Origin of the sequence: Mesobacillus sp. MER 48 (genome assembly GCF_023714225.1) — a bacterium.
Taxonomy (GTDB): domain Bacteria; phylum Bacillota; class Bacilli; order Bacillales; family Cytobacillaceae; genus Mesobacillus; species Mesobacillus oceanisediminis_A.
Window position 1 is genome coordinate 286,818 of record NZ_JAMAUR010000004.1, and the last position, 100,305, is coordinate 387,122.

Genomic DNA, 100,305 nt, shown 5'->3' on the forward strand with positions numbered 1-100,305 from the left:
GACAGGTACGAAGGCAAACAGGTTAAAGTTGTCAAAATCCAACCGTTTTCCTAAGATCTTCGGTAGAAAATCCACCACTAGGCCGGCTTGTCGCCATCCTCCATCAATTTTAACCATAAAAAACCTCCCCGAATCAAACACGCACCCGGGGAGGCCATTTATCTACATATTTTTAAAGCTTAAACGAGCTCTTAAGCGATACAATCCGGTTGAAGACTTTCTTGTCTTCTGTCGTGTGTTTCGGATCGACGTTGAAGTAGCCGTGGCGGAAGAACTGGAATTTGTCCTGCGGCTGGGCGTCCTTCATATTTGGCTCGATAAATCCGTTCAGGATTTCCAGGGATTTTTCATTCACCTGATCTAGGAAGGATTTGTTCTCGGCTTCGTCTGCGCTTTCTTCTTCATCGTCAAGAATCAGCGGCTCATACAGGCGGAATTCTGCAGGAAGAGCATGTGTTGCGTCAACCCAGTGAAGAGTTCCTTTTACTTTGCGGCCAGTAAAGCCAGATCCGCTCTTTGTTTCTACATCATATGTGCAGTGAAGTTCAACCACTTCACCATTTTCATCTTTAACTACGTCATTGCACTTAATGAAGTAAGCGTGCTTCAAACGGACTTCATTGCCAGGGAAGAGACGGAAGTACTTCGCTGGAGGATTTTCCATGAAGTCGTCCTGCTCAACATAAATCTCGCGGGAGAATGGAATTTTGCGTGTGCCCATTTCCGGGTTTTCAGGATTGATTTCTGCATCAAGCCATTCGACTTCGCCTTCAGGATAGTTCGTGATGACAACTTTCAATGGACGAAGCACACCCATCGTCCGCGGGGCCTTCAGCTTAAGGTCTTCACGGACAAAATGCTCAAGCATCTGTGCATCAACGGTTGAATATCCTTTTGAAACGCCAGCTGCTTTTACGAATTCACGGATTGCTTCTGGCGTGAAGCCGCGTCTTCTCAAACCGGAGATTGTTGGCAGGCGTGGGTCGTCCCAGCCATCTACATACTTTTCTTCAACAAGCTGCTTCAGTTTGCGCTTGCTCATGACTGTGTTTGTCAGGTTCAGGCGGCCAAACTCGATTTGCTGCGGAGTTGCTTCCATTTCGGTTTCACGTACAACCCAATCGTATAGAGGACGCTGGTCTTCGAACTCGGTTGTGCACAAGCTGTGGGTAACGCCTTCGATAGCATCCTCAATCGGATGGGCAAACGCGTACATCGGATAGATGCACCACTTATCACCAGTGTTATGGTGTGTCGCATGCGAAATTCGGTAGATGACCGGGTCACGAAGATTGATATTTGGTGAAGACATATCAATCTTTGCCCGCAATACTTTCTCGCCATTTGCAAATTCGCCATTCTTCATGCGTTCGAACAGTTCAAGGTTCTCTTCAACGGAACGATTGCGGTATGGGCTTTCCTTTCCAGGCTCAGACAGGGTGCCGCGATATTCACGGATTTCATCTGCAGATAAATCATCGACATATGCCAATCCTTTTTTGATCAAAAGGACAGCACGGTCGTACATTTCATCGAAGTAGTCAGATGCAAAGAACAAGCCTTCCCATTCATAACCAAGCCATTCGACGTCTTCCTTGATGGCATCCACATACTCCTGATCTTCTTTCAGCGGATTCGTGTCATCAAAACGGAGGTTTGTCTTTCCGCCGAACTCATCTGCGAGCCCGAAGTTGATGACGATCGATTTTGCGTGACCGATATGTAGGTATCCGTTTGGTTCTGGAGGGAATCGGGTCACGACTGTATCACGCTTGCCGCTCTCCAAATCTTCCTTAATGATCGTTTTTATAAAATTCGAGTTTTCTTCCAATTAAATCAGCCTTTCCTTTGTTCAGTCTCTTATGTTTATTTTAATGATTACTATAATATATTTCCACTGAACTATATAGTAATAAGAAAAAAGCTGAAAAACAAGAGGTGTTCGGCTATGTTTATACAAAAAAGGTGCCGGAACAAGGCACCTGCAAATTATTTTGCCAATAGATTCTTGATGACCTCATTGGTGAGATTAGGGACGATTCTGACAGAATAGTCTATTTCCATCCGTTCATAGCGTTTATGGGCATCCAGCCCGTATGGACCGATGTTAACGACTGGGACATTCAGTTCACGAATTTCCTGGTAGTCCACAAAAAATTTCGTTCCCCAGCTTGGGTTATTGCGGGATGCAGCATCCAATGCTTCGTCATCATCACTCAAGGCGACAAAGCTCATATCGGATATATAAGGAAAGAAATTGCGGACAACGATGGATTCGTCATATTCAGGCTGAACAATCTTAACAGCCGCATCCAGGGCTTCAATCAAATTTCGTTCATCCTCGGTCTTACCATTGACTTCAATTCTTGGCGAATAAAGCGAGGAGTAGAAGACGATGATTGCCGGACTCTGATCTGGCATCCACTTCCATGCTTCCTCAACAACTCTTGCAGCGTACATCCTCAGGTCAAGTGTCGCATCCAGTAGCAGGTTTTCCTTGAACTCCACCATATGGGCTGTGTATTCAGAACCATGCATCTTGATCAGTTCATTTTCCATCTCTTCAAATGTCATCACCCGCGGCTGCCATTGTAGTTCCCTGCAAGGCTCGCCGCTCATTTTACAGAAATGCTTGTAGCGTTCCTCGTACAGCTCTAAGCCATTTGCAAAAGCAATGCTGGCCTGTTCCTTCAATTTTTCAAGAACATCCTTTGGTGTCCAGGAATGAATGAAAAAATTGTAATATACATAAGCGGCCAGCGCCGTTTGCACGGTGTAGTTGGGCTTAAGGTCCGTCTGCTTCAATGAGACTGGCGGCATGGTTGTTTCCCCGAAAGCCTCATTGCAGAGTTCAGGATTATAGTCGATTTGCCTGGTCAATTCAGCAGCGATCAGATTTGGATCCAGGCCTTCGAACGCTGACCCAACATGGGTTTCGGCCCCCGTTATAAAAAATGAAGGCAAAAGCTTCCCGACCGTTCCCTTATAAATATAGCGATTCCTGTCACCGGGAAACCTTGGTGAAACGAAATCACTGTTAATCAGGGCAATATACTCAAAGTCATGCTCTTCCTTCCAGGCGTTCAAGTCTTTTACTGCTGAAAGGATGCCGTATGAACTGTCTTCCTCATCACATTCTGCCAAGAAGACAAGATTTCCCTCGAGTTCATCCGGATGCTCTGAATAATACTTCAACAGATAAAGATTGGAGGCAACCCCGCTTTTCATATCCAGCACCCCGCGGCCAAACATCCAATCGCCTGATTCTGCTTGCTCCTTGACATGAGTAGGCAATTTTTCTTTTTTAAGCTCTACAAGAAGTTCATCAGGATTGAACGCAAGGCCGGCAAGCTGTGTGAAATCATCAATCCCGACCGTATCCAGATGTCCCATCAGAATGACGGTCCGATTGCTGCTGCCCTTTGTTCCTTTTACAAAAGCCAGTACATTATACCGTTCAAGCACATCATTCTTCGTTTGCGGTTTGATGACGTGGGTTGGATTCACTATAAAATAAGGAAACGATGAAATCATCGTATAAAGTGCCTGGGCAATTTCGTTCTCTCCATTTGTATTGACAATGCTCCCGATGTTCACAAGCTGTTTTGTATAAAATAAAACCTCATCCTGGCAATCAAGCATCCAAAGCATCCCCTTTCTGAATATTCAGGTTTTCCTTAAACCTAACCTATCTTGGCCAGAAATACAAGAGGTGCCTGCATAACTGGAATTCGCCAGATGAAAAACTCCTCCCCGGTATCGAGGAGGAGTCGGATTTATTTTTTTCATTACTTGTTAGAGCAGTAACTTTTACTTGATGAGAGCTGCCTGGACTGCTTCATAAGCGTTCACATAGCCTGCGCCAGCTTCATGCGGCTGGTAATCAGGCATCGGGTCAGCTGTTTGGACCATCAGTTCAAGTGCCTGATCCGGGCCGAGAGCAGGGTTTGCTTCCTTCATCAAGGCAACGACACCCGATATATGGGGTGCGGCCATGCTTGTGCCGCTTGAAGTTGTATAGAAAGGCAGGTGAGTCGCTTCAATATATGAAACATCGGTTACTGTACCTAATAGATTCATGACAAGTCCAGTGGAAGAACGGGTTGCCACGATATCTACACCTGGAGCCGTGATATCAGGATGCAGGAATTCATCTCCTGCAACACCGCGTGATGAGAAGTCGGCTAGTTGTTTATCCTTTGTTCCAGCCGCCACACTGATGACCCAGGGAGCCGCAGAGTATGGGTTTAGCGTATTATCTTCTGGACCTTCATTTCCAGCGGCAAACACAACGGTCATACCTGCGTCATGCGCTTTTTTGGAAGCGACATTGATCGGATGGTCAGGAGAGTATTCCCCGGTTGAGCCCCAGCTGTTGCTGATGATGTCGATTCCGTACTTTTCTTGATTCTTGATGGCATAATCAAAAGCTTCCAGTGACCAAAGGATGTTGATGGCTTCGCCAACACCAAGACCGACTAGTTTTGCATCGGGAGCAATTCCTTTATACAGGCCGTCGCTAGAGGTCCCGCTTCCCGCAATCGTTCCAGCAACATGGGTGCCATGGCCAGAGGTGGTGTCTGTGTTCAGCTGGTTCTCAAGGTAAAGAGGCTGATTGCCAAAAAGGTCTCCGACAACGAATTTTACATTCTGGACGACCTTTTCACCATACTGCAAATCTGGATGGGTAGCATCAATGCCACTGTCGATTACCGCTACAGTAACTCCTTTTCCGGTAAAACCAAGGTCATTCCAAACAGCTTCTGTGCCGATGAGTGCCCTGCTGTCTCGAAGGAAATATTGCAGATCATCATTCGCATAAATTGAGAGAATATTGGTTGCCGTAAGGAGCAGTTCATTGACAAGCCCAATCTTCCCTTTAACCGCTACAATCGGAAGCTCGCTGAAGGGATTCACTTGGAAACCTAATAATTTCAAAAGCTTGATATCCGAGAGTACTGGCATGTCTTTATAAGTAATGATGAGTTCAACTTCTTCATTGCTCAAAGGATTGGCCAGCAGGCGTTCGACTTTTGGGTCCAGTTCTGCTGTAAGCAAGGATGCCTTTGGGCTGGAGAATGAGGGGGATAAAACCAAACTGAATAACATGAGTGCGAGTGCAATGACACTAAACTTTTTCATAGGTCCTCCTTTGATTTTGAAAATTCGTACATTTAAATTTATCCAGCCCAAGTTAGCAAGAAACCTTAAACAGGTTGGGAAAACTTTTTGATTCTGATAATGTTCACCTTTTCACAATGTGTTCAAAGCTTCTCGACTCTTTTGTGTCTTTAGCTGTTTTGAGAAGGAAACCGGCTAAAGAAAGAGGAAAATGGAGGTGTAAATATAAAGGAGGGAATATCATGCCAAAAGAAATTTTTAAAGCCACAGCGTCACTGCAGGAGGGGGTAAAGGTTGATGTCCAGGCCAGAGGCTTTCACATCACGATCGATGAGCCTGAAAATTTAGGCGGTACCAACCAGGGGATGAATCCGGTTGAAATGCTACTTGGTGCATTGGGGGCATGTCAATCAATCGTAGCGCGTGTATACAGCCACAAGTTCGGGGTGGAACTCGAGGACTTCCGCGTTGAATTGGAAGGTGATCTTGATACTGATGGTTTCATGAATAAATCCGATGTACGCCGCGGTTATTCGGATATTCGCTATACCTACTTTATAAAATCACCATCCCCAGAAGAAAACATCAGCGCGCTTGCAGATTTCATTGCTAAAACCTGCCCTGTAGATGATACGATTGCCAATCCAGTGAATGTATCAAGAACAAATATTGTCATTGAAAAACCGGTGAAACAAGCATTTTAATAATGATCCTGACGGCATTCCCTTGGAGTGCCTTTTTCGCCTCATAATATAACCTTCTATGGAGAAAATTAAGGGGAGACATTATTTAGGAGGCGCTTATGGATTTCACTTTTATTTGGAAAACGACTTTTTTGATCCTTTCAGGCATTTTATTGTTAAGAGTTGCGGGCAGGAAGTCGATCTCGCAAATGACACTGGCACAAACAGTAGTGATGATCTCGCTTGGGACCATCATCGTCCAGCCTATAGTAGAGAAAAGCATGTGGAAGGCAATCGCGGGGGCAGCTATTTTTGTTGCGGCTATTATCATTATTGAATATTTGGAGCTTAAGTTTAATTCTTTTGAAAAATTCATCACCGGAAAATCGAAGATCATTATCCAGAATGGCCAGTTAAATACGAAAATGATGAAAAAAATGCGACTCACGGTCGACCAGCTGGAGATGAGATTGAGGAATAAAGGGATTGCCAAAATGAAAGATGTGAAATTCGCAACGATTGAACCGAACGGCCAACTTGGATATGAACTCACGGATGATGCGAAGCCATTGACAGTTGGTGAGTTCAGGAAAATCCTGAATGATTACCTTCCAGCAATGGTTATGAAGATGGAAGCCAACCAGGAACCTGCAAAGGCGGATATTTTTCAAGAATTGAATGAATCGCATAGCAAGGACAATCCAAAATATCTTCAGTAAAAGCTCTTTCTGATCAGGTTTGGACGAATAGACCATTTAGGGCAACAGGATTACGGATAAACTTTGTGTTAGTACAGGAACAATAAAATTTAGCTTTTGTAAAACAAATTTCCCCCTTCATTATTGTAGTGGAATGTGCTACTATTTAGAAATGCGAAATACATGAAAAATCTTCTCGTGCGGAAGATTTTTTGTTTTTTTAATGGAGAAGCATTTCAATAATTAGCCTGCCTCCGTTCACAGAAATAGGTAAAGGGGAGAAACAATTTGTCACAAACAAAAGAGCCATTATGGACCTCTTCATTCATAAAGCTGATGGTCGGAAACCTGTTTGTATTCATGTCCTTCCAGATGCTCATACCGACATTGCCGCCTTATATAAAATCGATTGGTGCGAATGGAACGGAAATCGGTCTGGTTACCGCCTTATTTTCAATTGGGGCCGTGCTGAGCAGGCCGTTCATTGGATTCATGCTTGAATATAAACACAGAAGGCCGCTCGTTTTGATCGGAGCTGTCATGCTGTTGCTCATTACATTCCTATATCCACTGTCACAGGTGGTGATCATTTTCCTGGCTGTCCGGCTGCTGCATGGATTAGCCTGGGGATGGTCTACGACTGTCAACGGCACGGCAGCGGTAGATGTGATTCCGAACTCCAGGCTTGGAGAAGGGATGGGATATTACGGCCTATCCATCACGATCGGGATGATCATTGCGCCGAGCCTTGGGATATTCTTATTTCAAGTAACGTCATTTGAAAATCTGATTTACATTTCTGGTGCACTTGGTGTCATTGCCCTTGTGCTGCTCGGAACCGTTCATTATCAAACACCTGAACAGGTTCTGAACACGAACAAGGAAGATTTAAAATTCTCTTATCTTGGTTCGCTTGTTGAAAAGTCAGGCTGGTTCCCAGCGATGCTGACATTGCTGATCAACCTCGGATATGGAACGATTGTTACCTTCATCGTTATATTTGGCGAGGAACGCGGGATTGATCAAATCTTCTTATTCTATCTGTGCAATGCGATTCTTGCTTCATTATCACGTCCGGTAGCCGGAAAATGGTTTGACCAAAAAGGACCTGTCGGGCTTGTTATTTTAACGATCAGTATTACGTTTGCTAGCATGTGGGTACTTTCATTTGCTCACTCCAATATGATGATTGCTTTTGCCGGCGTATTGTTTGGGATTGGATTCGGTTCATTGATCCCAACCCTGCAATCATGGACGTTATCGATGACACCGCCAAACCGTCGTGGAGTGGCCAATGGGATGTTCTTTTCATCCATTGACCTTGGGATTGGTTTAAGCGGACTGTTTTTCGGGGTTCTGGCGCAATATGTTGATCTGGGAACCTTGTTCCAGATTTCAAGTGGTTTTGTGGTATTCGCCCTGATTCTGACGATTATCAAAGGCAAACCTAAAAAGGAAGTTTGCCAGCCGAAGGAAGCTGTTTCCTGAGGCGTTAGCCAGCCGTATCATGGCTGGCTTTTTCCATGGTTGCTAATATGCACTCTTTTGATTTAAACTGATAAAGAAATTTACATCGTACGGATTGGTATGTGAGGATCATTATGGATAATCAGGATCAAACATTTGAAGTGATGCGGGCCTGTTTGCTGGCCGGGAAAATCATGCTCCGAAGCGGCGCGGAAACGTATCGCGTCGAGGACACGATGTCGAGGATGGCTTCAGCGCTCGGCATCGACAAGACCCATAGTTATGTGACGCCGACCGGGATCATTTTTTCTGTGGAAGGTGTCGGCCCGGAGAGGACGAAGCTTGTCAGGATTTCAGACAGGACCACGGATTTAAGGAAAGTGGCCATGGTCAACGCTGTTTCACGAAAAATCAGCAGCGGCGAGGTAGGGCTTGCTGAAGCGTGCAGGCTTCTTGAGGAGATTGAGGAGGCGAATCTAGCCTACTCGTTTACGATTCAAATCATCGCAGCTGCCATTGCAAGCGGCTGTTTCACTATCATGTTCCTCGGCAGCTGGCTCGACTTCCTGCCATCTATGGCCGCAGGAGGAATCGGCTTTTTCCTGGTCGTTTATTTTCACAGGATTGTTCCGGTAAAATTCTTTGCTGAATTCCTGTCGTCTTTCTTTATCGGGATGATCGCCTTTTTCTTTGTGAAATTCGGACTCGGCCAGGAGCTGGATAAGATCATCATTGGTTCAGTGATGCCTCTTGTGCCTGGCCTGCTAATTACGAACGCAGTCAGGGACCTGATGGCTGGCCATTTGGTTTCTGGATTGTCAAAAGGAGCAGAAGCGCTGTTGACGGCATTTGCGATCGGCTCAGGCATAGCAGCAATTTTATCTTTCTTGTAGACTGGAGAAAAAGCGATGGTTTATATAGAGCAGCTAATTACGAGTTTTATTGCCTCGGCAGCGTTTGGAATCATTTTTAACGCACCAAGGGAATCCCTGGTCAAGTGCGGAATTTCCGGGATGGTCGGTTGGATTGTTTATTTTGCATTGGATACAAATGGATTCGGCACCATTTTTGCGACATTGATGGCCTCATTTTTAATTGCAGTTGTCAGCCAGATGTTCGCGAAGGCATATCGGATGCCAATTATCATATTTAGCGTCGCCGGGATTATTCCGCTTGTTCCGGGCGGGCTGGCGTATGATGCGATGAGGCATTTTGTGGAGAATGATTATGGCATTGCCCTTTCTTTGGCTGCGAAGGCGTCGATGATATCCGGAGCGATTGCGGTTGGCCTTGTTTTTTCTGAAGTGATTAACCAGGTGATCAGAAGGTCAAACCTGGGGCCGGTAAAATAGTGATTGATGAGACTCGCATCTGATGTGAGTCTTTTTTATTTCGCCTAAAAAGGAATTCAGCCGCTTATGAAGAATTGATAGTTGAAATGATTGGAAAAAGGGTGAGGAAATGGAAATTCTATTGATCAGGCATGGCGAATCGGAAGGAGATATTCTGCAGGTCCATGAAGGGCGGGCAGATCTGTTGCTGACGGACCATGGCCGCAGACAGGCTAAGGAAATGGCTGTTGTTGTAAAGGAAAAATATATGCCGGAAGTAATCTGGTCGAGCACATTGAAACGTGCAAGGGAAACAGCAGAAATCCTAAGCGGGGAAACCGGTATTGCTGTGATTGAGGATGATGGATTAAGAGAATTCAATAATGGAGTTCTGGCCGGTCTGCCATTTGCTGAGGCCAAGCTTCGCTATCCAGAACCAGAGGGCGGAAGAAAGCCGCATGTTCCGATCGAGGAAGGGGAATCTGAGCTTCAATTCCGCTTTCGGGCCCAGACGGTATTTTCAAAGATTCTTGCTGAGAGCGAAGGCAAGAAGCGAATCGCAATTGTCTCGCATGGCGGTATGATCTCCAATCTCCTGAGAGCATTTTTAAACTTGCCTGTATCCAGTGATATCTATTTCCCGACAGGAGACACAGGAATCCATTTGCTGAAGGTGAATGAAAACGGGAAAAAAGCAGTGCTGTTCCTGAATGATTGTGGTCATCTGGCAAAAGTAGATTCACAGGAGCTTGCTGCACAAAATTAAAAATAGATTCAGAAAAGCATGCAGCAGCTTAAAATTAAAAGTAGATTCAAAAGAGCTTGCAGCACAAAGTTGGAAAGTAGATTCAAGGAGCTTGCAGCACAGTAGAAAAATTAAATGGATTAAAGACAGCCCGAACCCGGTTATTGACCGGATTCGGGCTGTTTTTTTACATCTTCACAATCGTTCGGCCGCGGTTTTCGCCTTTTAAGATGCTGGTAAGGACGCCAGGCAATTCTTCTAATGACACTTCATTCTTAATGGTTTCCAGCAGTCCCTCGGGCTTCAAATCTGTTGCCATCCGCTGCCATAGAAGCTTTCTCGTTTCCATTGGGCAGTAAACGGAATCGATGCCAAGGAGATTGATTCCCCTTAGGATGAACGGGAACACCGTTGCTGGGACATCTGTTCCGCCAGTCAGCCCGCTGACTGCAACTGAACCGTTGTATTCAAGCTTGCTGAGGATGGCTGATAATGTCTTGCCTCCAACCGGATCGACGGCAGCTGCCCATAGCTGCTTATCAAGAGGCTTTATCTTTTCCCCGACTAACTCTTCACGGCTGATGATGTCTGTGGCACCAATTTTTCGAAGGTATTCATGTTCTGATTCTTTTCCTGTGCTCGCTACAACATGATAGCCTCGCTTGGCAAGCATCGCCACAGCGACGCTTCCGACACCTCCACTTGCTCCTGTCACAAGCACCTTGCCTTTTTCCGGAGTCAGGCCGTTTTCTTCCAGTCGGTGGACAGACAAGGCTGCCGTAAATCCGGCTGTTCCGAAAACCATTGCTTCTTTTAAAGTAAGACCTTCAGGCAATGGGACAATCCAGTCCCCCGGAATCCTCGCATACTCGCTGTATCCGCCATAGTGGGAAACCCCTATCTCATAGCTGGTCGCAATCACTTCATCTCCTTCATTGAAGCGGCTGTCGTCAGAACGAACAACTGTCCCGGCAAGGTCGATTCCAGGGATGAAAGGATAGGACCTGACTATCTTGCCGTTCGGGATGCTCGCAAGCCCGTCCTTAAAGTTGACACTGGAGTAGGCCACCTTGATCAGCACATCTCCTTCAGGCAGATCCTCCAATTGGATCGTCTTCACTTCAGCAGAAAAATCTTGTTCATTTTTGTTCACCATAAAAGCTTTGAAATTGTCCATAACTCCCAACCTTTCTTGGCTTGATAGTTCTAGTATAAGGAAAACTTTGCCTGGCTACTAATAACTCAACTTAATGGGACAATCCATTTTATCAACTATTAAAAAGAAGCGAATTTCTTTTGATGGGAGTTGCAAGGCCGGAACTTAACTTCGATTTTCGGTAAGACATAAAACAATAATGTGCGGATAAATCAAGGAAACCACCCATTATCGTCACATAAAAGGAAATAATGTGCGGATAAATCAGGGTGTCCATCAATTATCGTCACATAAAAGGAGATAATGTGCGGATAAATCAGGGTGTCCATTAATTATCGTCACATAAAAGGAGATAATGTGCGGATAAATCAATGGAACCATTAATTATCGTCAAATACAGGCTACAAAGTCTTCTGAAAGAGAGGGGGGACTGCCAGATTGTTAACTACCGCACAAATTTATTACGATTTTGTGTCCACTCATGATGGTGTGACGGACTTCACATATCTTTTAATCTTGCTCCCTTAAGATTTAGGTATAAACGGTTCACAGTGATGATTGGGGTTGTAAAAAACATTATTAAATCAATTTTTCACTATTCACAAAGTGTTTACAATTTAAGCCTTTTTTGACTGTTTTTCCATGATAAGATGATTTTTGAAATCGGAAACGATTTACAGGGAGGTAGCAAAGTTGTACAAATTCGAAAAATCCTTTTACTCCAAAACAAGCATGTATTCCTTTGTCGCTGTGATGATATTATTCTTCTCAATGTGGTATTCGACCTCGAAGTTTGTCCATATTGACATGGCGCTTCTAGGATATGCAATTTCGTCAGCAGTATTTGCCATCGGGCTTTCAATCAGGATGAGCTTCTGGATGTGGCGGAAAGCGACGAACAGAGTAGCTAAGCGAAGTGTTGAGAACCTTTTTAATAAAGAAAGAATGAAACGTAATTCAAAAGCACTAGTCAAAACATTAATCGATAACATCATCTTGCAGAAATTCATTTTTCAGCGCGGATTATACCGCGGCATACAGCACTTGATGATTTCATGGGGCTGCATCATTTCATTCGGTATCACTTTCGGGTTGACGTTTGGATGGATGCGCTTCGACTTGATTGATTCGGAAACATACCAGATTATCGTCTTCGATATGCCAACCATTACAATGGCAGCCCACGGACTTTTCGCAGAAATCGTCTATAACGGATTGAATATTGGCGCAATCATGGTCTTGATTGGTGCAGCGATGGCGCTTTATCGAAGAGTCACCAACTACGATGTAAAAGTTACACAACGTTTCGAGTTCGACATTTTACCACTGATCATTCTGCTGTCAGTAACAGTAACGGGATTAATCCTGACAGTGCTTTACACATTCCTTGATGGCTGGATGCACCATTACATGTCGCTGGTCCACCAGGTTACAGTCATCATCATGCTGATGTACTTCCCATTCGGAAAACTGTTCCACGTGCCGATCAGGCCGCTGGCTACAGCAGTACCAATGAGTTATCAAGAGGTGATCAAAGTGGATACGAAATCATGTAAGAGCTGCGGACAGCCATACAGCAATGACGACCAGATCGCGGATGTCCAGGCCATTTTAAAAAGCCAGAATTTCGACCTCCAGTTAGCGGACGGATCATATCTATCAGATTATTGCACAGGCTGCCGCCGCAGGATGAGGGCAATGAAGCAAATGAATCTTGAAGCTCCAAAAGGCAATCCATACGGACCAGTTAACACCAATAACGGAATTCATATATCAGGCTTCAGCAAGAAGCGTTCTGAAGAGTTTTACGGAATCGACCAGGATTTGAAGGAGGAAAAAATCGATGAGCCAGTTTCTCGTTAAAGAAGGCGTCAAAAACCAGATTCGGAAAGGCGAAAAATTAGTCACTACACATTGCTGCTACTGCGGAATGCAGTGCGGGATGCATATCCGTGTTGATGAAAAAACGAATAAGGTCATGGGTGTGGAGCCGCGTTATGACTGGGTGCTGACCAGAGGGAAGATGTGTCCTAAAGGGGTTACTGCTTATCAGACTATTGATCACCCGGATCGCATCAAGCGTCCTTTAATCAAAAAAAATGGCAAATTTGTAGAATCCTCTTGGGAAGAAGCGCTTGATTTAATCGAAAGAAAGTATAAAGAAATCCAGGGAACATACGGCAAGGATGCGCTCGCTGTGTATGGCGGTGTGTCGATGACAAATGAAAAATGCTACCTGGTAGGAAAGTACGCACGTGTCGGACTGGGCACTCGTTATATCGATTATAATGGCCGCTACTGCATGAGTTCGGCTGCCGGGGGATTCAATAAGACACTTGGAATTGACCGTGGATCATCGCTTCCATGGACGGAACTCGAGCATAGCGACTGCTTCTTCATGGCTGGCTCTAACACTGCAGAATGTCACCCTACTAGTATCCAGTGGTTCTGGAAAGCGAAGGACAAAGGCGCAAAGCTCATTGTTGCCGATCCGCGTGAAACTGCAACTGCAAGAGTTGCTGATGTACACCTGGATCTTCTTCCTGGAACAGACTCTGCTTTAGCAAATGGAATCATGCACTTGCTGATCAAACATGATTATGTGGATCACGAATATGTCCAGGAGCGCTGCAATAATTTCGACGAATTGAAAGAAATGACGGCTAAATTCACGCCAGAATATACATCGAAAATTACTGGTGTCTCAGCAGAAAAAATCATCAAAGCTGCACACATCTTTGGAAAGTCACCTCGATCAGTCGTGATGTTCGCACGCGGTGCTGAACAGCAGACAGCAGGTGTGGATAACGTAAGTCTTTACACATCCATGGCATTATTGCGCGGCCAAATCGGAAAATTCGCTTCTGGAGTTGCCACTTTTACAGGACAGGGAAATGGCCAGGGTGGTCGTGAACACGGCCAGAAAGCCGATTTGCTTCCTGGTTACCGCAAGCTTACAGATCCTAAGGCAGTTGAGTACATTTCAGGTGTTTGGGGCATCAAGCCGGAAGAAATGCCGCAGCCAGGTGTATCTGCTTATGAAATGTTCCATCTCATGGAGGCGAAGACGATTCGCGGACTTCATGTCATTTGCTCAAATCCGGTTGTATCATCACCAAATATCAACTATGTGCAAGAACAGCTTGAAAACCTTGATTTCTTAGTCGTAAATGATTTCTTCCTTTCTGAGACTGCAGAGTTGGCAGATGTAGTCCTTCCTGCTACAACATGGGCAGAAGATGAAGGAACGACTACCAATACAGAAGGCCGGATCATCCATATCCGTAAAGTAGTTGAGCCGATCGGGGAATCCAAACCAGACTGGGAAATCATGAGCCTGATTGCTGAACGCCTGGGTAAAGGCAAGCACTTCCAATATAATGAGCCAAGAGAAATTTTCGATGAACTTCGTCTTGCATCAAAAGGCGGCAAAGCGGATTACTATGGTGTCACATACGAAAAGATCGATGAACAGGACGGTGTTTTCTGGCCAACTCCTGCACTTGAGCATCAGGGAACTCCATCGATGTTCAAAGAGAAGTTCGAAACGCCAGATGGCAAAGCGAATCTCGCAGTTTGCGATTACCGAGGACCTGCAGAAGTCCAGTCAAAAGAATATCCACTCTGGCTGACTACAGGCCGTGTCGTATTCCATTATCTTTCAGGGAACCAGACAAGACGCGTTGACTTCCTGAAGGAGCAATGCCCTGAGCCATTCGTTGAGATGCATCCTGAACTGGCAAGCCAGTACCAGATCGAGAACGGCGAAAGAGTGAAGCTTACAACTCCGCGTGGCGATATGATCGCTCCGGTAAAAATAACGAAAGCAATCCGCAAAGATACGATGTTCGTCCCTTATCACTGGGGCAAAAAGCTGGCGGTCAACCAATTGACCAGCCCGGCATTGGACCCAATCTCACGGATGCCTGAATTTAAAGTCTGTGCTGTAAAACTTGAAAAACTGACTAAATAGGAGGAACGGCCATTATGAATAAAATAATGTATCTTGAATTTGAACGCTGTATCGGATGCCGTGCCTGCCAGGCAGCCTGCCGTGAGTGCGGAGACCATGATGCAAAAGAACGGAACTATGTAGAATATGTTGATTTTACCGAATCACGCCAGACCTTCCCGATGCTGTGCATGCAATGTAAAGACCCTGCATGTGCTCGCGTCTGCCCGGCAAATGCGATCCAGATCACGGATGAAGGCGTCGTGCTTTCCGCGATGGAAGAGAAGTGTATCGGCTGCCGCAATTGTACATTCGGCTGCCCATTCGGTATTCCGAAATTCGACTTCGAGAAGAACAAAATGTACAAATGCGATATGTGCTATGACAGAACCCGATACGATATCGCGCCAATGTGTGCGTCTGTTTGTCCAAGTGAAGCGATCCGCTTCATCGACTTCGATGAAATGCAGCAGCTGCGCAGAAAACGCACCCAGATGAATCTTGTAGAAGGCAAAAAGCCTCAAGAGGGCAATAAATGGGATTACGTGCCTGAATTCTTCGGTGTTTATACTGATTCACAATCTTAATTTAATGCAGCCGGCCGGAAAAGAGCGCTAAGTTCATTAGGGCCGGCTCTGTTTTTGAACGGATTTTAGCGATATTGGCGATAATCCAATTTCATTGGCGCTTTTCACAGGATTATTGGCGAGAATTTGATTTTATTGGCGAAAACCACATGGTTATTTGCGAAAATAAAATTTTATTGGCGAACTGGAAATAATCAGCGATTTTTTCCAGTAAAGGGTTTCAAGCAATTTTAGATAAGGTAGGGAATAATAACCCAACCAAAAAAGAGGTGCTTTAAAATGTTAAAAGGAAATGTCCTGGCGGTGACAAGCGGAAAAGGCGGAGTCGGAAAGTCTTCATTATCAGTGAATCTTGCGCTTGCACTGCAAAAGCTTGGCAAGTCAGTGGCGATCATCGACCTTGATATATATGGATTCAGTGTACCGAAAATCCTGAATATAGATACAAAGCCAAAAACGTTCAACGGAAAGATCATCCCGGTTGAATCGAACGGAATTAAAGTGATGTCTATGGGTTTCCTGGTGAAGGACAATGAACCGATCGTTTGGCGCGGACCGATGCTTGGAAAAATGATTCAGCATTTTACCGAGGATGTGCTGTGGGGTGAAATGGATTATTTCATTCTTGATATGCCTCCTGGCACCGGAGATGTCGCGCTTGATATGCACCTGATGATTCCACAGAGCAAGGAAATCGTCGTGACGACGCCTCATAAAGCAGCATCTTTCGTAGCGGAACGCGCAGGATCGATGGCGATCAAGAGCAAGCATGAAGTTATCGGTGTAGTCGAGAATATGTCTTACTTCAAGCCTGAAGACAGCGAACAGAAGTATTACATCTTCGGAAAAGGCGGCGGCGAGGAGCTGGCAGCACAGCTGGGTACGGAACTATTGGGGCAGCTGCCGATCCAGGAAGCGGATGAGAACAGTGAGACTCCTGCGATTGCTGCGGAAAACACAGCGCTATTCAAGGAATACTTGAACCTGGCAGAAAAAATCGATGCTAAGTTTCAGCTCTAGGAACAGGAGGATATGGCCATGAGTGATGATAAAAAGCAGAACCATCATGAAGATGATAAAGATATGATCAAGCTGATCGATAATCTGAATCGGAAGGACGACGTCAATTTAAATAGAAGGGCGTTTCTGAAGGCTTCCTTTGGCGCAACCGTCGCGATCGGGCTGGCAACGACACCATTTGGGATTTTCACTTTCCTGCGCGATGAAAACGGTGAAGTGAAGCGGGTCGAAGTTACCGATATCAATGACCTGGCAATCGGCGAATCCAGGAACTTCAACTACCCGACGAAAAATGAACCGGCAATTCTGGTCAGGACACCGGATGACAAATTCGTCGCTTACAACAATAAATGTACACATCTGCAATGCCCTGTTTTTTACGAGCATAAGGAAAACGTCCTTCTCTGCCCATGCCACAAAGGCTATTTCAATGTAGACAGCGGCCAGCCGATGGCAGGACCTCCGCAGCGAGAGCTTCCGAAAATCCTGCTTGAAATCAAGGATGGAAAGGTGTTTGCAGTGGGGAGGGAAGTAAGGCATGGATAAAAAAAGAGCAGCATTCTTCTCGATTTTCCTGTTCCTTGCGGTCAATGTCGTCGCCCTCTCGAACGCGATTGAGGGATATTATGGCCAGGAAGATGAGCGTGTATACGGCGCGGTGATCGTCGCTTTGATTTCAACGATTTTGGCGACAACTGCTTTCTTTATCTGGAGGAAGGCAGAGTATAAAAAGTAATCTGCCGGCGAAGATAAAAGGAGAGTTTCTTTCAATCTAAAAGGGAGGATTGAGATGAAGAATCCTTTTCATCAAGACAGCCAAAAGGAAAGCATTGAGGATGTTTTGGAAAACACGGTCCAAATGGAAGAAGATTTGATGAGGACCTACCTGATCACGGCCGAGCGCGTCCATGATGATCCTGAACTGAAGGAACGTCTGGAGAATTTCGCCGAAGGTAATGCAAAACGGACGAAGCAGCTGATCGATGAACTGCAAAAGGAAAACTAAGAAGAGCAGCGGGTGATCCGCTGCTCTTTCTGTTTAACCGAACTGGTTAGTCGGCACAATTCGGATATTGTCCCCTTCGAATTTCCTTTCACCAAACAAGGTGATCAAGGTACAGCTCCTAATCCGGAATGGGCCCGCTTCGACTTCGTACTCGGCCAGAATCCCGGCCCCGAGCTCTTCGCCCACTTCGTTCAAAGCCTGAACGTTTTGGCCTTCTAACGTCCGGAGCTTCGCTTTCATCAGGAAAGCTTTCCACTCTTCCCAATTTTTAATTAAGAAGGCCTTTTCTCCATTCTCCAGGTAGCCGAGCTGGCAGCCTCTTTCATCAATGGCATCTTCATTCCCGTAGCTTAACTCCATGACGATATCCCGCAAAAATTGGAATTCATCCAGGTCCAGATGGGGATCGATGTGGAATTCCACTTCATTTCCTGTTCCCTTGATAGTGGCAAGTGTTTTAGTGTTCATAATCACAGTTTGGTTTTTTATATGTTCCGATGCAATATGGTCGCTGGGAGTGCCCATTATTTTTAAAGTCAGCATAAGAATCTCCTTTTCGGTCGTCTTGTACCTTTCATTATAATGATTTTGCCCTATGAGCGGTGTGACAAACTTCATTTAATCCCCAGAAAGATAAATTATAGTACGAAAGATATATAAGTCCCTTATAATCCGACAGGAACTGCCAAATTACTGGATGTTTTATTAAAAAAATTACATATTTTTCAGGTCTTGTTGCACAACTGAAAGCTTACTGAAATATGGAATGAAAAATAGTTTGATAGAATACAATGATAAGGTTTGAGTGCAAGCCGCAAAAGGGAAAAAGAATAGTTATCTAAAACAATTTTTCATGCCTGAAGGAGTCTGAGGGCTCTTTTTATGGATTGATATTATCGAGAGGTCGGAGGAAAGTCATGACATTTGAAGAGCAATTAATCAATAAGTCGTATTTTGAAACCTATATGGATTCAGGTAACAGGACACACCCAGTCCAGGTACTTGGAGAGCTCTATCTTGCCGAGCAGAAGAATGATATGCCTGACTTGGCAAACATCCGTTTTGCGCAGGGGGAGGTCTATTTTCACCATAAAGACTATGAAGCTGCGATTTTTAAATGGGAAAACATCACGAATGAGCTGGAGCCCTGGGCAAAAAAGAACATGGGGGATGCGTTCCTGGAGCTTGGCCTGCTGACATCGGCGGAAGAGCTGTTCCTTTCGATTGAGACAGAAAGCGATGTACTGAAAATCGAGAGCGGCCTGCAGCTATTATCACTTTATATAGAGCAGGGAAAGCTCGATCAAGCAGTTGCTGTCATCAAAAAAGCTGTAGCACTTGATCCGGATTATCCAGGTGTGACCGAAATCGCCCGTTCGTTTTTCGAGGAGCAAAATGACTGGGGAAATGCGGTCGAGCTTGCTGTCAATGAGGGAATCCGGACTGGTTCGGCAAAATGGTTTGATATCTTGACCCAGTATGTTGAACAGGGACGCACCGCCCAGTTCGCCCCTGACTATTTTAACGAGGCATTATCCGTGTTATTCCAGGTGGACAGAAGCCGGTTTGAACAGCTCGCTGTATCCTTATGGCAAAGCTACCGGAACGAAAGCACCTACATGGCATGGTTAAGGGAATTCAATCAATTATTCAGCGGGATGGACGGAAACAGGAGAGATGGCTGGACAGAGCTTTCAGCGGTCTATCAGGAAAGCTATTTCGAATTGATTAATGGAGACATGCTGATCAAGGAAATATCACCGCTGATCCCGGAATTGCTGACCAACTGGCTGAAAATAACAAGCCCGGTGAACAGCCTTGTCGCAGCGTCATCCATCATTGCCTGGAATGAGGTATTTCCAGGATCGATTACGGCTTCGGCGATACATGATGCAGAGACATTAGTCCTGAACTCGAATGAGTACCATGATGGCTATAAGGATAGCATGATGTTGTTCGAGTCGATCATCAAATGGGCAGAAGAGCATGGGATTGAGGTTGGCAACAAGATTAAGTGGATGGTCGAGGAGTTACACGAGTCCAATATCCATAATATGCTGGTCGCCGGCGTGTCAGGCAATGGAAAGTCTTCCTTCGTCAACACGATCGTGGGCGAAAAATTGCTTACTGTTCCGACTGCAGCGGTCATCCGTTTCATGGATCAGGAAAACCCGGCAGCCCATGAAATAACTGATACGGAAATAAGACAGATCACGGATGTTGAGGACTTCAAGGAGGCAGCAGGTGTCAGCCGCAAGAATCATAAGAATGAAACCATCATTGATTTCAAGGCAGACTTCCCATTCCTGCGCGATCATGACCTGGCGTTGATTGATACTCCGGGGGTCAACCGAAATAACTATGATAGGCATCCGCTCTATAATTACTTGAGATTTGCCGATAGTCTGCTGTTCGTTCTTAATGCGAGTGATCCTTTTACGGAAAAAGAAAGGGATATACTCGGGAAAATATCAGAGTTTTTCCCGGATCTGAACATTCACTTCCTGTTGAATAAGATTGATGTGATATACGGACAGCAGGAAGCGACGGAAGTTTTCGACCAGACATGGGCAGAGGTCAGCCAATACTATCCGGATGCAAAAATGTTCGCCTTCTCATCCAATTACGATAATGCCCAGCAGCTGAAGGATTTCTCCAATTTTATTAAAACAACTAGAAACGCAGTCGACCTTGACCAGGAACGCACTGCGAAACTGCAGTTCTTTGTCAGACGAGCGATCACGTATTTGCTCGATAAGCGGGTTGAAATTGAAAATAACCATATGGAGTCCATCAGTTGGAATGAAGAAATGGTCAGCAAGCTGAATGGTGCCATCAATCAGTTAGGCGATATTGAAGAGGAAAAGTCACGCTCTATCCAGAAGTCATTCCGTAAAATCAAGGATGAAACGCGTGCGGAAATCATCGAGAAGGTTCCAGAATTGCTGCGCAGCTGCTCTGACTTGGTGACGGAGGATAGTGATTTTGGTAAAATCCATTCGGAAATGGACCAGGAAATGAACAAGCGAATCGAAGAATATCTGGAAAAAACAGTATTGCCAAAGTTCCATTCCGATTTGAATGACTGGATCCAATTTTCGAAAGATGAGTTTGACCAGAGCCAGAATTATCTGGACGAAATGGCAGAGGGATTTAACTCGATGTACGGAGAAGAACGGATCAGCCTTGACTGTGACTTCAGGGTACTCGATGACTGGCGCCGTGACGGGGATCGAATGACGAATGGGGTACACTATGAGAAGGCTAACATCATGAATCGTTCGACCCCTCAAGCCTTTTTCCTGAAAAGCGCAGGAAAGCTGCTTGGCGTGCTGCCGCAAAACAATACGATGCTTTATAACAGGTATAAATCCTATCTGGAGACAGAGGATTATTATGAAATTGGCGTAACCATCGCCAAGAAATTCCTGCAGCAATTCGAGATCTTCGAGAAATCGATTGAACGCGATGTGAACTTGTTCTTCAAACAGCCTTTCATTGTTCTAGAAGAATCTGTAGAAGAAGCTAAGAACGAAATCGAACACGGTAAAAATGAATTGGAAAAATTGAGAGTCAACCCGGAATTGTACCGCGATCCATTGACGCTTTATGAAGTGAAACTTCGTCAGTCTGAATGGATGACCGCAGCGGGCAGAGGTTGATTTTGAAAAGAAGATTCCCGGATTTGGGGGTCTTCTTTTTTTTGAGACGCTTTTCTAGGAATATAAATTTAATTTTCATAATAGTATTGACAATATGATTACAGGAGTTTAAAGTAAAGTTTATCAATTTGCCAGATTAATTTAATAACGAAATTCTCTTATCAAGAGTGGCAGAGGGACTGGCCCTATGACGCCCGGCAACCGTTCCATCAGGAATTGGTGCTAAATCCTGCAAAACGATATGTTTTGGAAGATAAGAGAGGAATCTGACCTTTTCATCATTTTGCGTTCGAAACCTCTCTTTTCTGGAGAGGTTTTTTTATTTGGGTTAGCTGAGCAGACACATTAAGGGGGAAATGCAGATGAAAAGAGTTGGATTTAAAAAGGTGTTTTTAACGGCGGTGGCTTCAGCATTGCTGCTGACGGGCTGCGGCGGTGGAGAAACGAAGACGGCAAGCGGTCCTATTGAGGGAGTTCCGGAGCGTTTTGCAAAAGGTGAGGAAGTCAAAATCAAAGTCATCCGCAAGATTGGCGGAGATGATCATACTGCGCAGTTTTTAGCCGGAGCGAAGGCAGAAGGGGAGGCGCTTGGCTTCAAGGTGGACGTTTTCACCGCTAACGGAGATACAGCAAAATTCCATGACGCCATCAACCAGGGGCTGCAGCAGGACTATGATGGATTCATCATTTCCCACGGAGATGATGCCGCAACGGTTAATGATGTGAAAAAATTGACGGATAAGGGCAAAAGTGTCGTGACATTCGATTCAAATCCCGATCTGGCGCAGGTTGAAGGAGTCACACTTACTTCCCAGGATGACGAAGCACTGGCAACCCAGGCACTCGACCAGCTTGTGAAGGACCAAAATGGTGAAGCGAATATCGTTTACCTTTGGGTCGATGGCTTCCCGCCGATGGTCAGAAGAAATAAAGTTTACCAGGAAACGCTGAAGGCAAACCCTGGAATCAAAGAGGTTGAGAGATTTGGAGTTGCCGCAGCCGATACAAGTGTACAAACGCAGAATGCAGTTGCAGCGATGTTAAACAAACATCCAAAAGGGGAAATTGACTCAATTTTCGCGACATGGGATGCATTTGCGATTGGCGCAGCTCGTGCCATTAAGGAAGCTGGCCGCGATGAAATCAAGATTTACGGAATTGATGTTTCCAATGCTGACCTTCAGGAAATCCAGGGAGAAGGCAGCCCATGGAAATACACAGCAGCCGTTGATCCGAAGCTGATTGGTGAGGTGAATATGAGATTGCTGGCGAAAAAGCTGGCTGGCGAAGAAACACCTGCAGCTTATGACCTTGAAGCCTCACTGATATCACAGGAAGAGCTTCAGCAGTCAAAAAATTCAGTTAACATGGCCAACCTCGCAGAAATCATCGACGAATGGGGCAAATCGGATGCATTTTTAGAAGATTGGATGAAAAAATTGAAGGATCACTATAAGAAATAACCATTGAAAGGGTTGTCTGATAAGTTTTATAACGACTTTTTTAGCGACTTTTTCGATTATATAGCGAGTTTTCCAATTATATAGCGACTTTTTCGATTATATAGCGAGTTTTCCAATTATATAGCGACTTTATCGATTATATAGCGAGTTTTCCGATTATATAGCGAGTTTTTCAGTTATATAGCGAGATTCTAATTTTTATAGCGAACTAGAAATTCTGTGCGATTTTTTCCAGTTAAGAGAAACAAGACAGACACTCTCAAACAAAAGAGAGTGTCTGCTTTGCAGAATGGAAGGGAGGGGGAACACGGATGATACTTGAAATGAAAAACATCAGTATTGAGTTTCCCGGCGTAAGGGCGCTGAACGGTGTGGATTTCAATACGGAAACTGGCAGGATCCACGCATTGATCGGCGCGAACGGCGCAGGCAAGTCTACATTGATGAAGGTGCTTTCCGGCGCGCATGATCATTACACGGGAGAAATCCAGTTTGATGGCGAGTATGCGGAAATTAGGAAGCCAGCACATGCGCAAAAGCTCGGAATCCAGACAGTCTACCAGGAGGTCGATACAGCCATCATCCCGTCGCTTACAGTGGGCGAGAATATCATGCTCAATCAAACGGTTCAGAATTTGGACAACAGGCACTGGATGAATTGGAAGCAGTTGTTTCAGCAGGCAGAAGACATTCTTAAAGGCATGAACCTTAAGCTGCCTGTTAAAAAGCTTGCCGGGGAACTGACGCTCGCGGAAAAACAGCTTGTTTTGATTGCTCGCGCGATTTCAAGCAATTGCTCATTTCTGATCCTTGACGAACCAACCGCTCCGCTCAGCCATATCGAAACATCGGAACTGTTCCGGATTGTCCGCGATTTGGCTAGAAGGAATGTAGGGATCATTTTCATTTCCCACCGGATGCCGGAAATCTTTGAATTATGCGATGAGCTTACGATCATGAGGAATGGCGAGTTCATTGCAAAGAGGGAAACTGCGGAAGTAGATCCACCGCAGGTGATTGAATATATGCTTGGGCGGCGGATGGAAGATCAGTTTCCGGCAAGATCCAATACATTCGGTAATCAATTGCTTGAAGTGGCAGGCCTATCGGATGGGGATAAAGTAAGAAACACTTCATTCCATGTAAATGCAGGGGAGATTGTCGGGATTGCCGGCCTGGTCGGTGCCGGGAAGACGGAGCTGTGCAAAGCGCTTTTTGGCGCGTCACAAACCGTAAGCGGTACAGTGAGGCTTAATGGAAAAGAACTCAAACTGACGAGCCCGCATGCGGCAGTAAAAAGCGGAATGGCGCTGGTTCCGGAAGAGCGCCGTAAGGAAGGTGTCCTGGTAGCAGAATCGGTCAGCTCCAATCTGACAGCCGTCAGCTTAAAAAAGTTCTCCAAACTATTTGGTTTTATCGACCGGCGTTCTGAAAAGAACACAGCGCAGGAATACATAAAAGCTCTCGGCATCAAGACTCCATCAGAGTCGGCCAAAGTTGAAAACTTATCTGGAGGGAACCAGCAGAAGGTGGCGATTGGCAGATGGCTGCTTGCCGATGCCGATGTGTATATTTTTGACGAGCCGACAAAGGGTGTCGATGTTGGCGCGAAAAGAGATATTTTTGAGCTGATTGCGAAACTGGCAGCTGAGGGGAAGGGAATCATCTATGCTTCCTCAGAACTGTCAGAGATCGTCGGCATCACGGATCGGGTTTACGTGCTCTATGATGGTGAACCGGTCAAGGAACTCGAAACCGCCGAAACAACGGAAGAAGAACTATTATTTTATTCAACAGGAGGCAGATAGGATGGAAGCCAAACTCCCATTGCAGCAGGAAACGCCGCCGAAAAAGGCATTTGAGCTGTTCCAGTTCCTTTACAAATACGGGACGATCTTGACGATCTTTGTGCTGATCGCTGTCTTCGCGGCTGCGAACCCAAGTTTTATCTACGGCGATAATGTCATCAATATCTTAAGATCGATCTCCATCGTTACGATCATCGCGATCGGCATCACCATTTCCCTTACGGTGGATGGCTTTGATTTATCGGTCGGTTCTGTGGCCTCGTTATCAAATGCGGTTGTCATCTCGATGTTCGTCTGGTTTTCGCAGAACACCCTGATTGCCGTTTTATCCGCGATCGCGGCAGCCTTGATTGTGGGTGCACTTAATTCGCTGATGATCGTCAAGCTGAAGATTCCGGACATGCTGATGACACTTGCGATGATGTTCATTATCCAGGGAACGGCGCTGACGTATACAAAGGGCGCGACGGTCTCGGAAAACATGATCCTGCCAGATGGCAGTTTTTCAACAGGGGCAATCAGTCCATTTTTTGCAAAAATAGGGCAGGTTCCGTGGATTATTCTAATCATGGCTGTTGCCGTGATCATCGTCCATATTTTTCTGACCTATACAAAGCATGGCCGCTATATGTATGTCATCGGAGGGAACAAGGAAGCGGCGAGACTTTCAGGCATTCCGGTCAACCGCTATAAAACAGCTGCCTATCTGCTTTCGGCCCTATTCGCGGCAATTGGCGGAATCGTTCTGGCATCCCGTGTCATGACCGCAGAAATCAATGCGGGTTCGCCGTATTTAATGGATGCCGTGGCCGCTGCCTTTATCGGCTTTTCCGTCCTCGGGGCCGGCAAGCCAAACGCATTCGGAACCTTCATCGGGGCAGTGCTGATCGGCATTTTGCAAAATGGCCTTGTGATGATGTCCGTGCCATATTATGCGATGGATATCGTGAAGGGAACCGTGCTGGCCTTTGCCCTGGGAATCACGTATTATAAGCAGAAGCATTGATCGGCAAGTGAAAAAGCCGGATTTGGCAGCTACCCAAATCCGGCTTTTCCTTTTGTCAAACACTCATTCTTCAAAAAACGGCAAGTTCGCATAGTAATACATCCAGCCCATCATGATTCCGCCGCCGATCAGGTTGCCAATCGTCACCGGGATCAGATTATGGATCACACCCGCAAAGGTGACAGACTGAGGATCGTCGAGAACCATACTGATCGCAAAGGTACACATATTGGCGATGCTGTGCTCATACCCCGAAATGAAGAAGCAGTACACGAAAAACACCATAGCGAACATTTTTGCGCCGTCGCCCTTCATCGACATTGGCAGAAAGAAGGCCAGGCAGACGAGCCAGTTACAGAGAATCCCCCTGAAAAATAGCTCTGAGGTTGGCGCGAGTGTCTTTTTTTCAGCGACGCTCAATAAGAATCCATTCACTGAATGATCATCAAACAATCCCGTTGTGTAGATCAAAAAAGCAAACGCAGCGGCGCCGATGATATTGCCGATATAGCTGAAAATCCACATCCTTGTCACCTGCAGCCATGCCATCTTTTTCCTCAGTGCCACAAACGTATAGTAGAAGGTATTCCCTGTGAACAGGTCACCACCACCGTATGCAATCAGGATGATCGCAGCACCGAAGGTAATGGCAGCTATAGGGTAGGCAAAGGGCGAGTGTTCCATATAAAATGGATTCCCTGTCTTGAACGCAACAATTACTCCAAAGCCAATGAACATCGACGCCAAAGCCGCCCTTGCGAGATAGCGAATTTTGCTCTGCCTGAAAATCTTATGCTTTTTCAGGGCAAGTTTCTCAACCTCTTGCAGCGCTTGTACCTCCAAATTAAAACCACCTGTCATCAGTATGTAATAAGAGTATTCTGCCTCAAACTTACTCTCCTATGTAAATACTTCCCTGATTGCCGGGTGAAAAACAGTGCACTATGAAAAAAAGACTGAATCCGTTAGATCCAGTCTTTTTCCATATTAAAAAGTATCCCTTACGTATTGCGGATTCCGCTGCATCGAAGCGAACAGGACGAGTCCGCTTACAAGCAGAAGACCGCTCGTAAGGACGAACACCGACGTGAAACCAAGGTAACCCGAAAGGAAGCCGCCGAGCACAGGGCCGATGATGTTCCCGAAGAAGCGGAGACTTGTGTTATAGCCAAGCACTTCGCCCTGCATTGCGACCGGAGCTTCCTGCCTGATATAGGCAACCCTTACAGGGATGATGCCTCCGATTGTGATTCCTAGCATGAACCGGATCAGGACGAGCTGCCAGATATTCGTGACAAAGCCGCCTGGCAGATAGATGATCGCTGATAAAAACAGGAGGAGGACAAGGATTTTTATATAGCCAATTCTGTCTGCAATCTGTCCCCATTTCCGGGCCATCAGCAGATTGCCGAGACCAGCTGCCGAAAAGGCAATGCCAGAATAGAATGCCAGGTTTTCATGGCCATGCAGCTCACCGACATACAGGGAGAGGATAGGCTGGATGCTGAAATGGGCAATCTGCACGAGCATGGACATGAGCAGGACATTGACCATGATTGGATTTTTGAAGATATGCTGAAGCACTTCTTTGCGGCTGTAATTTGTTTTGCTGCCCTTTTTTATATCAATTCTATATTCCATGATCAGGAAAACAAGCAATCCGGACAGGATGATAAAGGCAGATGTTGATTGGAAGGTTGTCGCATAGCCTAAAGAGTCGGCCAGGACACCGCCGATCATCGGGCCAAGCAATGATCCTGTTATACTGCCTGTTTGCAGGGTTCCCAGTACTTTTCCGGCCTGTTCCTTTGGCGTCTGTGTTGAAACGAGTGCCTGTGATACCGGAATGAAGCCTGAAAACAAGCCCATGAACATTCTAAGTAAAAATAGCTGCCACACCGAGGAAGCAAAACCGAGCAGGAAGACAGATAATCCCATACCAAAGGCCATGAAAATCAGGATTCTCTTACGTCCGAATCGGTCTCCCAGCCTTCCGATGATGGGAGAGAAGAGAAAAGCTGTAACGAATGTGATGCTGAATGTAAGACCTGACCAGTTCTGGACATATGTTTCCGAAAAATCTCCAAACGACTCAATGTATAAGGATAGGAAAGGCATTACCATTGTCATACTGCCTGCGATGAAGAAATTGGCGAACCACATGATCATCAGGTTACGTTTCGCCTTTTGCTGCTGGGTCATACCATCAACACTTCTTTCTCAGTACGAATATTTCGCTTTTCTAAATATTATACCAAAATTTTGCTGTATTGAAAACCAATACAGCAAGCAAAGGCGGGTTTCTCGGATTAGCGGACCCACTCAAGCAATTCAATTCTATTGCCAAACGGGTCAGAAACATAAATCCTGTTTGCGCCTGGTAATTTGTCATCTTCGAGGTAATCCACTCCGGATCCAGACAGATGTTTCTTCAACTCTTCAATATTCTCCACTTCAAACGCCGGGTGGGCTTTCTTTGCAGGAACAAAATCCGCCTCGGCCCCAACGTGGATCTGGCAGGAGCCGAATTGAAACCAGGCGCCGCCGCGCTTTTTCAATTCAGCAGGCTTTTCGATCTCTTCAAAACCTAATATCCCACTGAAAAATTTCCTTGCCTGGTCTTCAGTGCCTTTCGGGGCTGCAAGCTGTACATGGTCAATCGCTTTAAATTTATAAGTCATATGAATCCCTCCTTATCTATTCCTATTTTATTCTTGTCAGAAGCATAAGGAAATGACGGGTTATCAATAAATAAGGATAAGTTTTTCTTATCCTCTTTTAGAGTAATACAAGCCTCATCGCCCTCATATAAATTAGTAAAGTTTTGTACGTTTTTTACAAGAGGGGGCATTAGGAATGAGAAAAAGATTCTTTGCCATGATCATGATGGCAATTGCAGCGCTTGTTGTGTCAGCATGCGGCTCAAGCGAATCAAGCGAATCAAGCGAAACGAATGGTACCGGGAAAAAGGAACTCAGAGTCGTAACCGATGCAGCATACGCACCATTTGAATATATGGAGGGCGACAAGATTGTTGGTTTCGACGTTGATTTTCTGAAGGCCGCCGCGAAGGAAGCAGGTTATGAACTAAAGTTCGATAATGTCGGCTGGGATCCAATTTTCGTTGAGATTGGCAGCAACCGCGCCGACCTTGCCGTATCGTCTATCTCCATCAATGACGAGCGAAAGCAGACTTATGATTTTTCATTGCCATATTTCCTGTCCACCAATAAAATCCTTGTCCGCGAAGACAGCGACATCAAAAGCGCCGCAGATTTGAAAGGCAAGGTAGTGGCTGTTCAGAACGGGACCACCGGGCAGGAAGCAATGGATAAACTGCTTGGAAAAAACAATAAGGACATCAAGAAATTCGATAATAACAACCTGGCAATCATGGAAATGCTCTCAGGCGGAGCGGATGCAGTCGTGGCAGACAATGGAGTTGTTGAAGTCTATGCGAAGAACAATCCGGATGAAAAGTTAAAGGTCATCGAAGACAGCGGCAGTTTCGATGCTGAATACTACGGCATCCTTTTTCCAAAAGGAACCGATCTGAAAGCCGACTTTGATAAAGCCATCAAGAAAATCGTCGAGAACGGCACTTATGAGAAAGTCTATCAGGAATGGTTCGGCCAGAAGCCGAACATCGAAATGCTGAAGGCAGAACAAGATAAGGCATCAAAGTAAAACCTGAAATCAAGATAAGGCATCAAAGTAAAACCTGAAAACTATGATACTGCAAAGATGCGTAACTCTTAACACAGCGTTACGCATTTTTTTGTCAGGCGGGACAGCCTATGAAAAAATCAGCTCCGGACCAGGGGCGTTGGGGGGCAAGCTATGGATTTTCGTTTTGATATTATTATTGAATACTCTCCTTTTCTGGTAAAAGGTACGCTGCTGACCATCGGGCTTTCATTGGCAGGAATTTTAATTGGGACAATCCTCGGTTTGTTCATTGGACTTGGCAAGATGCAGCGCCGGAAGCTGCTGGCCTGGCCATTTGTCTGGTATATTACTTTCTTTCGCGGGACCCCGTTATTCGTCCAAATCCTGCTAATCCATTTTGGGGTAGTCCCGATGTTTCTTGGGGAAACAAATGGGATTGCCGCTACCATCATTGCCTTGTCACTAAATGCGGCAGCCTATATCGCAGAAATTTTCCGTGCCGGCATCCAATCGATCGACCGCGGCCAGATGGAGGCTGCCCGTTCGCTTGGGATGACACACGTCCAGGCGATGAGATATGTCATTCTTCCCCAGGCATTCAAACGGATGATTCCGCCGCTTGGAAATGAATTCATCGTGCTGATCAAAGAGTCTTCACTGGCGGCTATCGTCGCGACGCCGGAAATCATGTACTGGGGCAGGGCGATGGCCGGGCAATATTATCGGGTTTGGGAGCCGTACCTCACCGCAGCAGTGATTTACCTGATCCTGACACTTTCGTTAAGCTTTTTATTAAATCTGCTAGAAAGAAGGCTGAAAACGGAATGATCACAGTGACTGATTTGGAAAAATCTTTTGGAAGCCACAAGGTGTTGAATGGAATAAACGTAGTCGTCCAGCCGCAGGAGGTTGTTGTGGTGATCGGGCCATCGGGTTCCGGAAAATCAACCTTCCTTCGCTGTATTAACCTCCTCGAAACCATCACTGCAGGCCATGTGAAAATCGAAGGAGTGGACATTACCGATAAAGGAATCAATATCAACAAAGTGCGCGAGGAAGTCGGGATGGTGTTCCAGCATTTTAACCTGTTTCCTCATAAGACAGTGCTTGAGAATATCATGCTGGCGCCACTCAAGGTGCGTGGGGTTTCGGTAGAGCAGGCACGTTCCAAAGGAATCGAACTGCTGAAAAAAGTAGGACTTGGTGAAAAAGCGGAAGCATATCCGGACTCACTGTCAGGAGGCCAAAAACAGCGAGTGGCCATCGCCCGCGCCCTCGCAATGGAACCAAAAATCATGCTGTTCGACGAACCAACGTCCGCCCTCGATCCGGAAATGGTCGGAGAAGTGCTCGAAGTCATCAAGCAGCTGGCCAGGGAAGGAATGACCATGGTGGTTGTCACACATGAAATGGGCTTCGCCAGAGAAGTCGGTGACAGAGTCATCTTCATGGACGGCGGGCTGATCATAGAAGAGAACCAGCCGCAGGAAATTTTCGAAAACCCACAGCACGAGCGGACGAAGGCTTTCTTAAGTAAGGTTTTATAGGACGGAAGGAAGGGAAGCCCGCTTGAAGGTGGGCTTCTTTTTTGGCGATGATCGAAAAGTTTTTAACCGTATTTTTCTTTTGGAAGATATCCTTATGTAGGTTGCTCTATCCACATAAGGGTACCATTCAAATCGGGAGATACCCTTATGCAGTCAAAACCGTCCACATAAGGGTACTATTTAGGCCGGTAGATGCCCTTATGCAGGCGAAAGCATCCCTATAAGGGTACCATTCAAATTGAGAGATACCCTTATACAAGTCAAACCATCCGCATAAGGGAACCATTCAGGCCGGGAGATACCCTTATGCAGTCAAAACCGTCCCCATAAGGGTACCATTCTAATTGGGAGATACCCTTATGCAGTCAAAACCGTCCCCATAAGGGTACCATTCTAATTGGGAGATACCCTTATGCAGTCAAAACCGTCCCCATAAGGGTACTATTCAGGCCGGTAGATACCCTTATGCAGGCAAAAGCATCCGCATAAGGACCCTATTCAGGCCGGTAGATACCCTTATGCAGTCAAAACCGTCCCCATAAGGGTACTATTCAGGCCGGTAGATACCCTTATGCAGGCAAAAGCATCCGCATAAGGGCACTATTCAGGCCGGTAGATACCCTTATGCAGTCAAAACCGTCCCCATAAGGGTACCATTCAGGCCGGTAGATACCCTTATGCAGGCAAAAACATCCCCATAAGGGTACCATTCAGGTCGGTAGATACCCTTATGCAGGCGAAAGCATCCCCATAAGGGTACCATTCAGGCCAGGAGATACCCTTATGCTGGTGAAACCCTCCCCATAAGGGTACCATTCAGGCCGAGAGATATCCTTATGCTGGTGAAACCCTCCATATTAGGGTACCATTCAGCCCGGGAGATACCCTTATGCAGGCAAAACCATCCGCCAAAGGGTATCATTCGGGTCGGTAGATACCCTTATGCAGGCAAAAGCATCCCCATAAGGGTACCATTCAGGTTTCCAAAATAAAGATTGATTTAACTAACGTAATTAGTTAAAGTAAAACTAATGATATTAGTTTTGCGCTGGAGGGGTTTCAAATGAGGGTAATCAAAGAGGGTTTTCTATACCAGTTAACATTCATGCCAAGAATTTTTCCGGTAAATTGTTACTTTATCGAGGAAGAGGAAGGGCTGACTTTAATTGATGCAGCACTGCCGAACAGTGCCAAACCAATTTTGCATGCTGCAGAACAAATTGGGAAACCGATCAAAAGGATTGTTTTGACCCATGCTCACAGTGATCATATTGGAGCACTTGCTGAATTGAAGGAAAAGCTTGATGTCCCAGTTTATATCTCTGTCCGTGATTCACGCCTTCTTGCCGGTGATACCTCACTTGATCCATCTGAACCTCAGACACCGATTCGAGGAGGAGTACCGAAGAACATTAACATAAAACCTGATGTATTCCTCAGCGAAGGGGATGAAATCGGCTCATTAATCACATTTGAAACACCAGGACACACACCTGGATCAATGTCTTTCCTGGATAAAAGAACAAACTCCCTAATTGCAGGTGACGCCTTCCAGACAAGAGGGGGAATAGCTGTATCTGGTGTGACAGTACCATGGTTTCCTTTTCCGGCGATGGCTACATGGAACAGGAAACTGGCATTGCAAAGCGCGGAAAAAGTTCTCGAGCTAAAACCAGCAATTCTGGCTGTAGGCCATGGGGAATTGCTTCGTGGACCTGTGGCTCTCATTGAAAAAGCTATCCAAAAGGCAGAAGAATTTTTACGGAACAAAGGAGTTTAGGAAATGTCACCAAGACCGAAAATCGCACTCGATAAAAAGACCATTGTAATGGCAGCAGCTCAGCTTGCGAATGAGCAGGGAAGTGATCAAGTAACGCTTGCATTGCTGGCAAAGAAACTTAATATCAAACCACCATCGTTATATAACCATTTTGATGGTCTTCCAGGAATCAAAAGGGAACTCGCTCTGTTTTCACTTGAAAAACTGTATAACGGACTTGAGGCTGAAGCATTGGAAAAGTCTCCAGGTGAGGAATCAGTTTTGGCGATAACAGATGCCTATTTATCTTTTGCCAGGGAAAATCCCGGCCTTTATGAATTTGCATTGTCTGCTCCCGATCCTTCAGATGAAAAAGTCAATCATGCTGGCGAGAGAATTGTCAGGCTTGTCATATCCACAATCCAGCCCTCTAGTTTGTCAGACGAGGGAGCCATTCATGCAGTGCGCGGTTTAAGGAGCCTCATGCACGGTTTCGCTTCTCTCGAACAGAAAGGCGGCTTTGGAATGCCCCTTGACCTGGATGAAAGCTATAGGCTTGCAGTAAAGACCTTCCTCCGGGGCATGAAAATATCAGGTTAATTTTCATCTTCTGAAATAGTTTCAATGGGTACTCACATACATATGTATAGATGCAACTTTTGAAAGAACAGGAGGCGCACTATGGATATATATGTGAGAAGAGGAGATTCATTTTGGTATTTCAGCAACCTTTTCAACATCCCGCTCCAGTTGATCATAGATTCCAACCGCGATTTGGATCCGAACGCACTGACTGTGGGCCGGACTGTAAAGATTCCCGGTTATGCCGCTGTGGATTACCGAATCCGTGCAGGAGATACTCTCTGGCAAATCGCCCGGAGCCGAAATATCCAGGTGGATGCTCTGCTGCTGGCCAATCGGAATATCAATCCAAAGGGATTGTACATTGGCCAGATGATCAAAGTTCCAACAAGGATTACCTGGCGGATTGTCCAGGGAAAAAAAAATTACGATTATAGCTCTTTGATGAATGATTTAAGACGATTGGAAAGTGTATACCCATTTATGAGAGTGCCATCGATCGGAAATTCTGTATTAGGAAAAAGGATTCCTGAAGCTTTGGTCGGGGATGGCAATAAAAAGGTCCATTACAATGGGGCATTTCATGCGAATGAATGGATCACTACTCCCGTCCTAATGACGTTTCTAAATGACTACCTTCTGGCGCTGACAAACCAATCCTCGATACGAGGGCTGTCAATGCTGAACTTATACAACCAGACGGCTTTGTCGATTGTCCCTATGGTCAACCCTGATGGTGTCGACCTCGTACTCAACGGACCACCTGAAGAGGAGCCATGGAATGAAAGAGTAATAGAATGGAATAAAGGCAGCATGGACTTCAGCGGCTGGAAGGCGAATATAAGAGGAGTGGACCTGAATGATCAATTCCCAGCAGAATGGGAAAAAGAAAAAGCCAGGAATCCAAGCCAGCCTGGTCCAAGGGATTATGTTGGCGAAAAGCCGTTATCGGAGCCGGAAGCAATCGCCATGGCAGAACTTACACGCAAGCGCGATTTCTCAAGGGTTCTCGCCTTCCATACCCAGGGCGAAGTCATCTACTGGGGCTTTGAAAACCTCGAGCCGCCTGAATCGGAGGCAATGGTTAATGAATTCGCCAGGGTAAGCGGCTACCAGCCAGTAAAAACCATTGAAAGCTATGCCGGATACAAGGACTGGTTCATCCAGGACTGGCGCCGGCCTGGCTTCACAGTGGAGCTTGGGTTCGGTATCAACCCTCTGCCACTGTCTCAGTTCGATGAGATTTATGAAGAAGCCCTGGGAATCTTCCTGGCAGGTTTATACCTTTAATAAAGTGGATCACCTGAAAAGGTGGTCCCTTTCTGTATCTCTATTTGGATTTATCTGGTAAAATTGTTTTGTGCAAGGGGGGAGTCAGATGACTTATTCAGGCAGGCCACCAATATACATAATGTATTCTCTGTTAGTTGTTATGCCTTTTTCTTCAAATTTCAACAAGTTCTTTCAATTTCTGATTCCGATTACTTTAGTTATGATTAGTCTGCTGAGATTTCATTTAACATTATCATCCCATCAGATTGAATATAAAATAACCATCTCTAATATTATGATATACAAAAAAATACTTACATCTGAGAATATCAAAAAAGTAAAGTTCGGCCGGATCGGCTGGACGACGAAAAATGCAGTGGTAAAGGTAAGGAGAGGCTTCAATATTGGTGTTGCCTACTTTTACAGCGGTCAGTTGATTGCTGAGTTTGAAGATTTCGCCCTTGCTAACCATATTGAAATTCAAAAGACGAGGGATTTTCTGCTTTTGGAAAAATACTATACAAACAGCTAAAAAGCATCGGTCGCCCGATGCTTTTTTTGCCTGCTTATTTTTCAAAAATGCTGTTGGAAAGGAGACGGAACAGGTAGTCTGTATGATCGCGGAAGCCAGCTTCAAGTCCGATCAGCGTTACATCTTTATCCTGTTCTTTAACGATTACTGCCTTTCCTTGAGCTGCGCGATTGTTTTTCCAGTGCCCGGCAACAAAGAAGTCTGAGTTATCGTCAAATGTTGCAGCAACTTCATCATTTCCTGTATTTTCATACCAGACAGGACGGTAGACGAAGCCGAGCTCATCCTCGCTATATCCGCCGGTCATACCTTCGCCGCTGTAATCAACTTTCGCGATTCCGTTGCTGTTGTAACCTGCAACGACAACCGTGTTATCTGTGAGGCCTAATGTCTTTGTCGCCAGTGAGGCGCCTGCACCGACGGCGATATACTTTCCGCCATTATTTAAAAATTCTTCGACATTCGTTTTGAAGAGATCATACTGTGCTGGGTTCTGGAAGCCAAATTCTTGATTTCCTGCACGTGATTGAGTTTTGGCGATCAGACCTTCGGTACCGCTGTATACGAATACGTCGAAGCCCTTCAATCCCTGTTCCGCAACTTCAGCAGGGGTGACCTCTGTAACCTCAAAACCCAGGCGTTTCAGTGCAAGTTTTGTTCCTGAATGGGATTGGGCCTTATTCATGCCTCCGTCCTTAAGGATTGCTACTTTAAGGTTTGTAACTTCTACTGCGTCTGCAGGTACCTTTACCGATTCGATATGCAGTCCGGATTGTTTTACAGCTGAGTCAATGGTGTTCGCGGGAGCTTCTGTGTAAAAATTGCCTGCTTTATCGCGTTTTACGGAGACGCCTTGTTGCATGAGCGTATTGGCAAGTTGAACCGCTTTTACAGAACTGTTTGGAATCAGGAATGGCCCTTTGCCGGTAACTGACCCTTGTTCCTGGATCTGGTTCACTTTCGTTGCGGTCACATCGAGTTCATCTTGAACAGCTACTGCCTCAAAGCCCCATAGCTCCGGCAGGCTCCAAGCTGAAATATCGTACATGGAGTCGACATCTTCAGTGATATCCTCGCCATCCCATAACATCGTATTGGCCAGCCCCGCCTTTGCCTGGTCCATTTTGACAATGTATGTGCCTTTTGGATAAGCTTTTCCGTCTGCCGTAAAAGTCTTTGAAGCTTGGACGACTTCGATGTCGTTTTTCTGCAGATGCTTAACAGCCTTATGTGTTACAGTTGGATCTTCCGGATCAACAGGCAGAACATAGGCAGTAGGGAAGAAGCCTTCGTCATGGAACGGATGATCAAAATTGATGCCTCGCTTGAACATTTCAATCTGGTCTTTGATCATTTCCTGCTTGTTCTCTGTGGCATTTTTCAATGCTCCCATGATGGCATCATACATCCAGCGGACACCGTCAAGATCATTTGTTGGCGCTTCAAGCGTGTGGCCATATGCACCATGGTACATCGCATACATTGGCGTAAAGATTGGAGGATAATCATCCCAGCCTTCTGCGTCATCACGTTGAGGGATATAGGTTCCCACCATCGATTGATACAGGCTGCCGGTGAAGCTTTCCTTGTCGGACATGATTTCATTTTCCATCGCTTCCGCCTGATCCATTGCCCATTTTTGGTAAAGGTCATATTCGTAATTTGGATTGTGCGGAACGGTACAAGGCTCAATGAGACCCTGCTTATTTGGCGCGTAACCTTTTACATAGCCATGTGTATCAAGGAAGACCATTGGATTCCATTCTTTGATCAGTGAAACGGTCTCCTGGGTTTCCGGCTGTGACTGGGTGATGAAGTCACGGTTCAAATCGATTCCTTCTCCATTGAAGCGGGTAGCATCGACCCGGCCATCGGGATTCTGGACAACATTGAAAATCAGAATATTGTTTTCGAGGATTTCAGTCGTTGTCTCGTCATTTTCAAGTGCAAAGCGCTCAATCAGCTGCATGACCGCGTCACTGCCGACAAATTCGGTACCATGGATAGAGCCATTGATCATGACTGGCACCTTGAAGTCTGGATTGTTTTCAATCCAGTCCTGTGCTTTGCCAGGGTTTTTGAACATTTGTTTTCTTAAAGCCTGGATCTTGCCGAACTTACCCTGAGAATCAGGTGCAGCAATCGTAACGACATAAAGAGGCTGTCCGGTTGATGATTGTCCTTTTACTTCCACCTTCACACGATTGGATTGCTTCTCGATTTGTTCCAGCTGCTCGCCGATTGCCGAGAATTTCATAAAGTCATAGTTTTCGCTGTTGAATAAGCTTCCGTCCTTTTCTTCATATGCATTTACATAATTCCACTTCAAAGACTCAGCTAGTGCCGGAGTCCATGGGGAGGATGCTAGCAAACTTGCAGCTACAACACCCGAAATCATTTTTTTATACTTCATCTATGTATTCCTCCAAAATTACTTTGTATATTTATACATAATAGTTAGTAAAAATTATTTCGACAATCGTACAAAACTCCTAAATGTTTGTCCAGATGTCCTAACGCTTGAATTTACAGGAATCTAGAGTGGTTGGGAAATTATTCGAGAGGAATATCTAGGAAGATAGTCACGAAGAAGAGGCGAAATAAAAAAACAGGGCGGGTGCCCTGTTTTATTGTGGCTGCATGGTCCGATTACGTCGCTTCCGGTTCCATTGTCTTGCCTTATATTTCTGTTCAAGTTCGGCGACAGGTTTTGCAACAAGTGCGTTCTTGAATTCAACAGGTGTCTGTTTTACAGAAACAACAACCGTATTGACAGCTTTCTTTTTCTTTTCAAAATCAGTCATCAGCTTTTGCTGTTTAAATTTAAGTGAATCGGTTTCTTCTTTGATCGCATTGGTTTTATTCTGGACACGGGTTGCTGTCTCTTGAAGACTGTCAATGGTTGGCTTAGCATCTTTAAATGTTTTATAAGCAACATATCCGAGATAAGCAAGTGCAGCCACGATGACAGCGATGCTGATGTAGACGATGATCATGGATGATGCCTCCTTTTATTCAAATCCTTTATTTTTTATTTACCCATTTATGTTCCGTTTTAACAAAGAAATGCACTACAGCTGTCGGGATATATTGGAAATGATATAATGGACTGGAAGATTTTATAAAAGGAGTACTTATTAGATGAGTAAATTTGTTGTGATCCTGAAGGATAAACGAAATGGAGAACTGGATTCAAAATTGCTGGGAAGGCATATTGACCATCTCAGGCAGTTAAACCAGGCAGGACAACTGATGATTGCCGGCCCATTCAAAAATAATGATCACGCCATGATCATCCTGAATTGCGATGATATTGATGAAGCAATCGCACCGACAGAAAAAGACCCCTTCATCACAGAAAAGTACTACCATACATATGATATCAACGAGCTGATTGTCGCCAATGAGGAAAATAACTGGCTGATGGACAACCCGCAAACGAAGGGGAATCTGATCCACTAATAGAAAAAGAGACTTCCAGCTGCCTGGAAGTCTCTTTCTATGATTATTGGTTTCAACTCAACTATGACTTATTCAGTCACAGTTTCAGCTTTCTCTTCAGTCTACTTCTCAAAAACAGCAAGTACAGCAGAAAGCATTGCAGCAAATTTCTTTGCGATTTCACTTGCATATAAGCTAGCTTTTGACTTAGCTTTTTTGTCAGCAGATGGGTTTACTTTTGCCTCTTCAGTAGCAGTTTCGTCAGTAACAGCTTCTTCAGTCACTTCTTCAGTAGCAGTTTCGTCAGTAACAGCTTCCTCAGTCACTTCTTCAGTAGCAGTTTCATCAGTCACAGCTTCCTCAGTCACTTCTTCAGTAACAGTTTCGTCAGTAACAACTTCCTCAGTCACTTCTTCAGTAGCAGTTTCATCAGTAACAACTTCCTCAGTCACTTCTTCAGTAGCAGTTTCGTCAGTAACAACTTCTTCAGCTACTTCAACGGACAAAGCAACAGCTGAATTTTCGTTAGCTTTCTCTTTAGCAACATCGCTAGCGTTGAAAGCCTTAGACTTCATTTTGTTGGCAATAGAAGGAGATACTTTTGCATCTTCTTCAGTAGCATCTTCTTCAGTAGCATCTTCTTCAGTAGCTTCTTCATCAGTAGCATCTTCTTCAGTAGCTTCTTCATCAGTAGCATCTTCATCAGTAGCTTCTTCATCAGCAGCTTCTTCATCAGTAACAACTTCATCAGTAACTACTTCTTCAGTAGCAACTTCTTCAGTAACAACTTCTTCAGTAGCTTCGTCTTCAGCAACCTCATCTTCAGTTACTTCAACAGACAAAGCAACAGCTGAGTTTTCGTCAGCATTCTCTTTAGCAACATCGCTGGCATTGAAAGCCTTAGACTTCATTTTGTTGGCAATAGAAGGAGATACTTTTGCTTCTTCTTCAGTAGCATCTTCTTCAGTAGCATCTTCTTCAGTAGCATCATCTTCAGTAACTTCGTCTTCAGTCACTTCGTCTTCAGTCACTTCATCTTCAGTCACTTCGTCTTGAGCAGCATCTTCTTCTGCAACTTCGTCTTCAGTAGCTTCATCTTCAGTCACTTCATCTTCAGTCACTTCATCTTCAGTCACTTCGTCTTCAGCAGCATCTTCTTCTGCAACTTCGTCTTCAGTCACTTCATCTTCAGTCACTTCGTCTTCAGCAGCATCTTCTTCTGCAACTTCGTCTTCAGTCACTTCGTCTTCAGTCACTTCATCTTCAGTCACTTCAACAGATAACGCGACAGCTGAATTTTCGTTTGCTTTCTCTTTAGCGACATCGCTTGCGTTGAAAGCCTTAGACTTCATTTTGTTGGCAACAGATGGAGATACCTTATCTTCCGTATCTTCGTCTTCGTTGTCATTTTCGTCTTCATCTTCATCTTCAGTCTTTACAGTTGCATCTGTATCAAGATCGATATTTTCAGAATCGGAGTCATTATCCTCATCATCTTCTGTTTTCACAGTAGCTTTTGCCTCAAGGTCGATGTCTTTAGACTCTTCTTCAGAATTTTCATCTGAATCTTCATCTGAATCCTCATCATCTTCCTTTTTCATTTCTGTGTCAGCTTTAGGCTTTATTTCCTCTTCGTCTTCTTTAGCTGCATCAGTGTCTGAAGTTTCTTCAGATTCAGAGTCAACTTCTGTTTCATCAGTAATGATTGGCTCAAGTTCTACAACTTCTTCCACTACAGGTTCCTGAGTAACAGCTTCTTCTGTTGGAACTTCCTCAGTTTTCACATCTTCGACAGGCGCTTGTTGAGTTGTTGTGTGTACAGCTGCATTTGGAGCCGCATGCTTTTTGGCAGTTTCGCTTGCATGAATGCCAGCCTGTGACTTTGATGCTTTTTCCTTCGCTTCGCCGTTTGTAGCAGCTTTTGGCTGAGCCTTAACTGCAGGCTTAGCAGGAGTTGCTTTTACATTAGCCTTTTTATTAACAACCTGAACCTTTGCTGGTTTGTTATGAGATTGTTCAACTTTTACCTTTTCCGGTCCGGCAGCCTGAGTGAAGTGGCCTCCAGTCAGTACTCCGATTGACAATACTCCAGCTAGCATAAAAGACTTCACAACTTTAGTTCCATTAATATAATTATTCATTTTCATTATTCGCTCCCTTTTAATTAACGTTATCCGTGACAATCGCGTCGGTATACGGTAAAAAAGCAGGAGCTTTTAACGGTGGTGGGGAAGGTGGGGCATTTACCCACTGGCTCTGAAAAACAGCGACCCTTGACGTAAACGGCTGCAAGAGGCTTAAATGGAATGTTTCATCCCAAATGAACCATTTATCGCTTAAAAAGGTGTTCGAATTTCCATAACTTGTCCTGTCGCCGGATGGCCCCCCTGAAGCCTTCGTGCGTGATGGAGGGTTAGGCAGGTTGTCTCCTTTAGGATACCTCTCGTTTTGGGATGAATCCTTTTCATCCTTTTTCACATGAGGTATTTTTCTGCTTTCCGTCTTTACTGGTACTTTGACAATGGACGGTTTCTCTGCAGACTCCTTAGAAGGATCAAGCTTTTCCTCCAAACCAGGTGATTTACGCTTTGTTTCTTTCACGTACTGATCTTCATTATGTATGGATTTTAACGCACCTTTTTTGTTTTGATTATTGCTGGGCTTTTGTTTATGTTTCGCCTGATTAGTTTTTCCGGTCCTCGATGCATTGGTGTTTTTGGGCTGTGTTGCTTTCTCATTTTTCTTAAATGATGAAGCATTCCCATTCATTTTCACTGCCTCGGCCGGATTTTCTTTAGGCTTGGCCTGGAAAGGTTTCTGGACGATTTCTTTCTTAATCGGCTGGTTTTTGACCGCAGGTTGTGCAGGAGATTTTCCGGAGTTCTTGGCAATCTCTGCCTTGTCTGGCACAGAAGCCTGCTCAGCCGCCGCAGGCTGTTGTCCTTTTCCGGCATTTGGCCCTTTTTCAGCAAAAACCATGTCTGGCACCAACAAAGCAATACCAGTAATAAAGCCAGTAATGATTAAATGTCGGAAGTGCATCCTTTCACCTCCTTTCAAAGCAAAAATCTGTCTCAGGAATACCATTCCGGTATTCAAACCTGTTTTTGTCGGTTTTTGCTGCATTTTAAAAGAAACCGTTCTTTTAACCTAGCAGTCTACTCGAGGGGATGATTCAAATTTCCTTTCTTTTTGGTACTTATTATTCAGGTGGTAAATAATTGGCATTACTTTCTCTTGCCCTTTTTAAAAAAAGGAGTAGAATGGAAATTATGCTTTAATCGTTTAAATGAAAGAAGGATACATCATGAAAAATTTAAAAATATATATGATTCTTACCGGTGTCATGTTTCTGTGGGGACTCAATGTAACGGGACTTAAAGTAATCGTGGGGAATTTCCCGCCGATTACGATTACCTCACTTCGTGTATTCACTGCGGGAGTCTCGGTATTTATCATTCTCTTTTTCTTTAAAAAAGTCCGGCTGCCTTCAAGGAAAGAGTGGAGTTATATTATTGGCGGCGGCATCCTGAATGTAACTGGCCACCATTTATTCCTGGGAATTGGATTAAAAGTGACTTCGGCTGTTAACGGTGGCTTGATTCTTGGACTGGGGCCATTGTTAACCGCTTTAATGGCTATCTTATTCCTGGGGAAAAAGCTGACATTTGTCCGGACTCTTGGATTTATTTTCGGTGGTATTGGCGTCACGCTGACTGTGCTGGCAGGTGAGAAAGGGCTTTCGGGCATGTCAATTGGTGATTTCTATGTGTTTATTTCCATTGTTTCGCAGGCGATAAGCTTCATCATAATTTCCAAAGCAGCGAAAACACTAGATCCTCGTCTATTGACCGGATATATGCTTGTCTTCGGCTCACTCTTATTGTTCCTAATCGGGTTATGGAAGGAGCCAGGTGGATTGGCGAGCCTTGGAAATGCTTCAGCAGGAATATGGGGAGTATTTTTTGCGTCAGCGATTTTCGCTACAGCAGTAGGGCATATGCTTTACAATTATGCCATTGGCCAAACCGGACCGGCCGAGGCGTCAATCTTCCTGAACTTGAATACATTCCTATCCATCCTGTTCGCTGCCATCTTCCTTGGGGAAAGGATCACATCATCCCATTTGCTCGGCCTGATCTTCATCGTCTCAGGCGTCATATTCGGATCAGGAGCACTGGAGGAACTGATGCTCAGGAACAGAGCGAAACGAAATGCAGCTTAATAGTGTTGAGGAGGCAGGGCTTCGGCTCTGCTTTTTTTTGCATGGGGTACTGTTATTTATAACTAGTTTTGCAGACAACATTTGTTCCAACCGGAAATAAATCTGCCCCAACCGGGAATATATTTTGTTTCAACCGGGTTTAATGCCGAATATCATAGTAAAACAAAAAAACACCTTCAAATTTCAATTTCCTTCTAACAAAAGTATAAAAGTGTCCATTCTTCAGAAAAAACTGTCCTGATTTTGGACAGCTGTTCTTCGAAGTATCTTTATTTTCAATGTAACTAGCATTGGCATGATTCTTGCTTTCTATAACAATATAACTTTATAAAAGTGGAGGTCAGGCGAAAATGAAAATGAGCGAAACAAAAGCGATTGTTACCGGAGGAGCATCCGGGTTAGGGGAAGCGACTGTCAGGAAAATCATCGGGCAGGGGGGAAAGGCTGCGATTCTGGATTTATCAGTGGAACGCGGTGAAACTCTTGTAAAGGAACTTGGGGAACAGGCAGTTTTCGTACAAACAGACGTAACGAGTGAAGAAGATGTAAGAAATGCTATCAATAAAGCAATCGAGTCATTCAGTTCGATTAACACGGTGGTAAACTGTGCCGGGATTGGGGTTGCAGGAAAGCTGCTATCAAGAAAAGGCGTCCATTCGCTGGACATGTTTTCAAAGGTCATTTCCATCAACTTGATTGGAACCTTCAATGTCATCCGGCTTGCTTCCGAGCAGATGTCCCAGAATGATCCAAATGAACTCGGCGAGAGGGGAATCATCATCAATACGGCCTCCGTTGCCGCGTTCGACGGCCAAATCGGCCAGGCGGCATACAGTGCTTCAAAAGGCGGGGTGGTCGGTATGACGCTGCCAATTGCAAGGGAACTTGCTGCATACGGCATCAGGGTGATGACGATAGCTCCCGGCCTATTCCATACGCCAATGTTCGACTCGCTTCCGGCAGAAGCAAGGGACTCGCTTGGAAAAATGGTGCCATTCCCGCAGCGGCTTGGTTACCCGGAGGAATACGCTCAGCTTGCTGAAAGTATTATTATGAATCCAATGCTTAACGGTGAAACAATCCGTCTTGATGGAGCAATCAGGATGCAGCCGAAATGATGAAAAGCCCTTTCCTGTCAAAGGAGAGGGCTTTTTCTTATGGTAAAAATTTCGCGTTGTTGAAAATGCAGAAAACAAATATGATATTTTTGTAATATAACATTTCATCAGAGAGCAGGGGACAATTAGAGTGACAACGAATTTTTTTAGAATTTTCATGCTTTTATTCTTAACAGCGGCAGTTTCTTTCCCGCAATTCGCTTCTGCAATGGCTGAGGTCATATCTTTCAGTCAATCTACCGGAACTGTTGCGTACCAGGGAAACAGTGTACCTGGATATGTTACGTTTGAGCTGAAAACGAGTGAACCGACTCGCGGGCATATTTTAGCGGTAGGCAATGGTGTCCAGACTCAAATCAACCTATCAAGTACAGATTTTAAAACAGTACATAGAATAGATTGGGTGCCATGGGATGATACGAAGAAAGCTCCATTGCCTCCGGGTGAATACCAGCTAAAGGCGTATTTATCAGACCAGGGCTATAACCAGATGCAAGGTTATCCGCTCGGAAAACTGACCGTTGTGGCGGAGACGAATCCAAAGCCATTATTCGATCAGGTTTCGATTAATCCTTCCATGTTTTCTCCGAAATACGGAGGAGCGGAAAATGTACAAATTCCTTTCAACTTGAACCGACCGGCTGAAGTACAACTGAGCATCTGGCAAAATGGTGCCGAAGTTTACGCTGGAAGCAAAATGAAGCTTTTGCCTGGCAGCAATTCCGTAAACTGGAACGGAACGGATAAGGCAGGACGAGTTGTTGCGGACGGAACCTATGATGTCTACTTTAACTACATCGAGACTGCATTTAACTACCCTGCAACGAAACAGTCAGCACAAAAAGCAGGAACGGTCTCCATTAAGGACGGCGACTACAATATACCTCAATGGAGATTGAAAGAAGTTGTTACGGACGCTGTCTTCACCTCTGATATCATCAGCCCGGACGGTGATGGTGTGAACGACACGGTCACAGGGAAATTCACATTGGCAGAGCCGGCAAAAGTATCCGTCTATATTGCGAACGCTGCTGGCGCGCATATGAAAAATGTTGTTGCAGGTCAGTCATTCCCGGCGGGAACACATTCTTTCACATGGGATGGAACCGACTTTAATGGCGGAAAAGCCGTAAACGGAAACTATTTTATAAAAGTCATGGTAATTGAAGGCAGTAACACCGGCTATATCTCTTTTACAGATTCAGTCAGGTTTGAAGGCGGCTATGAGTTCAAGGCCCTTCAGCCTGAAAAGCGAGTGAGGGTAACCTCTGAGACCGCGAAGCTTTCGATCTATCCAATGAGTCAGGGATATACGGCTGTAAAAGGCGATACTTTCCCGTTAATGTCCGAAACAGTTGAAAATGGCCGGTACGAGGTGCTGGTCAAAGAAGGTGTAACCGGTACGATCAATGTAAGTGATGTGGAGCTTGTGGCTGAATCCACTCCGCCGGCAGTTCCTAACACGATTGATTACACCGTGGCGAGCGGCGACACACTATGGAAGATTGCTGCTAAGTTCAACAGCAGCATTTCCGATATCGTCACACTGAATGATCTTGATCCAAATCAGTATTTATATGTTGGGCAAAAACTGAAGGTGCCAGCTCCGGCTACACCTGAACCGACACCACAGCCAGTGGTATATACGCTCCAAACAGGAGACACTCTCTGGAAGATTGCCCAAAAATATGGCACAACAATTGATGCCATCGTGAAAGCGAATAATCTGGATCCGGCCAAGTATTTGTATATCGGACAGAAACTTACTATTCCATCGACAACTGCTCCGGAACCGCCGGCTGCCCAGCAAGTCATCCATACAGTTGTAAGTGGAGATACACTGTGGAAAATCAGTGTTAAATATGGCACAACCATCGATGCGGTTGTGAAAGCAAATAATCTAGATCCGGCAAAATACCTGTATATTGGCCAGAAACTCACCATTCCACGCTAAAAATCATCACCTGCTCCTCACCTGGGGGCAGGTTTTTTCATGGCTAATAAGTGTACTTTCCCCAACAGTGTTATATAATTAAAGTTATAATATTCAGAAATTTTTAACTGGAGGGGGGAAGTTAATGCTTGAATTCAGGGATATCGTCACCCCTGTTGACTGTCTGGTCACAGAGACAACAACTTTGCAGGAGGCAGTGGAAATCTTCAGGGAGAAGAAATGGAATCTCCTGCCCGTTACTGATACTGAAAAGAACCTTCTGGGAGTTTTTACCCGCAGCGGCTTGTATCAAATGATCCTTGAAGGCAGTCCCCTTGAAACGGCAATACTTCCATACATAAAGAAGGAAGCTAGATCCATTCGAATCGACACTCCTTATCGCGAGATCGAGCAGATTGTAAAAACAAGCAAGGTTGGTACCGGCGTGGTGCTGGATGAACAGGATAAAGTCATCGGTTTACTGACCAAGACCGAAATGGTGGTCGCTTTGCTAAAATCTGCGAATACCCTCAAGGACCAACTGGAAACAATCCTTCAGCACTCCAATATCGGTGTGCTCATGACTGACGGCAGGATGCAGATGATTTATGCAAATGAAGCTTTTACGAAAATCAGCGGACGGACTCTTGATTCAATTATATCCAGGAAGCTCGGCGATATTTTTCCTGGGTTGCTGAATGGAGATGACACTCCTCATCATTATGAAAAATTTAAATCGATTCTTCATATCTCTTCCTATGAAACAGTGAACCATGAAGAAGGGAAAATCCTGTTATTCCAGGATATTTCTGAATTTGAAAAAATGGCAGAAGAACTCGAGACGGTTAAAAAGCTTAAGCTGACAATCGAGACGACACTCGAGAATGCATATGATGGAATCCTGATGACGGACGAAAAAAACATCATCACCATGGTCAGCCCGCCATTGCTCGAACTGTTCAACCTGGAGAAAACAGAAGTTTTATATAAACCAGTCGAGCAAGTCCTTCCGCAACTGAAGCTTGGCAATGTGTTCCGGTCGGAAATGGCGGAAGTCAGCGACTTTAACGAGTTGAACGGTATCCGATATATTGTCCATCGAATTCCAATCAAGAAGGATGGCAAGGTGATCGGAGCGATTGGCAAAGTGATGTTCCGCCAGTTGAATGAGGTCAGCGAGTTGTTCAAGCGACTTCAAAAAGCCGAGAACAAGGCAAGCTTTTACCACCAGCAGCTGCAGAAATCCGAGTCGGCCAGGTTCACATGGGACCATATTTTCAGCAAGGATTCTTACATGGAAAAATTAAAGAAAAGTGCAGCCAAAGCAGCGAAAGGCAGATCCACTGTATTGATTAGAGGTGAAAGTGGTACAGGGAAAGAATTGTTCGCACATGCCATCCATAACAGCAGTGCCCGAAGTGAAGGGAAATTCGTTGTCGTCAATTGCGCAGCCATCCCTGAAGACCTGCTAGAATCCGAGTTCTTCGGTTATGAAGAAGGTGCCTTTACGGGGGCGAAACAGCGCGGCAAGATTGGGAAGTTCGACCTTGCCAATGGAGGCACGCTTTTCCTCGATGAAATAGGCGATATGTCTCTGTCCCTTCAGGCCAAACTGCTAAGAGTCCTGCAGGAGCGAGAGTTTTACAGGGTAGGCGGAAATGTGCGCGTGAAGGTCGATGTCCGTATTATCGCTGCGACAAACCGTAACCTGGAAGAGATGGTAAGGCAGGGGGAGTTCAGGGAAGACCTTTACTACCGACTGAATGTCATTTCCTTGAATATTCCGCCGCTGAGGGACCGCGTTCAGGATGTTGAGTATTTGATTACTGAATTAATGAAAGAATTGAACTCCATGCTGGGTACGAGCATCACCGGCATCTCATCACAGGCAAAAACAGCACTCCTTCGCTATGAATGGCCGGGCAATGTGCGTGAATTGCGGAATGTCCTGGAGCGCGCAATGACCTTTGCCGAGCATGGGAAAATACAGTCAGAGGATCTGCCGGATTACTTACTGTCGCAACTATCCAGCCCACTTATCGAACAAATCAGACTTGCAGAAGATGCCGAGCTTGGCGCGATCAGAAAGGCCCTCTCCCAGACAAACGGAAACAAGGCAAAGGCAGCAAAACTTTTGGGGATCAGCCGTTCAGGATTATATGAAAAAATAAAGAAATACCAGCTGAGCGTATAGCATGTCATTTGCGAACTGGAAAAAACACGTGTTTTTTTCCAGTTCGCCAATAAATCTTGGAAATCGCCAATAAAGTTGTGAACTCCGCCAATAAAAATAAAAAATCGCTAATATATCCATACCGGATCCATTATAAAACTGATTTAACACCAATTATGTTGACTCCTTATAATTAAATGAGCCAAAAGGCAGGATTTTCTTCTCGATAAGTTGTCATGCTGAATTTTATAAGCGATATTCCGTCGAATTAACATTCTCGCTATATGTCCAAACATGGTGTCCAATTTCCGGACACTATGATGTACATTCATATCGATTCCTGCCTGGAAATACCGCATCTATCATTTTTAGAAAATTGGCATAATTATTGCATATAAAAAATGAATGCGTTTTCTAATATAAAAAGGGGGGAAGCTTTATATGGATATTGGGTCATATCTAGCGCAAAATGCCAGGAAAACACCAGAGAAGCTTGCGATCGTGTGTGAGGGAAGGAGCTTTACGTACCAGCAGTTTAATGAGGAAGTGAACAAGCTTGCCCATGGGCTGCTCAGTCTGGGGATTCACAAAGGCGATAGAATTGCTTTAATGATGAAGAACTCTGCTCAGTTTGTGTTTGCATTTTTTGCAGGTGCTAAAATCGGGGCGGTCATTGTGCCGGTGAATTTCCGCCTGACAGCCTCAGAGGTTCATTACATACTGGAACAGTCCGGGACTGTGCTGGTAATTTGCGATGATGAGTTCGAGGAGATCATCACTTCAGCAGGCGAAGGAACAAATGCAGCCCATGTCATCACGACTGGAACCCCAAAAGCAGTTGGACATCATTCATTCGAAAATGTCCTTTCAAAAACTATCACTGATCCACAAATTGATGTTAGCGATGATGATGACCTTGAAATCCTGTATACATCAGGGACGACCGGCAGGCCAAAAGGAGCACTGTTTGACCATAAACGAGTATTCAATGTTGGCCTGACAATGATGATCAGCATGGCCATTAACCAGGAGGAACGTATCCTCCACATCGCCCCGCTGTTCCACTCGGCACAGCTTAATTTATTCCTGATTTCAGGTGTCATACTGGGAGCAACCCATATCATCCATCGCGAATTCCACCCGGTCACAACCCTGCAGGCGATTCAACAGCATAAAATCACCCACTTCTTTGGGGTCCCTGCCATGTACAACTTCATGCTCCAGGTTCCTAATGCAGGGGATTATGATCTTTCATCGATTAAAAGATGCGGCTATGGTGCTGCGCCAATGGCCCCCGAACTCGTACGGAAGAGCATGGAATTATTCAGGACTGATCAATTTTATAATCTGTGCGGACTGACCGAAGCTGGTCCTGGCGGCATCCTGCTTGGTCCTGAGGGACATAAACACCATCTGGGAAAGGGAGGGAAAGCTGCTTTCCTCACCGAAGCCAGGGTGGTGGATGAAGAAGAAAAGGATATCAAGCCTGGTGCTGTCGGTGAGTTCATCATCAAAGGCGAATCGATTATGAAAGAATACTATAAAAAGCCCGAAGAGACGGCAAAAACAATCAAAGACGGCTGGCTTTATACCGGTGATCTGGCAACAGTCGATGAAAACGGATATATCACACTCGTTGACCGGAAAAAAGACATGATCATTTCCGGCGGGGAAAATGTATACTCCATCGAGGTGGAAGAAGTACTTTATGAACACCCGGCCGTATTGGAGGCAGCAATTATCGGTATGCCTGATGAAGTTTGGGGTGAAGCCGTCTGTGCAGTCATTGTGCCTAAGAAGGATGCGGTTGTTGATGAGCAGGAGTTAAAGAGTTTTTGCCGCCAAAAACTTGCAGGCTATAAAGTTCCGAGAAAAATATTTATTGAAGAAGCATTGCCAAGGAATGCTTCAGGTAAAATCCTGAAATACCAGCTTCGCCAGAAACTGAATGAAGTGAAACTTTAATAGTTTGATAGAAAGAGGGAGATAAAAAAATGAAACACCCTTATTTAACGAATGACCATGAAATTTTCCGCAGGTCGCTTAGGAAGTTTTTAGAGAAGGAAGCATATCCTTTCTACGGCCAGTGGGAAGAGGAGCGGATGATTCCGCGCTCCTTCTGGGAGAAAATGGGCGAGCAGGGCTATCTTTGCCCTGATATTGATGAGGAATACGGCGGCAGTGAAGTAGACTGGGGCTTTGCGGTTGTCATCAATGAAGAGCTCGAGCGTGTAGGCTCAGGACTGGTTGGAGTAGGATTGCATAATGATATTGTTGTTCCGTATATCACCGCATATGGAACAGATGAACAGAAAAAACGCTGGCTGCCAAAATGTACGACTGGCGAGATCATTACCGCGATTGCGATGACAGAGCCGGGTACCGGTTCGGATCTGGCGAATATCCAGACGACAGCAATCCTTGATGGTGACCACTATATTCTAAATGGGCAAAAAACCTTCATCACCAACGGCATCCAATCTGATTTGATTGTCGTTGCCTGTAAAACCGATCCTAAAGCGAACCCGAAGCATAAAGGAGTCAGCTTGCTTGTCGTTGAGCGTGACACACCAGGTTTTTCACGAGGGAGGAAACTGAATAAGGTTGGGCTTCACTGCCAGGATACGGCAGAGCTCATATTCGAGGATTGCCGGGTACCTAAGGAGAATCTGTTGGGTGAGGAAGGTAAGGGATTCCTCTATTTAATGGAAAAGCTTCAGCAGGAACGCCTTCTGGTTGCGATTGCGGCACAGACAGCGTCTGAGGTCATGCTCAAGCAGACGATAGAGTATGTCAAAAGCCGTGAAGCCTTTGGCAAACCTGTCAGCAAATTTCAAAACACGCAATTCAAGATTGTTGAGATGGCGACAGAAATCGAAATGGGCAGAGCTTTCCTTGACCAGCTGATTGCCGAGCATATCGAGGGCAAGGATGTGGTCACAAAGGTATCGATGGCGAAGTGGAAGCTGACAGACAGCGCGAGGAAAATTGCCGCGGACTGCATGCAGCTGCATGGCGGTTATGGATATATGGAAGAATACGAGATCGCGAGAAGATTCCGTGATATTCCAGTTGCCAGCATCTATGCCGGGACAAACGAAATCATGAAAACTATCATTGCTAAAAACCTTGGATTATAGACTAACAGAAAATCAGAAAGGAAGATGAAGCATGCGTGAAGTGGTAATCGTCGAAGCCGTCAGGACACCTGTCGGCAGGAGAAAAGGGTTGTTAAAGGATATCAGGCCGGATGAACTGGCTGCAGGAGTTTTGAAAGAGGTTGTGAAGCGGGCTGGGATTGATGCGGGACTGGTGGAAGATGTCATCTTTGGCTGTGTGACACAGTCAGGAGAACAGGCCGGAGATATTGCCAGGGTAGCCGCTTTGACTGCTGGTTTCCCGATTGAAGTTCCAGGAACGACCATTGACCGCCAATGCGGATCCAGTCAGCAGGCAGTCCATTTTGCTGCCCAGGCGATTCTTTCGGGGGACATGGATGTCGTCATTGCCGGCGGCGTTGAAAATATGACCCGTGTTCCAATGGGGTCGAATTACCAGGACGCCAACCCTTTCAGTCCTAAATTAAGAGAACAATACGAGATGATCCATCAAGGACTATCAGCAGAACGGATTGCGGAGAAATACGGTTTTACCCGCCGGGAGCTTGATGAATTCTCTGCGGAAAGCCACCGCCGGGCTTTGAAGGCGCAGGCTGAAGGTTATTTTGAAAAAGAAATCATGCCGATGGAGGTCACACTAGAAAATGGTGAAACGATTTCGATGACGGAGGACTCAGGGCCGCGTGAAGGAACGACACCTGAAGTGTTGGCCGGGCTGAAAACGGTGTTTAAAGAGGATGGTGTCATCCATGCAGGGAACTCGAGCCAGATCAGTGACGGAGCAGGAGCGCTGCTGTTGATGAGCCGTGAAAAAGCAGAAGAGCTGGGCTTGAAACCGCGCTTCAAGGTCCACACCAGGGTAGTGGTAGGTTCAGACCCGACACTGATGCTGACAGGCCCGATTCCTGCCACAGAAAAGGTCCTCAAAAAAGCCGGGCTAAAGCTTGAGGACATCGATGTATTCGAAGTCAATGAAGCGTTCGCACCTGTCCCGATGGCATGGCTGAAGGAAACAGGCGCAGACCCAGCGAAGCTGAATCCGAATGGAGGGGCAATTGCGCTCGGTCACCCTCTTGGAGCAAGCGGCGCCCGCCTGATGATTTCGATGATGCACGAACTGGAGCGTACCGGCGGCCGATATGGCCTGCAAACAATGTGCGAAGGACATGGCATGGCGAACGCCACCATAATTGAGCGGTTAGATTAATAGATTCCTAAATACTCATTGATGCTCGAAGTTCAAAGAAAATAGAAAAACAGGTCACCAATAAGGTCTATTGGCGCCTGAAAACAGCGGAAAAAGGGAAAAAGGTCACCAATGAGGTCTATTGGCGCCCGAAAACAGCAGAAAAAGGAAAAAGAGGTCACCAATAAGGTCCATTGGTGCCCGAAAACAGCAGAAAAAGGAAAGACAGGTCACCAATGAGGTCCATTGGCGCCTGAAAACAGCAGAAAAGAGAAAGAATAGGTCACCAATGGAACTTCCATATACAGCTACTCTGAAAAGCATAAAACGACATTTTATTAGGAGGAATGCAAATGAGCACAACGATCGGCAAGATTTTTGACCTGACCGTAATGAAGTTCCCGAACAAGGAAGCCCTCTATGATGTCCGCAAGAATGTCCGCTTTACGTACAGTGAATGGAATGACGAGGTGAACAGGCTCGCCAATGCGCTTCTTGCTGAAGGAGTGAAGAAGGGGGACCGTGTATCAACATTCACTTTCAATACTGAGGAGCTGGGCACAGCGTTTTTTGCATGTGCTAAGATTGGCGCAGTCTTCAATCCTATCAATTTCAGGCTGCTGGGGGAAGAGGTTGCGTTCATCCTGGGAGACGCTGCGCCGAAGGTTGTCCTTTTTGAGAAAGCGGTGGAACCGGTCATTGCTTCGATTGAAAACAGGTTCCCGCATATCTCTTTCTGGTATATCGACGAAGATACGCCTGATTATGCCCAGAGCTACCATGAAAAAGTAAATGCGGCAGATACGAAGCAGGTTCAAGTTGAAGTGAATGAAAATGACCTATACGCAATTATGTACACAAGCGGTACGACTGGGAGGCCAAAAGGAGTCATGCACAAGCATCGCAATATGGTTGAGCAGAGTATGATTGTTGTCGGTTCAACTAAACTGGGTGCGAATGATAAAGGATTGGTGACTGCGCCAATGTTTCACTGCGCTGAACTGCATTGCGCCTTCCTGCCTAGAATCCATGTCGGCGGCAGCAATGTCATCCTTCATCAATTCGCTCCAAAGAAAGTACTCGAGCTGATTGATTCGGAGGAAATCACGAAGTTCTTTGCCGCTCCAACAATGTGGAATATGCTTTTACAGGAGAAGCTATCAGACTATAATATCGAAAGCCTGAAGCTGGGATTGTATGGAGCCGCCCCGATGGCACCCTCCCTTGTCCATGCCTGCCATGATCAGCTTGGCATCAAGCTTGTCCAGGCGTATGGGATGACGGAAATGGGACCGGCCATCACCTTTCTTTCTGAGGAAGACCAGTTGACAAAAGCAGGTGCTGCTGGCCAGGCATGCCTGAACCACGAAATCCGGATTGTCCGCCCGAATGAGGATGGACCGTCCGATCCCGAAGACGTCCTTCCGCCTGGCGAAAGCGGTGAAATCATCGTCCAGGGTCCATGCATGATGTCAGGCTATTTCAATCGTGAAGAAGCAACAGAAAAAGCGATGTACAAGGGCTGGTACCATTCAGGTGATATTGGCTACCTCGATGAAGAGGGTTATCTGTGGGTGAAGGACAGGGTGGATGACATGATCATCAGCGGCGGTGAAAATATTTATCCTCGCGAGGTCGAGGATGTTCTCCATGCCCATGAAGGTGTGCTTGATGTGGCGATTGTCGGGCAGCCGGATGACCGCTGGGGTGAATCTGTAACAGCCTTTGTCGTGAAAAAAGATCTGCAGGTAACGGAAGAAGCGTTGGATGAATGGTGCAAAAACAGTGACAGCCTGGCAAATTACAAACGCCCGCGCAAGTATCTGTTCGTTGAGGCACTGCCACGGAATGCGAGCGGGAAAATCCAGAAATTCATGCTGCGCAAGCAAATGGAGGAATTGTTTTCAAAAGGACAGCCGACTTAGTGGAAAGGATTTTCAATCATGTTGAATGGTATTAAAATCGTCGACTTCACGAATTATATCCCGGGCCCTTTTGCAACCCTGAGGCTGGCGGAACTTGGGGCGGAGATTGTCAAGGTTGAAGCACCCGGCGGAGACCCGGCAAGGAACACTGGACAAGGATATGTCTTCAACGCCCATAACCGCGGTAAAAAAAGCATCGTAATCGATTTGAAGCAGACGGAAGGAAAAATGCTTGCCCTTGATTTGCTTGCGGAGGCGGATGTCATAGTTGAAAGCTTCAGACCAGGAGTGATGGAAAAGCTGGGTCTTGGCTATGGGGACGTAAAAAAGCACAACCCGGCCATCATCTATTGCTCGGTGACCGGCTACGGTTCAGGTGGAGAAATGAGCGGACTCGGCAGCCATGACCTGAATTACATGAGCTTGAGCGGGGCTTTGGCCCAGTTGAAGGACAGTACAGGAAGGCCGGTTCATCCAACCCATACTTTTTCCGACTATATCGGGGGATTGGCTGCGAGTGAACGGATTCTCGCAGCGCTGGTAGCAAGGGGGAGAACTGGAGAGGGAAGCTATCACTGTATCGCGATTGCCGACAGTATGGCTTCCCTGATGGCGAATCATGTGCTGATCGAAAAAGAGACGGGATACCAGCATGGCGTTTCAGTCCTGAACGGTACTGTCATCGGCTATGGGATTTACGAAACCAAGGACGGGCGCTATGTCAGCCTTGGGGCTCTAGAACCAAAATTTTGGAGTAATTTTTGCCATGCTGTTGGCCATCCGGATTGGCAGCCTGCGCATTATTCCAAACCGGAAGAATCCAATCCTGTCTACCTGGAGCTTGTTCAGTTGTTTAAAAGCAAATCGTTGTCAGAGTGGGCGGGATTCGGCATGGAAGTTGACTGCTGCCTGACCCCTGTCCTTGAGGCAGGCGAGTTGTCGGACTATCCATATTGGAAGGAAAAGAGCTTCATCCTGCCAGAAGGCCAAATTAAAATGCATGGCGATTTGCCAGCGCGGGAGAGTACGTCCTCTCCTGAAAAAGGAGAACAGACAGAAGAAATTATAAAAGAGTGGCTAGGTGCAGAAATCAGGTTAAATAAGAATTCTTAGTGAGCGGAAGGGGAATGGACGGTTATGATGAATGTTCCATTGACAGTAGGATCTCTTTTGGAAAGAGCAGAAAAGTTTTTCCCGAAAAAGCAGGTAGTGTCGAGGACACTATCAGGTATTCACCAATTCACCTACAAGGAAATTGGCGAGCGGACCCGCAGACTTGCCAGCGCGCTTGAAAAGCTTGGTATCGAAAAAGGTGACCGTGTCGGCACTTTTGCCTGGAACCACCATCGTCACCTGGAAGTTTATTTTGCTGCACCTGGGATGGGAGCTGTGCTCCATACGATCAATATCCGACTATCTCCCGAGCATGTCTCATATATTATCAATCATGCTGAGGACAAGGTTTTGCTTGTCGATGAGGATCTTGTGCCGTTGATTGAGCGGAGCAAGGATCAATTTAAAACGGTGGAAGCATATATCATCATGACCGACAAAGACGAGCTGCCGGAAACAACATTGGAACCTGTCTATTCATATGAAGAATTATTGCGGGAATCAAGTCCAGAGTTTGAATTCCTAAAAGATTTAGATGAAAATGATCCGGCGGGAATGTGCTACACTTCAGCCACAACCGGCAACCCAAAGGGGGTTGTTTACTCCCATAGAGGTATCGTACTCCACAGTTTCGCGTTTGGTCTGGCTGATACTGCTGCATTATCGGAAACAGATGTCGTCCTGCCGGTTGTCCCGATGTTTCATGCCAATGCCTGGGGTCTGCCTTTCGCCGCGACATGGTTCGGTTCGACCCAGGTGCTTCCCGGCCCGCTGTTCACCCCGAAGCTGCTGGCAGATTTGATTGAACAGGAGAAGGTCACCTTCACCGCAGGAGTACCGACAATCTGGCTAGGCCTGCTGAATGAACTTGAAAAAGGAAGCTATGATACATCATCGCTCAGATCGATTGTTTGCGGAGGTTCTGCTGCACCGCGCGGCATGATCAAAGCATTCGAAACGAAGTACAAAATCCCGTTCCTGCACGCATATGGCATGACTGAAACCACTCCCCTGGCAACAGTTTCCCGTTTGAAGAGCTATCAGGTTGGGCTAGAGGAAGATGAAATCCTCGACATCCGTTCAAAGCAGGGGCTGCTCGTTCCTGGCCTGGAGATGAAAGTCATCGGAGGAAATGGTGAAGTAAAGTGGGATGGAGAAGAAATGGGAGAACTGCTGCTGCGGGGGCCATGGATTGCGGACGAATATTATAAAGATGAACGATCAGCAGATGCATTCCGTGATGGCTGGCTTTATACAGGCGATGTCGCCACAGTGGATGAAGAAGGCGTCATCAAGCTTGTTGACCGGACAAAGGACTTAATCAAGAGCGGGGGCGAATGGATCTCATCCGTTGACCTTGAAAACGCCCTTATGGCGCATGATGCCGTGTTCGAAGCAAGTGTCGTAGCCGTTCCACATGAACAATGGCAGGAACGCCCGATTGCCTGTGTCGTCCTTAATGAGCAATACAAAGGTCAGGTCGACAAGGATGAGCTGCTAGAATTCATTGCACCCCAGTTCGCCAAGTGGTGGCTGCCAGATGATGTAGTGTTTATGGAAGAAATCCCGAAAACCTCCGTCGGAAAATTCCTGAAGCGGGCATTGAGGGACCAATTGAAAGACCATCTGGTGCAGAATTCATAATGAATAATAACGGGAAAGTGCTGCTTGTGGGTGCGATTAGTTCATAAAGGTGCCCTTATGAGAAGGGAAACTCCAGTATAAGCGCACGAAAAGGAGAGAAAGGTGCCCTTATGGGAAGGGAAACACGTGTATAAGGGTACGAAAAGGAGAGAAAGGTGCCCTTATGGGAAGGGAAACACGTGTATAAGGGTACGAAAAGGAGAGAAAGGTGCCCTTATGAGAAGGAAAACTCCTGTATAAGGGTGCGATAAGGAGAGAAAGGTGCCCTAATGAAAAGGGAAACTCCTGCATAAGGGTACGATAAGGAGAGAAAGGTGCCCTTATGAAAAGGGAAACTCCTGCATAAGGGTACGAAAAGGAGAGAAAGGTGCCCTTATGGGAAGCGAAACTCCCTTATAAGGGTACGAAAAGGAGAGAAAGGTGTCCTTATGGGAAGGGAAACTCCTGTATAAGGGCACGAAAAGGAGAGAAAGGTGCCCTTATGAGAAGGGACATTCCTGCCTAAGGGCACTATTAACTCTTAAATGTAACCTTAGTGAATAACCTAATAAATGAGCCGGCTGTCAAAGTGCAGCCGGTTTTAATTTGAAAAAGAATTGCAAAAATCAGGAAAATGATTTAGTATTTAGTTAAATAACTAAATACTTAAATTATCTCAAACAAAGGGAGGTCTTTAGCTTGAATGATGCTTTCAAAGCACTTTCAGACCCTACCAGAAGAAAGATCCTCGATCTGTTGAAGGATAGGGATATGACTGCTGGAGAAATCGCAGACCAGTTTAACATGACAAAACCGAGTATCTCACAACACTTGAAGCTGCTGAAGAATGCCGGTTTGATCCAGGATGAGAAGCAGGGACAGTTCATCATTTATTCTCTTCATACGACTGTCTTCCAGGAGCTCATCAGCTGGGCGTTCAGCTTTACAGAAAATAATAAAGACCGGGAAGGGGAAAAATAAAATGAAAAAGCATGTATTGCCTTTGACTATGATCGGCCTCCTGATCCTTGCGTGGATTATTGCGTTTCCGAAGCTGCCTGAACAAATGCCGATTCACTGGGATGTAAACGGGGAAGCAAATGGTTTTGCTTCTAAGCTCAATGCAATGTTCTCTACACTTGGTATCATGGTGATCCTGTATATATCCATGGCTTTCTTGCCAAAAGTAGATCCAAGGAAAACAAACTATAAGTACTTCTCGAAAAGTTATCGCATTATATTAAATGCCATTATAGGAGTCCTTTTTGTCATCAACATACTGATGCTGGCAAATGCGATTGGGTATGATGTCCCTTTTGGCAGTATCGGCCCGCTGGTCGTCGGAATTATCTTTATGATCCTTGGAAACTATATGCCTCAGGTCCGGTCTAACTTTTTCATTGGCATTCGAACTCCATGGACACTCAGCAGTGATGAAGTATGGAAAAAGACACATCGGGCTGCTTCAAAAATCTTTTTCTTTGGCGGTCTGGCCATGATATTGGCTACCTTCGTTCCTGGTTATTGGAAGGAAGCAGTGCTTTTCAGCGTGATTGCCTTTACCGTCATTGCGCCTTATATTTATTCTTACGTTCTTTTCAATAGAAAGCTATAGAGATACCAAAGAAAGGAACTTGATGTCGGGGAGGAACAAATGTTGACGGTCCAAAAAATGGATCGTTTTTTTTATCTTTCAATTCAAAAAATTCACCAAAAAGAGTATGATATAAGGTATAAAAATTCGGAAGACGAAATAACGTTATTGGTCAACTGGGGGTACGTTTTCTATGAGTATATTTTCATTTGTAAAACCATATCGCATTCCAATCGCAGCTGCACTAAGCTTAATGCTTATCGAATTGGCTGTTGAACTTTTCCAGCCGCTTTTGATTGCTAAGATTATCGATGAAGGAATTGTCGCAAGGGATCTTGACACGGTCATCAAATGGGGCGGAGTCATGCTTGGAATCTCCTTTCTTGCCTTTGCATCGGGTATTGCGAACTCGTTCATAGCTGCCCGTGCAGGCCAAAGTTTTGGCTTTGACCTTCGAGAAAAGCTGTTTGCGAAAGTCCAGGCTTTTTCGTTCACAAACTTCAGCCATTTCCCCTCCTCTTCTTTGATCACGAGGATCACCAATGATGTGACCCAGCTGCAGAATACGTTCTTCATGAGCCTGCGGATTGCGATGCGTGCCCCACTTCTTGTGATCGGGGGAATCATCATGGCCATGATGGTTCATGTGAAATTGGCCCTGCCGTTTGTCATCATCATCCCGCCACTGTTGATTTTCCTAATTTGGATCATGAGGAAGGCTGCAGGTTTATTTAAAAATGTTCAGAAGCGTCTTGACAGAGTGAATGGCGTAATGAGGGAAAACCTTGTTGGCATGAGGTTGATCAAAGCTTTTGCCAGGGGGAATTATGAAGGTACTAGATTTGAAAAAGCGAATAATAAACTAAGAGAACGAACAGTGTTTGCTTTGAGGGTGACTGAAGCAACGATTCCAGTGCTGCTGCTATTCATGAATTTAAGCGTCATTGCGGTTCTATGGTTTGGAAAAATAGACGTTCAGTCTGGCAGGGTGTCTGTAGGTGAAGTGGTCGCGATCGTGAACTACGCTGCGAGGATTACTGCTGCTTTTTCAATGTTTTCATGGATCATAATGGTATTCTCACGTTCCAGGGCATCGGCTGAGCGTGTAACGGAAGTACTGAATGAGGGAGTCGATCTTGAAGATACCGCTGGAAGCCAGGATGTATACGGAATTTCTGCAGGTAAAATTGAGTTTGATAAGGTCTCATTCCAGTTCCCAGACACCAATATTCCGATTCTTGCAGATTTATCGTTTAAGATCGATCAGGGAGAAACCGTAGCGGTCCTTGGAGCGACCGGTGCGGGAAAAACGGCAATGTTCCAGCTTATCCCGCGCTTATACGATGTAACAAGCGGAGAAATCCGAATCGATGGCAAGAATATTAAGGATCTTAAGCTTAAAAGTCTCAGGGAGGGAATCGGCTACGTTCCTCAGGAGGCATTGCTGTTCACCGGATCGATCAAGGAGAACCTCGCCTGGGGCAAGCAGGATGCGACCGAAGAGGAGTTGGTCAAAGCAGCATCAGATGCCCAAATCCACGAAACAATCCAGAAACTGCCGAACAAATATGATACGCTTCTCGGGCAGAAAGGTGTCAACCTTTCGGGCGGACAGAAGCAGCGATTATCCATTGCTCGTGCATTGATTAAAAAACCCAAAATCCTTCTGCTCGATGACAGCACTAGTGCGCTGGATTTAAAAACAGAAGCAAAGCTGCTACAAGCCATAAGCAAATATGAGTGTACAACAGTCATCATTACACAAAAGATCAGCACCGCCAAGGAAGCTGATAAAATTCTCTTGCTGGAAGATGGAGCTTTAATTGGCTATGGCGACCATCAATACCTGCTCAAACATTCTTCGCTTTATCAGGCAATCAACAACTCCCAGTTCGGGGAGGTGAAGGCAGGATGCTAAAAAGGCAAAGAGAAAACAAGGCAGGCAGCAATAAAAGTACGGTTAAGGGGATTGGACCGACAATCAGGAGGATCTGGTCCTATCTTGCAGGCCAACGGAGCCTGCTGATCCTGGTCCTGTTAATGGTGGTGGCGAGTTCAGCACTTGGATTGCTGGGCCCATTCTTGATCGGATGGGGCATCGATCAGTATTTTGCGACAGAATCAGCTGATGGTTTCACTTGGCTATTAATCGGCCTAGGTGCAGTTTACGTGATGCATTCCTTAACATTGTGGTTCCAAAGCTACTGGATGATCGGCATCGCTCAGAAGACTGTCTATATAATGAGGAGGCAGCTCTTCAGCCATTTTCACAAGCTCTCGATTGATTTCTTTAACAAACGCCAGCATGGAGAGCTGATGAGCCGGGTCACCAATGATATCGAAAATGTCAGCGCGACCCTGAATTCCTCTGTCATCCAGATTTTTTCGAGCGTGCTTACCCTTGCGGGAACATTGGCGGTCATGATTTGGCTGAGTCCTTTGCTTACCCTGGTGACGATGATTATCGTTCCATTGATGTTCATGGGGATGAAGTGGATTACGAGCCGTACCGGCAAACTATATAAGGAACAGCAGCGCAGGCTTGGAGAGATGAATGGATATATTGAGGAAACAATTTCCGGACAAAAAATCATCAAATCCTTTTCCCAGGAACCAAAAGTCATTGAAGAGTTCCGCATAAAAAATCAGCAACTGAAGGAATCAGGTTACTGGGCACAGACATTTACAGGCTTTATCCCGAAATTGATGAATATGCTCAATAACCTTAGCTTTACCATCGTGGCAGGAGTGGGCGGTTTCTTCGCCTTAAAAGGATATGTAACGATTGGGACAATTGTTATCTTTACCGAATACTCCCGACAATTCACAAGACCGTTGAATGATCTGTCGAATCAGTTCAATACCTTGCTGTCAGCTGTTGCAGGAGCCGATCGTGTCTTTGACATCATTGATACGGAGGAAGAGGCTGTAGACGAAAAAGGAGCTGCACCTCTCCTTGGCATCACCGGAAAGGTCGAGTTCAAGGATGTATCTTTTTCCTATGAAAAGGGGGGAGATACCGTTTCTGATTTGAATTTTAACGCAGAACCTGGCCAAACGATTGCATTGGTTGGCCCTACGGGTGCTGGCAAGTCGACAATTATCAACTTGATTTCGCGTTTTTATGAACCAGATCAGGGGATGATTATGATTGATGGGCACGACAGTAAGAAAATCACCCGTGACAGCCTGAGGAAACAAATGGGATTCGTCCTCCAGGATTCATTTTTGTTCCAGGGAAGCATCAGGGAGAATATTCGATATGGAAGACTGGATGCTTCCGATGAGGAGGTAGAGAAGGCTGCCAGGGCTGCAAATGCCCATTCCTTCATTCAACGATTGCCGGAAGGGTATGATACTGAGCTTAGCCAGGATGATGCCGGGATAAGCCAGGGGCAAAAGCAATTACTATCGATTGCCAGAGCCATCCTTGCTGATCCTGCGATTTTGATACTGGATGAAGCGACAAGCAGCATTGATACAATCACTGAGTTGAAAATACAGGAAGCCCTCCAGCATCTGCTGAAGGGAAGAACAAGCTTCATCATTGCCCACCGCTTGAATACGATTAAAAATGCCGATCAGATTATCGTTATAGAGAATGGACAAATCATTGAAAAGGGCAGTCATGACGAATTGCTGGCACAAAAAGGTTTTTACCATGAACTTTATACAAGCCAGCTTGAAAAGAAAATGTTAATGAATTCATAGCAGGGAGCCTCAGGGCTCCTTTTTTTATGTTCACAATGCTAATATATGACAAATTTCCCGGGGAATAGAGGAATCATGAAAACTTTGTCGTATTTCTAAAAGTGGATATTGCGTTTGGGCTATACTATTTAACGCTCTTCGATTGGAGAAGATAAAATGCTCGTCGAGAAACTCCTGTTGAATGTTTTGATCATTTTGCTGCCTATCTTTATTCATGGTGTTCTTTTTGATAACAAAAGTGTTGGGAAATCACCTTATTTATGCGGAATCCTGCAAAGCCTGGCTCTGTTTCTCTCGCTTGCGTTTTCATATGAACTGGGCGGATTATACTGGGATCTTCGGTATGTCCCTTTGGTAGTAGCCTTTTTGTATGGGGGGCCGATTGCAGGGGGGATGGTCTTATTTACTTATCTTGCAACAAGGACATTCATGGGAGGGGATCTCCTTCTCGGTTATGCGAGCGGTTTTTTGGCAGCATTGTTTCCATTCTTGTTCATGAAGAGTTTTTGGACCTTTGATGCTAAGAAGAGGGTCAGGACAGCGGTTATTGTTGGTTTCTGGCCATCACTTTCTATGCTTATCATTTTAATCACTAATACTTTTCTCAGTAATGCAGCAGCATCAGAAGATTCAAATAAGGTCTTGATGAACATAACGATTTTTGGTGTGATACAGATTTTCTCTGTATGGGTAGCAGCTTTCCTCAATGAGGCATTGATAGAAAAGGATTTGATGAAGAAAGAAATCCTCAGGGCTGAAAAGCTTAATACATTGGGGGAACTTGCAGCGTCCATTGCACATGAAATCAGGAATCCACTGACAGTAGTGAAAGGTTTTCTGCAAATGATGCACAAGCAGGAAAAGGGAGATAACTTTTACTATTTGAGTCTGGTTCTGACTGAGCTTGGAAGGGCTGAGTCAATCATTAATGATTACCTGAATTTCGCAAAGCCGCAATTTGAAAAGCTGGAGGACGCAGAACTGGCTGAAATAATTACAGAAGTAACCATCCTCCTGGAAGCCTTTGCCGCAAAAGAAGGGGTACAGGTGAACGTAAAGCTTGAGTGGGGTGTGTTTGCAAAAGCCGACCGGAACCAGCTGAAGCAAGCTTTAGTGAATATAATAAAGAATGCAATCGAAGCCACGGAAGAAGGCGGGGAGGTCTTTGTCAGCCAGGCATCGGCAGGGCCAGAATCTTATGTCATCGTCTCAGACACAGGTAAAGGGATGGATCAGGAGCAGCTGGCACGTCTTGGGACACTTTTTTACACAACTAAAGATAAAGGTACCGGACTTGGTACATCCGTTTCAATGAAAATCATTGAAGCGATGGGCGGGTCTATTGCATTCAAGAGTGATTTAGGAGTAGGAACGGAAGTCACGATCATCCTGCCAACGTATAATAAGGATGCAGCAGGAGCAGATCCACTTCAGGGGAATGAAGCCATGTAATGATTTTCAAAGAAAATCGGACAAATAGAAAAAGCGAACCGTTATCGGTTCGCTTTCAAGTAACTTGCTACTCCACAAGATGTATAATAAATCATCCATTTATAAACTTTGCCGCGGTACAAAATTCCACTTGACCATTTTTAACCTAAACGACGCAAGCCCTACCTCTCTTGCATCCTTACGGCTCCGAAGCCGATCCAGTGTGAATAAGTTGTTACCTAAAAATAAAAGCAGAACGCCATTAATTGTTTACATAGTATTGGTTGTGACTCAAGTTACTTCCTTTTGGCGAAGCTTATTCATTATATTTCATTTTCCAGCAGATGTCAACTGTTTTTTTACAAATGTTTGAAGTCTTTACTGTTTCCGTAAATTTTCCTGTGCCATTTTCACGAGCTCCCGGACCATGCTTCCACCCAATTTTCCCCCAACTTTTCCAGCTTCCCGGGTTGAAAGATTACCGTTATAACCCTTATTAAGGGGAACGCCAACCTCTTTGGCTGTTTCAAATTTTGCATCCTCCGCTTTTATTGTACCGGCTACCTGTGCTTTTAGATCATCAAGTGCCTTCCTGGCTTCCGGTACAAGGATCTTATTCCTTCTTGCCATTAGTGATCCCTCCATAATGATCATTACATTCTCACGTTAGTATTGGTAATGAAGAAGAATATTATTAAATAATGAACCGTTCAGATTACGGATATAGGTTTTATTGCATTAATAAAAGGGTAAATATTATAGCCAATTTAATTATCCTCAAACTTATCAACAAACAAAAACTATTATTTATAAGTACTCCACAGCTTTATCCACATTATCCACAGAAATATCGTTAAATTACGATAGATAAATAAACCCTAATATTAAAAGCTTTTAGAGAATTTATTAACAATATTCACATGTATGTGGGTAACTTATTTTTGTACAATTAGTGAAAATACTTGTTTAATGAAGCGGTTGGGAGTAAATTAGAAGTATCGAAAGTTAGTGAAGTAATTCACAAACTCAAGTTCCTGATTTGCTAACCGTAGATATTCCCCCTTCCCTTAAAAGGAAAAAGCAGAATCATTTTGATTCTGCTTTTTCCTATATGAGAGGGTTATTTTCTTCTGCTTTTGGCACGCTGGTCTGCAGCTTTTGAACGTGCCATTGCTTCAAGATCATCGTGGTCAGCTAAATCGCGATCGAATTCTACATCAATGCCATCAGATTTCATATTTTTTGGTACTTGTGGAAGGGATGCTTTATTGCGATCACGTGTTTTGTGTCCATGTGCTCTTCCCATTCGAAAAACCCCTTTCAAAAGTTAAAAGTACGGAAATGCATTATTTCCGTACTTTTATGTTCCTCCAAAAGAAGCGCCTTAATGCCTAATATCTCTTTCCAGCTGCATAGCCGCCTGCTCTGTCTGCTTTTTTGAATTCTCGGCTGTATGTAACTTCCTGCATGCTTGATAATGTACTCTTTGTCTTATCCCTTTTTTTCTTATCCAATCCAATTCACCCTTTCAATGTGTGTACCTTATAAGTATTTCCTTGTTGAAAGGGATTAAACACCTTTATTTTCCTAAAATTCCTTTAAGGGCTTTTTCAAGTTCTGGATACTTGAATTTAAAACCGGCTTTTAGAAGCTTTGAGGGAACGACATTCTGGCCTTCCAGCAAAAGCATGCTCATATCTCCAAGAGCGATTTTCAGGGCAAAGGAGGGAACCGGAAGCCAATTGGGGCGTCCCAACACTTTGGATAAAATTTGGTCAAACTGATCCATTGTTACTGGTGAAGGAGAGACAAAGTTTACTGGACCGTCCAACTGGTCATTCCCAATTGCATAAATAATTCCACGAATGACATCCTCAATATGAATCCATGAGAGCCACTGAGTACCAGAGCCGACTTTTCCGCCCGCAAAAAATTTATACGGGAGCATCATCTTTGGCAAGGCTCCGCCATTTTTATCCAGGATCACACCGAATCGGCAAAGCACCACCCGGGAGCCTAATTCTTTTGCCTGGGTTGCGGCAGCCTCCCAGCGCCAGACCGTGTCAGCCAGAAAGTCATTAGCTGGATCCGATTGTTCGTTGAAAACTTCTGTCAGCGAGGTGCCGTAATAACCCACTGCACTTGCATTGATTAAGACAGGAGGCTTATTTTTAAGTGACTCGATAATCCTGTTCACTTCGCTGGTCGCCTTAATCCTGCTGTCCATGATCTTCTGTTTGTACTCATCTGTCCATCTGTCATTAATAGTTGCGCCTGCAAGATTCACGATTGCATTAATGCCTTCAAGCTCATTTTCCGGATTGTCAGCCTCATTGAGCCACTGAACAAATTTTGGATTATGGCTGCCTTGATCTTTCCTATTCCGGGTTAAAATGAATACTTCATGTCCGTTACGGATAAGTTCACTGCTTAAAGCCCTGCCGACAAGCCCTGTTCCTCCGGTTATGGCTATTTTCATGGTCAACCTCCTAAGTTTTCCTTTTATGTATATAGTACTGCTTTTAAAATGATAAACCTCCTTTGAATGTGTTAAAGTTTCTTTAGAGGTGAAAATCAAATGCCAGCCATTACGAAAATCTCCGTCCAAAAACACAATAAAGACAGATACAGCATTTTTACCGACAGCGGAAGGGGAGAAGAGTACGCGTTCAGCGTCGATGAAGATGTTTTAATAAAATATAATTTGAAAAAGGGAATGGAACTGGATGACTTTGCGGTCACGGAAATGCTTTTTCAGGACGATATCCGGAAAGCCTATAATACAGCAATCAATTATCTTTCACACCGCATGCGCTCAGAGTCTGAAGTCCGTGAACACCTTAAGAAAAAAGAAATCTCAGATTCCGTCATAAAAGAAGCAATCCATAAATTAAATGAGTTTAAATTCCTGAATGATGAGGAATTTGCCAACGCTTTTGTCCGGACACAACTGAATACGACGGATAAAGGCGCGGAAGTCATTAAACTGGAACTGAAGGAGAAAGGGATTGCTCCCGATCTGATCACAAAAGTGGTCGATGAGGTCTCATTCGATGAACAGTTGGAAAAAGCAATCAAACTCAGTGAAAAATATGCTTTGAAGAATAAGAAGGACTCATCGAGGATCCTTAAGCAGAAAATTGAACAGATGCTTAGACGCAAAGGTTATTCATTTTCGATCATACATGCTGCTTTGGATGAGACAGAGATTGAAAAAGAAGACGATGCTGAAATGGATGCATTGCGTATTCAAGGAGAAAAACTGCACAGCAAGTACAGTAAGCTTTCAGAACGTGAATACAGACAGAAGCTGAAGATGGCATTGTACCGCAAGGGATTTCCAATGGAAATGATCGATGAATTCATTTCCGAAAAAGAGAATGAGGAATAAAAAAATCATGACTGGCGTCATGATTTTTTCGATTCTATAACAATTTCGGGTTTTTCGAGATTATCGATAATGATTCCGGCCACTTCAGCAGCAGAACGAAACCTAGCCGGGTCTGCCACATGCTCGCTTTCATCCCAGAATGGAGTATTCATCCCGCCCATATAGGCAGCGACGAAACGGATGTCTGTTTCTTCGTACTCCTTCTGCAGGCTTTCGGTAAAGCCTCTGACGGCGAATTTGCTGGAACAATAGACAGCTTCATTCTTTTTCCCCCGTAGTCCGGCCGTCGAGACGATGTTCAGGACAAGGCCCTCATGATTCAGTTCAAGGTAGGGAAGGATGGCCTTCGTCATATGGATCGTTCCAAAAACATTTGTCTGGAACATTTCTTCGATTTCTGTATCGGAGCTTTCGGAGAACGGACCGAAGTATCCGAGGCCGGCATTATTTATGAGCCCGTACAATTCATGTTTTTTGCTGATCAACAACGCTTTCTCCTTGATATCCTCCAGATTGCGAAGGTCAAGCGTGAGTGCGGTGGCACTTCCCCCTGATTGTTCAATCTGCTCCTTGACGGCATTTAGTTTATCTTCTGTTCTTCCTGTCAAAATCATATGGTAATCCTGTTTGGCCAGCAGCAGTGAGAGCTCTTTTCCAAGGCCGGTGCCGGCACCAGTCACAATGATTGCTTTCATGATAGCCTCCTTAAGATAACATGCTATAATTTAGTTATATCTTAAATGCTTGAATGTTAAAAGCAAGAACTATCCAGGAGTGAATCAATATGGGCAGAGAAAAACGTTACAGCGAAATGACCGAATATGAATTGAACCAGGAAATCGCCAGTCTCCGCGACAAGGCAAGGAAAGCAGAACAAATGGGAATGGCAAGTGAACTGGCCGTTTATGAGCGGAAGATTGCTATGGCCAGATCCTATATGCTCAACCCGGATGATTTTAAGCCAGGTGAAGTCTATGGCATCGAAGGAGACCCGGGAGCCTACTTTAAAATCGATTATATGAATGGTGTATTTGCCTGGGGTGCACGTCTTAACGGAGATGGTAAAGAAGAAGCACTGCCGATTTCCCTTTTAACGGAAACAGAGCAAAACCAGAATAATTAAGAATCTGGTTTTGCTCATGTGTTAAAGGATGGAACAGCTTAAGCTGTCCACAGGATGATGCTTAATGGTCCTTAATGACAGCTGAAGTGTCATCTTCACGGTGAGAGGAAGCATACATGCGCTCCTGAGGATGGGTATTGATCGTGCCATCGGCTCTTTTTGAAGCGTATTCCGCTTTTGCCCGAGGCTCGCCCTCAAGCTTATTATTGTTCTGGTTCGGGAAATTGGTTACTTTATTTCGCATAATGCCCTCCGTGACGGGTAAAATTACGTGCATTCCAGAATGGATGCACGCAATCATAGTATTCGAGTAATGACACATAATCATAACTATATTAAAAATTGGCAAAGGGTGATCAGGATGCAGGAAACACACGAAGCGCTGGCCAGCCTGCTTCAGGAAAAAAACAACGGCATCACATATGAGCAGGCTTTGAGATGGGTCGAGCTGTTATGGAGTGACTTTGAAGCGACATACGCCAAAGCAGGCCATAAATATATGGGCAGCGAAATGACAGAAAAAGTCGTCCGCCAATGGATTGAAAATTACGGCAGCCAGCTGCACGAATTCGTTGCCAGGAATCCTAAGTATAAGCATTTATTGGAAGAGGAATAAACCTGACAAAGAGAATCCCCGTTTAAGAGGGGATTTTTGTTTTTTATCGGCATGATTAGCTCAATTAAGTGTGAATAACTACTGTGGGTTTCATAGTCCCATCTCTAGCGCTCAGTTATTTTGCATCTCTGAGCAAGCTTTTGAATAATTGCACGGTAAAACATCATAATGGCGCAGTGATCGACGTTAATTGCACCATCAAGCAGAATAATTGCACGTTCAGTCTTATTCATTGCACCCTTAGCAGCTGGAATTAAACCGCCAACCTAATAATAGAAAAACCTCCTCAGCCACATGGGAAAGGAGGTCATAAAGTTTTGGAGTGACTCCAGCCAAACAAAAGCTGCACCCCCATTGTTAGTTTTGTGTCTAATAGTAAAGGTACAGCTCATAAATATTGGTCTTATCCTTCTCCTGGAATGAACTCCAGTTTCTTTCTTAGTTTTTCCTCACTGTAAATCCAGCCTGTGTAAGAGCTGAGGATTTCCAAATCCTTGTTCAAGTTCACGACTGCGACAAATGGATAGTGCCCGTTGCTGCGGTAGCGCAAATCAATGAACCTGACTTCGTAAAAATCATCATATTCATCACATTCCCAGCGGTAAACAGGTGAGAACGAAAGGAATGCGGATAGATTCTTATCTGTTTTTGCTGCTTCAAGCACCGGAGTTTCGGGAACTGGGACACGGTTGAACTGGTCAAGAATCCGCACATGACGTTTGTATCCGCGGCCGACGAAGAATTGGTGCTTGTTCATGACGGCTACACGCCAATGGTTGAACCGCATTGTCGGAGCGATAATGATATCGGTCGCATCCGGAACGATTTTCTCAACAGCACACTTGATTCGATGCTTCACAACGAATCGGTATATATAGTAGAGCACAAGGATTCCATAAATCGTTAAGAAGGTGTATCCGGGGTGTGCTCCAAATGCCCAGAGGAACAAACCGATGACATGAAGCGCAAAAATAATCGGATCAAATGTATTGATTACCCCCAATGCGACCCATTTCGACGAAAATGGCCTTAGTGCCTGTGTTCCATAAGCATTGAAAATGTCGACAAAAACATGAAGGAATACAGCAATGAATGTCCAAATCCATAAGTGCAGCAAATTTGCTTCCGGATTAAAAAAGTATATTGTCCCGGAAATAAGCAGCGGCCAAAGAAGGACAGCTGGAATAGAGTGAGTGACTCCGCGATGGTTCCGTATATAAACTGCATTATTTCTCAGTTTCAGAACGGTATCTATATCAGGGATTTGTGACCCGACGAGTGTAGCGACCAGTACGCTGCTGGCTGTGATGCTGCTTTCGCTGACAGCAGGATCAAGCGTCGCCAACCCGCCCAGAGCGAACCCCATGACAACATGGGTACCAGTATCCATGGAAACCGCCTCCTTTTTTAGATAGTTGATAAAAGCTAAATAAATGAACTGGCAAGTAAAAAGTCTTGTCACAATGCAAATAATCATTTACTTTTAAAGGGTTGAACCATTAAGTCCCTTTACTAGTCATAAAGGAGCTGGCGTAATGATTCAGATGATCATCCAATACGAAGTCAAACAAAATCTGCTTGGCCAATATCAAGAGGCCATCCATCGAATTTCCGCGATGCTTCCTGATTTCGAAGCAAATATGTTTTCATGCAGCCAGTCGGGCCAGCGGAATGTATTCATTGAATCATTTTTTGTGCCGACTGAAGCCCATTATCATGCAATGAAAAAAATGCGTCTTTCCCGGGACCATTCTGTTTTTGGAATGCTGGAGGATTACGTTCCGGGAGGACTCGAACGAATTGGCTTCATGGCGATTAAGCAGAAGCGTTAATATTATATTCCCAAATTTCCGGAAAGTTTAACACCTGGAGGAACAAAAGTGGCAACTGACATCAAGAAATGTGTAGATAAAATGGATAAAAAATCCTTTCAGGATGACTTGATAGGATGGTTTGTTAGCGAGCAGCGAGAACTGCCATGGAGAAAGGATCAGGATCCTTATAAAGTGTGGGTATCTGAGATCATGCTCCAACAAACTAGAGTAGATACTGTCATCCCTTATTTTAATCGATTTTTGGAAAGATTTCCAACCATAGAGGCGCTTGCATCCGCGGATGAAGAAAAGGTCCTGAAAGCCTGGGAAGGTCTCGGTTATTATTCCCGTGTCCGCAACTTACAATCCGCAGTGAAGGAAGTCCATGAACATTACGGAGGCAAAGTCCCTGATTCACCGGAAGAGATAGCTTCGTTAAAAGGGGTAGGCCCATACACGGCAGGGGCCATACTTAGCATAGCCTATGGGAAACCTGAACCTGCTGTTGACGGAAATGTGATGAGGGTCTTGTCGAGGATCCTCCTGATTTGGGATGACATTGCCAGACCTGCATCCCGTAAAATTTTCGAATCGGCTGTGAGGGAAATCATATCGCATGAAAACCCATCTTATTTCAATCAGGCCTTAATGGAGCTGGGAGCCCTAATTTGTACGCCTACTTCTCCTTCATGTCTTCTTTGTCCTGTCAGGGACCATTGTGAGGCGTTCCATGAAGGGGTACAAACTGAGCTTCCAGTAAAAACGAAAAAGAAGAAGCAGAAAAATATCCAGCTGGCCGCAGGGATCTTTAGTGATCAAAGTGGAAGGATCCTTATAAGGAAAAGACCGGAAACTGGCTTGCTGGCAAACCTGTGGGAGTTCCCGACTGTAGAGTTAGACCTCGGATTCCAAAGGCAGCGAGAGCAGCTGTCCGGACATTTTGAAGAACTTTATGGTTTTTCTCCTAAGATAAATGATTCCATAGGCGAAATCGGCCATGTTTTCTCCCATCTGATTTGGAATATTCATGTATTCAGCGGCAGCTTTGATAGCGCTATTCCGGAAACTCAGCAGTTAAAACTTGTTACTGAGCAGGAGATCCAGGAATATGCATTTCCGGTTCCATACCAAAAAATGCTGAAGCGGTATCTTGAAGTTAAAAAGGCTGACTAATCACTAAGGTGGTTAGCAGCCTTTTTTTTCATGGTTTATCGGGAATTATTGATCATGCGATATGGATGACTACATGTGGTATTCCTAATCCAGCTTCAGCGCCTAGCCCCTCGAGACGCTTCGGTCCTGCCAATGAAGTCAAAGAACGACTTCAGTGTCAGGCCCTCCAGCGCTTGTCGGGGCTGAACGAGGCGCTTACGCTTTTTGTTACTAATCGTAACTGATTTTTGTCCCATGGGTGTAATCAGCTTCACCGCGGCTAAGGCCGCCCCTGCGCTCGATTTCTTCAACAATTTCTCTGTGGATGGTCTGCCCTTCGGAATTTAAATATGGCACCATCTGCTGCAGGGAGTGATGGAAAAACGCAAGCTCGCTGTCTCTCCAGTCAGTCTTGGACATCATCGAAAGTTCAGTCATATCACGGCCAACATACATAAGTGATCATCCTTTCATTTAGGTTTAAACTTAATGTTAGTCTTTTCTGAGGTACTGTTTTTTATCAGGGCTCTTTTGGGAGACTTATTGTCATATATACCTGAAAAAGCTAAAATGAAACAAAATCATGATTCCGCTTTTAACAGAAAGAGGATAGGAAAGGAAATTGCACATGACACAAAAAGTAGCACTCATTACAGGAAGCAGCCGTGGAATCGGCAAAGCAGCGGCCATCAGGCTTGCTAAAGAAGGATATGACATTGTCATCAATTATGCCCGCAGCAAATCGGCAGCATTAGAAACAGCCGAGCAAATCGAATCACTTGGAAGGAAGGCTCTCGTCGTAAAAGCGAATGTCGGTGACGTCAGTAAGATAAAGGCGATGTTTGAACAAATCGATGCAGAGTTTGGAAGGCTGGATGTGTTCGTGAACAATGCAGCATCAGGTGTGCTGCGGCCAGCAATGGAACTGGAAGAATCTCATTGGGACTGGACAATGAACATCAATAGCAAGGCATTGTTATTCTGTGCCCAGGAAGCTGCGAAGCTGATGGAGAGAAATGGAGGCGGAAAGATCGTCAGCATCAGCTCACTTGGTTCAATCCGTTATTTGGAAAACTACACGACGGTCGGAGTCTCAAAGGCAGCGCTTGAAGCCCTGACACGCTACCTGGCTGTTGAATTAGCGCGCAAAAACATCGTCGTCAATGCGGTCTCAGGGGGAGCAGTCGATACGGAAGCTTTGACCCATTTTCCAAACAGGGAAGAACTCCTTGCTGAGGCGAGAGAAAAAACTCCTGCCGGAAGAATGGTCGAAATCGATGACATGATCAATGCCGTCATGTTCCTTTTAAAGGATGAATCGAGCATGATTCGCGGCCAGACAATCATCGTTGACGGAGGAATTTCGCTTTTAGTTTAAGGAGAGCATTTTGGTAAAATTTAGTCGGATAGTAACCCCCACAGATGGTTAATCTATATTTCGTGGAGGTGATAAACGATGGCAAAACAACCTAACCAATCTCAAGCTGGAACTAACATTCAGCAGGTGAGACAACAAAATGCTCAATCTGCTCAAGGTGCACAAGGTCAATATGGCACAGAATTCGCGAGCGAAACAAACGCTCAAGAAGTACGCCAGCAAAACCAGCAGGCTGAAGCACGCAAAGGTCAAAACTCTGGCCAACAGGGTTAATATCACCTAAATGAAAGGCACTCTCACTCGCAGAGTGCCTTTTCCATGCCTGAAAACGGGAGTCCACAATTCGACAAAGGTTCCAAATCCTCTACATAACTAGTCAAAGGAATTCAACGGCTGCCAAAGAATACAATTAGGAGATAAATTTTACAGGCGGTGGATAAGCATGGATAAATTTAACGAATTGGTTTCTACTCAAATGCAAACAATGGAAAAGCTTCTGTATTTGCAGTCTGAACTGGAAAGGTGCCAGGAGATTGAAAAGCAGCTGGATGCCCTGAAGCAAAATGCAGAGTTAGAGGAGCTTCGCTTGGAAATTGACCGTAAAAAGCAGGATCTGAAGGAAATCCACCGGATGTTCGAAAAGCAGACGGAGGATGTCATTCATACCTATCAGCAGTTGGCTGTTACATTACGTTAAATTTTTTATAAAGGCACTTTTAGTATTGTTGCTTATCATCAGACCTCTTGTTGAAAATGTTTACTCCGTAACGGCCATGTGAAGCAATTTGAAGAACCCGTGAAGCGGGAATTTACATTTGAAAGAGAAAGCGGTAAAAGTTCAGGAAAAGAGCAATCCATCCGAAAAAAATGAATTTTTATAAAAATTTAAGCAATTTTAAAGGGTCATCGATGGAAATCGATGGCTCTTTTGTTTTAAATTCTCTCGTTAACCGTTATAATAATAAAAAATAGGAATCGTTCTTTGTTGCCTTTTGTCGTTTTAAAGAAACCGAGATAAATATACATTGATAGGTTGCAAAGTTTCCGGGAAAGGAAAGTAGGGGAGAAGAACATGGGCGTACCCACAGAAGGTGAACCAATTCAAATCCATAGTTATAAGCATAATGGGCACATCCATCGAGTCTGGGAAGAAACTACCGTTTTAAAGGGCACACAAAACCTTGTAATCGGCGGAAATGACCGGACTGTCGTCACGGAGTCAGACGGCAGGACCTGGATTACGAGAGAGCCTGCAATCTGTTACTTCCACTCTCAGCTGTGGTTCAACGTTATTGGCATGATCCGGGAAGATGGCGTATATTATTATTGCAATATTAGTTCTCCATTTATTTTTGACGGAGAAGCGCTGAAATATATTGACTATGATCTCGATATTAAAGTTTTTCCAGATATGACGTTTAATCTACTCGATGAAGATGAATATGAGCGCCACCGCAAGGAAATGCAGTACCCTGATGTGATTGACAAAATCCTGAAATACAATGTTGAAAAGCTCAAACGCTGGATCAGGCAAAGGAAGGGACCTTTTGCACCAGATTTCATCGACATTTATTATGAGCGGTATTTAACCTATCGCCGCTAACCATACAGGGAAGACAAGCTTCAGCCTGTTGATTCGATTCAACAGGTTTTTGTTTCGTGCACGAGCAAGGCTCCATAAGGGGGAACTAAAAAATTGGGCAGCATCCGCAGATACTTAAAATTCGTCAAACCATACAGGCTGCAAATCATTGGCACCATCATCATCGGAATCCTGAAATTTGCGATTCCATTATTGATTCCGCTTTTGATCAAATTCGTGCTCGATGATGTCATCGGTAACGATACCTTGACCAAGAGTGAAAAAACGGACAAATTATTCTGGGTCATGGGCATCATGATCGTTGTTTTTGTCGTTCTCAGGCCGCCGATTGAATACTATCGTCAATATTTCGCGCAATGGACAGCGAGCAAAATCCTCTATGATATAAGGGATAGATTGTTTTCCCATATGCAGAGGCTCAGTTATAAATATTATTCAAATACGAGAGCCGGAGAGGTCATCTCGAGAATGATCAATGATGTCGAGCAGACAAAGACTTTCGTTGTTACGGGACTGATGAATCTGTGGCTGGATGTTGCTACGATTTTGATAGCGGCTGCTATCATGTTTACGATGGACGTGAAGTTAACATTCGTTTCCCTGATCCTGTTTCCATTTTACGCTTTTTCGGTAAGATACTTCTTTGGGAATCTTCGAAAGCTTACGAGGGAACGGTCACAGGCACTTGCAGGAGTACAAAGCTATCTGCATGAAAGAGTGGCCGGGATTTCGGTCATCAAAAGCTTTGCGATTGAGGATTATGAACAGACACAGTTTGACCGGCAGAATAAAAACTTTTTAACAAAAGCGCTTGAACATACAAGCTGGAACGCAAAAGCATTTGCTGTGGTCAATACGATTACTGATATAGCCCCGCTCCTTGTCATCGGCTTTTCTGGTTATCAGGTACTCCACGGAAGTCTCACGATCGGGGAAATGGCAGCGTTCATCGCCTATATTGACAGATTGTACAATCCGTTGCGCCGACTGGTGAATTCATCGACGACGCTGACACAGTCGATTGCTTCAATGGACCGGGTATTCGAGTTCATGGATGAGAAATATGATATTAAGGATTCTCCTGATGCAGTGGAATTGAAAAAAGTACATGGTGACATTTCTTTTAAAAATGTTAGCTTCTCGTATGAAGAAGACGGGGAGACGGTACTGAAGTGTTTGAATATAGAGGTTGAAAAGGGTGAAACGATCGCGCTTGTTGGAATGAGCGGCGGCGGGAAGTCATCGTTTGTCAGCCTGATTCCGAGATTCTTCGATGTCACAGATGGAGAAATCCTTCTTGACGGCAAGGACATCCGCTCATTCAAAGTCCGTTCATTGCGCGATAAAATCGGGATGGTTGCACAGGATAATATTTTATTCAGTGAATCGGTGAAATCCAATATACTTTTGGGCAAGCCAGGTGCAAGCGATGAAGAAGTAATCCAGGCTGCAAAAGCCGCGAATGCCCATGAATTTATTATGAATCTTCCCGAAGGCTATGATACCAAAGTAGGGGAAAGAGGAGTCAAGCTTTCCGGCGGCCAAAAACAACGTGTCGCCATAGCGCGAGTCTTCCTTAAGAATCCGCCTATTTTAATTCTTGACGAAGCCACTTCAGCACTTGATCTTGAGAGTGAACATCTTATCCAGGAAGCGATTGAAAAGCTGGCGAAGGACAGGACAACCTTCGTAGTAGCCCACCGCTTATCCACGATCACCCATGCAGACAGGATCGTCCTGATTGAGCATGGTGAAATCGTCGAAGTTGGAAGCCATGAAGAATTGATGGCAAAACAGGGCGGCTATCATAGGTTGTTCCAGGTCCAGCAGCTGGAAAATTAAATGAAAAGAAGGAGAACCGGAGCCAATTTGGCTTCGGTTTTTTTATTTGAAGAATTTCTTAAGGCTTTGTAATTCTATTGATTTCAAGTTTATTAAAGAAAATCAACAATCAAGGCGAAAATAGCTTTTCTGAAAGAATCGGTTTTTCAGCATTTTACCCATAATTCTTAGCATACCGTTCGTGTCATATTTCATCAGCTTTTGACATACAAATAGTACCAATTCCCTAATACTATTCAAAATTATTACTATATTTAAATAATTAAGAAAAATCAGTGGACTATTTGTGGGCATTTAATATAAAATGTTTTACACAGAGAGAATTATTTTTATTCAGCAATAATATTTCGGTAATAGAAAGGAGTAGGCAAGTGGTACATGCTCCGGTTTTAGAAGTGAAAAATTTAAGAACATCATTTATCACCAAAGATGGTGAGGTTCCAGCGGTAGATGATGTCAGCTTTTCGGTCAATAAAGGTGAAATCCTTGGAATAGTCGGAGAATCGGGCAGTGGAAAGAGCGTGACATCCTTGTCCGTCATGAAGCTGATTCCGCAGCCGCCGGGAAAAATTGCTGGAGGCGAAATCCTTCTCAATGGCGAAGACCTGGTGCACGCTTCAGAGTCCAGGATGAGGGAAATCCGCGGAAATGAAGTGGCGATGATTTTCCAGGAGCCGATGACTTCGTTGAATCCATTATTCACAATTGGTGAACAGCTGGTGGAAGCGTTGAAAATACATAAGAAGCTCGGCAAAAAGGCGGCATATCAGCAGGCAGTGGAGATGTTGAAGCTTGTCGGCCTTCCCAGGGCAGAGCAAATTGTCAAGGAGTACCCCCACCAGCTTTCAGGCGGGATGAGACAAAGGGTCATGATTGCGATGGCACTCAGCTGCCACCCTCGGGTGCTGATTGCAGATGAGCCGACAACTGCACTTGATGTAACCATCCAGGCGCAGATCCTGGCATTGATGAAGGATTTGAATGAAAAGCTCGATACGGCGATTATCATGATCACTCATGACCTTGGTGTCGTAGCAGAAGTATGCCAGCGTGTCGCTGTCATGTATGCCGGAAAGATTGTTGAGGAAGGGCTTGTCGGGGATATCTTCAAAAACCCTAAGCACCCTTATACTCTTGGCCTGCTTAAATCGATTCCTGATATCCGGGATAAAAAGGAACGCTTATATTCGATACCTGGCAATGTGCCGAAGCCCGGTTCAATCAAGACCGGCTGCCGATTTGCGGCCAGATGCGAATTCGTCATGGACAGATGCCTGAGCGTGGACCCGGAACTCTATGAAACTGACAGGCCAGGTCATACTGTTCGCTGCCTGTTGCATGAGAAGGAGGGAGTAGCCGATGGCAGAAGTACTGTTAAAAGTTGATGGTCTTAAAAAATACTTTCCTATTACAGGCGGGATCCTGGGAAAACAGACCGGGGCAGTCAAAGCAGTTGATGATATTAGCTTCTGGGTGAACAAAGGGGAAACGCTCGGTCTGGTAGGAGAGTCTGGCTGCGGGAAATCGACAACAGGCAGGATGCTGATGCGCCTGATTGATCCGACAGAAGGGCAGGTCGTGTTTGAAGGGAAGGATTTGGTGACCCTTTCTGATAGCGATATGCGCAAGGCCAGAAAGGATATGCAGATGGTGTTCCAGGACCCCTTTGCGTCTTTGAACCCACGGCATACTGTTGAAAAGATTCTCGAGGAACCTCTCATCGTCCATGGAATCGGTACGAAAAAGGAACGAAAGCAAATGGTCAGGGAAATGCTGGAGGTAGTCGGCCTCAGCAGTTACCATGCCAAAAGGTATCCCCACCAGTTCAGCGGCGGCCAGCGCCAGAGGATCGGGATCGCCCGGGCGCTGATGACAAGGCCAAAGCTGATCATCGCTGATGAACCAGTTTCAGCACTGGACGTATCCATTCAATCGCAAGTATTGAATTTGCTGGAGGACCTGCAAAAGGAATTCCAGCTGACCTATATTTTTATCGCCCACGATCTTGGTGTGGTCAAACATATCAGCGATAGAGTGGGAGTCATGTATTTAGGCAGACTAGTAGAAATCACGGATGCGGATAAGCTGTACGAAAAACCGCTGCATCCTTACACCAGGGCATTACTTTCGGCGGTGCCGATTCCAGATCCAGATATCAAAAGGGATGGGGTACTGCTGACTGGCGACCTTCCAAGTCCGTCGAATCCACCCCAGGGGTGCGCCTTCCATACAAGGTGCAAGGAGTGTATGGAAATCTGCAAGACAGACAGGCCCGCACTGCGGGAGATTGAACCAGGTCATTTTGCTGCCTGCCATCTGTATTCCTGATCAAAAGGGAATGCTGGCAGGAAAAACAGCATAGATGATATATAACATGGACCCGATAAATAAAACCGGTCCGAAAAAACAAGGGGGAAGAATATGAAAAGGCGTTTTGGATTAATGTTTTTTGCTTTTATCCTCATCCTTAGCATGGGGCTTGCCGGCTGTAATAATGATTCCGGCGGCAAGAAAACAGGCGGGGAATCTGGTTCTGAAGGCGGATCATCGACTGGCGGAACTCTAGTATTTGGCCGTGGCGGCGATTCAACATCGCTTGACCCAGCTGTAACTACAGAAGGTGAAGCATTTAAAGTAACAAAAAACATCTATGAAACTCTTATCGAATTCGGTGAGCAGGATACAGAAATTCACCCAGGTCTTGCAGAAGAATGGACAGAGTCCGAAGATGGTTTGAAGCATACACTTAAACTTCGTAAAGGTGTTAAATTCCATGACGGCACCGATTTCAACGCCGAAGCAGTCGTATTCAACTTCGAGCGCTGGAAGGCCGGAAATAAGGAACAATTCTACTACTATAATTCGCAATTTGGTGATGTAATCAAGGAAGTAAAAGCAGTGGATGAGTATACAGTTGAATTCACATTGAACCGTATCCTTGCTCCATTCTACAAAAACCTTGCGATGTCACCATTCGGGATTGCAAGCCCTGCTGCAATCGAGAAGTATGGTGATAAGTTCATTGAAAATCCAGTAGGTACTGGTCCATTCAAGTTTAAGGAATGGAAACGCAATGACAAAGTAACATTGGTGAAAAACGAAGATTACTGGGAGAAGGGACTTCCAAAGCTTGATGAAGTCATCTTCCGTGTCATCCCAGAAAACTCAGCTCGTCTGAATGCTCTTAACACAGGAGAAGTCGACATCATTGACGGCGTAAACTTCAGTGATGTTGAATCCATCGAAAACAACAAGGGTCTGCAGACGTTCTACCGACCTTCTTTGAACGTGGCATACCTTGGCCTGAACAACGAACGCGGACCGCTTAAGGATAAGAAAGTACGCCAGGCATTGAATCACGCGGTTAATAAGCAAGCGCTCATCGACGCTTTCTATGCCGGTGCTGCAGAGCCTGCCAAAAACCCAATGCCAAAAACAGTTGCAGGATATAACGATGCGGTAGAAGCATATGAATATGATCCAGAGAAGGCTAAGGCGCTTTTAAAGGAAGCAGGCTTTGAAGATGGTTTTGAAATTGAACTATGGGCAATGCCAGTTCCAAGACCATATATGCCAGATGGAAAGAAAGTTGCTGAAGCGATTCAGAAAGATTTTGCTGAAGTGGGCGTAAAAGCGAAAATTGTTTCTTACGAGTGGGCGACATATCTTGAAAAGACCCGCACAGGAGAAGCAGATACTTTCTTACTTGGCTGGACAGGTGACAATGGTGACGCTGATAACTTCCTGTATGTGCTTTTAGACCAGGATAATATCGACAGCAATAACTATGCTCGCTATGCAAACCCGAAAGTGCATGATCTGTTCATCAAGGCTCAGTCTACAAATGACCAGGCTGAACGCGAAAAACTGTATAAGGAAGCTCAATTGTTAATTAAAGAAGATGCTCCATGGATTCCGCTTGTCCACTCTGAGCCTGCACTTGCGGGAAGAGCAGATGTAACTGGATTCAAGGCACATCCGACAGGATCTGATATTCTTTCAACGGTTGAATTCAAAAAATAATGCATCGGGGAAAGGGAGAACATATGCATTCTCCCTTTTCTATTGGTAAAAAAATTTGGCAGCTTTAAATTTATAAGAAAAAGTTTTTTACTATGCAACAAGAAATGAGGTGGGAAGGTGTTTGCCTATTCTGTCAGAAGGATTTTTTCACTAATTCCTGTACTGTTGGGACTATCACTTATTGTATTTTTCATGATCCGAGCAATCCCTGGCGATCCCGCCCAAGTCATTCTCGGACAGTTGGCGACTAAAGATGCCATTGCGGATTTAACGAGAGAGCTTGGACTCGACCAGCCGTGGTACATGCAATATTTTAATTATCTTGGTGGGCTGCTGACAGGGGACTTAGGACAATCACTAAGGACGAAGTCGGAAATAAGCAATGAAGTCTGGCCATATCTAGCCGCAACGATGGAACTTTCATTTGTCGCGATGATGATTGCGATTTTTATAGGTGTCAATGCGGGAATCATCAGTGCGTGGTTCCAGAATTCCTGGTTTGATTACGGTGCAATGGTATTAGCGCTTGTCGGTGTATCGATGCCGATTTTTTGGCTTGGTTTGATGGAACAATGGATGTTCGCCATCAATCTCGATATCCTGCCGACCTCCGGGCGAGAAGAAGTAAGGAACCCGGTCGATGCCATCACAAATTTTTATATTATTGATACATTGATCCAGGGGAGAACTGACCAGTTTGTCGAGGTACTTAAGCATCTTGTCCTGCCGGCCATGGCGCTGGCAACGATTCCGATGGCCATCATCGCAAGGATCACCCGCTCGACAATGCTTGAGGTCATGAGGTCTGATTTTATCAGAACTGCAAGAGCGAAAGGGTTGAGCATGTTCTGGGTCGTTTACAAACACTCCCTGAAAAATGCAATCATCCCTGTATTGACGGTTATCGGTTTGCAGACAGGCCTTCTGCTTGGCGGCGCGATCCTTACCGAAACGATCTTCAGTTGGCCGGGGATTGGCCGATATATTTACGAAGCAATCAATTACCGCGATTATCCGGTAATCCAATCCGGCATCCTGATCATTGCGCTCATCTTTGTACTGATCAATCTAGTAGTGGACTTATTGTATGCAGCAATTGATCCTCGGATCAAATACCGTTGATGGAAGGGGAGAAATAGATGGAGATTTCAACTCAAAAACAAATGCAGCCGCCGGCCGTGCAGGCAGAGGAAAAAGTGGCGTCTCCCTGGGCAGAAGCATGGTATAGTTTCAAGAAGAATAAACTGGCCGTTGTCGGAACGGTAATTGTCTTGTTCTTTATTTTGCTGGCAATCTTTGCTCCATTGATTACGCCAGAGGGCATCAATGACCAGAAAATGGAGGTCCGTCTCCAGGCTCCTTCAGCAGATCATTGGTTCGGCACAGACGACTTTGGCCGTGATATCTTTTCCAGGGTTGTTTTTGGAGCAAGGATTTCTTTATGGGTAGGAACCTTTGCGGTAATGGGTTCAATCATCGTAGGCTGCCTGCTCGGTATCCTTGCCGGTTACTATGGCCGATGGGTAGATACCATTATATCAAGAGCTTTTGATATCATGCTGGCATTCCCAAGCATTCTATTGGCAATTGCCATTGTTGCTGTTCTCGGACCTTCCCTTAGGAATGCGCTCATAGCGATAGCAATCATTAATATTCCAAACTTTGGAAGGTTGATTCGGTCTAGGGTACTCAGTGTTAAGGAAGAGGAATATATCATGGCAGCGAAGGCGGTCGGGATGAAGGACAGCCGGATCCTGTTCCAGCATATTCTGCCAAATAGTATGGCGCCAATCATCGTCCAGGGCACATTGGCCATTGCGACGGCGATTATTGAAGCGGCCGCACTCGGCTTCCTTGGGCTTGGTGCTGACGCTCCAAATCCTGAATGGGGAAAGATGCTTGCAGATGCAAAAGATTATATGATCCAGGCACCATGGACAATGATTTTTCCTGGGCTTGCCATCATGCTGACCGTACTTGGTTTCAACCTGATGGGTGATGGCCTGAGGGATGCACTGGATCCAAGAATGAAGAGCTAATCCTATATGTAAAACGAAAAGCAGCTGATAATCCAGCTGCTTTTAAATTTCAGTATTTTGTTCGATCGTGATATTGCCGTCATCTTTATGATAGGACTGGAAGCTTGTCACGAGTTTATCGAGGTGTTCAACTTGCTCGCCGTATTCCATGATGATCGAGACTAATTGCATGACGTGGTACAGCATCTGGCTGTTTGTTTGATCCAGCTCATTTCTTTGCGCCAAAAACAATTCAAAAAGCTGTTTTTTGTCCAGGCAGACCTCACCCGCGATATAGGAAGTTTCAGGGCGGACTTTTCCGACATACTTCAGCATTACTTGTTCATGATGATTGATCAGGTAATCAAGCTGCTGCTGAATGACTTCCTGGAATTCTACCGGGAGCTGGTTGAATTCATTCTCGTATCGATGAAGCCTTCTCAGTGTTTCCAATGATTTTTTAACCGTGTTGATCATCTGTCTATAGATGACGAGTTTACGTGATTTAGCGAGTGTATTTTTCTTAAAATAATCACGTTCTTCTTTGTACATCATGTATAGCTGATCGAGCTTGATAATGCCTTCGCGAAGCTTCTCGATGTCTGCCTTAAGGAGCTGGTGCTCGGAGGCGTGGCGTGTGCTCAGCCTGATCCATTTCGTAATTTCCTCTGATAGAATGGAACTCTTGTAATAAAGTTTGTTTTCATACTTCGGAGGCAGGAAAACTAGATTGACAATGAATGCAGAAACAACCCCGAGCATGATGGTCGAGAAACGAATCACAGCAAATTGGATGAAATTATCGCCAGGCGTCTCCATGATTGCAATTAGAGTTACCATCGAAAGTGAAATCGTCTTTTCCAGATTCAGCTTAAGGTTTAACGTAATAACCAGTACCGCCGCAAGGCCGATGATGAAAATGCTGTTGCCAAACGCCATGACGAACAAGACCGCGGTCGCGGCACCGATCAGATTGCCCTGGATATGTTCAATGATTGATTGATAAGAGCGATATACAGTGGGCTGCAGGGCAAAAATCGCTGCAATCCCGGCAAATACCGGTGATGGCAGATTGAAAATATTCGATAAAAATAATGCAAGAGTAATGGCAATTCCCGTTTTTAAAATGCGGGCACCAAGTTTCATTTAGAGTGAATTCCTTTCATTAGAGACAAAAAATCTCATTCGTTAAATGCAAAGACCGTGAAATTATTTATACTTTAAACCATTTTGTTTAAAACTAAACAATTATGTACTATACAATGGATATGGAAGAAGTTCAAGCGTCAATTTACCAAAAAACAAGCCTTTTTTTATGAAAGTGGTTACATTTCATTGGAGAGGATATCGGTAAAACAAACTTATTGGAGATATTCCTTAATTATTGTGAGATATTCCTGAAAAAGCGGATATATTCCTTAAAAATGGATTATATTCCTTAGAACCAAAATATATTCCTTAAAATCCAGCCTTTATTCCTGAATCAGGCTAATCTGGATTGTGTCCAAAATAAATGGCCCCGTTTTAGTAACGGGGCCACTATCATTTTCTTAAATCATTCAGTTGATACGGCCGGGTCTGCCTGCTCTTTAACAGGAACGACCTGAACAAAGTGATCTTCTGGATGCTCCATTATTAATGCAAGTTCTTTGGCTTCATTTTCCTGGCCATGGCGTGCCAGCATCTCGGTATAGGATGAAAGCATTTCTTTTACATCCTGTACGCCTTTTGCGGTTAGTGTGTCGATGGAAACCTTCGCGCCTTTGGCAATACGGCGGGTGAGGGCTTCTCTTGTCAAGCCCATCTCCGGCTGATGTCTCAGATAGACGACACCGCCTGTCATGCCTGCACAAATCCATGGTCCCGGATCACCGAGGACAAGTCCGCGGCCATTCGTCATGTATTCAAACGCAAATCCTTTGATATTGGCGTTTGTTCCAATGTTGCCGAATTCTTTTTCAGGGATAGGCTTTTTCACAAGTCCGCCGATGATCATATCAGCTCCTGATAAACGGATTCCAGCACGGGCGTCGGCATTGCCCTGTGCGACGAGCAATCCTTTCTGCGCTCCGTAGCCAAAGCCTTTGCCGACTGAACCATTGTAGAAACCGCCATCCTTGCCAGGGGATTTCGCTATTAAAATCGCACCGCCGAATGAAGTCTTACCGACTCCGTCCTGGCCGCCGCCGTCAATCTCGATGTTGATGCCATCTGTGTTATAGGCGCCAAGTCCGTTTCCGAGAATGGAACCTTTGTAGCGAAGTGAGACTGGCTGCAGATTACGATAGGATCCATCAAGACGTCCACGGACACGGTGGCAGGAAACCCTGCTGGCCAGCACACGCTGTTCGGCAGTGACAGCCCTGAATTCGCGTGACTGATGAAGCTCTTCGTCGATTGCATCAAGATACTCGGCGCCTGCAGCGACCTGGAGCTGTGCTGATGCCATCGCGGCAGCAGCTTCTTTTTGATGCATGATCTGGCCGATTTCAAGCGGCTTCAGCAGGTAGGTCAAATCAAGCAAGTCATTTCCTTTAATCTGTTCCAGCAAGTCGGAGCGGCCGACTGCTTCCTGCAGATTTTTGATTCCGGCAGAAGCAGCCAGAGCCTTCAGTTCATTCCCGAATGCAGTGAATAGATTCATGATACCCTGGACAGCAAGGTCGAACTGGCGAGGTACAAATCGGCGCAATCCGTGTTCCTTTGCCTGTGCTTCTGAGTCGATTTGGGTTGCGATCCCGACATGGCATGTATCCAGATGGCAGCCTCGGCAAGTTGTACAGCCGATGGCCAGCATTGACAGCGTACCAAAGCCGACGCGGTTTGCACCAAGGAGCATATATTTAATCACATCCTGAGCACTCTTCACACCGCCATCAGCCCAGAGCTCGACATTGTCGCGCAATCCTGCTTCAAGCAAGGCATTGTGTGCCGCCTTAATGCCAATTTCGGCAGGCAAGCCGACAAACTGGAGTGCGTGGATGCGGGCAGCACCTGTACCGCCGTCAAAACCGCTCAAGGTGATGATATCAGCCCCTGCCTTGGCGATACCAACTGCAATCGTGCCGATATTCGGAACGACAGGAACCTTAACGGCTACACGTGCCTGGTCATTGGCTGTCTTGAGCTCATGGATCATTTGCGCAAGGTCTTCGATCGAATAAATATCATGGTTGTTTGATGGTGAAATCAAATCAGAACCAATGGTGGCATTCCTTGCTTCCGCGATTTTAGCTGTAACCTTCGAACCAGGAAGGTGTCCGCCTTCACCAGGCTTTGCGCCCTGACCAATCTTGATTTCAAGAAGATTGGAAGAGTTCAGCAGCTCCGCATTCACACCGAAACGTCCTGAGGCAACCTGCTGGCCTCGCGTGCGCGGGTACTTGCCAAGCATATCCTTGATTTCGCCTCCCTCGCCGTTCATGCTTACCATGTTCAAACGGTCGGCGCCTTCAGCATATGCACGGAATGCGATTTCGTTTTGCGAACCAAATGACATTGAAGCGATGACAAACGGCAGGCTGTGGTCACCTACGCCGATTTCAACTTCTTCAGGTGAAACTTTTACGTCAGTCTTTTTCAATCCGGTCAAATGGCGAATCGTAGTCGGGTTGCTGTCTTCCTGTTCGGAAATTTTCTCCCGGTAGACACTGTAGTCCCCGGTAGAAGCGACCTCACCAACCGCTTTCCAGATACGAGGAAAGAGGTGGAACGTCTTGCCGATCCGTTCTTTTTCGTTCTGGAAGTCTTCAGCTCTTTTCAATGCGTCTTCTTTCATTGCTTCGAAATTGTATGCAAGTTCATTAGAACCAAAGAAGTTCACGATCACTAAATAATCTGCAACTTCATCATTCAGGCCGATTGCCGAGAACAGACGCCCGTATCCGCGCAATTCATGGATACCGATTGTGGAAATAACCTTTTCAAGGCCTTTCGTAAGGGCGCTGTACAGATTCACAAGCGGTGTGATGGACTCATCGAGTACTGTCATGAACATATAATATGGGCTGACTGCGTCTGCGCCCAGTCCGAGTGCAACAATGATATCATGCAGCGATCTTAAGGAAGCGGAACGAAGCAGCAGTGAGCAGTCGCGGCGCAATCCTTCTTTTACAAGAGCCTGGTCGATCGCTGAGACGACCAGATGCGGATCGAGCCACAGAGAATTTTCCTGGTGGGCCATTGCATCGTCAAGAACAAGCAATGTTTTGCCATCCTTCACAGCAGCAATTGCCTCAGCAGCAAGTTTCTCAAGCGCATCCTTGACTGTTTCGTCACTGTGGAAAAGTGTTTCCAGATAGGCAGCAAGTTTGTCATCCTGATAGCATTGGATGACCTGGTCCATGCTTGGCTGGCCAGTTTTCAACGAAGCCTCATAGCCTGCTTTGCCTTCGATAAGCAGAGGGGTGAGCAGTTCGATGACTTTTCCTGTTTCTGTTTTTCCGAAAAGCGAAGGGCGTTTGCCAAGAACAGTCCTTGTTGAAAAATGTTCCGCCTCGCGGTCACGGTCTATTGCAGGATTTGTTACGACAGCGACACTTTCTTTAATAAAATCAGCGATATTTTTGCGTTCTGGATTCATCGCAGCAAGCGGAGCGTCATGTCCAAGGGAGCGGATTGGCTCTGCCCCTTTTTCAGCCATCTGTTCGACGAGCTGGACGTGGTCACGCTCCCAGCCGAATGCCTTATATTGTCCGTTATGGATTTTATCCGGGTATGTCATTGTTACCGTTTTTGCAAGATTTGCACCCTGTAGGCGATGACGGGCTTCCTGGAAAGAAATACGCCCGGAAAAACGCTGGTAAACCGCACTCTGGAACTGCTCCATTTCATAAACTTCGATTTTGTCACCATTCCATTTCAGGCCGACCTTCTCGCCCGGTGCAAGTGGCTTGGGGTCATTTGTGTACTCTGTTGATGAAATGATTCCCGGTTCTGATGAGAACAGGTATGAGCTTTCTGTTTCAACCATCCAGAGAGGGCGCAGGCCAAGAGCATCCACACTGAATACTGCTTCGTCGGCAAATCGCGAAATGATTCCGGCAGGTCCCTGTGCGAAGTGTCCCCATGCTTCGCGGATATAAGTATATAAATCTTGTAAATGCTCCGGATAAGCTTTGATTTCATTGATGATTGGCGGGAACATCATGTCCATTGCCTCGAACAATGAGTAGCCATCACGGCAGATGAATGTTTCCAGCGTACGGCTTAAATCCTGTGAGTCACTGCCATCTTTGACGAGTGGGACATTGACCATTCGAGCTTCGTCGCGGAGTCTTGCAATTGTATTGATTTCTCCGTTATGTCCAAGGACGCTGAAGGGCTGAACACGGAAAAAGCTTGATAGAGTATTAGTAGAATAACGGTTGTGCCCAAGAGTCATAGTGGATGCCACAAGCGGGCTTGCCAGGTCATGGTAGTATTTCGGCAGTATGTCGCCTGCGCCCATAACCTTATAAACAGCGTGGTATTGGCTTAGGGAAGCCACATGAACCTGATCGTTTTTCTCGAAATCTATGATCATATTAAACAATTTGCCTGAAAGTTCCTGTCCGACTTCGTCTGCAAGGCATGCGAACTGCCAGAATACAGGATTTTCCTGGATGGCAATCGGGCCAAGCGCTTCAGGATTTGTTACGTCAACAGATGAAAAGATCGGCATCATGTTTTGCTCTTCAAGCTTTGCCTTAAGTTCATCCTGGATTGCTTCAGCTTGATCGGTCCTCGTGATAAAAACATGTCCGACGACGAAGCTTTCGTTGTCGACAGCGCTGGATTCCACACCAGCTTCAATAAGTTTTTCCTTCCAGAGCGCCCGTGGAATATCGATGTGCACACCCACTCCATCACCTTCGCCATTGATAAAGCCTGCTCGGTGGTTCATGGTGACGAGGCCATCAATACAGTGAAAAATATTTTCGCGCGTCGGGATCTTCTTTTTTTCAATGCTGGCTACAATTCCGCAGGCATCGTGTTCGAATCTTGAGAAATCTTTGAATTTGGAAGGGCTCCATTGTGTTGTCATAAATTTCGGCTTATAAAGTGTTCCTTTAAGCCGGTTCACCTCCTGAAAAAATAATCTATGATTTGTCGTTTGATAGCTTGGTACATGAGGGTATAACATTTTGACGGGAATTTAAAGCAAGGGATTAAAAGCGGCCACTTGAATGGCTAATTTTAAGAATATTAATAGCAACTATATCATAAGAATTTTCAGAAATCAATTATTTATACATATTTTTGGATGAAAAGAATGTGGAGAAGGATTATCGTAAATGGAAAATAGCTAGAAATGTAAACGTTTTCATTTATAGGATGAAAAATAACAGGCATCCAATCGATGCCTGTTATGTATAGAAAGTTGTATATTTATTCATTCGCCATTGAATAAAATGCCTGGTCAACTGCATGCAGGGTGGCTTCAATATCTTCCTGTGTATGAGCAATCGTAACGAACCATGCTTCATATTTGGAAGGAGCTAGATTGATTCCCTGCTGAAGCATCAGGTTGAAGAAACGCGCAAACATTTCGCCATCTGTGTTCTCTGCCTGCTCATAGTTTTCGATCTTTTCAGTTGTAAAGTAGATGGTGAGCGCACCTTTCAGACGATTGGTCGAAATCGGGATCCCGTGCTTGCTTGCTGAAGCTGTGATTCCTTCTTCGAGCATCGCGCCAAGCTGATCTAGGTAATCATATACACCATCCTGTTTCAGGACTTCCAGGCAGGCAATGCCGGAAAGGATGGAAGCCGGGTTGCCAGCCATCGTGCCCGCTTGATAAGCAGGGCCAAGTGGAGCGACTTTTTCCATAATTTCAGCACGGCCGCCGTAAGCGCCGATTGGCAGGCCTCCGCCGATGATCTTGCCCATTGCTGTAAGGTCAGGTGTGATTCCCAGCAAGTCCTGAGCTCCGCCGTACATAAAGCGGAAGGCGGTGATGACTTCATCAAAAATGATCAGCGATCCAGCCTGATGGGTAAGCTCCTTCACTTCCTCTAGGAAACCAGGTTTAGGTTCGACAATTCCAAAATTGCCGACAATCGGCTCCACTAAAACTGCCGCGATTTGGTCGCCCCATTTTTCAAGTGCCTCCTTGAAAGGTTCAATATCATTGAATGGCACTGTAATGACTTCCTGTGCAATGCTTTTAGGCACACCAGCTGAATCAGGCGTCCCAAGAGTGGATGGACCAGAACCTGCAGCAACTAATACCAGGTCTGAGTGGCCGTGATAGCAGCCGGCAAACTTGATGATTTTATCGCGCCCGGTATATGCTCGTGCTACTCGGATTGTCGTCATGACTGCTTCGGTACCTGAATTCACAAAACGCACTTTATCCATCCCGGGCATTGCTTCCTTCAGCATTTTTGCGAATTTAACCTCATGAGGAGTTGGCGTGCCATATAATACCCCTGTTTCGGCAGCTCTTTTGATTGCCTCGGTAATATGCGGGTGGGCATGCCCCGTGATAATCGGGCCATATGCCGCCAGATAATCGATGTATTGATTGCCGTCCACATCCCAGAAGTATGCCCCCTGGGCCCGTTCCATCACAACAGGGGCACCGCCGCCGACTGCCTTGTAGGAACGGGATGGGCTATTTACGCCTCCGACGATATGTTCAAGTGCTTCATTATGTATTCGCTCAGAATTCGTTCTTTGCATCATTAAACCTCCTAAATATGACTGCCTAACTATTTTATCATTAATTTTATTTTTTACCGATTGTTTCACTTTTCGTTCATTTCCAACGAAAAAGAAGCTTTGTTTTAGACTCGCAATTCCTTCGTTATTCAACATGTTTTCTGATTGAACTATCCGAGACCACGAAAAGGGTAATCAGGCATAGCATTTGTTTTAGCCAGGAGGATTGGCTAAACTGTTTGAGTGACCAAAGGAGGAAATCAACATGAACGCAATTGAAGTGAATGGACTGCGGAAGGAATTCAAGGCATATTCGAGCCGTTCCGGATTATCGGGAGCCTTCCGTGATCTTTTTACACGTAATTATAAAATCGTTCCTGCAGTGAACGATATCAACTTTACCGTCAAACAGGGAGAGATGGTCGGTTACATCGGTGAAAATGGCGCCGGGAAATCGACGACAATTAAAATGCTGACCGGAATCCTGACTCCGACTTCAGGAAGTGTCATTGTAAATGGCATGAATCCTCATAAAGAAAGGGAAAGGTTCGTCCAGACGATTGGTGTTGTGTTTGGCCAGCGTTCCCAGCTCTGGTGGGATATCGCTGTCCAGGAATCGTTCCGTCTGTTGAAAAAAGTATATAAAGTTTCGGATGCTCAGTATAACGAGCATATGGACCATGTGATTAAAACGCTTGATCTGGAACCGTTGCTCGATAAGCCAGTAAGGAAGCTTTCGCTTGGGCAGAGGATGCGCTGTGAACTTGCCGCCGCGCTGATCCATAACCCGCCGTTGCTTTTCCTTGATGAGCCGACTATTGGTTTGGATGTGCTCGTTAAGCTGAAAATAAGAGAGTTTTTAAAAGAAATAAATGAGAAGTACAATACGACGATTCTGTTGACAACGCACGATTTGACTGATATCGAGGCACTGTGCGAGCGGGTCATCATGCTTGATGAAGGGAATATTATCTATGATGGCGCCCTGAAAAGTCTGAAGGAGAAATGGGGAGAAGGAAAGGAAATCAGTTTTGAGTTCCTTGAACCTGCTGACATTAACCATCTCGAGTCGTTGACAGCCAATCTGGGTATAAAGTGGGAACTGGATGAGAAGAGTCAGGTCTTTACCGCGATGACTGGGGATGATGAGGAAACTGTGTCCCAGGTGATTGCACTGACGGTCGCTGCCTATAAGGTCAGGGATGTAAAAATAAATGAGCCATCCACTGAAGAGATCATCCGCAATATCTATGATAAAGGGATGGCGATCAATGGATAAATATCTTGAAATGATCCGCATCCGTTTTTTGATGATGCTGGCGTACAGGACGAATTATTATACGGGAATCTTGATTTACAGTATCAATATCGGAGCTTACTACTTTCTTTGGAATGCGATTTATGGAGGAAAGAGTGAAATAGAAGGCTTGAGTGCTGTGCAAATGACGACTTATGTGGCGGTTGCCTGGATGGCAAGGGCGTTTTATTTCAATAATATCGATCGGGAAATGGCGACGGAAATCAAGGAAGGCAAGGTAGCCGTTGAATTGATCAGGCCATACAGCTATCTCGGCATGAAAACGATGCAGGGACTGGGAGAAGGGATATTTAGATTGTTCTTCTTTTCCGTTCCTGGGATGGTAATTGTCGCGTTGATTTTCCCATTGGAATTTTCAGCGGACGCCGCGACCTGGGGATTGTTCGCAATTTCGATTGTGCTAAGCTTTTTCATCAACACACAATTGAACCTGCTGACGGGAATCACTACTTTCTTCTTATATAATAATACTGGCCTGATTAGGGCCAAGCGTGTCCTCATCGACCTGTTTTCAGGATTGCTGCTGCCAATCAGCTTCTTTCCTGGCTGGGCCCAGGAAATTATGAGGTTTCTTCCCTTTCAGGGAATCAGCTATATTCCTAGCATGATATTCACGAATGGCTTCACAGGGAGCGAGGCAGTCGAAGGTCTTATGCTTCAGGCTGCATGGGTGTTGATATTGGTGATCCCAACCCAGATTCTTTGGGTCATAGCAAAAAAACAATTGATTATACAGGGAGGGTGACAAGTGTTTTACGTTAGCATGTTTTTTCAGTATGTCGCCCAGTATATGAAAACAAGGCTCGAATACCGGGCAGATCTGGTCGTTGAAATATTTTCGGATTTATTGTTCCAGGCGGTCAATCTGATATTTATCCTCGTGGTATTCGATCATACCGAATTCCTGAACGGCTGGAGCCGGGATGAAATCATCTTTATATACGGGTTTTTCCTTGTGCCTTACGCACTTTTTTCTTCCTTCTTCAATATTTGGGATTTCAATGAACGTTATATAGTAAAAGGGGAACTTGACCGGATCCTGACGAGGCCGATCCACAGCCTGTTCCAGATCATCCTTGAACGGATGGAACTGGAATCCTTATTCGGGGCCATCACTGGCCTGGCTGTCATGTTTTATGCCGGAAGCCGGCTTGGCCTTGAGGTAAGCTGGTCTGATCCCTTCTTATTTGTTTTATTTGTTCTGGGCGGTGTTCTTGTTTATGCCGGCATTTTCGTGATGATCGCCTGCATAAGCTTCTGGGCAGATGCCCGCACATCCATCATGCCGATGATGTACAATATCGGGAACTACGGCCGCTATCCTGTTGATATCTATAACAAGGCAATCCGGTTTGTCCTGACATGGATTTTGCCATTCGCCTTCGTCGGAGTCTATCCCGCTGCCTATTTCCTCGGACGAGATGAGTGGTATGGTTATTCATTTTTGACACCAGTAATCGGGCTTGCCTTTTTCAGCCTGTCAGTGTTCATTTGGAATGAAGGCGTAAAAATATACCGTGGTGCTGGGAATTGACTTTAATTGTTCCAGCACCATGAGGGAATCGTTGCTGGGGAAAGATGCCCTTTTAGAGTCCAAAACAGCTTGATATGGGTACTGCTGATTGAGGAAGGTGCCCTTATGAGGCACAAAGCAGCTCCATAAGGGTACTATTACTGGAAAAAGATACCCTTATTGGGCACAAAGCAGCTCTATAAGGGTACTATTACAGGATAAAGATACCCTTATGAGGCCCTAAACAGCCCCATAAGGGTACAATTATAGGAGAAAGGTGCCCTTATGAAGTCCAAATCAGCTCCATAAGGGTACTATTACGGGAGAAAGATCCCCTTATGAGGCACAAATCAGCTCCATAAGGGTACCATTCCAGGAGAAAGATGCCCTTATGAAGCCCTAACCAGCTCCATAAGGGTACTATTACAGGAGAAAGATACCCTTATAAAGTCCAAACCAGCTCCAAAAGGGTACTATTATAGGAGAAAGATACCCTTATGAATCCCAAAACTGCTCCATAAGGGTACCATTCCAGGAGAAAGATACCCTTATGAAGTCCGAAGCAGCTCTATAAGGGTATCATTATAGGATAAAGTTACCCTTATGAGGCCTAACCCAGCTCCATAAGGGTACCATTCCAGGAGAAAGATACCCTTATGAAGTCCGAAGCAGCTCCCTAAGGGTACCATTCCAGGAGAAAGATACCCTTATGAGGCACAAAGCAGCTCCATAAGGGTACTATTCCAGGAGAAAGATATCCTTATGAGGCACAAAGCAGCTCCCTAAGGGTACTATTACGGGAGAAAGATCCCCTTATGAGGCACAAATCAGCTCTATAAGGGTACTATTCCAGGAGAAAGATACCCTTATAAAGTCCAAAGCAGCTCCATAAGGGTCTCATTCCTTAAAGACAGTACTGCAGCATTAACCTTGCTGCGGTCTTTTTTATTATTTCAGACAGGTCCTGACTTGAAATGCCGAAAATAGTCAGAAGCATGGATCTCATCAGAGTGTACTTGCTGTCATACTCCTATTTTCGCCAGCGTATAGTGAAGGGAGAGAGGCATGAAATGAGGCTTGAAAATGCAATTTTACATTTCAATTTTTTTGATTGTTTTAGCGATATTTTTGAGTTTGCGAACATTATTCATTCCTCATAAAATTAAAGGCAAGCAGGTCTCGTTAGAAAATTTTGTCACACTTGCGCTGATTTATGGGACGGTGATGGCTGGTTTTGGATTATTGTATTATTTGCTTGATTTGAAGGGAATCTGGGTCCTATCCGATGAGAGCATGCGGCCAAGCACTTCGTCGTATGAAAGGATGTCAACCAGTATGTACTTCAGTGCCATCACCCTGTTTTCTGTAGGATATGGGGATATTGCTCCAGTCGGGGTCGGGAGGGCGATCGCTGTTTTGGAGGCGCTGATTGGTTATACGATTCCTGCAGCGTTTGTAACAAGAGCCATGTTTGATCAAAAACGGTCCTGAAGTGTTCCTTTGATTTGTATTCCAACCCGAAATTAGATAGGCTAATGATAATACATCAAATTTTGGAGGGATACATAATGGCATTGGCTATAGGTGAAAAAGCACCGGCGTTTAAGCTGGCGGCAAGCAATGGAGAAACTGTAAAACTTTCCGATTTTGCAGGGAAGAATGTGGTGCTTTATTTTTACCCGAAAGATATGACACCGGGCTGCACAACTGAAGCATGTGATTTCCGGGATCATCATGAAAGCTTCGAGGGTTTGAATGCTGTCATTCTTGGGGTGAGCCCGGATCCGATTAACCGGCATGAAAAATTCATTGAAAAGCATGGATTGCCTTTCCTTCTTCTTGCGGATGAAGACCATAAAGCAGCTGAGGATTATGGGGTCTGGCAGCTGAAGAAAAACTTTGGCAAAGAATACATGGGCATCGAAAGGTCTACCTTCATCATTGATAAGGACGGCAATCTTGCCAAAGAATGGAGAAAAGTTAAAGTAAAGGGCCATGTGGAAGAGGCGCTTGAATTCATTAAAGAAAACCTGTAAACATGGAGACAGCCAGAAACGGCTGTCTTTATTGCTGTTTTGATGCCGGTTATAAGTTATAATAGGGTATAATTATTACCATGACCAGTCAGTCAATCGATGTTATATTGGGGAGGCAATAAAGGTGAAGGAAAAAGAAAAAGCAATCATCGAAGCAGCGATTAAGCTTTATGCGACGAAAGGGTTCGCTTCCACCTCAATCCAGGAAATCGTCACGGAAAGCGGAATTTCCAAGGGGGCTTTTTATCTTTATTTCAAATCCAAAGAAGCTTTATTGATCGCAATTCTTGAATATTATTTTGATTATATCCAGAAGAAACTTGAAGGGTTTGAAAATGATAATCTGCCGCCCAGGGAAAAGTTTGCTTTGCAGTTGACAGCATTATTCAATACCATGATCGAGCATAAGGAATTCATCATCATGCAATCCAGAGAACAGGCAATTCCCTTGAATGAAGAGGTAAAGGAATTGATGATCCGCAAGTATTACGAAGCACAAATGTTTTATCAAGCCAGCCTGCGGGCAATCTACGGTAAAAGGGCTGAAGCGCATCTATGGGATATGGCGCTAATGCTCGAGGGATTTTTTAATTCTTATATAAAGTTGCTTCTATTCAACCCTGAAGGATTCAAGATTGATGAATTAGTGGGATACATTCTAAGAAGAGTGGATTCATTGGTTGATGGACTGCAGGGAGAGGAGCCGCTGGCAACAAAAGAAAAAGTCGATGAGTTGATAAAAAAGACAAAGGCATACTTCCTGACAAATGGCCAGGACATTAAAAAGGTCATCATTAAAATGAAAGAAGCAGTTGCTGATCTTCAAAACAGAGATGACTTGCTAATCACACTGGATGTCCTAGAGAGTGAAATCGAAAGAGATGCACCCCGAATCCCGGTAATCCAGGGAATGCTGTCAAACCTCAATGAAGAGCCATCGCTTGATTTCTATCGTGAAGCTATCGCAAAAAAATATCATCTAAAGGGATAATTTTTCCGCCTATTTTTATCAATACAGGCTACTGTCCATTCATTTCAGCTGTAAGTGAATATCATTGTATTAGGGCATACCTCCTCAAACACTTTAGCGGGCTTAAATAGCCCGCCTTTTTTTATGGGGAAAACAGGGTTCGAATTCCCGCTCTTCGACATGTAGCGGTGGCTTTTCATTTTTCAGGCTTGGAAGTTGTTTAATTAAGTGAAAATTAATACAATTAATAGTACGAAACTAGAACGAAGGGTTGGGTAAAAATGAATATTTACTCCTCGATTCTTCCGGCTGAACGATTGCAGGAAGAGGTGAAAAAGGAATTCCCTCAGGTGAGCTTCGAATTCCATAAAGGAATCAAGGAAGATATATTTTTGGATGCAGAGATATTCCTTACCTATGGTGAAGATTTGACGGAAGAGCTGATTGGCAAAGCAGACAAGCTCAAATGGATTATGGTCATGTCTGCCGGTCTGGATAAAATGCCATTTGAAGCGTGTAAAAAACGCGGAATCCTTGTTACAAATGTGCGGGGGATTCACAAAATCCCGATGGCCGAGTTTACCATCGGCATGATGCTGCAGCATGTCAAACAAATGAAGTCATTATGGTCAAATGAACAAAGTAAAACTTGGGAACGTAAATTGCCAATGGGAGAATTGTACGGCAAGACATTGCTCATTCTAGGTATAGGGGCAATTGGGGGAGAAGTGGCCCGTTTGGCAAAAGCATTTAATATGCATACGATTGGTGTGAACCGGAGCGGCCGTGAAGCTGACTGGGCAGACGAAATTTATACGATGGAAAACTTCAGGGAAGCTTTGCCTAAAGCGGATTTCATTGTTTCGGTATTGCCAAGTACGCAAGAAACGAAGCATTTCCTCGACTTGAACGATTTTGTCTTAATGAAAGACACAGCTGTGTTTATCAATATTGGCCGTGGTGACTTGGTCCAAGATGAGGTGTTATTGGCCGCACTTCAGGAAAATAAGATCGCGCATGCTTATCTGGATGTTTTCTATGAAGAACCTTTGACGGAAAGTCATCCATTCTGGACAATGGACAATGTAACCGTAACTCCTCATATTTCAAGCTTGACCAAAAATTATTTGCCAAGGTCCTTTGAAATTTTCAAACAAAATCTTCATACATATCTTAATAAAACCACAGAGTTTATCAATGTTATCGACATGGACAGGGGGTACTGATTAATGAAAATCTATACTAAGACAGGGGACAAAGGAACAACCTCTCTTATTTATGGAACAAGGGTAGCAAAAAATGATATGCGTGTTGAAGCTTACGGGACATGTGATGAGACAAATTCAATGATAGGCCTGGCACTCAGTTACCTGAATGGAGAGTATTTTAACGATAAAGAACAAATGCAGGAAATCTTCCATAAGATCCAGACAGTTTTGTTCCATGTCGGTGCTGAACTGGCCACTCCTCCTGGCAAAGAAGTAAAATGGGTACTTGAAGCAAAGGATATAGAAGAACTAGAGAAGAAAATCGATGATTGGGATGCAGCGCTTCCGCAATTGACGAACTTCATTCTTCCCGGGGGACACCAGGCAGGTGCCGCGCTTCATGTAGCAAGGACGGTTGCCAGAAGAGCGGAACGCCAGGCTGTTGAGCTGGGAGATGAGGTTAACCCGCTTGTCCTGTCCTATTTAAACCGACTATCCGACTTCCTGTTTGTCGCCGCAAGATATGTGAATATGCACCTGGGAGCAAAAGAACAAACCTTGCATCAAGGTTGAGAGTTGTAAATGTTTGTGGTGTAGCAATATTGACAAAAGAGGAATAAAATTAGTACACTAATTATAAACATTATAAAATAAGAATTATAATCTGAAAAAGTGAGGTGCATGGCGGTGGTACAGAGTCAGTTAAAAGAAGCCCTGGATACCTTGAAGGATACAGGAGTCCGTATTACTCCGCAACGTCATGCGATACTCGAATATTTAATAAACTCAATGTCGCACCCTACAGCAGACGAGATTTATAAAGCGCTTGAAGGTAAATTTCCAAATATGAGTGTAGCGACGGTTTATAACAATTTGAGAGTATTCCGTGAAGTTGGATTGGTCAAAGAACTGACATATGGGGATGCCTCCAGTCGTTTTGACTTTGTTACTTCCCATCATTATCACGTCATCTGTGATCAATGCGGGAAAATCGTTGACTTCCATTACCCTGGCCTTGACGAAGTAGAGCATTTAGCTTCCCATGTAACAGGTTTTAATGTTGGGCACCATAGAATGGAAATATACGGAACTTGTCCGGAATGTTCCGCAAAGGAAGTCCATTAATACTTACGGCTGATGGCATAAGCTATCAGTTTTCTTTTTTTGTCTGCGTACATGATTCTGCTGCTTCATATGTAAGCATTGTGGGATAAAAAAAGAACTCGGCGAAAAACCGAGTTCTCTTTTTATTTTTTTCGATTGTATTGTTCATCGAACTCCTTGCCTTCCAGAGAGGCATCTAGAGTTAACGGTTCGTTGCAATACATGCAAATATCCACCCTGCCAAGCATTTTCGTTTGTTTCCCGCAATTAGGGCAAACTACCTGAACTGTCTTTGTCGATAACAGTCCAATCCAAAAATAGACAACCGTGCTGGCAATAATAAACAGCAATCCAAGGATCATAAAAATTGTCATGACCACAAATGAGCTGCGGAAGAAGATACCCGCATACATAACGATGAAGCCAATGAAGATAAGACTCAACGCAAAGGTGCGGATTTTATTTATTTTACTTGAATATTTACCCATTGAAGTTTCCCTCCCTAAAATCTAACTATATCATACTATTTCCGGCAAGATAATCATAAAAAGTAAACACCGATGTCGAAAATTGTCTAGATGAAATGCAGGAGATTTTATATAATTGTCGAACATATATGCTAACAAACAAATGGAGGAGTTTATTATGGAGGATATCCTTCGTTCGATTTATCAAGAACGTGCAAGCCACCCTAACACCGTAGGAGTGGTAGCGGTGGAGAAGAGACATAAAGCGCTCGCTGCGACCGATACATTTGATGTCATCTTGCTTATTATAGTGAAAGAAAATAAAGAACCTGTGTTTGTTAAACATTATTCCTATCAGGATAAAAAAGCCGCCATGCATATTGTAACCGAAAAGCAGATCAATGATTGGCTCCTAACTGGCAGCAATAAAAAGATTTTTGATTGGCTTTACAATGGGAAGATAATTTTTGATCGAAATGAAAAAATCGCTGATTTAAAACATGAACTTAAAGAATTTCCGTTTTTCGGACGCAAAATAAAAATGGGAATTGAGTTTGCCAAGTTGATCAGAAGGTACTCAGATGGCAAGATGCTATTTGATAACTTTAACTATTTGGATGCCTACAATTATGTTGTGCATTCATTGCATCATCTTGCAAGACTTGCAGTGATAGAGAATGGCTTTCATCCCGAAGTGACCGTCTGGCATCAAGTGAAGCAGATCGAGCCAGAAATCTATAAGTTATACGAAGAGTTAATTTGCAGTGAAGAAACAATAGAAAAAAGGCTTGAGCTCTTGTTCCTGGCAAGCGAATTCCTGATCCACAAAAGGACAAAAGTAGGGAGCCAGCATTTAGTGGAAGTGATGGAAGGTGAAGAGTATTGGGCATTCAGTGACCTGATGTCCCATCCAGAACTTTTACCGTATTCTGTTGACCTGGGAATCCTTGTAGAGTATTTGATTGATAAGAAAATCATTGAAGTAGTAAACGTAGAAACGAAAGGACAGGGTATTTATCACAGATATTATAAGGTTGCTGAAAAGTTATCCTGAAAAAACGAAAAAACCTATTGACCATTCAAAAAATACTTGGTATATTAATAACCGTCGCTGCGGAACACAGCAAAAACATTTTCGCGGCAGACGGTTTACAACTTAAAAGTATTTTTCACTGAAAAACATTTTTAGAAGAAAGTGTTGACAGGAAAAATGCCTGATGGTATATTAGTAAAGTCGCTTCTGGGCGGCATGCTAACTAACTTGCTCTTTGAAAACTAAACAAACAAGCGTCAACAAACGATAAATTATCATGCTTCTATTAATAGAAGACATGAGCCAACGTTTTAACTTATGAGCTAACTCATAACTCTTTCTTGGAGAGTTTGATCCTGGCTCAGGACGAACGCTGGCGGCGTGCCTAATACAT

General features: G+C 44.9%; 90 protein-coding genes and 1 riboswitch (1 of these 91 cut by a window edge). Of the genes, 65 read left to right on the forward strand and 25 right to left on the reverse strand.

Features of this window, described 5'->3' with window-relative positions:
* The 4 genes from M3593_RS16230 to M3593_RS16245 all read right to left on the reverse strand — a co-directional run.
* On the reverse strand, positions 1-117 hold the 5' portion of the coding sequence (locus tag M3593_RS16230) for a hypothetical protein (protein ID WP_251543872.1). Its footprint begins 21 nt before the window's first position; 117 of the gene's 138 nt are visible here — the first part of the coding sequence; it begins with the start codon at positions 115-117; its stop codon lies off the left edge, out of view.
* A 55-nt stretch (positions 118-172) separates the two neighbouring features.
* Positions 173-1,831, reverse strand: coding sequence for a glutamine--tRNA ligase/YqeY domain fusion protein (locus tag M3593_RS16235; RefSeq protein WP_251543870.1), 1,659 nt, complete (start codon positions 1,829-1,831; stop codon positions 173-175).
* Between the two features lie 158 nt (positions 1,832-1,989).
* Positions 1,990-3,642 (reverse strand): M20/M25/M40 family metallo-hydrolase, encoded by a 1,653-nt coding sequence (locus M3593_RS16240; protein ID WP_251543866.1) that lies wholly within the window; start codon positions 3,640-3,642, stop codon positions 1,990-1,992.
* A 168-nt stretch (positions 3,643-3,810) separates the two neighbouring features.
* A complete protein-coding gene (locus M3593_RS16245; protein WP_251543863.1) occupies positions 3,811-5,142 on the reverse strand; it encodes a S8 family serine peptidase in 1,332 nt (443 codons plus the stop codon).
* Between the two features lie 221 nt (positions 5,143-5,363).
* Here M3593_RS16245 and M3593_RS16250 point away from each other — a divergent pair, with 221 nt between their 5' ends.
* The 6 genes from M3593_RS16250 (at position 5,364) to M3593_RS16275 (ending at position 10,066) form a co-directional block, all read left to right on the forward strand.
* Positions 5,364-5,825: an OsmC family protein gene (locus M3593_RS16250; RefSeq protein WP_251543862.1), complete on the forward strand. Its 462-nt coding sequence runs from the start codon at positions 5,364-5,366 to the stop codon at positions 5,823-5,825.
* Between the two features lie 98 nt (positions 5,826-5,923).
* Positions 5,924-6,523, forward strand: coding sequence for a DUF421 domain-containing protein (locus M3593_RS16255; protein ID WP_251543860.1), 600 nt, complete (start codon positions 5,924-5,926; stop codon positions 6,521-6,523).
* 315 nt (positions 6,524-6,838) lie between these two features.
* On the forward strand, positions 6,839-7,990 hold the full coding sequence (locus tag M3593_RS16260) for an MFS transporter (RefSeq protein WP_251544003.1): 1,152 nt from the start codon (positions 6,839-6,841) through the stop codon (positions 7,988-7,990).
* 113 nt (positions 7,991-8,103) lie between these two features.
* Positions 8,104-8,862: a threonine/serine exporter family protein gene (locus M3593_RS16265; RefSeq protein WP_214707407.1), complete on the forward strand. Its 759-nt coding sequence runs from the start codon at positions 8,104-8,106 to the stop codon at positions 8,860-8,862.
* 15 nt (positions 8,863-8,877) lie between these two features.
* Positions 8,878-9,321 carry a threonine/serine exporter family protein gene (locus M3593_RS16270; protein WP_251543858.1) on the forward strand — a complete coding sequence of 148 codons (444 nt, stop codon included), beginning with the start codon at positions 8,878-8,880 and terminating at the stop codon, positions 9,319-9,321.
* Positions 9,322-9,430: 109 nt separating this feature from the next.
* Complete coding sequence (locus tag M3593_RS16275; protein ID WP_251543855.1) at positions 9,431-10,066, forward strand: histidine phosphatase family protein; 636 nt, start codon at positions 9,431-9,433, stop codon at positions 10,064-10,066.
* Positions 10,067-10,232: 166 nt separating this feature from the next.
* Here the strand turns inward: M3593_RS16275 and M3593_RS16280 are convergent, their stop codons facing one another.
* Positions 10,233-11,222 carry an NADPH:quinone oxidoreductase family protein gene (locus tag M3593_RS16280; RefSeq protein ID WP_251543853.1) on the reverse strand — a complete coding sequence of 330 codons (990 nt, stop codon included), beginning with the start codon at positions 11,220-11,222 and terminating at the stop codon, positions 10,233-10,235.
* 672 nt (positions 11,223-11,894) lie between these two features.
* Here M3593_RS16280 and M3593_RS16285 point away from each other — a divergent pair.
* The 7 genes from M3593_RS16285 (at position 11,895) to M3593_RS16315 (ending at position 17,766) form a co-directional block, all read left to right on the forward strand.
* Positions 11,895-13,064, forward strand: coding sequence for an MFS transporter (locus M3593_RS16285; RefSeq protein ID WP_251543851.1), 1,170 nt, complete (start codon positions 11,895-11,897; stop codon positions 13,062-13,064).
* Complete coding sequence (gene fdhF / locus M3593_RS16290; RefSeq protein WP_251543849.1) at positions 13,045-15,174, forward strand: formate dehydrogenase subunit alpha; 2,130 nt, start codon at positions 13,045-13,047, stop codon at positions 15,172-15,174. Before M3593_RS16285 ends, fdhF begins: the two co-directional genes overlap by 20 nt.
* Before the next feature lie 14 nt (positions 15,175-15,188).
* Positions 15,189-15,740, forward strand: coding sequence for a 4Fe-4S dicluster domain-containing protein (locus M3593_RS16295; RefSeq protein WP_144475087.1), 552 nt, complete (start codon positions 15,189-15,191; stop codon positions 15,738-15,740).
* A 279-nt stretch (positions 15,741-16,019) separates the two neighbouring features.
* Positions 16,020-16,760 (forward strand): Mrp/NBP35 family ATP-binding protein, encoded by a 741-nt coding sequence (locus M3593_RS16300; protein ID WP_251543847.1) that lies wholly within the window; start codon positions 16,020-16,022, stop codon positions 16,758-16,760.
* 18 nt (positions 16,761-16,778) lie between these two features.
* Positions 16,779-17,306, forward strand: coding sequence for a Rieske 2Fe-2S domain-containing protein (locus M3593_RS16305; protein WP_251543845.1), 528 nt, complete (start codon positions 16,779-16,781; stop codon positions 17,304-17,306).
* On the forward strand, positions 17,299-17,496 hold the full coding sequence (locus M3593_RS16310) for a hypothetical protein (RefSeq protein ID WP_251543843.1): 198 nt from the start codon (positions 17,299-17,301) through the stop codon (positions 17,494-17,496). The genes M3593_RS16305 and M3593_RS16310 overlap by 8 nt, the downstream gene beginning before the upstream one ends.
* Before the next feature lie 54 nt (positions 17,497-17,550).
* Positions 17,551-17,766: a hypothetical protein gene (locus M3593_RS16315; protein WP_144475083.1), complete on the forward strand. Its 216-nt coding sequence runs from the start codon at positions 17,551-17,553 to the stop codon at positions 17,764-17,766.
* Positions 17,767-17,799: 33 nt separating this feature from the next.
* On the opposite strand, the gene M3593_RS16320 is transcribed toward M3593_RS16315, so the two are convergent.
* Positions 17,800-18,384, reverse strand: coding sequence for a hypothetical protein (locus M3593_RS16320; RefSeq protein ID WP_251543841.1), 585 nt, complete (start codon positions 18,382-18,384; stop codon positions 17,800-17,802).
* A 299-nt stretch (positions 18,385-18,683) separates the two neighbouring features.
* Between M3593_RS16320 and M3593_RS16325 the strand changes: the two genes are divergently transcribed.
* The 4 genes from M3593_RS16325 (at position 18,684) to M3593_RS16340 (ending at position 25,705) form a co-directional block, all read left to right on the forward strand.
* Entirely contained in the window at positions 18,684-21,428 is a 2,745-nt protein-coding gene (locus M3593_RS16325; RefSeq protein WP_251543838.1) for a dynamin family protein, read from the forward strand.
* 155 nt (positions 21,429-21,583) lie between these two features.
* Positions 21,584-21,688, forward strand: a riboswitch (SAM riboswitch).
* Positions 21,689-21,790: 102 nt separating this feature from the next.
* On the forward strand, positions 21,791-22,891 hold the full coding sequence (locus M3593_RS16330) for a sugar ABC transporter substrate-binding protein (RefSeq protein ID WP_251543836.1): 1,101 nt from the start codon (positions 21,791-21,793) through the stop codon (positions 22,889-22,891).
* 311 nt (positions 22,892-23,202) lie between these two features.
* Positions 23,203-24,699, forward strand: coding sequence for a sugar ABC transporter ATP-binding protein (locus tag M3593_RS16335; RefSeq protein WP_251543835.1), 1,497 nt, complete (start codon positions 23,203-23,205; stop codon positions 24,697-24,699).
* A gap of 1 nt (position 24,700) precedes the next feature.
* Positions 24,701-25,705, forward strand: a complete 1,005-nt coding sequence (locus tag M3593_RS16340; RefSeq protein WP_251543832.1) for an ABC transporter permease — start codon at positions 24,701-24,703, stop codon at positions 25,703-25,705.
* Between the two features lie 63 nt (positions 25,706-25,768).
* Here the strand turns inward: M3593_RS16340 and M3593_RS16345 are convergent, their stop codons facing one another.
* The 3 genes from M3593_RS16345 to M3593_RS16355 all read right to left on the reverse strand — a co-directional run bounded on the left by M3593_RS16345 (position 25,769) and on the right by M3593_RS16355 (position 28,386).
* Positions 25,769-26,548, reverse strand: coding sequence for a formate/nitrite transporter family protein (locus tag M3593_RS16345; RefSeq protein ID WP_251543830.1), 780 nt, complete (start codon positions 26,546-26,548; stop codon positions 25,769-25,771).
* Between the two features lie 144 nt (positions 26,549-26,692).
* On the reverse strand, positions 26,693-27,907 hold the full coding sequence (locus M3593_RS16350) for an MFS transporter (RefSeq protein ID WP_251543828.1): 1,215 nt from the start codon (positions 27,905-27,907) through the stop codon (positions 26,693-26,695).
* A 107-nt stretch (positions 27,908-28,014) separates the two neighbouring features.
* Complete coding sequence (locus M3593_RS16355; protein ID WP_251543826.1) at positions 28,015-28,386, reverse strand: VOC family protein; 372 nt, start codon at positions 28,384-28,386, stop codon at positions 28,015-28,017.
* 175 nt (positions 28,387-28,561) lie between these two features.
* Here M3593_RS16355 and M3593_RS16360 point away from each other — a divergent pair, with 175 nt between their 5' ends.
* The 7 genes from M3593_RS16360 to M3593_RS16390 all read left to right on the forward strand — a co-directional run bounded on the left by M3593_RS16360 (position 28,562) and on the right by M3593_RS16390 (position 35,066).
* On the forward strand, positions 28,562-29,392 hold the full coding sequence (locus M3593_RS16360) for a basic amino acid ABC transporter substrate-binding protein (protein ID WP_251543824.1): 831 nt from the start codon (positions 28,562-28,564) through the stop codon (positions 29,390-29,392).
* A gap of 153 nt (positions 29,393-29,545) precedes the next feature.
* Positions 29,546-30,202: an amino acid ABC transporter permease gene (locus M3593_RS16365; RefSeq protein WP_251543823.1), complete on the forward strand. Its 657-nt coding sequence runs from the start codon at positions 29,546-29,548 to the stop codon at positions 30,200-30,202.
* On the forward strand, positions 30,199-30,921 hold the full coding sequence (locus tag M3593_RS16370; protein WP_144475073.1) for an amino acid ABC transporter ATP-binding protein: 723 nt from the start codon (positions 30,199-30,201) through the stop codon (positions 30,919-30,921). The genes M3593_RS16365 and M3593_RS16370 overlap by 4 nt, the downstream gene beginning before the upstream one ends.
* A gap of 1,063 nt (positions 30,922-31,984) precedes the next feature.
* The gene (locus tag M3593_RS16375) at positions 31,985-32,701 is read left to right on the forward strand and encodes an MBL fold metallo-hydrolase (RefSeq protein ID WP_251543820.1); all 717 of its coding nucleotides are present in this window, start codon (positions 31,985-31,987) and stop codon (positions 32,699-32,701) included.
* 3 nt (positions 32,702-32,704) lie between these two features.
* On the forward strand, positions 32,705-33,280 hold the full coding sequence (locus M3593_RS16380; protein WP_251543818.1) for a TetR/AcrR family transcriptional regulator: 576 nt from the start codon (positions 32,705-32,707) through the stop codon (positions 33,278-33,280).
* Between the two features lie 81 nt (positions 33,281-33,361).
* Positions 33,362-34,552, forward strand: coding sequence for a M14 family zinc carboxypeptidase (locus tag M3593_RS16385; protein ID WP_144475070.1), 1,191 nt, complete (start codon positions 33,362-33,364; stop codon positions 34,550-34,552).
* A gap of 88 nt (positions 34,553-34,640) precedes the next feature.
* A complete protein-coding gene (locus M3593_RS16390) occupies positions 34,641-35,066 on the forward strand; it encodes a hypothetical protein (protein WP_251543816.1) in 426 nt (141 codons plus the stop codon).
* A 34-nt stretch (positions 35,067-35,100) separates the two neighbouring features.
* On the opposite strand, the gene M3593_RS16395 is transcribed toward M3593_RS16390, so the two are convergent.
* Together M3593_RS16395 and M3593_RS16400 are read right to left on the reverse strand one after the other, a co-directional pair.
* Complete coding sequence (locus tag M3593_RS16395; protein ID WP_251543814.1) at positions 35,101-37,479, reverse strand: M14 family zinc carboxypeptidase; 2,379 nt, start codon at positions 37,477-37,479, stop codon at positions 35,101-35,103.
* 214 nt (positions 37,480-37,693) lie between these two features.
* Positions 37,694-38,062 (reverse strand): DUF948 domain-containing protein, encoded by a 369-nt coding sequence (locus tag M3593_RS16400; RefSeq protein ID WP_251543811.1) that lies wholly within the window; start codon positions 38,060-38,062, stop codon positions 37,694-37,696.
* A gap of 145 nt (positions 38,063-38,207) precedes the next feature.
* Here M3593_RS16400 and M3593_RS16405 point away from each other — a divergent pair, with 145 nt between their 5' ends.
* The gene (locus M3593_RS16405; protein ID WP_251543809.1) at positions 38,208-38,528 is read left to right on the forward strand and encodes a YciI family protein; all 321 of its coding nucleotides are present in this window, start codon (positions 38,208-38,210) and stop codon (positions 38,526-38,528) included.
* Between the two features lie 101 nt (positions 38,529-38,629).
* Here M3593_RS16405 and M3593_RS16410 read toward each other — a convergent pair whose 3' ends face one another.
* Together M3593_RS16410 and M3593_RS16415 are read right to left on the reverse strand one after the other, a co-directional pair.
* Complete coding sequence (locus M3593_RS16410; RefSeq protein WP_251543807.1) at positions 38,630-40,654, reverse strand: DNA polymerase V family protein; 2,025 nt, start codon at positions 40,652-40,654, stop codon at positions 38,630-38,632.
* A 13-nt stretch (positions 40,655-40,667) separates the two neighbouring features.
* Positions 40,668-41,549 carry a hypothetical protein gene (locus M3593_RS16415; protein ID WP_144475064.1) on the reverse strand — a complete coding sequence of 294 codons (882 nt, stop codon included), beginning with the start codon at positions 41,547-41,549 and terminating at the stop codon, positions 40,668-40,670.
* A 265-nt stretch (positions 41,550-41,814) separates the two neighbouring features.
* Between M3593_RS16415 and M3593_RS16420 the strand changes: the two genes are divergently transcribed.
* The 15 genes from M3593_RS16420 (at position 41,815) to M3593_RS16490 (ending at position 63,679) form a co-directional block, all read left to right on the forward strand.
* Positions 41,815-42,732 carry a DMT family transporter gene (locus tag M3593_RS16420; RefSeq protein ID WP_251543805.1) on the forward strand — a complete coding sequence of 306 codons (918 nt, stop codon included), beginning with the start codon at positions 41,815-41,817 and terminating at the stop codon, positions 42,730-42,732.
* A gap of 350 nt (positions 42,733-43,082) precedes the next feature.
* Positions 43,083-43,850, forward strand: a complete 768-nt coding sequence (locus M3593_RS16425) for a 3-hydroxyacyl-CoA dehydrogenase (protein ID WP_251543803.1) — start codon at positions 43,083-43,085, stop codon at positions 43,848-43,850.
* Positions 43,851-43,980: 130 nt separating this feature from the next.
* Positions 43,981-45,804 (forward strand): LysM peptidoglycan-binding domain-containing protein, encoded by a 1,824-nt coding sequence (locus tag M3593_RS16430; RefSeq protein ID WP_251543800.1) that lies wholly within the window; start codon positions 43,981-43,983, stop codon positions 45,802-45,804.
* Between the two features lie 124 nt (positions 45,805-45,928).
* Positions 45,929-47,977, forward strand: a complete 2,049-nt coding sequence (locus M3593_RS16435) for a sigma-54-dependent Fis family transcriptional regulator (RefSeq protein WP_251543798.1) — start codon at positions 45,929-45,931, stop codon at positions 47,975-47,977.
* Positions 47,978-48,397: 420 nt separating this feature from the next.
* Entirely contained in the window at positions 48,398-49,921 is a 1,524-nt protein-coding gene (locus M3593_RS16440; RefSeq protein WP_251543797.1) for a class I adenylate-forming enzyme family protein, read from the forward strand.
* Positions 49,922-49,950: 29 nt separating this feature from the next.
* Positions 49,951-51,096, forward strand: a complete 1,146-nt coding sequence (locus tag M3593_RS16445; RefSeq protein ID WP_144475058.1) for an acyl-CoA dehydrogenase family protein — start codon at positions 49,951-49,953, stop codon at positions 51,094-51,096.
* A gap of 31 nt (positions 51,097-51,127) precedes the next feature.
* Positions 51,128-52,282: a thiolase family protein gene (locus tag M3593_RS16450; protein WP_144475057.1), complete on the forward strand. Its 1,155-nt coding sequence runs from the start codon at positions 51,128-51,130 to the stop codon at positions 52,280-52,282.
* Between the two features lie 332 nt (positions 52,283-52,614).
* Positions 52,615-54,186: a fatty acid--CoA ligase gene (locus tag M3593_RS16455; RefSeq protein WP_251543794.1), complete on the forward strand. Its 1,572-nt coding sequence runs from the start codon at positions 52,615-52,617 to the stop codon at positions 54,184-54,186.
* Positions 54,187-54,204: 18 nt separating this feature from the next.
* A complete protein-coding gene (locus tag M3593_RS16460) occupies positions 54,205-55,299 on the forward strand; it encodes a CaiB/BaiF CoA transferase family protein (RefSeq protein ID WP_144475055.1) in 1,095 nt (364 codons plus the stop codon).
* Positions 55,300-55,323: 24 nt separating this feature from the next.
* Positions 55,324-56,943: a long-chain fatty acid--CoA ligase gene (locus M3593_RS16465; protein ID WP_144475054.1), complete on the forward strand. Its 1,620-nt coding sequence runs from the start codon at positions 55,324-55,326 to the stop codon at positions 56,941-56,943.
* Between the two features lie 678 nt (positions 56,944-57,621).
* Positions 57,622-57,903 (forward strand): autorepressor SdpR family transcription factor, encoded by a 282-nt coding sequence (locus M3593_RS16470; RefSeq protein WP_144475053.1) that lies wholly within the window; start codon positions 57,622-57,624, stop codon positions 57,901-57,903.
* A 1-nt stretch (position 57,904) separates the two neighbouring features.
* The gene (locus M3593_RS16475) at positions 57,905-58,537 is read left to right on the forward strand and encodes an SdpI family protein (protein WP_251543792.1); all 633 of its coding nucleotides are present in this window, start codon (positions 57,905-57,907) and stop codon (positions 58,535-58,537) included.
* Between the two features lie 172 nt (positions 58,538-58,709).
* Entirely contained in the window at positions 58,710-60,434 is a 1,725-nt protein-coding gene (locus M3593_RS16480; RefSeq protein WP_251543790.1) for an ABC transporter ATP-binding protein, read from the forward strand.
* Positions 60,428-62,227, forward strand: coding sequence for an ABC transporter ATP-binding protein (locus tag M3593_RS16485; RefSeq protein WP_251543788.1), 1,800 nt, complete (start codon positions 60,428-60,430; stop codon positions 62,225-62,227). The genes M3593_RS16480 and M3593_RS16485 overlap by 7 nt, the downstream gene beginning before the upstream one ends.
* A 156-nt stretch (positions 62,228-62,383) precedes the next feature.
* A complete protein-coding gene (locus M3593_RS16490; protein WP_251543786.1) occupies positions 62,384-63,679 on the forward strand; it encodes an ATP-binding protein in 1,296 nt (431 codons plus the stop codon).
* A gap of 357 nt (positions 63,680-64,036) precedes the next feature.
* On the opposite strand, the gene M3593_RS16495 is transcribed toward M3593_RS16490, so the two are convergent.
* The 4 genes from M3593_RS16495 to M3593_RS16510 all read right to left on the reverse strand — a co-directional run bounded on the left by M3593_RS16495 (position 64,037) and on the right by M3593_RS16510 (position 66,137).
* Positions 64,037-64,288, reverse strand: coding sequence for an alpha/beta-type small acid-soluble spore protein (locus M3593_RS16495; RefSeq protein ID WP_144475048.1), 252 nt, complete (start codon positions 64,286-64,288; stop codon positions 64,037-64,039).
* A gap of 490 nt (positions 64,289-64,778) precedes the next feature.
* Positions 64,779-64,964, reverse strand: a complete 186-nt coding sequence (locus M3593_RS16500) for a YfhD family protein (RefSeq protein WP_144475047.1) — start codon at positions 64,962-64,964, stop codon at positions 64,779-64,781.
* An 85-nt stretch (positions 64,965-65,049) separates the two neighbouring features.
* Positions 65,050-65,172: a YfhE family protein gene (locus tag M3593_RS16505; protein ID WP_144475046.1), complete on the reverse strand. Its 123-nt coding sequence runs from the start codon at positions 65,170-65,172 to the stop codon at positions 65,050-65,052.
* A 65-nt stretch (positions 65,173-65,237) separates the two neighbouring features.
* Entirely contained in the window at positions 65,238-66,137 is a 900-nt protein-coding gene (locus tag M3593_RS16510) for a TIGR01777 family oxidoreductase (RefSeq protein ID WP_251543785.1), read from the reverse strand.
* 99 nt (positions 66,138-66,236) lie between these two features.
* Between M3593_RS16510 and recX the strand changes: the two genes are divergently transcribed.
* The gene (recX, locus tag M3593_RS16515) at positions 66,237-67,049 is read left to right on the forward strand and encodes a recombination regulator RecX (RefSeq protein ID WP_251543783.1); all 813 of its coding nucleotides are present in this window, start codon (positions 66,237-66,239) and stop codon (positions 67,047-67,049) included.
* Positions 67,050-67,066: 17 nt separating this feature from the next.
* Here recX and M3593_RS16520 read toward each other — a convergent pair whose 3' ends face one another.
* Positions 67,067-67,744, reverse strand: coding sequence for an SDR family NAD(P)-dependent oxidoreductase (locus M3593_RS16520; RefSeq protein WP_251543781.1), 678 nt, complete (start codon positions 67,742-67,744; stop codon positions 67,067-67,069).
* A gap of 89 nt (positions 67,745-67,833) precedes the next feature.
* Here M3593_RS16520 and M3593_RS16525 point away from each other — a divergent pair, with 89 nt between their 5' ends.
* Complete coding sequence (locus M3593_RS16525) at positions 67,834-68,172, forward strand: YfhH family protein (protein WP_144475042.1); 339 nt, start codon at positions 67,834-67,836, stop codon at positions 68,170-68,172.
* A gap of 61 nt (positions 68,173-68,233) precedes the next feature.
* On the opposite strand, the gene M3593_RS16530 is transcribed toward M3593_RS16525, so the two are convergent.
* Positions 68,234-68,416 carry a small, acid-soluble spore protein K gene (locus M3593_RS16530; protein WP_144475041.1) on the reverse strand — a complete coding sequence of 61 codons (183 nt, stop codon included), beginning with the start codon at positions 68,414-68,416 and terminating at the stop codon, positions 68,234-68,236.
* A gap of 117 nt (positions 68,417-68,533) precedes the next feature.
* On the opposite strand from M3593_RS16530, the gene M3593_RS16535 reads away from it, so the two are divergent.
* Positions 68,534-68,788 (forward strand): YfhJ family protein, encoded by a 255-nt coding sequence (locus M3593_RS16535; RefSeq protein WP_144475040.1) that lies wholly within the window; start codon positions 68,534-68,536, stop codon positions 68,786-68,788.
* A 403-nt stretch (positions 68,789-69,191) separates the two neighbouring features.
* On the opposite strand, the gene M3593_RS16540 is transcribed toward M3593_RS16535, so the two are convergent.
* Positions 69,192-70,178 carry a metal-dependent hydrolase gene (locus tag M3593_RS16540; RefSeq protein WP_144475039.1) on the reverse strand — a complete coding sequence of 329 codons (987 nt, stop codon included), beginning with the start codon at positions 70,176-70,178 and terminating at the stop codon, positions 69,192-69,194.
* A 145-nt stretch (positions 70,179-70,323) separates the two neighbouring features.
* On the opposite strand from M3593_RS16540, the gene M3593_RS16545 reads away from it, so the two are divergent.
* Together M3593_RS16545 and mutY are read left to right on the forward strand one after the other, a co-directional pair.
* Complete coding sequence (locus tag M3593_RS16545; RefSeq protein ID WP_251543778.1) at positions 70,324-70,620, forward strand: hypothetical protein; 297 nt, start codon at positions 70,324-70,326, stop codon at positions 70,618-70,620.
* Between the two features lie 81 nt (positions 70,621-70,701).
* Positions 70,702-71,775 (forward strand): A/G-specific adenine glycosylase, encoded by a 1,074-nt coding sequence (mutY, locus tag M3593_RS16550; protein WP_144475523.1) that lies wholly within the window; start codon positions 70,702-70,704, stop codon positions 71,773-71,775.
* A gap of 210 nt (positions 71,776-71,985) precedes the next feature.
* On the opposite strand, the gene M3593_RS16555 is transcribed toward mutY, so the two are convergent.
* A complete protein-coding gene (locus M3593_RS16555; protein ID WP_144475037.1) occupies positions 71,986-72,210 on the reverse strand; it encodes a hypothetical protein in 225 nt (74 codons plus the stop codon).
* 172 nt (positions 72,211-72,382) lie between these two features.
* Between M3593_RS16555 and fabL the strand changes: the two genes are divergently transcribed.
* The 10 genes from fabL to M3593_RS16605 all read left to right on the forward strand — a co-directional run bounded on the left by fabL (position 72,383) and on the right by M3593_RS16605 (position 82,639).
* Positions 72,383-73,132, forward strand: a complete 750-nt coding sequence (gene fabL, locus M3593_RS16560) for an enoyl-[acyl-carrier-protein] reductase FabL (protein WP_144475036.1) — start codon at positions 72,383-72,385, stop codon at positions 73,130-73,132.
* Between the two features lie 78 nt (positions 73,133-73,210).
* Positions 73,211-73,405, forward strand: coding sequence for a gamma-type small acid-soluble spore protein (locus M3593_RS16565; RefSeq protein ID WP_144475035.1), 195 nt, complete (start codon positions 73,211-73,213; stop codon positions 73,403-73,405).
* 169 nt (positions 73,406-73,574) lie between these two features.
* Positions 73,575-73,829 (forward strand): YgaB family protein, encoded by a 255-nt coding sequence (locus tag M3593_RS16570; RefSeq protein WP_144475034.1) that lies wholly within the window; start codon positions 73,575-73,577, stop codon positions 73,827-73,829.
* A gap of 375 nt (positions 73,830-74,204) precedes the next feature.
* On the forward strand, positions 74,205-74,735 hold the full coding sequence (gene ntdP, locus M3593_RS16575; protein ID WP_041967592.1) for a nucleoside tri-diphosphate phosphatase: 531 nt from the start codon (positions 74,205-74,207) through the stop codon (positions 74,733-74,735).
* Between the two features lie 93 nt (positions 74,736-74,828).
* Entirely contained in the window at positions 74,829-76,577 is a 1,749-nt protein-coding gene (locus M3593_RS16580; RefSeq protein ID WP_251543776.1) for an ABC transporter ATP-binding protein, read from the forward strand.
* A gap of 371 nt (positions 76,578-76,948) precedes the next feature.
* Positions 76,949-77,962, forward strand: a complete 1,014-nt coding sequence (locus M3593_RS16585; protein ID WP_144475032.1) for an ABC transporter ATP-binding protein — start codon at positions 76,949-76,951, stop codon at positions 77,960-77,962.
* Positions 77,937-78,905 carry an ABC transporter ATP-binding protein gene (locus M3593_RS16590; RefSeq protein WP_144475031.1) on the forward strand — a complete coding sequence of 323 codons (969 nt, stop codon included), beginning with the start codon at positions 77,937-77,939 and terminating at the stop codon, positions 78,903-78,905. Before M3593_RS16585 ends, M3593_RS16590 begins: the two co-directional genes overlap by 26 nt.
* 93 nt (positions 78,906-78,998) lie before the next feature.
* The gene (locus M3593_RS16595) at positions 78,999-80,600 is read left to right on the forward strand and encodes an ABC transporter substrate-binding protein (protein WP_251543775.1); all 1,602 of its coding nucleotides are present in this window, start codon (positions 78,999-79,001) and stop codon (positions 80,598-80,600) included.
* A 117-nt stretch (positions 80,601-80,717) separates the two neighbouring features.
* A complete protein-coding gene (locus tag M3593_RS16600) occupies positions 80,718-81,722 on the forward strand; it encodes an ABC transporter permease (protein ID WP_144475029.1) in 1,005 nt (334 codons plus the stop codon).
* A gap of 17 nt (positions 81,723-81,739) precedes the next feature.
* Complete coding sequence (locus M3593_RS16605) at positions 81,740-82,639, forward strand: ABC transporter permease (protein WP_144475028.1); 900 nt, start codon at positions 81,740-81,742, stop codon at positions 82,637-82,639.
* A 42-nt stretch (positions 82,640-82,681) separates the two neighbouring features.
* On the opposite strand, the gene M3593_RS16610 is transcribed toward M3593_RS16605, so the two are convergent.
* The 3 genes from M3593_RS16610 to M3593_RS16620 all read right to left on the reverse strand — a co-directional run bounded on the left by M3593_RS16610 (position 82,682) and on the right by M3593_RS16620 (position 90,283).
* Positions 82,682-83,764: an FUSC family protein gene (locus tag M3593_RS16610; RefSeq protein WP_144475027.1), complete on the reverse strand. Its 1,083-nt coding sequence runs from the start codon at positions 83,762-83,764 to the stop codon at positions 82,682-82,684.
* Between the two features lie 409 nt (positions 83,765-84,173).
* The gene (locus tag M3593_RS16615) at positions 84,174-88,643 is read right to left on the reverse strand and encodes a glutamate synthase-related protein (RefSeq protein ID WP_251543771.1); all 4,470 of its coding nucleotides are present in this window, start codon (positions 88,641-88,643) and stop codon (positions 84,174-84,176) included.
* A gap of 344 nt (positions 88,644-88,987) precedes the next feature.
* Complete coding sequence (locus M3593_RS16620) at positions 88,988-90,283, reverse strand: glutamate-1-semialdehyde 2,1-aminomutase (protein ID WP_144475522.1); 1,296 nt, start codon at positions 90,281-90,283, stop codon at positions 88,988-88,990.
* 244 nt (positions 90,284-90,527) lie between these two features.
* Between M3593_RS16620 and M3593_RS16625 the strand changes: the two genes are divergently transcribed.
* From M3593_RS16625 to perR, 9 genes are all read left to right on the forward strand, one after another.
* Entirely contained in the window at positions 90,528-91,541 is a 1,014-nt protein-coding gene (locus M3593_RS16625) for an ABC transporter ATP-binding protein (protein WP_144475025.1), read from the forward strand.
* On the forward strand, positions 91,534-92,325 hold the full coding sequence (locus M3593_RS16630; protein WP_251543770.1) for an ABC transporter permease: 792 nt from the start codon (positions 91,534-91,536) through the stop codon (positions 92,323-92,325). The genes M3593_RS16625 and M3593_RS16630 overlap by 8 nt, the downstream gene beginning before the upstream one ends.
* 3 nt (positions 92,326-92,328) lie before the next feature.
* Positions 92,329-93,114, forward strand: coding sequence for an ABC transporter permease (locus M3593_RS16635; RefSeq protein WP_251543768.1), 786 nt, complete (start codon positions 92,329-92,331; stop codon positions 93,112-93,114).
* Positions 93,115-94,176: 1,062 nt separating this feature from the next.
* On the forward strand, positions 94,177-94,584 hold the full coding sequence (locus M3593_RS16640) for a potassium channel family protein (protein WP_251543766.1): 408 nt from the start codon (positions 94,177-94,179) through the stop codon (positions 94,582-94,584).
* Between the two features lie 77 nt (positions 94,585-94,661).
* On the forward strand, positions 94,662-95,129 hold the full coding sequence (bcp, locus tag M3593_RS16645; RefSeq protein WP_251543764.1) for a thioredoxin-dependent thiol peroxidase: 468 nt from the start codon (positions 94,662-94,664) through the stop codon (positions 95,127-95,129).
* Positions 95,130-95,253: 124 nt separating this feature from the next.
* Positions 95,254-96,120, forward strand: coding sequence for a TetR/AcrR family transcriptional regulator (locus M3593_RS16650; RefSeq protein ID WP_251543762.1), 867 nt, complete (start codon positions 95,254-95,256; stop codon positions 96,118-96,120).
* A gap of 260 nt (positions 96,121-96,380) precedes the next feature.
* Entirely contained in the window at positions 96,381-97,325 is a 945-nt protein-coding gene (locus tag M3593_RS16655; protein ID WP_251543760.1) for a D-2-hydroxyacid dehydrogenase, read from the forward strand.
* Between the two features lie 3 nt (positions 97,326-97,328).
* Positions 97,329-97,880, forward strand: coding sequence for a cob(I)yrinic acid a,c-diamide adenosyltransferase (locus tag M3593_RS16660; RefSeq protein ID WP_251543758.1), 552 nt, complete (start codon positions 97,329-97,331; stop codon positions 97,878-97,880).
* Positions 97,881-97,988: 108 nt separating this feature from the next.
* Positions 97,989-98,432: a peroxide-responsive transcriptional repressor PerR gene (gene perR / locus M3593_RS16665; RefSeq protein WP_251543756.1), complete on the forward strand. Its 444-nt coding sequence runs from the start codon at positions 97,989-97,991 to the stop codon at positions 98,430-98,432.
* A gap of 122 nt (positions 98,433-98,554) precedes the next feature.
* On the opposite strand, the gene M3593_RS16670 is transcribed toward perR, so the two are convergent.
* A complete protein-coding gene (locus tag M3593_RS16670; RefSeq protein ID WP_144475016.1) occupies positions 98,555-98,899 on the reverse strand; it encodes a YgzB family protein in 345 nt (114 codons plus the stop codon).
* Between the two features lie 157 nt (positions 98,900-99,056).
* Between M3593_RS16670 and M3593_RS16675 the strand changes: the two genes are divergently transcribed.
* Positions 99,057-99,932 (forward strand): nucleotidyltransferase-like protein, encoded by an 876-nt coding sequence (locus tag M3593_RS16675; protein WP_251543755.1) that lies wholly within the window; start codon positions 99,057-99,059, stop codon positions 99,930-99,932.
* Positions 99,933-100,305 lie beyond the last annotated feature (373 nt).

Coding starts and splice junctions, on each gene's coding strand:
- M3593_RS16240 (WP_251543866.1), bottom strand. CDS start 3,642: ATGCTTGATTGCCAGGATGAGGTTTTATTTTATACAAAACAGCTTGTG.
- M3593_RS16245 (WP_251543863.1), bottom strand. CDS start 5,142: ATGAAAAAGTTTAGTGTCATTGCACTCGCACTCATGTTATTCAGTTTG.
- M3593_RS16250 (WP_251543862.1), top strand. CDS start 5,364: ATGCCAAAAGAAATTTTTAAAGCCACAGCGTCACTGCAGGAGGGGGTA.
- M3593_RS16255 (WP_251543860.1), top strand. CDS start 5,924: ATGGATTTCACTTTTATTTGGAAAACGACTTTTTTGATCCTTTCAGGC.
- M3593_RS16260 (WP_251544003.1), top strand. CDS start 6,839: ATGGTCGGAAACCTGTTTGTATTCATGTCCTTCCAGATGCTCATACCG.
- M3593_RS16265 (WP_214707407.1), top strand. CDS start 8,104: ATGGATAATCAGGATCAAACATTTGAAGTGATGCGGGCCTGTTTGCTG.
- M3593_RS16270 (WP_251543858.1), top strand. CDS start 8,878: ATGGTTTATATAGAGCAGCTAATTACGAGTTTTATTGCCTCGGCAGCG.
- M3593_RS16275 (WP_251543855.1), top strand. CDS start 9,431: ATGGAAATTCTATTGATCAGGCATGGCGAATCGGAAGGAGATATTCTG.
- M3593_RS16280 (WP_251543853.1), bottom strand. CDS start 11,222: ATGGACAATTTCAAAGCTTTTATGGTGAACAAAAATGAACAAGATTTT.
- fdhF (WP_251543849.1), top strand. CDS start 13,045: ATGAGCCAGTTTCTCGTTAAAGAAGGCGTCAAAAACCAGATTCGGAAA.
- M3593_RS16295 (WP_144475087.1), top strand. CDS start 15,189: ATGAATAAAATAATGTATCTTGAATTTGAACGCTGTATCGGATGCCGT.
- M3593_RS16300 (WP_251543847.1), top strand. CDS start 16,020: ATGTTAAAAGGAAATGTCCTGGCGGTGACAAGCGGAAAAGGCGGAGTC.
- M3593_RS16305 (WP_251543845.1), top strand. CDS start 16,779: ATGAGTGATGATAAAAAGCAGAACCATCATGAAGATGATAAAGATATG.
- M3593_RS16310 (WP_251543843.1), top strand. CDS start 17,299: ATGGATAAAAAAAGAGCAGCATTCTTCTCGATTTTCCTGTTCCTTGCG.
- M3593_RS16315 (WP_144475083.1), top strand. CDS start 17,551: ATGAAGAATCCTTTTCATCAAGACAGCCAAAAGGAAAGCATTGAGGAT.
- M3593_RS16320 (WP_251543841.1), bottom strand. CDS start 18,384: ATGAAGTTTGTCACACCGCTCATAGGGCAAAATCATTATAATGAAAGG.
- M3593_RS16325 (WP_251543838.1), top strand. CDS start 18,684: ATGACATTTGAAGAGCAATTAATCAATAAGTCGTATTTTGAAACCTAT.
- M3593_RS16330 (WP_251543836.1), top strand. CDS start 21,791: ATGAAAAGAGTTGGATTTAAAAAGGTGTTTTTAACGGCGGTGGCTTCA.
- M3593_RS16335 (WP_251543835.1), top strand. CDS start 23,203: ATGATACTTGAAATGAAAAACATCAGTATTGAGTTTCCCGGCGTAAGG.
- M3593_RS16340 (WP_251543832.1), top strand. CDS start 24,701: ATGGAAGCCAAACTCCCATTGCAGCAGGAAACGCCGCCGAAAAAGGCA.
- M3593_RS16350 (WP_251543828.1), bottom strand. CDS start 27,907: ATGACCCAGCAGCAAAAGGCGAAACGTAACCTGATGATCATGTGGTTC.
- M3593_RS16355 (WP_251543826.1), bottom strand. CDS start 28,386: ATGACTTATAAATTTAAAGCGATTGACCATGTACAGCTTGCAGCCCCG.
- M3593_RS16360 (WP_251543824.1), top strand. CDS start 28,562: ATGAGAAAAAGATTCTTTGCCATGATCATGATGGCAATTGCAGCGCTT.
- M3593_RS16365 (WP_251543823.1), top strand. CDS start 29,546: ATGGATTTTCGTTTTGATATTATTATTGAATACTCTCCTTTTCTGGTA.
- M3593_RS16370 (WP_144475073.1), top strand. CDS start 30,199: ATGATCACAGTGACTGATTTGGAAAAATCTTTTGGAAGCCACAAGGTG.
- M3593_RS16375 (WP_251543820.1), top strand. CDS start 31,985: ATGAGGGTAATCAAAGAGGGTTTTCTATACCAGTTAACATTCATGCCA.
- M3593_RS16380 (WP_251543818.1), top strand. CDS start 32,705: ATGTCACCAAGACCGAAAATCGCACTCGATAAAAAGACCATTGTAATG.
- M3593_RS16385 (WP_144475070.1), top strand. CDS start 33,362: ATGGATATATATGTGAGAAGAGGAGATTCATTTTGGTATTTCAGCAAC.
- M3593_RS16390 (WP_251543816.1), top strand. CDS start 34,641: ATGACTTATTCAGGCAGGCCACCAATATACATAATGTATTCTCTGTTA.
- M3593_RS16395 (WP_251543814.1), bottom strand. CDS start 37,479: ATGAAGTATAAAAAAATGATTTCGGGTGTTGTAGCTGCAAGTTTGCTA.
- M3593_RS16400 (WP_251543811.1), bottom strand. CDS start 38,062: ATGATCATCGTCTACATCAGCATCGCTGTCATCGTGGCTGCACTTGCT.
- M3593_RS16405 (WP_251543809.1), top strand. CDS start 38,208: ATGAGTAAATTTGTTGTGATCCTGAAGGATAAACGAAATGGAGAACTG.
- M3593_RS16410 (WP_251543807.1), bottom strand. CDS start 40,654: ATGAAAATGAATAATTATATTAATGGAACTAAAGTTGTGAAGTCTTTT.
- M3593_RS16415 (WP_144475064.1), bottom strand. CDS start 41,549: ATGCACTTCCGACATTTAATCATTACTGGCTTTATTACTGGTATTGCT.
- M3593_RS16420 (WP_251543805.1), top strand. CDS start 41,815: ATGAAAAATTTAAAAATATATATGATTCTTACCGGTGTCATGTTTCTG.
- M3593_RS16425 (WP_251543803.1), top strand. CDS start 43,083: ATGAAAATGAGCGAAACAAAAGCGATTGTTACCGGAGGAGCATCCGGG.
- M3593_RS16435 (WP_251543798.1), top strand. CDS start 45,929: ATGCTTGAATTCAGGGATATCGTCACCCCTGTTGACTGTCTGGTCACA.
- M3593_RS16440 (WP_251543797.1), top strand. CDS start 48,398: ATGGATATTGGGTCATATCTAGCGCAAAATGCCAGGAAAACACCAGAG.
- M3593_RS16445 (WP_144475058.1), top strand. CDS start 49,951: ATGAAACACCCTTATTTAACGAATGACCATGAAATTTTCCGCAGGTCG.
- M3593_RS16450 (WP_144475057.1), top strand. CDS start 51,128: ATGCGTGAAGTGGTAATCGTCGAAGCCGTCAGGACACCTGTCGGCAGG.
- M3593_RS16455 (WP_251543794.1), top strand. CDS start 52,615: ATGAGCACAACGATCGGCAAGATTTTTGACCTGACCGTAATGAAGTTC.
- M3593_RS16460 (WP_144475055.1), top strand. CDS start 54,205: ATGTTGAATGGTATTAAAATCGTCGACTTCACGAATTATATCCCGGGC.
- M3593_RS16465 (WP_144475054.1), top strand. CDS start 55,324: ATGATGAATGTTCCATTGACAGTAGGATCTCTTTTGGAAAGAGCAGAA.
- M3593_RS16475 (WP_251543792.1), top strand. CDS start 57,905: ATGAAAAAGCATGTATTGCCTTTGACTATGATCGGCCTCCTGATCCTT.
- M3593_RS16480 (WP_251543790.1), top strand. CDS start 58,710: ATGAGTATATTTTCATTTGTAAAACCATATCGCATTCCAATCGCAGCT.
- M3593_RS16485 (WP_251543788.1), top strand. CDS start 60,428: ATGCTAAAAAGGCAAAGAGAAAACAAGGCAGGCAGCAATAAAAGTACG.
- M3593_RS16490 (WP_251543786.1), top strand. CDS start 62,384: ATGCTCGTCGAGAAACTCCTGTTGAATGTTTTGATCATTTTGCTGCCT.
- M3593_RS16495 (WP_144475048.1), bottom strand. CDS start 64,288: ATGGCAAGAAGGAATAAGATCCTTGTACCGGAAGCCAGGAAGGCACTT.
- M3593_RS16500 (WP_144475047.1), bottom strand. CDS start 64,964: ATGGGAAGAGCACATGGACACAAAACACGTGATCGCAATAAAGCATCC.
- M3593_RS16510 (WP_251543785.1), bottom strand. CDS start 66,137: ATGAAAATAGCCATAACCGGAGGAACAGGGCTTGTCGGCAGGGCTTTA.
- recX (WP_251543783.1), top strand. CDS start 66,237: ATGCCAGCCATTACGAAAATCTCCGTCCAAAAACACAATAAAGACAGA.
- M3593_RS16520 (WP_251543781.1), bottom strand. CDS start 67,744: ATGAAAGCAATCATTGTGACTGGTGCCGGCACCGGCCTTGGAAAAGAG.
- M3593_RS16525 (WP_144475042.1), top strand. CDS start 67,834: ATGGGCAGAGAAAAACGTTACAGCGAAATGACCGAATATGAATTGAAC.
- M3593_RS16530 (WP_144475041.1), bottom strand. CDS start 68,416: ATGCGAAATAAAGTAACCAATTTCCCGAACCAGAACAATAATAAGCTT.
- M3593_RS16535 (WP_144475040.1), top strand. CDS start 68,534: ATGCAGGAAACACACGAAGCGCTGGCCAGCCTGCTTCAGGAAAAAAAC.
- M3593_RS16540 (WP_144475039.1), bottom strand. CDS start 70,178: ATGGATACTGGTACCCATGTTGTCATGGGGTTCGCTCTGGGCGGGTTG.
- M3593_RS16545 (WP_251543778.1), top strand. CDS start 70,324: ATGATTCAGATGATCATCCAATACGAAGTCAAACAAAATCTGCTTGGC.
- mutY (WP_144475523.1), top strand. CDS start 70,702: ATGGATAAAAAATCCTTTCAGGATGACTTGATAGGATGGTTTGTTAGC.
- M3593_RS16555 (WP_144475037.1), bottom strand. CDS start 72,210: ATGTATGTTGGCCGTGATATGACTGAACTTTCGATGATGTCCAAGACT.
- fabL (WP_144475036.1), top strand. CDS start 72,383: ATGACACAAAAAGTAGCACTCATTACAGGAAGCAGCCGTGGAATCGGC.
- M3593_RS16565 (WP_144475035.1), top strand. CDS start 73,211: ATGGCAAAACAACCTAACCAATCTCAAGCTGGAACTAACATTCAGCAG.
- M3593_RS16570 (WP_144475034.1), top strand. CDS start 73,575: ATGGATAAATTTAACGAATTGGTTTCTACTCAAATGCAAACAATGGAA.
- ntdP (WP_041967592.1), top strand. CDS start 74,205: ATGGGCGTACCCACAGAAGGTGAACCAATTCAAATCCATAGTTATAAG.
- M3593_RS16590 (WP_144475031.1), top strand. CDS start 77,937: ATGGCAGAAGTACTGTTAAAAGTTGATGGTCTTAAAAAATACTTTCCT.
- M3593_RS16595 (WP_251543775.1), top strand. CDS start 78,999: ATGAAAAGGCGTTTTGGATTAATGTTTTTTGCTTTTATCCTCATCCTT.
- M3593_RS16605 (WP_144475028.1), top strand. CDS start 81,740: ATGGAGATTTCAACTCAAAAACAAATGCAGCCGCCGGCCGTGCAGGCA.
- M3593_RS16610 (WP_144475027.1), bottom strand. CDS start 83,764: ATGAAACTTGGTGCCCGCATTTTAAAAACGGGAATTGCCATTACTCTT.
- M3593_RS16615 (WP_251543771.1), bottom strand. CDS start 88,643: ATGACAACACAATGGAGCCCTTCCAAATTCAAAGATTTCTCAAGATTC.
- M3593_RS16620 (WP_144475522.1), bottom strand. CDS start 90,283: ATGCAAAGAACGAATTCTGAGCGAATACATAATGAAGCACTTGAACAT.
- M3593_RS16625 (WP_144475025.1), top strand. CDS start 90,528: ATGAACGCAATTGAAGTGAATGGACTGCGGAAGGAATTCAAGGCATAT.
- M3593_RS16630 (WP_251543770.1), top strand. CDS start 91,534: ATGGATAAATATCTTGAAATGATCCGCATCCGTTTTTTGATGATGCTG.
- M3593_RS16640 (WP_251543766.1), top strand. CDS start 94,177: ATGCAATTTTACATTTCAATTTTTTTGATTGTTTTAGCGATATTTTTG.
- bcp (WP_251543764.1), top strand. CDS start 94,662: ATGGCATTGGCTATAGGTGAAAAAGCACCGGCGTTTAAGCTGGCGGCA.
- M3593_RS16655 (WP_251543760.1), top strand. CDS start 96,381: ATGAATATTTACTCCTCGATTCTTCCGGCTGAACGATTGCAGGAAGAG.
- M3593_RS16660 (WP_251543758.1), top strand. CDS start 97,329: ATGAAAATCTATACTAAGACAGGGGACAAAGGAACAACCTCTCTTATT.
- perR (WP_251543756.1), top strand. CDS start 97,989: ATGGCGGTGGTACAGAGTCAGTTAAAAGAAGCCCTGGATACCTTGAAG.
- M3593_RS16670 (WP_144475016.1), bottom strand. CDS start 98,899: ATGGGTAAATATTCAAGTAAAATAAATAAAATCCGCACCTTTGCGTTG.
- M3593_RS16675 (WP_251543755.1), top strand. CDS start 99,057: ATGGAGGATATCCTTCGTTCGATTTATCAAGAACGTGCAAGCCACCCT.